Here is a 94,192-nt window from a genome sequence, read left to right on the forward strand (position 1 = left end):
GGCTGGTGATGAGGGCCGCAAGTAGTAGAAACAGCTTTTTCATACCTAATAGTTATGTAAAGCTGCGGGGGAGTTGTGAGTTGTAAGTTTTTAGTTGTGAGGGGGTAATTCGGATTTTGGATGGAAGTTTGGTGGCGATTATCAGGCGGAAGTCGGGGATAAGAGGGGGAAATCAAGGGGATATGTGGGGGATGAAGGCGGAATTTAAGGAGGGAATGGGAGGAGGAGGGATAATAAGACTAATAGGGCTAATAAGGCTAATAAGGCCAATAGGACTAATAGGGCCAATAAGGCAGAGAGGGCTGATAGGGACAATAAGGCTAATATGGCGAATAGGGCCAATAAGACTAATAGGGCGAATAGGGCGAATAGGGATGAAAAAAGGACATAAAAAGTCCGCCAAGTTTTTGGTAAACTTGGCGGACTTTTTATGGTTGAATTTTTGTCTTTGTTCTGACTTTTTGTCAGAGCAAGGTTTTAGTCTGTCTTCGGGATTTTTAGCCGAGACGGGCTTTGATGGCTTCGGTTTCTTTTTCGTAGCCGGGTTTTGCGAGGAGGGCGAACATGTTGCGCTTGTAGGCCTCGACACCGGGCTGGTTGAAGGGGTTCACACCGAGGATGTAGCCGCTGATACCGCAAGCCTTCTCGAAGAAGTAGATGAGCTGGCCGAGGTATTTCTCTTCAAGTGCGGGAAGGGTGATGAGGATGTTGGGGACACCACCGTCGACGTGTGCGATGCGGGTACCGAGTTCAGCCATCTTGTTGACTTCGTCGATGTGCTTGCCTGCGATGTAGTTGAGACCGTCGAGGTTTGCTTCGTCGGAGGGGATGAGCTTTTCGTGAGCGCTCTCCTGAACAGAGATTACGGTCTCGAAAATTGTGCGTTCGCCTTCCTGAATCCACTGACCCATTGAGTGGAGGTCGGTAGAGTTGTCGACGGCTGCGGGGAAGATGCCAAGGTTGTCCTTACCTTCGCTCTCACCGTAGAGCTGCTTCCACCATTCTCCGAAGTAGTGGAGTTTGGGGTTGTAGTTCACGAGGATTTCAGTTTTCTTTCCTGCCTGATAGAGAGCGTTGCGGGTTTCAGCATAGAGGAATGCGGGGTTGGCAGCATCAGGTGTGTTGGTCATTTTCTCCATTTCTGCAGCACCGTCGATGAGCGCGCGGATGTCAAATCCGGCAACTGCGATGGGGAGAAGACCTACGGGGGTGAGCACGGAGAAACGGCCACCTACGTTGTCGGCGATGACGAAAGTCTTGTAGCCTTCCTCAGTGGCGAGGCGACGGAGAGCGCCGCGCTGTGCGTCGGTGATGGCAACGATGCGCTTGCGGGCTTCTTCAACACCGAGCTGACGTTCGAGCTGCTCCTTGAGGAGACGGAATGCGATGGCGGGTTCGGTAGTTGTACCGCTCTTAGAGATTACGATGATGCCGAAACGCTTGTCCTTGAGATAGTCCTGAAGTTCGTAGAGATAGTCCTCACCGATGTTCTGACCGGCGAAAAGCACTTTGGGATTGCCCTCGGTTGCGGGACGATAGGCAGCGAAGCTGTCGCTGAGAGCCTCGATGACAGCCTTGGCACCAAGATATGAGCCACCGATACCGATTGCCACGACAGTGTCGCAGTTCTGGCGGAGGCTGTCGGCAGTAGCCACGATGTCGTCAAGCAGCGCATCTGTTGTCTCGGTGGGGAGATTAACCCAGCCGAGGAAATCGCTGCCGGCACCTGTGCCGTTAAGAACTTCGTCAAGGGCATTTGCAGCCTTGGCGTCAAGCTTATTGATCTCTTCACGGCTCACTGTGCCGAGAACTTCTTTGATGTCAACGGATAGAGTTTTCATGCTATTTATGATTTTAAAATTTGATTGTCATTTATATTGTTTATAGGGTTAGAGTTGATTTGCAGAGAATCAGATGAACCACTTGCCGAGAGCACGGATGGCACGCTCGGCATTGGCATGACGGTAGAGAATATCGTAGACTGCATCGAGGATAGGCATCTCAACACCATATTTCTTGTTGATTTCCTTGATGCACTTTGTGCCGTAATATCCCTCGGCCGTCTGCTCCATCTCCATTCGGGCAGTGGAAACCGAGTAGCCCTTGCCGATAATGGAGCCGAAGTTATGGTTGCGCGAAAAGCGCGAATAGGCCGTCACCAACAGGTCACCGAGATAGACGGAGTCACAGATGCAGCGCGGACGCGGACATGCCTCGTCGATGAAACGCTCCATCTCCCGGATGGCATTGCTGACAAGCATTGCAAGGAGATTGTCGCCCCCTTTCATGCCGTGGACTATTCCGGCGGCTATCGAATAGACGTTTTTAAGTACGGCGGCATACTCTATGCCCTCGACATCGCTCGATGGAATCGTGCGGGTGTTGGGCGAGGCGAGTTTCTTGCCGAACTCAATGGCATTGTCGACGTTATGGCAACCGACCGTGAGGAAACTCGGACGGTCAAGCGCCACTTCCTCGGCATGACAGGGCCCGGCGACCACAAGCACCTTTCCGGACTTAGCGCCGAAATGGTGCATGACAAAGTCAGAGATGATTTCATTGTCGCCCGGCACTATTCCCTTGACAGCCGACACGATGTATTTATCCGAAATGTCGACGGAAATCTTGTTGATGTGCGTCTTGAAGTAGGGCGACGGCATGACCATCAGCAGAGTGTCGGCTTGGGAGCAGACATAGTTGATGTCGCTTGAAAATTCGATGCGCGAGACGTCAAACTGCACATCGGTCAGATATGCAGGATTATGCCCGAGGCGTTTGAAGTCCTCGATGCGGTCATCTCGCCGCATGTACCAGAGTATGGAATCGCAGTTGCGCAGGAGGAGCCGGGCGAGAGCTGTAGCCCAGCTTCCGCCTCCCATCACTGCTATTTTATTGAATGCCATGATTATGCGCGAACTGATGATAAGAATTCAGGAAATAAAGTTTCATTCAGCCGACGAAGGCGCTGCGGCAGCAATCCACTGGCCAACCTCGTCGATGAGCGGAGACTTGAATCCGAGCTTGAATTTCTTGTTGATTCCGCAGAGTTCCTGATGGAGCTTTCCGGCAGCCTGGGTTGCAAGCTGCTCGAGAGTGTAGACACCGGCCTTATAGAGAGGTGCAACCCACTCGGAGGGAACGCCGATAGCGGTAAAGGCCTCTTCCTTGTCGCGACGCTGAACCTTCTCGGGACGCATCTGGGGGAAGAAGAGCACTTCCTGAATTGTGGTCTGTCCGGTCATGAGCATCACGAGACGGTCGATACCCATGCCCATACCGGATGTGGGAGGCATACCATATTCGAGTGAACGCACGAAGTCCTGGTCGATAATCATAGCCTCGTCGTCGCCCTTGTCGGCAAGCTTCATCTGCTCGATGAAACGTTCATACTGGTCAATCGGGTCGTTGAGCTCGGAGTAGGCATTGGCAAGCTCCTTGCCGTTGACCATAAGCTCGAAGCGTTCGGTGAGTTCGGGATTGTTGCGGTGCTTCTTGGTGAGCGGCGACATCTCGATGGGATAGTCGATGATGAAGGTAGGCTGGATATATGTGCCCTCACACTTCTCACCGAAGATTTCGTCGATGAGCTTACCCTTGCCCATTGTCTCGTCGACCTCAATGCCGAGCGAGCGGGCAGCATCGCGGAGCTGCTCCTCAGTCATGCCAGTGATGTCGATTCCGGTATGCTCCTTGATGGCATCGGTCATGGTGACACGACGGAAAGGAGCCTTGAAGTTAATCATGTTGTCACCGACCTTGATTTCAGTAGTGCCGTTGACATCAAGACAGATTTTCTCGACAAGTTGCTCGGTGAATTCCATCATCCAGTTGTAGTCCTTGTAGGCAACATAGATTTCCATACAAGTGAACTCGGGGTTGTGGGTGCGGTCCATGCCCTCGTTGCGGAAATTCTTACCGATTTCATACACACCGTCGAAACCACCCACAATCAGACGCTTCAGATAAAGCTCGGTAGCGATACGCATATAGAGCTCGATGTTGAGTGAATTGTGGTGGGTGATGAAGGGACGGGCGCTTGCACCTCCGGCGATTGACTGGAGAATGGGGGTCTCAACTTCCATGTAGCCGTGGCTATTGAAGAAGCTGCGCATTGAGTTGAGCACCTTTGTGCGCTTGACGAATATATCCTTGACACCGTCGTTGACGATAAGGTCGACGTAGCGGCGGCGATAGCGGAGTTCGGGGTCATCGAAAGCATCGTAGGTGACACCGTCCTTAACCTTCACGATGGGGAGCGGACGGATTGACTTTCCGAGCACGATTAGTTCCTTGGCATGAACAGAGATTTCGCCTGTCTGAGTGCGGAACACATAGCCCTTCACACCGACGAAGTCACCGATGTCAAGAAGCTTTTTGAAGACGACATTATAGAGGTCCTTGTCCTCACCCGGACAGATTTCATCGCGGTTGACATAGACCTGGATACGTCCGTGAGAATCCTGAAGCTCAAGGAATGAGGCCTTTCCCATGATACGACGGCCCATGATGCGGCCTGCTATCGCTACTTCGCGCTGAGGTGCATCATCAGCAAAGGTTTCCTTAATTTCATCTGAATAACCGCTGACAGGAAATTCGGCAGCGGGGAAGGGGTCAATGCCACGACGGCGCATTTCGTCGAGACTGCCTCGACGTACTATCTCTTGTTCACTGAGTTCAAGGACGTTCATATATTGATGATTTTGTTATTGTGTATCTAATATATATTAAGGTGGTAAATCTGCTGTTTTCCAACCGCAGGAAGGGAAACAATTGCAAAATTAAGTATTTTTTCCACTATGCCCAACAAAATAGGCTCCAAAACTTGGAGCCTTATGTTAAAAACGTAAAAAACGAGATGGTGATTTGCTGTCAGAAAACAGCCCTCAGCATCAGCTTCGGGTCACTGTCAGGCCTGAACGGGAAAGGGTAAGGTCGACAAGACGGGCGTTGGGACGGATATGGTCCGTGTGGAGCAACTGGCGGATGCGCGCTGCAGCTTCGGGATCCTTGGCAATCATGTAGAGATAACCGCCGCCACCTGCACCCGGGAGTTTGTATCCGAGACAGAGGTCGTCGATGCGGCGGGTGATGGCCTCGACCTCCGGAGGATTGGTTCCACGGTCGATTGCAATTTTCTGATTCCATGTGGTGCGGACAAGCTCACCGAGACGGTTGAAATTGCAACGCATGATAGCGTCATACATCTCCATTGTGTGGGCCTTCATGCTTCGGAGAAGACGGAGTTGCGAACCTTCATTAAGGAACATGTTGCGCACGATTTCCGCAAGAATATCCTTGGCAGTACGGGTGATGCCAGTATAGTAAAGAAGGTGGCATGAGGCATACTCCGGATCGGTGAAGAGTGTGTCGGGAAGCCAGCTTACCAAGGGATTCTGCTCGAAGCCCTTGGTGGTCTGGAGGAGTTTGACACCTCCGATGACACCACCGAACTGATCCTGCCAGCCACCACCGGTGGTCAGTAACTGTTCGAGCACGAGAGTGCGGCTGCATATCTCATTCTTGTCCCATGCGAGGGAACAGAAATCACTGATGGCGCCGAGGACAGTGGCGGCAAGCACACTGCTCGTGCCGAGACCGCTTCCGGCAGGAATGGCCGAGAAGAGGGTGATTTCAAGACCCGAACCGAAGTCCTCAAGCTGTGCTTTAAGCGACGGATAGGCAATCTCGCAGAAACGGGGATGGAAACCGGCAAGCGCGAGAGCAGCCTTCGGGATGGAGAAGGGACTGCCGACACGATGGAAGTCAAGGATTGCATCGAAATTGTCGATACGCTCCTCCGCGCCGAGGTCGATGCTGCGGCAGATGATATGCGGCTCCTTGCATGGACGGACGTAGGCCTGCAACGGGGGCTGGCCGTTAAGTTCAATCGCGAAGTTTATGACCGAACCACCCTCCATCAGACAGTAGGGTGCCGTGTCGGTCCATCCACCGGCAATGTCGATGCGAACCGGCGAACGGCTCCAGACAATCTGGTCGGAACATACGGCACGGCGAGGAAGCTGCTTCTTTTCAAGCGCTGTCCGTGTCAGACCCTCGCGGAGTATCGAGAACGCACGGTTGCGCTCTTCCTGACCGTCAAGACCTGAAAGGCGCATGACTTCCGCGCGGAACATTGCATCACTCGCTCTTTTTATCAGCGGTTCGGTTTCCGCAACAGGTGACGGAAGATTCAGACCATCATTGGCAAATGCCTGCGCGGCTTCAAGAAGGTCGCTCTGATAGAAGACGCTGTGATGATGGTTGTCGGCAAGCGCGATGCGGTTGGCCTTGCGGAACTCACGGCGCTGCGCAACAAGACGGTCAAGACGCGCGATGTCAGAGATGCGTTCGGCACTCAGCAACTCACAGCCTTCAAAGCTGTCATTTCCGGCAAGCATTTCCTTGACCATCCGGCCCATCTCGTCAATATCTGTCACAACCGGGAAGCGGGGGCGCTTCTGCTCCTCGCCTGCGAAACGGTCGTCGATATTGTAGACACGCACGGCGTATGCATCATCCTTGACGGGGATGATGTCGATACATTGGCCAGGTGCAAGCGTGAGTTCCCAATCGTTGCGGGGGACACCGGTGATTATATGGTCAGTGGTCAGAGTCCAGCCTTTGGCAACATGGCTGTTCTCGACCCAGATATTGGCATGTGTATGGTCAAACGGACGGTCAGTAAGCGCATTCTGCACGAAAATCGAAGGGTGAGGCTTGCGGTCGCGGTGCATGATTTCGCGCTGATCGTTGACGAGATTCTGAATGGCAAGCGTCGAAGAAATCATCTCGCGGCCGGTTCCGAAATGATAGAACTGACCGCCCTGCAGGGGTACAATTGCCACCGACAATTCCTTAAGCTCCGGATCTACGATTTCCGGATCGGTTCCGAGGGCGCGTCCGAACTCGGAATAGAGATCATATTCCTTGAATGAGCCGTCGGCATTGCGCGAACGCTTGCGCAGAAGTTCAACCGCACGGTCGCTAAGCAGCCAGATGCCTATGTCGGTCAGGAAATAGCCTGTCTGCAGGAGAGAATTGAGCTTCTCGACCGACGGCTTCTGAAGCATACGGTTGAGCGTAGAGGGTGCATCATGAGTGCTATAGAAGACCCCGTGGTTCTTCGCAATGGATGAGCTGAGCCAAAGGCCGTAGCACACGACATCCGCATCAGGGACGGGTGCAAGCTGCTCGGCGGCACGGATGTAGACGTCGCCACTGACAATCATGGTGTTCAATCCTGCCGGAGCCGTGGCCATGATGCGCTCATAGAGCGGGATCTGAAGGTCGAGCAATGTCTGTGAGAGTGATTGTCCGCGTTCCCAACGAAAGATGGGCACCGGGGTCAACACCTTGCCCGACGGAGCATAGGCGGGAAGTCTGCGGCTTTGTCCACCGGCATGGATTATGATTTTCCTTTCCTTTCCGAGCCATTCGCCGAAAGTCGCCGAAGCGGAATCCGACTCGCGGTGACATTCCTCAAGAATCCAAGTTGTGCCACCGCCACTACCGAGGCGATGTCCGACAGGATCCGATGTGCAGTAATATTCAGATTTCGATAAGCCGGTTATATCATGGAAGCAACCGACCAGATTCGGCGGAAGCGAAAGGAGTTTTTTAGTCATCGCAATGGTATGTATAAAGGTTATTATCTAATTTTATGGGTACAAATTTACAAAATATTATTTATATTTGCAGGATAATCAACTCATCTGTCAGCCATGTTTAAATCTTTCACCTTGAAATCGCTGCTTGCGGTTGTCCTCGGATTGCTCATTTGCCAGCCCGTGTATGCTTCTGATAATATTGAGATAAAGATACCTCAGAATTGTGTCGATATACATCTTCCAGATACCGCGTCGTATGTGCTTTTTCTTACATCTTACAAACCGACCATTACCGACACGCAGAAAAGAATCAAGGTGGCTTCACGAGAGGATGGCCGCGGTCTGTGGGCCAAGAAATATTACCCCGGTCGCTTTGTCGGTATCTGTGACCACGGTGTTTTCATGCAGGATGCTTTTGATGTAAAGCTCCTTGACCTGAAGAATGGTAATGAAATAACCAAATTCAATCACATCCCGTGTTATGTGGATGATGCCAATGATATAGTCATAGGCGTGAGGGGTTCAAATTGTGATAAACTTGCAGGCTACAGATTGTCAACCGGCGAGAAGCTTTGGGAAAAGAAGATAGGAAAAAATTACGGATTGGAGTGGAACGTGATTTCGCGACCGGACCCATCAACAATTATTTTCCAGTCGGATTATTTGGGTAAAATCGACATATTCAGCGGTGAAATGACTGTCTATCCGTTGAAAAATGTCACACATGACATGAAGAAGTCATTGGGAGAATCAGCGCTTGCGAGCGGAATCGGAATTCTCGGAGGACTTCTTACCGGATTCTACGCAATAAATGTTGTGATGGTTTATAACGTCGGTTTTGGCTCCGAGGCAATGATGGACGAGAATGGCCTCATCTACGTTTATGATGCTGATAAAATTGCTTGTCTCGACTCTGAATTGAAGGAACTTTGGCAGACACCACTACCAAATGGTGCAGGGAGCAGGGGTGAATTGCATTTCAGAGGCGATACCATCCACATGTTAAACTACGGTTGCATCGGAGCTCCTGAAACAGGAATAAAAAAAGGAAAACCGTTCATGGCATCGTTTAATCGTGCAACAGGCGAATGTCATAAGTGGGATTTCCTTCCTGAAAAATGGGATGAGGGTGAATTCGGAAAAACTTTGAATTTTGTGACCGGCCCTGTTTTTGTCCATGATGGTTCCAGTGATAATAATTATTCCTCTTTGGAAATTCCTTCAGGCTGCTGTTTGATAAAGAATACCGGCAATGATGTACTTATTGTTGATTCGGACCTGAACGTTTTTGGCAAATATGATTCCGGAGATGTCCATCTCACTATGGCGGAACTTCCTGACGGATATGTGATCCGCACCCAGTCCGATACACCCTCCTATATCCGCATCACCGCAGATGGGAAAGTAGGTGAGGTCTATGACTCAGCCACAACCGGAATCATGCTTAGAAACAACCGTCTGGTCCGTAAGAGCGGGAACATGCTGACAGTGACTGATCTGACGGATTGATTTGCAATTTTGACCGCAGTTTTGAAATTTTTGTAGTGTACCTATGATTTACACAAAAAATTAGAACGTATATTTCGACTTTTTGTGTACTTTTGCGTTGTTATGGCAAAGTTTCAGGTCAATATACTCGGATGCGGTTCGGCCACTCCGACTGCGCGCCACCAGCCGTCGTGTCAGGTGGTGGATTTCCGCGACAAGCTTTTCATGATTGATTGTGGCGAGGGCGCACAGTCCCAGTTCCGGAAATTGGGACTGAAATTCTCGCGTCTGAACCATATCTTCATCTCTCATCTCCACGGCGACCATCTTTTCGGATTGCCGGGACTGCTTTCGACCATGGCTCTCCACGAGGTGACCGGCTCGGTGACAATCCACATCTTCCGCGAAGGCGCCCGCCTCATGAAAGACTGGATGGATTTTTTCAACCGCAACTCACCCTTCGAAATCATCTATGACATTATCGAGGAGGGAGAAAGGCGTGTGGTCTACGAGGACTCCGGCCTTATCATCGAGACTTTCCCTCTCTATCACCGTACCCCCTGCAACGGCTACATCCTCCGCGAGAAACCCAAGATGCGCCATCTGCGCGGTGATGCCGTCAAGTTTCACAATGTCCCCGTATCACAGCTCAAAGCCATCAAGGAGGGAGCGGACTTTGTGAAAGATGACGGGACAGTCATCCCCAACGCCATGCTCACTACGGACGCTGACCCGTCTGTCAGCTATGCATATTGCAGCGACACGATGATGGACCCGCGCGTAGCAGAGGACGTAAAGGGTGTGGACACCATCTACCATGAGGCCACCTACGATGACTCGCTTGAAACCCAGGCACGCGAACGCGGACACTCCACCGCACGTCAGGCCGGAAAAATTGCGGCTATGGCAGGAGCGAAAAGACTTATCATCGGACACTTCTCAAAACGCTACAATTCCGAAGAAATCCTTCTCCGTGAAGCCTCCGAGGAATTCCCGGAAGTCATCGTCGCCAACGAGGGTCTCCGTATAGACCTTGAATGAATACACTGAATAAACAACTCTCAAAACATACCAACAAGAATATGCAGAATCTTATCATCGAGCGCATCGTCGCTCTACGCAAAGAAATGGAAGCTGCCGGAGTGAAGGCAGTCATACTTCCCCGCACGGATGCCCATCTGAGCGAATACATCTCATCACATTGGCACATTGTCCGCTATCTCAGCGGTTTCACCGGATCGGCCGGCACAATGGTTGTGACCGACAAGGAAGCCCTCCTCTGGGTGGACAGCCGCTACTTCCTCCAAGGCGCACAGCAGATTGAAGGAACAGGTATAATTCTGATGAAGGACGGGCTGCCCGACACTCCGTCAATCACCGAATATCTCTGCGAACATCTCCACAAGGGTGACAAAGTCGGCATCAACGGACTGCTCATGTCAATCGACGATACGGCGGCTCTCCGCTCCCGCCTCAATTCCTGCGGCATAGAACTCGACGTGGACTTCGACCCCATCGACCGCGTATGGGCCGACCGCCCTGCCCTACCCTCCGACAAGATTTTCATCCACGATGAGAAGTATGCCGGAGAATCTGCCAAATCAAAAATCGCCCGTATCCTCAAGGATGCCGCCTCGCAGGGTGCAAAAGCATATTTCACCTCCGCGCTCGATGAGATTGCATGGGTGCTCAACATCCGTTCGAATGATGTCCCCTGCAACCCGGTCGCCACATCGTTCCTCTATCTCGCTCCCGAAGGCAGTACCCTCTTTGTCGATGAGGCAAAAATGACTCCCGAAGTGGAAGCATATCTCAAAGATGCAGGTGTGGCAGTCGCTCCCTACAACAGCGTACTTTCGGCTCTCGCCGCCCTCCCCGCCGATGTGACCGTCCTTCTCAGCGGAAGCCGCGCATCGGGTGCAATCGCCCATGTGCTCGAAGGTCGCTACGTCAAAGGCGACTCACCTGTGGCACTTCCCAAGGCTATCAAAAACGACATCCAGATTGCAGGTATCCGCGAAGCCCATCTCCGCGACGGTGTGGCTATGGTGCGTTCGCTCATGGAAATCGAGAAGACAGTGGAGGAAGGTAAGACTCTGACTGAGATCGGCGTGGCCGACATCCTGCTCAAACATCGCAGCAAGGGTGACCTTTACTTCGACCTCAGCTTCGAAAGCATCTGCGGTTTCGGTGCCCACGGCGCAATTGTCCACTATTCGGCAACACCCGAGAGCGACATCCCCGTGACCAAAGGTAATCTTCTGCTCATCGACTCCGGAGCCAACTATCTCGACGGTACCACTGACATCACCCGCACCATCGCGCTCGGCGAACCCACTGCTGATATGCGCCATGACTTCACCCTTGTCATGAAAGGTCACATCGCAATCGCTACCGCCATCTATCCCGAAGGCACCCGTGGCGCCCAGCTCGACGCAATGGCCCGTATGCCATTATGGAAAGAGGGCAAGAGCTATCTCCACGGCACAGGCCACGGTGTCGGTCACTTCCTCAACGTGCATGAAGGCCCGCAGAGCATCCGTCTCAACGACACCCTCGCTCCGCTCACTCCTGGTATGCTCACCTCCAACGAACCGGGCGTATATCTCACCGACCGCTACGGCATCCGCTGCGAGAACCTCGTCCTGACAATCCCCTACGAGGAAACCGAGTTCGGAAAGTTCTACGCATTCGAGACCATCACACTCTGCCCCTTCGACCGCAAACTGTTCGACACCTCAATCATGTCGGCTGATGAAATCGAATGGGTCAACAACTACCACCGCACCGTCTACGACCGCCTCGCTCCCCTCATGAACGAAGAGGAACGCATCTGGCTCGCAGCAGCGACAGCAGCCCTTTGAGTGGCATGTTTTTTGAGTATAGAGATTAAAGTATAGAGTATAGATAATAGTTTTAATGTTTGGATATTATATCAATTGACCATCTTTAATAGTAGAGCAATTATCTATACTCTATACTTTAATCTCTATACCAAAAAGAATCTCTATACTGAGGAAAATCTCTATACTAAAAAAAAATCTCTATACTCTAATGAAAATAAAATGGCATTAATAATTCCCGTAAGGGGTTTCACTCCTGAAATCGGCCCTGACACCTTCCTTGCCGAGAATGCGACTGTGGTCGGCGATGTGGTCATGGGTAGCGAATGTAGCGTATGGTTCAACACCGTCATCCGTGGCGATGTCAACTCCATCCGCATCGGCAACCGTGTCAATATTCAGGATGGCTCCGTGCTCCATACACTCTACAAGAAATCAACCATTGAAATCGGCGACGATGTATCCATCGGTCACAATGTGACCATACATGGCGCAAAAATCCATAACTACGCCCTCATCGGTATGGGTGCCGTAGTGATGGACGATGCGGAAGTGGGCGAAGGCGCTCTCGTCGCTGCCGGTTCCGTGGTGCTCTCACGCACAAAAATCGGCCCAAACGAACTTTGGGGGGGCGCACCCGCCAAGTTCATCAAGATGGTCGATCCCGAAACTTCCAAGGAGCTTAACATCAAGATAGCCAACAACTATCTCCGCTACTCCCGCTGGTATACCGACCCCGATGCTCCGACCGATTTCTAAAAATCAACCATGAAATTTGCCTCTTTAAAGCAAAAAACTGAATATGAAAACGGTCAGGCTATTGTCTGAACAAAAAAAAATTCCTACCTTTGTCCCCGTTCAAAACATAATCGTTGACCGACGGGGACAAATTTTACAATCATCCCCACCTAAAGCCCGAATGGCGGAATCGGTAGACGCGACGGTCTCAAACACCGTTGGAGCAATCCATCCCGGTTCGATCCCGGGTTCGGGTACTGATAACGACTAATAATCAAGTGATTATTAGTCGTTATTTTTATCTTAGAGTGTACTAAAATGTACTACTCGGCAAAATAAAGGCGAACCGATAGTGTCGGGTTTGCTATTTTTAAGGTCTGTTCGTTATATTTAATTCCATTTGTTTGAACGACATTATTACGAAAAGACGCTCAACATAAAATAAGTTGAGCGTCTTTTTGCCAGTTATTAAACATTTATTGGCTACTTGTTGATTAACTCAATGGTAAAATCCAAAACTGTGTCATGGCTGTTCATAAAATCAGAGACAGTTTGCTCAACCTTATAATCGGGACTAATGCCAATGCCCTCCATCGGAAATCCTTTTGGTGATTTTGATGGTTCACGTGTTGGAAGTCGGAAATAAATGCCATTTGTGGTATGGAATGTTTTTGGACTATTGCCTGTATCACCTGCTGTTGCAGAGCCTATCAGAATAGCATTTCCACTTTCCTTAATATCCAGAGCAAAACTCTCTGCGGCGGAAAAGGTATATGGGCTTATCAATAAGTACAATTTCCCTTTGTATGCGTCACTTTGAGGCTCCATGACTTTTGATGGAGAAACACAGTGTGGCTGTGGCTTCTTGATAAGATATTCTGCTATATCCATGCCATTCCCACTGTTGCCACCTTCATTTCTCCGAATATCGACAATCAGATGTGGAAGTTCACTGACATTCCTGTATGCCTTTATAAAGTCATCAGTCACAGGATCCATCATCGACTGAATATTGATGTAACCAATAGAGTCATTAATTATCGACCATTTAACAAGTTTGTTATCTTCCACCTCCTTCGGCAAAAGGTCATATTTCTTTAACGGCAGTCTAATTTCCAACGTGTCCGCTTTACGGACTACATTGTATGTCGCTATCGTATCTTCCCAAGAACGGAACACAGCCAAAGCCGTGTTCAATCTTCTTGCTTTATCAGTTGATGCCGATGTGAATTTTTCATGTTTATCCAACCATTCTGACACAGCAGTGCCATTCACGGCTATTATCTCGTCCTTATCTTCGAAGCCGTTTGCCAACAAGTACTCATTAGGAGTATCAACAAAAATTCGATTTTCTATAAAAACAGGAGCATAGCCCGCGGTGTAATCCCTCAGATAGACAAACGAATGTCCGACATTCAAGCTGCTGAAAAATTCTTTCAGAATATTGCCAAATTCAGCCTTGTTAACATCAGTGTTTTCAAATCGCTGTAAAAACGAAATGTGAATACTATCCATATTCAACCCTTTGGCTTGATACAAAGAATAGTTATCAAGAGTGAGTTGGTATATTTCCTCAAATTCACTCTTAAAATCATTCTTGTCGATACTCAGTTCATCGACATAATACCTGATGGTTTTTTCGTGTTGAGTTTTAGAGAATTGAGCGTACACAATCAACGAACCCAATCCAATCAGTAGCAATCCAATAATGCTACTCAGTACAATCAGCGTGATTTTGACAGGTTTCTTCATTGTAGTAATTTTCGTTCATTATTGTCGCTTTCCAATACACTCATCTGATGGATAGCGATTTGGTTTAGTTTGATAAGTCGTTCTGATTGTGGTAAGCTCTGCTCTATGAATACAGCATTGAGGCTCTCCATGTTTGAGAGGCAGATAAGTTCGTTGACCGATGCGTAGTCGCGTATACTACCTTTCAAATCCGGGTTAGCCTCACGCCACTGTTTTGCGGTCATGCCGAACATTGCCACGTTCAATACATCCGCCTCATTGGCATAAATGATGCTCGCCTGCGCTTTAGTGACTTCTGCCGGAATTAGGTTCTGCTTGATGGCATCGGTGTGTATGCGGTAGTTGATTTTCGACAACTCACGCTTCGCCGACCAACCGATTAGCCGCTGTTCATCGGCTTTAAGTCGTTGGTATTCTTTTACAAGGAGAAGTTGGAACTTAGGGCTTAACCACATTCCAAAGTGATACGCAATATCCCTGTGCGCGTAAGTACCGCCATAGCGTCCTGCCTTGGCAATTATGCCTTTGGCATTTGTACGCTCAATCCATGCCTTTGTGGAAAGGACAAAATTATTGCTTCCGGCTGCATTTTTAATTGCACCGAATTCGGTACAATTAAAATCCGGATTATATAGCATCTCCCATTCGCCGAGGTATTCAATCGTGCCTTTGAGACTGAGCCAACGGAATATTATATGTTCTTGCAGTTGGCTTTTTGCCATGTCTGTCAGCGAAATATAATCATCTCCGTCAACTCCGATTACGGTAATTGGAGTATTTTGAACCGTTATTTTTGCCATTTGGGGATAAGCGTTTGATTTCAAATGCAAAGATACATCAAAAAAATTAATATATCAGGTTATTAGCCAACGTTTCAGTGTGATTATACACGGCTCTTTTTCTAAAGCAGAGCATTTTATTTAATTCTACTTGTTTGCTCAAATTTCTTTTATCAAGGCTCTTTTGGTATCAAATAAAATCCGTATATTTGCATTTAATGAGATATTTCTCGTCACGAATTTTTGGAAAATAAGAAGCCTTATGCTTATTTGTAGTTTGAGAACGTAGGAAACTCCCAACAAGAGCAAGAGATAGCATGGTGTTTCTCACGCATGTGCGTTGGTCACTATTGTTACATCTGCTCTAACGTTTTCTTACGAACTTCAAACCGACATAGTTGACTCACGCTTCTATATATGAGTGCAATTCGAGCAAACTTGCTATAAAGACAATGACACGTTTAACTATTCTGATTACGGCTATATTAGTTTCAGTAGCCACAATGTCTGCAAGGACGATTCAAGGAGAAGTTCGCTCCGATAATGACTCGACAGTCATTGTGGGCGCAACCTGCCGACTCATGTCCGGCCCACAATTCATCAACGGTGTTACTACTGACGAGAATGGTGTATTTGACATATCCACCACTCTCAACTCGAAATTAATCCTTGAAATTTCCATGTCAGGATTTAATACCACTGAAATAGTAATTGAATCTGACAAAAACGTCAATGTGGGGACAGTTTATCTATCAGAGGGTATTACATTAGACGAAGTTCAAGTGTCTGCCAATTCGATGATTGATGCAAAAGGGCGAACAATTATATTCCCCTCCGGTTCTGATGTGAAAGCATCTTCAACTGCCATCAGCTTATTTCAGAAACTTCCTCTTGCCGGATTGGAAGCAAATCCAATCAATAGGACTTTGTCTGTTGATGGAGGTAGTCCGGTTATTCTCATAAACGGTGTTCCGTCGTCTATTGACGATTTCAATGCGCTTCAACCTAAAGATATTGCCAAGATTGAATTTTCAAGAATTACACCGGCTCGTTACGCCGACCGTGGCAACAACGGATTTTTGAACATTACACTCAAAAAACGCAATGACGGTGGACAAGTTTATATTTGGGGCAGAAGCGCTGTAAATACGGCGTTCGTTGATGGTAATGTGCGAGCCTCTTATCATCAAGGACCATCGCAATTCACGTTGTCATATAATCCATCATGGCGTAACTATCAACAAGTGTTCGACAATACCACAAAAAGCTATATCGGTGATGATTTCCGTGTGAATCTCGAAGAACACGACCGCAATCCTTTCAATTATCATTATCATAACATTGGGTTGAAGTACGATTATAGTCCAAATGTCAACACTCTGTTCTCGGCGACATTCCGTATGACTCCAAGTTATAACAAGAATCGTTCATTGGCAAATACCATTGACTCATATCTTGGCGAATACGAGAATCAGAACCTCACTACCAGTAAAGATTTGGCTCCATCGCTTGATTTATTTTTCAAGAGAGATTTCAATGAGAAAGACGCATTGGAGATACAACTGGTAGGAACGTTAAGTTCCAGCGATTATCGCCGTAATAACAAATACTTCTATAGTGACGGTTCAACATCCGACTATGTTATGGATGTTGATAGCCGCCGCCGTTCCCTTATCAGTGAGATTAGCTATACTCATTCTTTCAGTGACAAAACCACACTGTCGGCAGGTTATCAAAATACTGTTTCCCATAGTACCAACACATATCTCACAACAGACTATAAGCCTGTACTTACGGAGAACAATAACTATGTATATGCTCGATTGGGACAACAGATAGGTAAAGTTTATTTTTCGGTAGCAACCGGTGCAAAACTCTACTGGATAAAGAACGACCTTAACAAGAGACACTTCATTCGTAATCTGACTACAGCACAAATTTCGTGGAACATATCTCAGAAATGGAGTCTCGCCGGAGCATTTCAATACACTCCGAGCATTCCATCACTGTCAGCTCTAACCGACTATCCTCAACAACAGTCTCCTTATCTGATTTCAAACGGCAATCCCAATTTGAAAGTGTCTCAGAACTTCCTATATCAACTAATGCCCACGTTTCAGTATAAGAAATTCAGTGCATCACTGCTTATGAATTACCGCCATATAGGTGATTTTGTAATGGAAGACATGTTCTATCTTGGAAATAAAATGTTCATTTCACAATCCATCAATGCAAGGAAGTCGTGGTATGCAGGAGGCAATCTAAACTTGAAACTGAACGACATATATGGATTCGGAGCTAATGTCAATATAGGATTAGATCATTATGAAACTATGGGTCAGAAGTGGTGCCATCACTTAACTTCATTCGATGGAAGCTTTACCCTCTGGTGGAATAAAGGGCCATATACAATCTCGTATTGGCGTAAGATACCCGGGAAATATCTCAGTGGCAATCACGTTGGAAAAGATGAAAATGGAGATGCTCTCAGCGTTGAGTATAAGCCAAACAAGCACTGGACATTTGAGGCAAGTTGGATGTACATGTTTGATACGAAAGGAACAAAATACCCTTCATGGGGATACTCAAGCGTGAATCCATATTATAGAGAACGCTATATCAAGAACAACGGGAATATGGTTGTACTGTCAATCAGTTACTCGGCTGATTTCGGCTCAATCTTCCGTTCTTCTCGCCGTTCACTCAACAACTCAGATAATGGGTCTTCTTTGCTGAAGATGTAATTTATCAAAAAACGAAATGGATTATCAGCCCGACGAGAGAAAAGTTCTTTCGTCGGGCTGAATCGTTAACGACGGATTCTTCGGCTGATAGTCTGCCTCAGTGATTGCCACAGGTCTTTGAACCACTGAAAAAATTTCTAATTGTGGCGAATTCGCCATAATTAGACGCCTCAGAATTCAACATATCATAATATCAGCCTATTTTTCAGTGTGATTATACACGGCTCTTTCTCTAAAGCATAGCAGTGTTTTTTTGATAAAAAATCTTTTCAAAAATTTGGTTTATAAAATAAACCGCATTATCTTTGCAGTTGAAAATAGAGCGGAAACGCGCGACCGCTCTTTTTTAAGATCCTTTCGGTTTACATTATAAACCGATTTGCAAACTATCTTTATTTTTATCCTCTCATTTACCAACCCTCCAAAACTTCTTAACATGGAAGACAAAAAACTGACACCGCAAGAGAGCATGGAGCTGATAGCTGCCATGATTCAAAACACAAAACAGAGAGTCGCCTCTCCGAATCTCAAAATATCCGTGATGTGGGCTGTCCTCTCAATCGTAACAGCCACGGCCGCATGGGTGCTCCTCACCACCACCCACAACCTGTGGTTCAATCTCGTATGGTTTGCCATTCCGGTCATCGGAATACCGGCCAACATAATTATGTCGAACCAAACACGCAGCAAAAGTCTGACAAAAACCTATATCGACAGACTCAGCGACGGGGTGTGGAAAACCGTCGGCTACATAGCCATAGGCCTTACAATCATCTGCTTCATTGCCCAGCAATGCGGCTATCCGGGAGCTTGGCTTGCAATGTTATACTACGCTTTCATAATCGTAGGATTCGCAGCGGTGATTAGCGGACTGTTACTGCGTGAAAACTCCTACATATTCGGCGGATTCTTCTCCATTTTTTCAGGTTTTGCCGTCATCATCTGTAATCTCTGTCAGATTCCATTGTTATATTCATGGGTGGTTCCGCTCTATATCCTCTGCTTTCTCCTCATGTTCATTGTCCCTGCATTCATCGTCTCACGAAAACTAAAAAAGGAGGCATGATGAAGGAACTTGATCCGCTGTTGCATTCGCAACTACGTCTTGCCGTGATGTCAATACTCATGAATGTTGACGAGGCGGATTTCGTTTATCTCAAAGAGAAAACAGACGCCACCGCAGGCAACCTCAGCGTCCAGATCGACAAACTGTCGTCGGCCGGCTACATCTCAGTGGAGAAAGGATTCGTCGGGAAAAAGACACGGACCGTTTGCCAAGTGACTGAAAAAGGACGCAAGGCATTTGAGGAATATGTCGAAACGCTCAAAGAGTATCTCAACCTATAAATACAGCTTTTTCATCCATACAACCAGAGGGAGCTGTATAAAATCGACACAAGAGATACAAAAGCACAAAAGTGCATAAGAAACAAAAGATGTATTTTTCTGTAGAGCTGAGAGTTACTCTCATATCCTGTATTATAAAATTCTTTTGTCTCTTATGCACTTTTGTGCTTTTGTATCTCTTAGGTCGATTTGAGACAGTTCCCTCACCACAAAGAGCTAATTCCCTACAGATTTCAGAATCCCGCTCCGGACAAGCGTGCAGACAGATGTCACTTAATAGTATTGAGGTCGTGGAAAAGCCTTATATACTTAGGCCATAGATAACATATACCCCATAGGCATGAAAGCGCAAGTGTCGCCACACACAACCAGAAAGCTAAAGGACGCACCGACAGCAGATTCGGGAGGAAAAGCGTAAAGAACACTGCCAATCCGATGCCAAGCACAATCTCACCTGTGAGAGTAAGAAGCCTGATGGTTGTCGTCGCAGAAAAAAGCTTGGCAGGAGCAAGAGAGCCAATGTCGACCCGCTTTAGTTTTAGATACATAAACACATACCATACAGTAGCTATAACGAGATATATCACGAGAAATGCCCTGATATGGGCGGGAAAGGCTTGCGGATTCACATTGCCAATCCAAGAGGCTGCGAATACTACCGCGAGGACGGCAGTCGCAGTGAATGACTGGCGATACTTTTTGAGTATCTTCTTTTGCGCGGTTTCCGAGGCTTCCACATTGATGTTTATATCGGAAGATGTCTTTGCAAGCACCTGTTCAAGCGTTGACATGCTTTTTTTGAGTTCGTCGAGTTGCATAGGTTATATCGTTTTTGAAAGTTTTTCTTTAATGCGATGTATTTTAGTCGCAACCGTGTTGCGTTTCATGCCGAGAGTCTCAGCGATTTCCTCATACTGGAATTCATCGAGCCAAAGAAGGATGATGGCCTTCTCAATCTCTTCCAATCTGTTGATTAAGGAGTGTAATGCCTGAAGATTTTCTCTCTGGGCATCATCAAGCTCGGTTGACATTTCGAGCGAGGCGAGATCCATATCGACCGTCTCGACCTTTCTCCCGGTTGAGCGGAGAGCCATCAAGGCTGAATTGACAGCCACACGGTAGACCCATGTGGACACTTTGCTGTCGCCCCGGAAATTCTTCAGCCCAAGCCAGAGATTGATATAGATTTCCTGTCTCAAGTCATCAAAGGGCAGTTTCGGTGTCGCATAGAAATATGACACTTTGTTGATGATTCGAGAATGTTGCCTGATGAATGAAGCAAACTCTTTTTCGTTTATTGGTGGACTTGTCATATTGAAGTTGTTGGTTTTGCTTTGTTAGGTGCAGATAATTGCCAAAAAGTTTCATTGACGGACTGTTTTTTCATAAATATTATTGATTTAGCTTAGAGAATAGGCTGATAATCAATGATTACTCATATCAAAATATATCACATGGTAATATATCTCCGCCTGTGACATCCGGCAATCGCGATGGTAATCTCGCTTCCTTCCATCTTTGGGCATGTCCAGACCAGAACTGCGGAGCATTGCGTTAAAAATCTTGCAGAATTTATCCGCCATTACGAAAATTTCAATAACTTTGTCCTCGGTGAGCATAGCAATGAGAGTACTTATTTAGAATTCAACACTTTAAATTTACCACTTCTATCGCTAATCACCAATTTTCAGTTACTTAATTTTCATAGAACTCACATTAAATAACTTTATCATATTATCCTACCCCTGAATTCTCAACTCCATCACCAACCCGACAATTCACTATGACTCAACTTGAAACTGACGAGAAATATATGAGGATGGCGCTTGCGGAGGCGCGTGAGGCAATGGAGCGCGACGAGGTGCCGATCGGTGCTGTCGTAGTCTCGCCCCGCGGCATGGTCATCGGGCGTGGCCACAACCTGACCGAAGCACTCGCCGATGTGTCGGCCCACGCCGAAATGCAAGCCATCACCGCCGCAGCCATGACCCTCGGCGGAAAATATCTCCAGGACTGCACGCTCTACGTCACGGTCGAACCCTGCCTGATGTGTGCCGGAGCTATCGGCTGGGCGCAGATAAGCCGCATTGTCTACGGAACGGCTGACGATAAGCGTGGCTACCACACTTTCACTGCCAAATCCCCCTTCCATCCCCGTGCCGAAGTCGTGAAAGGTGTCCTCGGTGAAGAATGTGCCGACCTCATGCGCACATTTTTCAAATCCAAACGTTAGTGTTATAGAAGTATAGAGATTAAAGTATAGAGTATAGAGACGGATACTGAGTATTAAGTACTAAGTTCTAAGTAGTAAGTATGAAGTATGAAGTACTAAGTACTAAGTACGAAATTTAATTATAGCTTATGAAAAAGCCAAAACTCGTCATATCCTCCGGAGCCGGTATTTCGGCTGAGTCAGGAGTATCGACCTTCCGCGACGCAGGAGGTTTGTGGGAAAACTACCCGGTGATGGATGTTTGCAGTGCCGACGGATTCGCCCGCAACCCAGCACTCGTCCACCAATTCTACAACGAACGCCGCAAAGGGCTGATGAACTGCAAACCCAACGCTGCCCACACCGGTCTTGTCGAACTGGAGAAATGGTATGATGTCTACGTCATCACCCAGAATGTCGACGACCTCCACGAACGCGCAGGGAGCTCGAAAATCCTCCACCTCCACGGTGAGTTAATGAAAGTCCGCTCAACCCGCGACGAGACACGTGTCTACACACTTGACGAGGAACATCTCGAAACCACTCCCGATACCCGCGACAGCTACGGCGACCCCGTGCGCCCACATATCGTCTTCTTTCAGGAAGCCGTCCCCAATATCGAACGTGCCATCGAGTGGGCACAGGAAGCCGACATCTTCGCTGTCATAGGCACCTCTCTCGCCGTCTATCCCGCAGCGAGCCTCCTCCACTACGTCCGCCCGGGTGTACCTATATATTATATAGACCCGCGTCCGGCCCCCGTTCCGGGAAATGTTAATGTGATTGCAAAACCCGCCACCGTCGGCGTTGCCGAACTCGTCGAACTCCTCCGTCCGCGTGAAGTGTGATAAATTGTTAAAGCATTAACACATATTTAATATAATTTTTTACCTTTGCGCTCTGAAAAGCGATAAACGGCCCGATTTACAGGTCCGTTTGCCATCACCCGCAGGATTTCTTACCGTTCGGCGGAACACTTAAGCAAGAATATGTTGAAAAACCTCGTTATAGTAGAGTCTCCGGCAAAGGCCAAGACTATTGAAAAGTTCCTCGGCAAAGACTTCAAGGTCATGTCGAGCTATGGTCATATCCGTGACCTCCGCAAAAAAGATATCAGCATCAAGGTCGATTCCGACTTCCAGCCGGTCTATGAGATACCTGCTGACAAGAAAAATCTTGTGGCCGAACTCAAGAAGGCAGCCAAGGAGGCCGAGACCGTATGGCTCGCATCCGATGAGGACCGCGAGGGTGAGGCCATCGCATGGCATCTCTACGAAGTCCTCGGACTGAAACCGGAGAACACGAAGCGCATCGTTTTCCACGAAATCACCAAGAACGCCATCCTCAACGCCATCGAGCAGCCACGCGACATCGACCTTCACCTCGTCGACGCCCAGCAGGCCCGCCGAGTGCTCGACCGCCTCGTAGGCTTCGAGCTCTCCCCGGTGCTATGGAAGAAAATCAAGCCCGCGCTCTCTGCCGGCCGCGTGCAGTCAGTGGCCGTGCGCCTGATTGTCGACCGCGAAAACGAAATCAACGCCTTCACCTCCGAACCCTACTATCGCGTCACAGCCCTTTTCAACATTCCCGGCGACGGTCAGCTCCGCGCCGAACTCGCCAAGCGCCTCCCCGACGAGAAGAGCGCCCGCGAATTCCTTGAAGCCTGCAAGAAATCTGTCTATACCGTCACTGACATCAACGTCAAACCGGTCAAGAAATCTCCCGCTCCACCCTTCACAACCTCCACTCTCCAGCAGGAAGCGGGCCGCAAGCTCGGTTTCACTGTCTCGCAGACCATGATGATAGCCCAGAAACTCTATGAAGCCGGCTACATCACCTACATGCGTACCGACTCGCTCAACCTCTCGCAGCTTGCCATCAGCTCCATCTCCAAACTCATCACCGATGAGCTTGGAGAGAAATATCTCAAAGTGCGCCGCTACCACACCAACTCAAAAGGCGCGCAGGAAGCCCACGAAGCCATACGCCCGACATACATCGACAAGGAAACAGTCGATGGAAGCGCACAGGAAAAGCGCCTCTACCGTCTCATCCGTCTCCGCACAATGGCCTCGCAGATGGCAGATGCCGAACTCGAAAAGACAACAATCGACATAACCCCCTCCGAACGCACTGAACACTTCACCGCTACAGGCGAGGTCATCAAGTTTGACGGCTTCCTCAAAGTCTACCTCGAAGGCAATGATGACGACGACAATGGCGAAAACGAGGAGGGAATGCTCCCGCAGCTCAAAACCGGAGAGGTGCTCACCGCCGACAATGTCACCGCCTCCGAACGCTTCACACTCGCACCTCCGCGCTACACCGAATCCTCACTCGTAAAGAAGATGGAGGAGCTTGGCATAGGCCGTCCGTCGACCTACGCCCCGACCATCTCCACCATCCAGCACCGCGAATACATCGTCAAAGGCGAAAAGCCCGGCGAGAAGCGCGACTTCAAGGTCATGACTTTAAAGGCTGACGGTAAAATCACATCAAGCACGAAGAGCGAGAACGTCGGAGCCGAAAAGGGAAAACTCATCCCGACCGACACCGGTATCATCGTCAACGAATTCCTCACCCAGCACTTCCCCGACATCCTCGACTACGACTTCACGGCCGACATGGAACAGAAGTTCGACCGTATTGCCGAAGGAGAGAGCAACTGGAATCAGGAAATCGCCCGCTTCTACGGACTTTTCCATCCGGAAGTCGAGAAAGCCAACGAACTCCGCACCGAGCATAAGATAGGCGAACGCATCCTCGGCACCGACCCCGCCACAGGCGAACCCGTTTCGGTGAAAATCGGACGTTTCGGACCCATTGTCCAGATTGGCTCCACAGAGTCAAAGGACAAACCGCGCTTTGCCTCACTCCGCAAGGACCAGAGCGTCTTTGACATCGAACTCGCCGAAGCTCTCAAACTCTTTGACCTCCCGCGCGAAGTCGGTGAGTTCGAAGGCAAGGAAGTCATTGCCGCAGTAGGCCGTTTCGGGCCCTACCTCCGCCACGACGGCAAGTTTGTCAGCATCCCCAAGGACCTCTCCCCGACATCAATCACCATCGAGGAAGCTGCCGAACTCATCACTGCCAAGCGCGAGGCCGACAACAACAAGGTGCTCAAAACCTTCGATGAAGATCCCGACGTGCAGATACTCAACGGCCGCTACGGTGTCTATATCGCCTGCAAGAAAAACAACTACAAGATTCCCAAATCTGTGGAAAATCCTGCCGACCTCACGCTCGAACAGGTGCGTCAGCTCATCGAGGAGCAGGACAAGGCACCCAAGCGTCCTGCTCGCCGTGCCTCCACACGCACAAAGAAATCCTGATAGTTCAACAGTCCACAATCCGTCAATAAAATACATAAATCTGACATGGCAAAGAAAACATTCTCCACCAAACCCGGAGCTGAGCGCAACAGCTTCAAGCCTGACGTTATCGAGACATACAGCGTCAATGAAGACGCGCGTCTGCTTGAATTCCTCATTCAGGCTATGCCCGACCGCAAACGCACGGCAATCAAGAATCTTCTGAGCCACAATCAGATTGCAGTCAACGGCATTCCGGTCACCCAATTTGACACCGAGCTTCACCCCGGCGACGAGGTGAAAGCCAACCTTACGCGCGAATTCCGCGTGTTCTATAACCGTAGGCTCAAACTCGTCTATGAGGACGACGACATCATCGTTGTCAACAAAGGCTACGGCCTCCTTTCGATGGGTACCGACAAAATCAAGGACGGAACTGCCTACAGCATCCTGCGCGACTATCTGAAATGGAAAGATCCGCGCAACAAACTCTTCATCGTCCATCGTCTTGACCGCGACACTTCCGGACTCATGGTCTTTGCAAAGACTCAGGAAGCCAAGGACCGTCTGCAACACAACTGGAACAACATGGTGCTTTCGCGCAAGTATCTCGCCGTGGTCGAAGGCAAACCTGAACCCGAAGAGGGAACAGTCAAGAGCTATCTTGCCGAGAACTCCCGCTTCGAGGTCTACTCGACCAAAAATCCGGAGGAAGGACAGCTCGCCATCACGCGCTACAAAACCCTCAAGAGCCGCAACGGCTACTCACTTATGGAAGTGTCGCTTGACACAGGCCGTAAGAACCAAATCCGTGTCCACATGAAGGACCTCGGGCATCCGATTGCCGGTGACCGCCGCTACGGTGCCAAGAGTTCACCCATCCATCGCATGGCACTCCATGCACAGACCCTGCGCTTCGTGCATCCCATCACCCGCAAGGACATGAACTTCTCAACCCCCATCCCCGCCTCTTTCTCCAAGATGGTGGCAATGTAAGGATCAGGATAAACATCTGCACTCATCATGAAACGGCTCTCCCTCTCATTGTCGGCAATCCTTTTCGCGTCAATATCCCTATTGGCCGATGAGCCTCTGACCACCGATGATTTCTCGGCACGCATGAGCTTCGACAAAACAGTCGTTGACTTAGGCGAATTAAACAAGGCCGATGGTGAGAAGCCTTTCAACTTCCAACTTGTCAATTCGGGCAATGCTCCATTGGTCCTGACCTATCTGCACGCATCGTGCGGATGTATGCGCCTCTCCTATCCACGCCAGCCGATTCCTCCGGGGGATACTGTAAACATCTCCGGCATCTTAAATCCCCACAGCCTTAACTCAGGCGACTTCAAGCGCAATGTCCTCGTGCGCTCAAATGCCGAACCTTCTCAAGCCCGTCTTTTCATCATCGGCAAAATTCAGTAATCTGCACATCTCACCTACCAATGTGTAGATTTATTATGATTTAGCCTAATTTCTGTTTCAATTTGCTATGATTTTGTAGTTTTTTAGGGGGTACTTATTGTAAATATGCCATATTATGGATATATTTGCAATAATATTTGTGACTTATTTCCAATCATTAACATTATACCCCTCATCATGAAAAGACTTTTACTCCCTATCATCACAGCATGTGTGTGCGTGGCTCCTGCCTTTGCAGATGAAGTTTACGGCACATCACCTGAAACCGCAAAGCCCTTCCCCACAGGCGGATGGTTCCTCCCGACACTTGACGGCGCTCCCTCCGAGGCTTGGTTCACAATAACTTCACCAAAAGCAAATCCCGCTCAGTGGGGCGACTGTCCAGGCACAGACAAACTAATCTGGATTTATCTTTGCGATGGAGGACAAGAAGCCATGCAGCCAATGGGTGCTGAAGGAAGCAATACATACGCCCTTTTGCCCAATCAGGAATATCTTGTCAAAATCACACCAAAGGTCGCTGGATTTTACGGAATGAGTCCTTTTATGGAATTTCCTGCTAAATGGGAAGGTCTCTACAAATATTATCCCAAGAATATGACTGAAACTCCCGGTGCCACCCACACATTAGCTCCGGGTGAAACAAGATGGTATCTCTACAATTTCAACTATCCATCGCAGGTAACCACAAAATACATGGGAATTATGCCTGTGCTTGATATTGAAAAAGTCGAAGCCATCCATAATGAATGTCCCGGCGGCACTAACATCGGCAACGGTATGATAGGCCCATACGTCAAGGCCGGTCAAAACATTATCGGTGTGACTGTCTCATCAACAGCAACAACCGACGCAGTCTTCACTGTCGGTCTCGATGCCATGGTCACTCTCAGCTGCAACAACAATCTGCTCCGCGGTCAGAGCCTTGTCCTCGATGCGGCAAACACCTATCCTGACGCATATTACACCGTTGACCGCTTCTTCACAGTTCCCGAAGACGGAACATATACCTTCATCAACCACGGTGCGAAAGGCACAATCCTCAACGTAGGCATGGTTAAACTTACCGACCCCGCCAATGAATACGCCTACGAATGTGACTGGTCCAACATCCAGAGCGCAACCGTCGGTAATGAAGATGCGACAGTCGTCGTTTCAGGTCTTAAAGCAGGCGAGAAAGTCCTCGTGCAGTCTGACGCATTCGGTGTTATCGGCGAAGGTGCAAGCAACCTCCCCTACCTCAAGGTTGTCAAGGGTGACCAGTCAGGTATCGCAGATGTGACTGCCGACGGCAATACCCTCAAGGTCAACGCAGCCAACGGCAAACTGAATGTGGAGAGCGTTCTCCTCGCTTCAGGTGCTGAAGTAGCCGTCTACGACATGATGGCCCGCAAGGTTGCATCGGCTACCGCTGCAAACGGTGCTTCGAACCTCGAAATGAATCTCGACGTGACTCCCGGCGTTTACATTGTCGTTGTCTACGGCAAGGGCAACTCCGAATCAGCCAAGATTGCTGTCAAATAAGGTACAGTAACCTCTTATAGCACTACCAAGGGGGGCATACACACCAAATGCCCCCCTTTCTGTCAATTCCGCAAATTTCCGAAACCATATATCCATAACCCTGATGAAGTATCAAAATCCGGTTCTTTGATACAACAGACCCATCATCCATCACACAGTATATATCATAACATTATTACAAGTCCTATAATAAACCAACCGAATCCCATGAAAAGAGCATTTCTGATATGCATACTCACAGAGATGTCATTCGCAAGTATAATAGCAGCTCCCGTCGACCGCAACGCCGCACTCATTTCCGCTGAAAAATTTCTCGCGGAGCGCGGTGTGACCGCCGGTCTCACTCCCTGCCCAACGGAGCGTACGGGCAGAAGTTCAGAAGCTGCCGACGAACCATTCCACATTTTCAATCTCAATGATGGAAACGGCTATGTAATCATAGCCGGCGACGATCGGGCGCAGACCGTCCTCGCCTACAGCGACAGCGGCTCACTCGACTTTTCATCCATGCCTGAGACATGTAAGGCATGGCTTCAGCAATATGCCGACCAAATCCAGTCCCTACCCACAGAGCAAACTGCAAGCGCAACGGAAAGAAAAACTCCGCTCATCTATTCGCAAATGCCCGTTGCCCCGCTTCTAAAAAGCAAATGGGACCAAGCTGCCCCCTACAACAACCTTTGCCCTACCGACAAGACAACAGGCTCACGATGCCTGACAGGCTGTGTGGCAACTGCGACAGCACAGGTGATGTATCATCACCGCTACCCTGAGCGTCCGGTGGGCACCATCACCTACGATGACAATGCCCAGGGCCTCACCCGCACCTTTGATTTCACTACAGTCGGAGCTTTTGACTGGGACGCGATGACTGACACTTACTCCTCCGCGTCTCCCGACAACAGCAAACTTGCCGTGGCTACACTCATGAACGCAGCCGGTCATGCCATGCGAATGCAGTATTCACCCAATACGAGCATGACCGCCATCCGCTATGCCATCGACGCATTGGTCAACCACTTCGATTACGATAAAAACATCCATTACTACGAACGCCGTTTCATGACGGATCAGGAATGGGTCGATGTAGTCACCGCCGAAGTGCAGGCAGGCCGTCCGGTCATCTATGATGGGCGAAACACATCTATGGGCCATTCCTTCGTCTGTGACGGATATGACGGAAAAGGCTTCTACCACTTCAACTGGGGTTGGAGCGGAATGAGCGACGGCTACTACAGCCTCTCCGCCATTATTCCGACCCAGCAATCGTCAGGAGGTTCTGACAACGGCTACACCCACAGCCAGTCCATCATCTGCCATATCGCACCTCCCGGACGTGAAGACTCCACACCGCAGACCGACTATCTCCTGTCCATCCGTGAACTCTATTTCCGCGATGCAAACGCCTATTACGTCGCCGACGCAACATCCGTGATAAGCTCTCCCCTCTCAGCCGCCCAATTGTTTTTTTATGTCGACAACATCGGCTACTTCAACTTTGAGGGTGAAGTCTGGGCTGTGAGGACCGACAACGGCTCCATCACACCAATCTTAAAAGGCACTCCGGTCCAAGGCCCCTACTCCACTGGCTATACCTTCCCGCTATCCGAGGCAAAACTTGAGGACGGCAGCTACACAATCGGTTTCTACTACCGTCTGAACGGTTCGGAAACCCTTCACCGGATACCCACAGTTCCCGGTCGTCCGTCAACCTGCCTTGCCACTGTCAACGGTGAGAACGTCACGCTCAGCCAAGTCCCCGCACTCTCCGATGTAATGCTTGCCTCCGACTTTGAACCCGGCACAATCTATGCCGGAAAGAACAAGGTCTGGACACTTGACATTCTCAACAACGGCAATCAGCGCCTCGAAGCCTACGCAGGTGTAGCGCTCATGAAAGCCGACGGTTCTGATGCCAAGTATTTCACAACTCAGATCCTCTGTCCTGCCGACGACAGCATTTCAGTCATCGTCAATGCCAACCTCAGAAATGTCGAAGCCGGTGAGTATCTCGCCATGCCCTTCTACTCACTGACTTCCAACCCTTCCGCTGCCGACATAAAACCCTTCTCACGTCCGATGAACGTGACAGTCGCAACCTTCCCCTCGCTTGTAGTGCTTCCGACCGGCAACGCATCCTACTTCTCAATGGACAAAGGCGACCAATCGGTTGACGTGCAGATTACCAATCTTGGCACCGCACTCCGCGAAGGGACCATGACTGCGACCGTCAGCAAAACCGACGGCACAGTCTACCCCGGCACACTGTCAGCCGACTTCTCAATCGACGCCAACGCAAGCAATACTGTCACACTCAAAGCCAATGGCCTTGACATTGAAAAGGGTAACCACTATATCAATTTCTACATCGGCGAAGGAGCTGAACACCACGTCGCAACCTCCGTCATAATGGTCACCGACAATCAGAGCGCTCTCGAATCCGTCAATCTCAACCCTGCTGAAATCAGCATTGAAGCAGGAAGAATCACCGTCACTTCAGACCATAACATTTCAAATGTCAGACTCACCGACATGTCAGGCCGTACTGTCTCAGCCATGACTGTCAACTCTCACGATGCAGAAATCACTACGTCTGACCTCGCTGACGGTGTCTATATCCTCATTGTCAACACCGACGGCAATGAGCCGATGGTCAAGAAACTCGTCATCCGTAAATAATCGAAAAACCAGAACAAAGCAAAATCAGTAATGCATAAGAATACCAACATTATCTGCAAATCACTCGTGATAGCGACATTCGGGCTTTTCCTCACGCCTGCAATGCCGTCGAGAGCCGAAGCTGCAGCCTCAACCCTTGCAGTTCCTCCGGCACAGACATATAAGATTAAGGGAACAGTCGTTGATGAGCTCAACGAACCCCTCCCCGGAGCAACCGTCTTCGTCAAAGGTACAAAAAACGGCACCGGAACCGACATCGACGGCAATTTCGAGCTGAAAGTGCCCAAACAGGGCAAAGTGACACTCCTCGTGACCTACGTCGGCATGAAAAACAAAGAAGTGCAGACCACCACAGGCTCTAACATCGAAATCGTGATGGAAACCAACGCCGACATGCTCGACGAAGTCATCGTCTCAGGTTTCCAGACAATCTCCCGCGAACGCAACACCGGTTCGGCTGTCGTGGTCGGAGCCGAGAAGCTCGGAAAGATACAAGCCCCCGACCTCAGTTCGAAACTCGAAGGTATCACCCCCGGTCTTACCATCTACAACAATCAGATGAGCATCCGAGGCAACTCCTCATTCTCCATCGCGAGCACACCGCTGCTTGTTGTCGACGGTCAACCGGCAACCGGCATGAGCCTCGACGACATCAACCCCAACACCATCGAGAGTGTGACGGTGCTTAAGGATGCCGCCGCCACATCGCTCTACGGTGTCTACGCGTCAAACGGTGTGATTGTCGTCACCACCAAACGCGGAGCCGACCGCAAGCTCGAAGCCCACTTCTCACTCGGACTTTACTACAATCCCCTCCCCTCACTCGACTATCAGCACTACGCATCGACATCCGACATCATCGACCTCGAACGCCAGATGCTCCTCAGCGATCCTGACTATATCAAAAGCCCGTCAGGCTACTTCGCGACAAAGACAAGCAAAACCAATGCGGCATATATGTCGCAGGTCGACATGCTCTACTATCGCCTCTCGCGCAACGAACTCAGCGAGAGCGAGGTCAATGCCTCCCTTGACCTCCTGCGCCGCAACGACTACCGCGAGGAATATCGCAAACACCTCTTGCAGAACAGTCTCCGTCAGGACTACAACGTCACCCTCAACGCCGGTTCCGACAAATACAGCTTCTATGCCGCCTTCCGCTACGAGAAAGCCGGTCTCCACACCAAGTATGACAATGATGACCGTTTCTCGTTCTATACCCGCAACGATCTCAAGGTCGCTCCCTGGATGAAACTCACTCTCGGTGCCAACGTATGGCTCAAAAAGAGTTCCTACACCCAGGCAAGCGGTCTCGGAGCAACGGCCGCGATGCCCTACGACACTCTCTATGACAACGACGGAAACCTCTCATACCGCTACCTCTACAATCAGGTACTCGCCGAAGAGGTCAATGCCACGGAGGGTCTGAACTTCATGGGCTACAATGCCATCGAGGAGTCAGGCTACAACAAATACCGCAGCGATGACCTCTACACCAAATACTTCCTGCAGGCGAACTTCGACCTTCTCCCCGGACTTGACCTCGAACTCAAAGCCCAGTATGAGAAGCGCAAGGTCAACGCGACCGAGTATGACGAAGCCGATTCCTACATGATGCGCTCGATGATTAACGAATTCGCATCAGCCAACTCGCGCGGGGGCTTCACCTACAATATCCCGCAGGGAGGACGCATGTATTACCGCGACACCAACTATGACAACTACAACGTGCGCGCGCAGTTCAACTACCGCAACACTTTCGGAGAGAAACATGACGTGACCGCACTCCTCGGAGCTGAAGCCCGCGAGGACAAGACGACCCAGCATATCGGCGAACGCTACGGTTTCGATGCGCAGCGTCTCACCTACGGTCAGGTCGACTGGAAAACCCTCTCGCAGACAGGCGTGGTAGGCTCCCTCTATGCCGCCTCCCGCACCAAAGCTGAAAACCTCTATGTAGCCGACGTGAAACACCGCTACGTTTCCGCATATTTCAATGCCGGATATGTCTATGATTCGCGCTATTCGCTCAACGCAAGTGTGCGCGTCGAGCAGGCCGACCTCTTCGGCAGCGATCCCAAGTACCGCTACCGTCCCCTCTGGTCGGTAGGTGGCAGTTGGAACGTCGATAAGGAACAATTCATGCGCGACTTAACATGGATAAACATGCTCAAAGTGCGTGCCACATACGGTATCACCGGTATGGTCGACCAAAGCTCATCACCCTACCTACTCGCGTCATTCGCGACATCGCCATACTCCAATGGCCCTGTCACCATCATTCTCACACCTCCCAACAGCTCACTCCGCTGGGAAAAGACATCGACAGTCAACGCCGGTATCGACTTCATGCTCATCAACCGCCTGTCGGGTAGTTTCGACTTCTACCGCAAATATAGTTCCGACCTCCTCGTCAACAAGAGCATCGACCCCTCGCTCGGCTTTGACGGCATGGCCCGCGCCAACAACGGTGCGATGAAGAATGTCGGTGTAGAACTCAACCTCAGCTATGACTGGGTGAAGAACCGCGATTTCACATTCACGACCACTTTCTCGGCTGCCTACAACAAGAACACAATCGAGAAAGTCGACTACAAGCCGACAGATGCCCTCGACATGATGCGCTACCCGACTTCCAACTATCTTCAGGGCGACACTTACAACTCCCTCTATGCCTACAAGTATGCAGGACTGACCGAAAATGGAAACCCCTCGGTCTATGACCAGAACGGCGACGTTGTGTCAATCAATCCTGTCCGCAACATCGGAGCTGTTGTCTGCGTCGGTCAGCTCGCCCCGAAATGGAACGGTGCGCTCAATCTCGACTTCCGCTGGCGCGACATCTCTGTATTTGCAAAGATGGTCTACTATGCAGGCCATTCGCTCCGACTCGACGTGCCCACTCTCTATGACTCTACCCACAAGCTCCTCGACGGAGCCGTCAGCGAGGACATCGTCGATCGCTGGACCGAGGACAACACCGACACCAACATTCCCGTCATGGGCATCCACGGCGACAGCGGTGAGCGCAACGAACACTGGCGCTACGCCGATGTCAACACCGCAAGCGCATCGTTCATCAAACTTCGCAACATCGGTGTCGCCTACACCTTCCCGACGCGCTTGCTCAAAAAGACCCACGCATTCAAGGGTGCGCAGGTGCGTTTCCAAATCGACAATCTCTGCCACTGGGCTTCCAACAAACACGACATCGACCCGGAAGCATTCAATGCCAACACAGGCTACAGAACCGATCAGCAACGCCCGACATATATCTTCGGTCTTAACTTCAATTTCTAATCCAACCTGAAAACATTCATGAATATCAGAACCAACATATCAGCCATACTTGCAGGTTCACTCATGCTGCTTTCGTCATGCGACAGCTATCTCGATGTTGAACCGAAAGGCAAAACCCTCCTTGAAACCACCGACGACTATCTCGGACTGCTCGAAGAGATTTCGCCGACCTACGACCACGCCAACAGCCTCAACATCTGCAACGAAGCCTCATGGTATAAGGTCGAGGAACTCAAAAACTACACCTCCCCACTTCGCTCTGCCGGCTTCCTTTGGGACGACAGCTATGACCGTGCGTCGGTAACCATCAATGACTATCTCTACAACAATTGCTACAACCGCATCACAAACTATAACGTGATTGTCAGCAAAGTCCACACGGCCAAAGGCCCTGAGGAGGACAAGACCCTCGCGCTTGCCCAGGCAAAAATCATGAGAGCCTACAACTACTTCTTCCTCGTCAACACCTACGCCAAGCCCTACGACCCGGCTACTGCTGACGCGACAAACGGCATCATCGTGAGGGAGAAAATGTTTGAGAGCATCGAGGAGAAGGGGATTCAGCAGAGCGTAGGCTATGTCTACCGTTTCATCCAGCAGGACATCGACGAGGCTGTCAACGACCTCCCGCATGTAGCGCTCAACGCCTTCCGTCCCGACAAGACTTTCGGCTATGCTTTCAAAGCAAAGGTCCATCTTTTCAAACGCGAAATCGACGAATGTATCGCTGCCTGTCTCGCCGCACTGGAGGAAGCTCCGGCCGGGCATCACGAACTGTGGAACATGAACGACGAGTATAACCGCTACGCTCCGCAGTTGCTCATGGCCTACGGAACTGACCGCGCCATTGACCGTCCGGAATACATGGGCCTCAACGACGCTATCGAAAGCATCTGGAAAAACGGTGTGCAGAAAGGATATGATGCCTCTGAAAACCTCCTCTATCAGTTCGGCACCACCTACAATGACCCCTTCCCGATGTATCTCAGCTCCGATGTCATCAACCTCTTCGAGCCCAACGCCGACCTCCGCGAACTCTACTGCATCCGTTATCGCCGTACCCATGAAACAGCTCCCGAAGGTCACCGCGAGTTCGCCTCGATGGGCATACGCTGGAATCCCTCGGGTATGCGCTTCTCGGAAGTCTATCTGATGCTTGCCGAATGTTATGCACGCAAAGGTTCTCCGGAGGACATCGCAAAATCAATGGCCTATCTCGACATGCTGCGTTCACACCGCAACATCACCGCGCGCTACACCCGACTCAACACCACCGATGCAACCGAAGCCTTGAAATTTGTCCGCGAGGAGCGCAAACGTGAACTCTTCTTCACCTACAACGGCTTCTTCGACCTCCGCCGCTTTGCAACAGAGTTCAACGAAACGCAGACCAAGGTGTTTGAAGGCGAAACCTACACCCTCTCACCGACCTCAACGCTTCTCACCTTCCCCTTCCCGCTCAAAGCAATGCAGACAAGCGACTTAAAACAGAATAGCAAATGAAAAGTCTGATTCTTTCACAATTAATCATATTGGGTGCCGGACTATGCCTCCATGCATCCGCTGCAACACCTGCAACTGTTAAAATCAGCAACCGCTCCGGCGAAAACATCTGTTTCCAACCGGAGACAGCGCTTGAATACAGCCGTGTGACCGCCCCCGACACGCTTATCACCATCAACGACTCCCCGGCCTACTATCGTCTCGTATCGGCCGACGGCACATTCTACCCTGTCTTCATCTCCCCCGGTTCGACAACCGACATCACTGTTGCCAACGACGGAGTGACCGTTGCGGGCAGCAATGAGAAAATCAACCGTTTCATCAAGGATAACGCCTACATCTGCCGTACCCCCAAATCAATCAAGACATATTCACCGGAGTGGGTTGACTACAACGAGCGGGCCATTGCATCGCTCGACTCATTGATTGACGCATCAGGTTTCGACGGGGAATTTGCAGCGATGCACAAGCTCTATAACCGCTACACCTTCCTCAACCAACGTCTCGGAGGCTTGACACTGGCGAAAGCCTTCCGCCCCGGTGGTAAGAAAATCGAAATCGGCGAGGACTTCTACAATTTCCTCGACACTCTGAAATTCACGGACTCGCGCATACTCGCGATTCCGAAATGGTTCAACGTGGTGAACAGCGCACTTGAGACAAAAGAGAGCCGCGGGCTGCTTCCTGTCGACAATGACAACTACATGTCGATTTTCGCCAATGCCATCGAAAATGAAAAAGTGCGCTCCCACTATCTCACAGATCTCCTCGCGCTCACGCTGAAACGCAACTATCTGAACGATTTCAGCCGTCAGCTTCCGACGGTGAAAGCCCTCATTACCGATGCTGACGCCCGCTCAAGACTGTCGGCTCTCGAAAAAGAATATGCCGAAAAGGCTGCGGCTGAAGCCAATGTGTCGGCCGGCACACAAATGCCGGAATTTACATTCAAGGATGTTGACGGTAAGGAATATGCTTTCTCAGATTTCAAGGGCGATTATGTGATTCTCGACTTCTGGTTCACAGGCTGTGCTCCCTGCCGTGCCGAGATGCCCTACTTCGACGAAGTGGCCAAGGCTTTCGACGGTCGCGGAGTGAAATTCATCTCGCTATCTGTCGACACCGGCGAGGAGCTTTATGCTGCATGGGAAAAGATCATCCGCGAAAAGCCCCACACTCCCGGAGTGTTGAGCGTGAACCTTCCCGACGGCTTCAACTCTCCCCTGCTCGGCAAACTGAACATCCACGGTGTGCCTCGCATCATGCTCATTGACCGTGATGGCAAGATAGTCGAGAGCTACGCCAAACGCCCCTCCGACCCCAAACTCCGCCAGCAACTCGAAAATCTCACGAAGGAAGGGAGATAGAATTTAATAAGGCTAATAAGCTTGATAGACCCAATAAGTCTAATAAGCCCAATAAGTCCAATAAGCCAAATAGGGCCAATAGGCAATCAGCGAAAACCTGATGCCTATTGGCCCTATTAAATCTATCCCTTATTAGGCCTATTGGGCTTATTAGACTTATTGGGCTTATAAAGCTATTAGGCCTATTAGGCTTATTTGACTTATTAGGCCTATTTGACTTATCAGCCCTCTTATCCTCACTCCCCCTTATTTGCTTTCCCGCTATCCTGCTCCTTCATCGAGACTGCGATTTTGTCAATCCTTGCACGGTCCATATCGACCACCTCCATGCGGAAGCCGTTCCATTCAAGGACATCGCCGGCTGAAGGGACTCTTTTAAGGTTCTCAATAATCAATCCGCCCAGAGTAGTGTAGCTCGACGGATGATAGAGGTCCTCCCTATCAAAAAACGCAAGGAAATCATAGACCGGACATTGCCCGTCGACAAGCCACTCATCCATATCCGGACGTTTGACTATGACCGGCTCCTCCGCACCCTCACGCAACTCGCCGACAAGGCCGTCGAGAATATCACCGAGAGTGACAACACCCTGAAAACATCCATATTCGTCGTAGATGAGAGCCGTATGTTCGCGGGTTGACTTAAACGTATCGAGCGCATCGTAGACTGTCATACTTTCAGGAAGTGAAAGACCCTGTATGAGGTGCTGCTCAATCTTGAAATCCGGTTCATCGAGTGCAAAAATCAACTGTTTCAGTGAAATAACGCCGCATATCTCCTCCTTCTCGCGGTCAAACACCGGATAGGTCGAATGGAGCTCCTCAGCAAGCACTTTCCGGATGCTTCCGGCATCCATCCCGACAGTCAGACAGGCCACATCCTTACGGCTCGTCATGATGGCCTCGATACGGCAGTCGCCGAGAACAAGGGCACGCTCCATGATGTCCTGCTCAACTTCCTTCACTTCACCCGACTCAGTCCCCTCCTGAATCAGCGATTTAATCTCCTCCTCAGTCACCTTTGAGGTCTCCGAACCGAGGCGAAGGAGCTTGACGATACCGGCCGTAGAAACCGAAAGCAACCACACGATAGGGAAAGTTATGATTGAAAGCAACTTCATAGGGCCTGCCACAATCTTGGCTATCGTGTCGGCCCGGCCAAGACCGATGCGCTTCGGCACCAGCTCACCGACCACTATTGAAAGATAGGTCACGACAGACACTATCACAACCTTCGACAAATTCAAAGCTATCTTCGGGGCGACACCATGCTGTGCAAGCCAATTGCCAAGTTCGGTTGCAATCGTAGCACCCGAGAAAAGACCGGTCAGAATACCGATGAGTGTGATTCCGATCTGCACCGTTGAGAGAAAGCGGTCAGGTTCATTGGCAAGCTCAAGAGCGGTCGAGGCATTGCGGTTGCCATTTCTTGCATCAGAGGTGAGTTTTGATTTTCGCGCCGATATGAGCGCCACTTCCGACATCGAGAATATGCCGTTCAAAAGAATAAGTCCGATAATAATAAATAGGTCATCCATTTAGAATAAAAATACATCAATTGTTAACTTGATAACAATTTTTATACTTTATTGGTTTTGATTCAATGTCAAGAAACAGTCAAGCCCCCTCAGAACCGTGGTTCGGAAGGGGCTTGACTGTTATGGAATATTCTGTTCAATCAACGCTGATTATTCAGCTTCCAGACAAGCTGCGTTCTTGTCCTCCTCCTTATTGATGAACTGCACGAGAAGGAAGCCGACAAAGAAGATAAGCAGGGTGCTGATGACGATGCTCAGATTGATGTGGACAAACTGAGGGATGCCCCACCAGTCAGTGAGCTTGGTCTGCAATGCTATCAATATGAGTGAGGCAACACCGATGATGACACCGGGGACGACATGATGCTTCTTGGCCTTCGGACAAAGATATGCGAGAAGGAACATGCCGAGCACACCGCCCGAACATACACTGCTCAATGCCCACCATGCGTCGAGCGCATTGTCGACAAGGAGGAAACAGAGAGCCACGCCTATACCGAGAATACCGACCGCCACACTTGCCAGACGCAACACAAGCACCTTGCGCTCATCGCTTGCATTGGGGAAGAAATGGGAATAGAAATCGGTCAGCACGATTGTACCTGACGAGGTGACACTCGTGGCAACCGTACTCATTCCGGCACAGAAAATCGAAGCGATAAGCAGACCGATCAGACCGACGGGAAGTTCGTTGATGATAAAGTAGGGGAATACATAGTCGCTCTTAATGCCCTCGGGAAGCGAACCGGGATGCACCTGGTAGAAGGCAAACAGACATGAACCGATAAGGAAGAGAATGAGATTGACTGGAAGTGTCAGAAGCGAACCCCAGAAGGCGCTCTTTCTGGCCTCGCTGAGCGACGGAGCGGCGCAGTAGCGCTGCGTATAGCTCTGGTCAATGGCAAAGTTGTTGAGGTTGGTAAACATGCCGTAGATAAGACATACCCAGAAGGTACTTTCAATCAGGCTGTCGCCGAAACTGCCAAGCGAGAACTTATTGTTTTCCATACAGATTTTCAACGCCTGACCCGGACCCTCCGGCATACCCTTCAGCAGCATTACCAGACATATCAATGCGCCGACAATGAGAATGGCTCCCTGCAATGCCTCGGTCCATATCACTGATTTAAGACCACCTTTCTGACTGTAGAGTATGATACCTATGCCTGTGAAAGTCACGACAAGCGGTATGCTCCAACCCATCAGCACATTCATCGGGACGGCAAGGAGAAACAGGATGGCACCCGAACGGCAAACCTGAGTGAAAAGATAGAAGACCGACGCATACAGACGCGCCCAGCGACCGAATCGTTTCTCAAAGAAACTGTAGGCACTGATGCTGCCGAGCGAACGGTAAAATGGGACAAAGTAACGCATTGCAAGCAATCCTGCGGGGAGGATTGACAGTGTGAACACAAAGGCATTCCAGTTTCCCATGAATGCAGAAGAGCAATATCCGAGAAATGAAATGGAGCTGCAGAACGATGCAAAAATAGAGAGGCCAACCACCCAGCCGGGCACTTTGCCTCCACCGCGCGTGAACTCCTCGCTGCTCTGCTTTTTACGGCCGAAAAGGTAGCCGAACAAAATCGTGCCCACTGTAAAAACAAGAAACACGACGAGGTCGATTATATTCATGGTATAGGGAAAGGGAGTTGTTAATTTAGGGTAAGATTCAGAGGAAAGATGGAAATTAGAAAAGGAGAGTGGAGAATGAGTTAGTTATAGCTTAGCGCTGAGCAAATCAGAAAATCAGCTTGCCATTCTCGATGGGGAGACGGTCAAGGGCTTCCTGAATCTTGCGGCGTTCGGGTTCGTTGAACTTATGGAAAGGTGCAGCAACGAAGTCGTCTTTGATAACGCCGAGAAGCGAACATGCACATTTCAGACCCTTCAGGTAGCTTGAACCATGCTTGCCGACGCTGTAGATTGAAGTGCTTATCTGCATGATGAGCTGCTGCAGACGCCACACCTCAGCCACATTCTGTGCCTTGGCTGCATTATACATAGCTACATAGAGTTCCGGGAACATATTGGCACCGCCGTTGATACCGCCGTTGGCACCGAGAAGCACACATTCGCCTGTCACCTCTTCCGGACCCATAAGGAGCGAGAAGTCGGGACGGTCCTTCATCGTGTACATCACCGACTGGAAATAAGGAATGTTGGCGGAGCTGTCCTTGAAACCTACCACCTTCTCGTTTTCAGCAATGCGGTGGATGGTCGCGGGTGAGAAATTGACCTTCACATGGCTCGGCATGTTGTAGAGGAAAAGCGGGAGGGGGAGCTGGGGAAGCATATCCTCATAGAATTCAGCAAGCTCGGGCTGGCCGGTAGCGAAATAGTAGGGAGCGGCGCTGACAACTGCCGATGCTCCGCAGTCGGCTGCAACTTTCGCGAGATTGACACTCTCGACAATCGAAGTGTCGGTCACGCATACGAGCACAGGAAGACGGCCTGCGTTGATGCGGCAGGTTTCCTTGATCATTTCCTTGCGGAGACGATAGCTGAGGCTCTGCTCCTCACCGGTGGTGCCGAGGATGAAGAGACCGTGAACACCACCTGCAATCAGGTGTTCGATAAGATTTTCAAGGCTGGCAACGTCGAGGGTGTCATTACCGAGAAGTGGAGTGACGAGAGGAGGAATAATTCCGCTAAGTGGAGATTTAAAGGTAGTAGTCATGATTATGAATGGTATTACCGAGAATAAATTACATATATGCTTGCAAAAGTAACAAATTCCCGCGGGCAATACAAGAAGTCCGCCGCAAATAATTCTAAAATCGAAGTATATTCACTGTCAGACAATTACCGCCACATACAATAAGTACGCTTCGTTCACCGGCACTTATTGTGCATCTCGGACATCCGAACCGTCACGCCTACACCCGGTTACGGCATCATAGTTGTCCACTGCCCGGCTCACAAGATTGCCGAGCAGCGGAATCAGCGACTTCCCGAGTGCAGTCAATGCATATTCCACCCTCGGTGGCACCTCCGGATAGACCTTCCTGACGATAAGCCCGTCAGTTTCCAATCCCTTCAATGTCGACGACAGTACCTTCTCTAAAAAGTAGCTTGACTACAAAACGAACGGAAGTCCGGGACAGCCATAAGCCCCGGACTTCCGTTTTTTTTAGTATCTTACGTCAGTCCTCCTGCATTAATGTCCGTTGAAGAACGCATAGAGTCCAATCATCACTATCGCAAGCGACAGCCATGCCATCTGCACGCCGACCGACATCTTGTTTTTGATAACAGTCATCGGTGCGCGCTCGGCAGTGGCCTTATCCATGAAACTGATGGCTACCATTGTCAGGATAAGCACAACGAAAATCAGGAACGAAAGCATCATGAAATGCACATGCTCCGTAGCGTTGGGGATGACCCAGAGGTAGAGCACACCGCAACCGATACTGAAAATGGTTCCGAAGGTCAGGACAATGTTTGCGGCAAGCGTCGTGCAGCGTTTCCAGAACACACCCATCACAAACACCGCAGCCATCGGGGGTGCGATGAAACTGAGGACAGACTGGAACACGTTGAAAAGATCCATACCCTTGATATTGTCAACGGCAATGGTTATAAGAATCGAGACAAGCGCACCGACGACAGTCACGATGTGGCCTGTGCGGACAATCTCCTGCGGAGTTGCGTCTGTGCGGATATTCTTGACATAAATATCCATGGTGAACACGGTGCTGAGAGCATTGAGGGCCGAACCGATGGTGCTGATGAGAGCTGCAGTCAGCACGGCAATTACAAGTCCGACCATACCGACGGGGAAGAGGTTGGACACAAGTGTCATATAGGCATGGTCAGGTTCAATCAGCGCGTCGCCGAAGAAGCCTTTCTTCCACAAGGCAAAGCAGACAACGCCGGGAATGATATAGATGGCCACGTCAAGAATCTTCAGCCACCCGGTGAAATTCGCACCCTTCTGACCTTCATTAAGGTCGCGGGCTGCGAGGACCGGCTGCACCATCGACTGGTCCGTACACCAGAACCAAAGGCCGGAGATGGGATAACCGAGCAGAATCGGAAGCCAAGGGAACTCCTTGTGGTCGTTGGGCTGGAAGAGGTTCCAGTAATGCGAGGGGACAACACTCGAATCGGCAAGCGTGCTGATACCTCCGGCCACCGAGTGGTCGCCGAGATGCCAGATGCCCACAATCGTGAGCGTGGCCGAGACGAGGATGAGAAGTACCATCTGATAGACATTCGTGTAGGCAATAGCCCTAAGTCCGCCAATGATGGTGAAGAAAGCTGAGATTGCAAGCAATATAAAGGCCGAAAGCCACATCGGGATACCGAACACCTGACGAATGATGATACCGCCGGCAAACAGTGTCAGCGCCAACCATGAGATGAGGACAGTGACAATCGTGTACCATGCAAGCATGTTGCGGGTCGACTCACCGAAACGTTTTCCCATGAATTCAGGAAGCGTGGTAATCTTTTCGCCGAGATAGCGCGGGGCGAACACAAAGGCAAGCAAGGCTATGAACACAAAGGCATACCATGCATAGTTGCCGGATACTATACCTGCGGCAAAACCTGCACTCGCCGAGGCGATGAGCATTGACGGTCCCACATTGGTGCCCCACATCGAAAATCCGATATGGTGCCAGCGCAATGAGTTTCCGGCCAAAAACTTATGGGCACCTTTCTTGGTCTTGGAACTGGCCCACAGGCCAATGGCAAGGAGAACCACAAAGTAAGCGATGAGGACAACCCAGTCCATCGGTCGCATTGACAAATCGTTCATGTTTCTATATTTTCTTAGATTTAGGGTAAAAAGTTAGAATTTCAATTCATCTTGGAGTCTTGACACAAAAGGAACAAAAGAGCAAAAGAATCAAAAGAATACCTGAGACGCTGAAACTTCCGTTTCTTCCGCGCTTATGTCCTTTCGTATCTCCTCCTTATATAGTTTACGCCCCGACAAGTCTGCGGGCAAGAGCAACGGCAGTATTGGCATTGTCGCTGTAACCGTCGGCCCCGATTTCATCGGCAAAATGCTGGCTGACGGGCGCACCACCCACCATCACCTTCACCTTGTCGCGAAGTCCTGCCTCGGTCAAAGCGTCAATCACATCTTTCATATATGTCATAGTTGTCGTGAGCAGGGCGCTCATACAGAGAATGTCGGCATTCGATTTGCGGATTTCCTCAACGAATGTCTCGGCAGGAACATCAATACCGATATTGATGACCTCGAATCCACAGCCTTCAAGCATCGACGCAACGAGGTTCTTGCCTATGTCGTGGAGGTCACCCTTGACCGTCCCTATGACCACTTTTCCGAGTGTCGAGGCAGCACCTCCGGCGAGCATCGGTTTCAGAAGTTCGAGAGCTGCTTTCATTGCACGTCCGGCCATCAGCAACTGCGGGACGAATGCCTTGCCGTCCTGGAAACGCTGTCCGACCTCGGCCATGGCGCGTATCATCTGATTGTTGATTATCTCCTGCGGTGCCACGCCTCTGTCAACGAAGCGACGGGTGGCTTTGGCTGCATCGTCGGCCTTTCCGGCAACGATAGCATCAAAGACTCCGTTGTCTTCCTCGGCTGCAGCTTCAACTTTCACCGTTGGCGGACAGCAGTCACACTCCACACCGTGAATCTGCGGAACTACGCTTCGCAAAGGTGACTTCACTGTCTTCTTTTCCTCTACTGCCGTTTCTACAATAGTACTCACCAATCCGGAATCACTACCCGGACGGTGAGGCGACATCCACAGACCGGCGATAGGCTCGACGGTCTGAGCAAGCTTGCGGATATGCTCGTCAGTAGTACCGCAGCATCCACCGATTATGTTCAGCACATGGCCGTCAATGAGAGGCCAGACGGCTTTCTGCAACATCTCCGGGGTGAGCGAATAGTTGCCATTCTCATCCGGAAGTCCGGCGTTGGGATAGGCACTCACAGGATAGTCGGTCTGCACACCGAGATTCACGAGCAGCGGAGTCATCTCGCGTATGTCCCTGACGCAGTTGATTCCGACCGACATCACGGGATAATCCTTGAACCCTTGGATGAAATCAACGACGGACTGGCCGAGCATATTGTGACCGGCGGCCGTCTTGACTGCGAAACTGAGCATTATCGGGAGGGTCTTTCCACTCTTGACCATAGCTGCGGTGGCAGCCTTTATGGCAGCTTCCGCATTCTTCACATCAAAGATGGTCTCGATGAGGAGCATGTCCACCCCACCCTCTATCAATGCCTCGGCCTGTTCGAGATAGGCATCATACAGGGTGTCATAATTGAAGGTTCCCCAACCGGGCTGAACCGTTTCCGAGGTCAGTGAGCATGTCTTGCTCGTCGGTCCCATCGAACCGGCCACAAAACGCGGCTTCGCGGGATTTTTGCGGGTATATTCATCGGCAAGCTCACGCGCGATGCGGCAGGCAGCAAGGTTGATTTCGCGTGCCACACCTTCAAGCCTGAAATCGGCCATGGAGATGCGCTGGGCATTGAAAGTATCGGTGCTGATGATGTCGGCACCGGCTTCGAGATATTTTTTGTGTATCTCACGGACCACCTCGGGACGTGTGATGGCAAGAAGGTCGTTGTTGCCTTTGAGTGAACAGTCATGTCCGGCAAAACGCTCTCCACGGAAATCATCTTCCGCGAGTCCGTAAGTCTGAATCATGGTGCCCATTGCTCCGTCAAGCACCAGCACTCTCTTCTCCATCTCCTTGAAGAGCGGAGCCTCGCGGTCCAATTCCGGCAGCTTTGCAGCCTCAGATGCCGACTGTTCAGCCGCTTCGCTCTCGACTTTTTCGATTATGCGGGCAACCTCTGCATCGGCATCAAAGGCCTCATCCTTTCCGGATTTTATGCTTATCACGTCGCTCTCCTCGCGGACCTTTGCCGGACGGTAGCGGTATTCCTCGACAATCTTCATTGCCTGCTCGACCTCATCCTCATTGTGGAAGTCCATTTCGAGATGCACACCGTTGCCTCCGATGTTGTCGAGAAGAGGTTTAAGCTCATCGAGAGTGACCCAGCAGGCCATAATGCTCTTTCCTCCGTCGAGTATGCGGCGGTAGAGGTCATACCACTTAGGTGAACCTCCCTGCGGCTCACCCACTCCGGGAGTCCACTGGATGGCATTAAGTTCCTCAACCTCAAGCAGGGCGGGAAGATGGTGGAGCGCACCGACGCCGTCGAGATGATAGAGGGTATAGTCAATCTTCTGACACTGCTGACGGATGAAGGGCTGCACGAAGCGGCGATAGTCCTCCACGCTTATCATTGTCGATATATCGCTCTGGAGTTTCGACATCCTTCCGGGCGCCCACGAAGAGAAGTAGCAGAAAGCCATCTCGTCACCCTCGCGGATGATGTCGTAAAGCTCATCGTAGACTTTGAAATATATGTCGTTTATCTGCTGCATCTGCCGTTCGAGCACATCGGGCTGCATGACCGTGTCGAGAAGCACCTTGTCGGTTCCCTTGATCGCAGCAAGCACATCGAGTCCTTCCATGAGGTCGGGCATACCTACGAAATAGTTCCCCTTCGCTTTTGCCTTGCAGGCTTTAAGAAGCTCCTTATGGAGAAGCCAGTTGGGATGGTTTTCATCAAACTTTATCTCATCCGTGTAGTTCGGGTCGGGATGAATCCATATCGTGTCAGGTCCTCCCTCAAACACACCTCCGAGTATGGCCGCAAGCGAACCGGGACCAAGCTGTGTATTGGCGACGGGGAGCATATCGGCTTTCAGCGAACTGTGGGCCACATACCAGTCGAGATATTCCGCCCTCCACTGAGGGTCGAACCACTTCTGGTCAAGACTGACCGGCTCTTTCGGTGCGGGGATGTCGGCGTGAGGTTTCACACCGTTCTGAAAGTGTTCCCACATGTTGAGGACAATCCCCTTGTGGTTCCACCAATCTATATAGTGCTGTTTTGTCTCTTCAAGATTCTCTTTCCAGGTTTTCATTGCAAAAGAGATTAGGCGTTAAATAATTTTTCATTCCAGATACCCTTGAAATTCTCATCGACAAGGATACTTACCGTATTGGCCATATCCATCTGGTCAGTGCAGTCTACCGCCTCGGGATAGAATGGAATCTCGCTTCCATACTTCACATAGACAGGCATTTCCTCGAGAGGTACCTCAACATCCTTGAGCCAGCGTCCCCCTTCAAGAACCTCGCCGGTGAAGAAGTTTACCCACTTCCCTTCCGGAAGATAAATGTCGCGGCGGTTTTCGGAGTTCATCACGGGAGCCACGAGGAAGCTGTCGCCGAAATAATACTGGTCGTCGATGTGACGGCAGGTGCGGTCATCGGGATTCTTGAAGATGAGTGCCTGCACGAGTGAAGCACCGCTGACACAGGCCCTCTCGCTCTCGGCATATATATAAGGAATGAGCGCATAACGCAGTTTCCACCATTTCTTCACGATAGGCGCGATGGCAGGATAGTGCCACGGTTCGCGCTTGCCGGTGCCGTGATAACGGATGTGTGACGAGAAGACACCAAACTGTGTCCAGCGGACATAGACATCGTCCTGCACGACCGAATTCATGAAGTTGGGAAGGGTGTGGAATCCGGGAACGTCGTGGCTCCAGAACGCGAAGCCCGACAGTCCGAAATGGAGACCGCCTTTGAGCGAACCGGCCATACCGTCCCAAGAACTGCACGAATCGCCGCCCCAGTGGAGGGGATAGCGCTGGCAACCAGCCCATGCGGCACGCGCCCACACAATTCCGTCGCCTGTCACATCCTTAGTAATCTCGTAGGCGGCCTTCTGATAGAGGAGCGCATAAAGATTATTGAGAAGTTCGGGACTCATCCCCTTGTATTTGGCATCCATGTGGATATTTTCGCCGAAATCGGTCTTGATGCAGACTACCCCCATGTCAAGAAGCTCCTTCAACAGACCCTTGTACCACTCCGTGGCTGCTGGATATGTGAAGTCGATTGTTCCGGCATAGTCGAGGGCGGAGAAATTGGAGCCTTCCGATGCCTGCTCCTTGGTGAGCGGGGCGATATACTCGTTCTCACGGGCCTCATCAATCTGCTCGGCATCCTTCGCAACGTAAGGCAACTGCCAGAGAGATACACGGAAACCCTTCTCCTTAAGTCCGCGCAGGAATCCCTCGGGGTCCGGGAAACGTTCGGGATTGAATTTCCATTCGCAAAGCCAGTCGGTGCGGAACCATCCGGTGTCGAGGTGAATCACGTCGCAAGGATAATGCTCCTCGCGCATACGGTCGCAGATTTCCTCGACCTCATCGGCGCTGAAATATGTCATTCGGCTCATCCACACACCGAAGCTCCACAACGGCGGCATTGTCGGATAGCCGGTGAGGTCGCGGTAGCCACGGATGATTTCCTCAACCGAGTCACCTCCGATGACGAATGCGTCAATCAAGGCCTGATCGCTCATGAACTGCACCGAACGTGTCGAATGTCCGGCAAGCGAGAGCTTGCAGTGTGAGGTCGTATGGTAGAATGTGCCATACATACGGCTCGACACATAGAAGGGGATGTTTTTATATGTACGACGGTTGTTGACACCCTGACCGTCCTGATTCTTCAGGAAGAATGTCTGTCCACTCAAATCCATCTTTGCGAAACGCTCACCCGTGCCGCCGAAACATTCGTCAGGCTTGCATTCAAACGAGAGGGTGGCGCGCTCTTTCTCCCCGTCGAGCTTGCAGTAGGCGATGGGAAGAGCATCGTAGCGGGGCGGTGAGAAATGGTCGTAGGCAGCAAGGCGTATCTCACGCTTTCCGTCCGGGAAAAGACGCAAATCGAGCGTTTCCTGCGGGTCTGGAAGCAGGGTGCTCCAACGGTCGAGCAGAGGCTCACGCATATTGATGACAGCGCGGCGCACACCGTCGGCCTCGGTTGAGATTATCCACTCGCCATCGCTGAATGAGGCGGTCAGTGGCATTTTCCCGACACGCTCACTGAGCATGAGCATTTCGGAATCATCGGCCATTGAAAGCACTCCGAATCCCATGAAGACACGAAGGATTTTCGGGCCATATTGACGCAGAATCAGAGTGTGGTTTTCACGCGGGACGGCTTCGTCGGCTGCCATATCATTGGCAAGCACCTGTTTCTGGAAAGGGACAGTAATCAATACGTCGCCATCCTTACATTCTACCGCAACAGGAGCGCAAGCTTTCCAGAGCGACTCGTCACGTTTGAGATCTATATCGAAATCAAGAAAATCGAATAAATGATAATTGGTCGGTTTCATCGTTGATGATTATCGTAGTCAGTTTTGGAGTATACTATTAATATATGTGTCAGAAAAATTATGAGTCACTGTATTTTATTTCACGCTTATATGCGGTCCGTTGTCGCCGACAATCAGCTTCGGGCCGGGGCGGTTATATCCGAATTCAGGGTTCGGGCAGTGATTCCCTTCAACCGTATAGCCATCGGTAGCCTCATCGAAATAGATGTAGAACGCGCGGTTGTTGGTCGCGTAGGGCGCATCAATCAGATTTTCAATCCTGTTTCCGCTGATGACTGAACCGGGCTGATTGGAGAGAGTGTAGATACCGCCGGCATCATAGAGCTGTGCTGCGAAATGGTGGACATGGTTGCCGGTGATTCGGTTGTTGCACATACCGCTTTCAAGTGCGGTCCATCCCCACCCCACACAGATACCTGAGTAGTTGAGATGCGATACCTCGTTGTCGGCAATCGTGACGTCGCGCACATATCCCGCTCCTATGCCCACGCAACCCCAGTCCTCATTGGTGGCGTTGCGGATTGTATTGGCGGTAACCTTTATGTCGCGACATATATCTTCAGCCACTGCAGGAACGTAGGGGACGTGGGTCTCGAATCCGCCGTCGGGGAAGGTGCCCATCTGCAATGCGGTTCCGCCAATATCCTCAAAGGTGCATCCATTGACGGCAGAATTGCTGACCGCAGCCACATAGTCGAGACCGGTCGCTCCGAGATGGCGGAAACCGCACCCTATGAAATCAATTCCGGAGGCATGGCGGACGGTAATGGCAGCTTCCGGACGTGCGATCCATGCTTGATTTTCAAGCTCAGCTTTTTCGGGGAGGCCGGGGATATGGAGTTTGTAGGCATCGAGAAGTCTGAAACCTCCTTGGAGCGTCACATGTCCCTCATGGGACGGGCGCAGCCATGATGCGTGTTCAAAATCTATATTTTCAAAACGGATGTCGCACACAGGGCGTTCGCGGCTTCCTTCAACCGCAAGAATCGTTTCAAGGAGCGGAACCACCACCTCCCGGTTGTTCATATCCTCATCTGTCGAGGGATAATAGTAGATACGGCCCGAGGGATAGTCCTGATACCATTCACCCGGCTCGTCGAGGAGTTCGAGTGCGTTGGCGAAGAAGAAGGATGAATTTCCACGCTCACCACCGATGACCGGCTGCGGCCAGGGATGCTCGAATTCCAGACGGCTTTCAGGGTCATGGAAAGAGACAACAGTGTTGCCGTTCCCGTCATCCTTCATATCCTTGACGCGGAGAATGGCGATGGCCCAACGCTGATGCACGAACATTTCAAGCTGACGGGCCTTTGACAGGTCAAATTCGGGTGTAGGGACAGTGATAGTGCGGTCCTCGGTATTGAAATCAACCATCCGCTCCATGACTCCGGGAGCGAACTGCGATGCGCGCTGTGCTTTTTCACCATCGACGTAGAGCTGACGCGTCTCGACGATGCGCGTGCCGTTGAGCGGAGCTTCCGCCACCCATATCTTGTCGCGCAGATGCGGGGCCACACGGGAATCGTCACACCCACGCGTCCAGTCCGTCACCTCAACACCACCGCTTATGACCGCACGGGTTCCTTCCGGCGCACATATAACGGTCGCTGATTTCTGATTTCCACTGTCCTCCGGACGTAGGAACAACGGGGAGGTCTGACGATAGACCCCTCCGTCAAGAATGATGCGGATGTCGTCGGCAGCTTCCGGCGCTTTCAACCTGCGCCATTCGCGGGCGCGCTTCAACGCCTCTCCTACCGTCTGCAATGGATGCTCACGACTACCGTTAGCCCTGTCAGAACCTCCGGAAGCCGATACATAAATGTTTCCTGAATACGATATGATGCCTGTCGATAGCACTAATGTGACAAGCAATGCGACAAATCTCATGGTATCTCTTTGTTTCTGCTAAAGTTGCAATCATGCACGAAAAGCTGTCAATCCGGCATGAAAGTTAGATAATGTAAAGCAAAGATACAAATTCTCAATGAAATTAGAAAATTTTTATATAGAATTAAGCTGAAAAGAAGTATATTTGCAGTCAGATTCGATAATTCTCCAATTTCAGCATATTGTAAAAACCATGAAAATGAATATGACCCGGTGGATGCGCGATATAATAGAGCGCAAAAATGTTGAAGCCATCCCTGTGATGACCCATCCGGGAATTGAAATAATAGGTGATACGGTGCTTAAAGCCGTAAGCGACGGTGAAACACACCATAAAGCCATCGTGGCGCTTGCCGAAAAGTATCCCACTGCGGCTGCTACGGTCATTATGGACCTCACTGTCGAAGCGGAAGCCTTCGGTGCGGAAATATCATTTCCCGAAAACGAAGTCCCCGCTGTCATAGGCCATCTTCTGGACACTCCGGAGGACATAGACAACCTGAAAGTCCCCTCGCTCAAAGCCGGCAGGGTCCCCGAATATATAAAAGCCAACCTTCTTGCCGCACGGTCAATCACCGACCGTCCGGTCCTCGCGGGTTGCATCGGGCCTTTCTCTCTCGCAGGCCGTCTCTACGACATGTCGGAAATCATGATTCTCATATATCAGAATCCCGATGCCGCACATACACTTCTTTCAAAATGCACTGACTATATCCTGAAATACTGCAAGGCGCTGAAGGAAACAGGCGTGAACGGCGTAGTCATGGCCGAGCCTGCAGCCGGACTGATGTCGGACGAGGATTGCAAACGTTTCTCCTCGGACTACGTCAAATATATCGTGGACAAAGTGCAGGACGACTATTTTACCGTCATACTCCACAACTGCGGCAACACCGGTCACTGCACCCGCGCGATGGTGGCCACCGGTGCCGGTGCCTATCACTTCGGCAACAAATGCGACATGGCCGAAGTCATCCGCGAGGTTCCTGCCGATGCACTTGCGATGGGCAATCTCGACCCGGTTTCGGTGTTCAAGGATGCGACTCCGGATGAGATGCGCACCGAGACGCGTAAACTGCTCGAACGGATGAAGGAATATCCCAATTTCGTGCTTTCGAGCGGTTGCGACACTCCGCCGCATACCCCCTTCGCCAATATCGACACATTCTTCGAAACTCTCGAAGAATTCAACCGCAGCCAATCGTAAACGAAGAATCTGCACAAAAGACATATCATTAACCATTGAACAATGATTAAAAAGGAGCTTACATTCGACAGTCTTGCCATCAGCCCGGCCGACATCTACGAACAGATGGGCTACGGCTCAGCCATCCCCGACGAAATGACCGTCAAGGAGACTGCAAGCCTGTGTGAGCATATCAGCTCCTTCCTCCGTGCAAGATTCTGCTTCTTCATCACCGATGGCTCCCTTGACACCGACAGCAATCTCCTCTCTGCCGTCGGGCGCGACTTCTCGATTGGCCGCATCATCTCGCGTCAGCTCAGAGGCTCACGCAGATATGCCTTCTTCGTCGCAACCGCAGGTATGGAATTCGAGGAGTTCCAACACAAGTTGATGGCGGAAGGCGACATGGTAAAGGTCTTCATCGCCGATGCCATCGGCAGCGTAATCGCTGAAAAAGCAGCCGACCGCATGGAAGAGGAGCTTCAGACTCTCCTCGCCCCTTCCGGATGGAAACACACCAACCGTTTCAGTCCCGGATATTGCGGATGGCATGTGAGCGAACAGCAGAAACTTTTCGCACTCTTCCCGGAAGAGAATCCGTGTGGAGTCATCCTGTCAGACTCAAGTCTCATGACACCGATAAAATCTGTCAGCGGTGTCATCGGCCTCGGAGACACGGTGCGCAAACTCGATTACTCCTGCGGTCTCTGCGATTACCGCCAATGCTATAAACGCAAGGCCGTCCCCAAAATTCCACACTCCACATAGAGTGAATCTCAGCTTTTTTCATTAGATTTGCATCATAACTTCTATACAAAATATCATCAGTATCATGAACACTTACCCTAAAATCGGTATTCGCCCCGTCATTGACGCCCGTCAAGGGGGTATCCGCGAAAGTCTTGAAGACAAGACAATGAATCTGGCCAAAGCTGTGGCCGACCTCATATCAGCCAACCTCCGCTACCCTGACGGAACCCCCGTCCAGTGTGTAATCGCTGACGGCACCATCGGCCGTGTGCCCGAAACTGCCGCCTGTGCAGAGAAATTCGAGCGCGAGGGTGTAGGCGCAACAATCACCGTCACCTCATGCTGGTGCTACGGTTCTGAAACAATGGACATGAATCCCCACTGGCCTAAAGCTGTCTGGGGCTTCAACGGAACCGAACGTCCGGGTGCCGTATATCTCGCAGCCGTTCTTGCAGCTCACGCACAGAAGGGTCTCCCCGCATTCGGCATCTACGGTCACGACGTGCAGGACCTCGACGACAATACCATCCCCGCCGACGTTGCAGAGAAACTTCTCCGCTTCACCCGTGCGGCTCTCGCAGTTGCCCTCATGCGCGGCAAGTCGTATCTCTCTATCGGCTCTGTTTCGATGGGTATCGCCGGCTCCATCGTCAACCCTGACTTCTTCCAGGAATATCTCGGTATGCGCACCGAATCAGTCGACTCTGCAGAACTCATCCGCCGCATGACTCTCGGCATCTACGACCAGGAGGAATATGCAAAGGCGATGGAGTGGACTGAAAAATATTGCAAGCCCCGCGAAGGCGAGGACTTCAAGAACCGTCCCGAAAAGAAAAAGACCCGCGAGGAAAAGGAAGCCGACTGGGAATTCATTGTCAAGATGACCCTCATCGTGCGCGACCTTCTCAAAGGCAATCCCAAACTCCGCGAGATGGGCTACAAGGAAGAGGCTCTCGGCCACAACGCAATCGCCGGTGGTTTCCAGGGTCAGCGCCAGTGGACCGACTTCTATCCCAACGGTGACTTCACCGAGGCGCTCCTCAACACCTCGTTTGACTGGAACGGTATCCGCGAGGCATTCGTATTCGCAACCGAGAACGATTCCTGCAACGGCGTTGCAATGCTCTTCGGTCACCTTCTCACCAACCGTGCCCAGTTCTTCAGCGATGTCCGCACTTACTGGAGCCCCGAGGCTGTGAAGCGTGTGACCGGCAAAGAACTTACAGGCCGTGCAGCCGGCGGTATGATTCACCTCATCAACTCCGGTGCGACCACCCTCGACGGAACAGGCCAATCAGTCGACGCAGAAGGCAACCCCACAATGAAACCCCACTGGGAAATGAACAATGAAGACGTTGAAAAGTGTCTCGGAGCCACCACATGGTATCCTGCTGACCGCGACTACTTCCGTGGAGGCGGTTTCTCTTCCAACTTCCTCACCAAGGGTGGAATGCCTGTGACCATGAGCCGTCTCAACCTCGTCAAAGGCCTCGGCCCGGTTCTCCAGATTGCAGAAGGCTGGACAGCCGACGTTGATCCCGAAATCATGAAGGTTCTCGACATGCGCACCGACCCCACCTGGCCCACCACATGGTTCGTTCCCCGTCTCTGCCCCGACCGCGACGCATTCAAGGATGTCTACTCGGTGATGAACAACTGGGGTGCAAACCACGGCGCAATCTCTTACGGACATATCGGTCAGGACCTCATCACCCTCGCTTCGATTCTCCGAATCCCCGTATGTATGCACAACGTTGAGGACGACAAGATTTTCCGTCCCGCCGCATGGAATGCATTCGGCATGGACAAGGAAGGCTCCGACTACCGCGCATGTGCCGCCTACGGTCCCATCTACAAGTAATCAAAACATGGCTGTAGCATGATTGACAAGCCATAGATTTTTAGAATACGGAAGGACAGAAGAAATAATATGATGTCACAACTTTTGTTTCCTTTGTCCTTCCGTCTTTTTTATCTCTTGCCGTCGCATTTCATCTGCTATAGCCCATCTAAACCAGAAATATATGGAAAATAAGGAAAAAGGCTACCCGATGCGCCCCTACAAGGTGTCGGTGAAGCGTTTCTGCCGCACACTCGATCTGAAAGATGACCCCGAACTCATCCGCGAATACCGCAAGCGTCATGCCGAAGAAAACTTCTGGCCTGAGATTCTTGAAGGCATCAAGGAGGTGGGCATCCTCGAAATGGACATTTACCTGCGCGGGACACGCCTGATGATGATTCTTGAAGTTCCGGAGGATCTTGACCTCGACGAAGCAATGACCCGTCTGGCCACCCTGCCGAGACAGCAGGAATGGGAAGACTACATGTCGATTTTCCAGCAGGCCGAACCGGGAGCATCATCAGCTGAAAAATGGCAACCCATGGAACGGGTGTTCCATCTGTATGACTGAACCGACAATCGCTTCACTCTTTTAAACCAATCAAAAGAAGTCATCCTCTAAAACCTTACCTCTCACCCTTACCTTAGACCAACCTGTAAAAAACTGTATTCTCCACAAAAAATGAAAGAGAACCAATCACTCCTTCGGGCCAACGGAATAAATTACCTTGTGCCTTTCATTCTCATCACAAGTTGCTTTGCGTTGTGGGGCTTCGCCAACGACATCACCAATCCTATGGTGAAAGCTTTCTCCAAGATATTCCGCATGAGCGTCACCGACGGTACACTCGTCCAGGTGGCATTCTACGGCGGCTACTTCGCAATGGCCTTCCCGGCTGCAATCTTTATCCGCAGATTCTCCTACAAAGCAGGTGTGCTTCTCGGTCTCGGCCTCTACGCCTGCGGTGCATTCCTCTTCTATCCCGCGATGCTGACCGGAAGTTACTACCCCTTCCTCATCGCATACTTCATCCTCACATGCGGCCTCTCATTCCTCGAAACAAGCTGTAACCCCTATATTCTCTCAATGGGTTCGGAGGAGACAGCTACACGCCGCCTAAACATGGCGCAGTCCTTCAACCCTGTCGGGTCACTGCTCGGCATGTGGACAGCCATGACCTTCATTCAGGCGAAACTCAACCCGATGGAATCGGAAGCCCGCGCTACACTCAGCGATGCGGAATTTGAAGCCGTGCGCGACGCAGACCTTCTTACACTTATCACCCCCTATGTCTTCATCGGACTTGTCGTCCTCTTGATGTTTGTCGTCATCGCCATCACCAAAATGCCCAAAAATGGCGACAAATCACACGACATCAATTTCCTCTCCACCCTAAAGCGCATCTTCTCGCTCAGCCGCTACCGCGAAGGTGTCATCGCGCAGTTCTTCTATGTAGGCGCACAGATTATGTGCTGGACATTCATCATCCAGTATGGCACACGCGTGTTCATGCTTGAAGGTCTTGATGAAAAGAGCGCTGAAGTCCTCTCGCAGAAATTCAACATCATCGCGATGGCAATCTTCTGCTGCAGCCGCTTTGTCTGCACCTACCTCCTGCGCTACATCAACGCCGGTCGTCTTCTCGCCGTGCTTGCCACAGCAGCAGCCATACTGACAGTAGGTGTAATAGTCTTCCAGGACCGCATGGGCGTTTACTGCCTCGTCGGTGTCTCGGCCTGCATGTCGCTCATGTTCCCGACCATCTACGGTATCGCCCTCAATGGCCTCGGCGACGATGCCAAATTCGGTGCGGCCGGTCTCATCATGGCCATCCTCGGCGGTTCGGTCCTCCCCCCGCTTCAGGCACGAATCATCGACTGCGGCACAATCGCCAACCTCCCCGCCGTCAACCTCTCCTTCATCCTCCCCCTCATCTGCTTCCTCGTCATCATCCTCTACGGCATCCGCCGCGCAAAAGACTGACGGATTCTAAAAGATTTCAAATCTAACTTCATACAAAAAAACTATTTTGGGGTATTAAGTTCTTTTATCCTATTGGCATTATCAATAATGCCAATAGGATAAAAGAACTTCTAATCAATCCTTTTTCGGGATGTTGAATTGGGCGGTTTCGGAGTGGTATATTGTGGCGAGGAAGAGGGAGTTTTGGGCAAACCATGAGCGAGCGTCGTCAGGGAAATCCGAGCCGACAAGACGGGCATCGGGGAGGAGATTGTTATCAACCAGATATTCGCATAACTCTATTGATGCATCATCCCGCAACAACAACGTTGCACCAGCTTTTGTCGACTCCTCGGGACTGTAGTACGGATTTCCTGGAATATCGACAAGACCGGCACAATCCGGCAGGATGCGATTCCTGCCATTCTCGCGTTGACACAAGATATTTTCGTGTGTTACGTTTATTCTTTGATACTTTCGCCATATTATAATTTGCAGTTTCAAATATATTAATGACAAACGGACAGAAGCGACAATTGTTATGCGGAATTGTCGCTCCTGTCCGTCTTATTTTTTATCGGTATGCTTTCCGTTTCAGAACTTCACGAGGATGCGGAAGACCTTGCCGGGGGCTGCGTCCCATTTGGCGAGGGCTTCGCCGGCCTCGGAGGGGGTGACAGTTGCTGAGATGAGTTTCTCGGCATTGTCGCGGCCGCCGGCGAGGAAGTAGCGGATGACGGCAGCGAAGTCGTTGGGCATGGCGTTGCGCGAACCGCGGATGTCGAGTTCCTTCTGCACGAAAAGCTTGGTGTGGAACGAAACATCGTCTTTCGCATAACCGATGCAGACAACTCGTCCGCAGAAAGCCACATTCTCGACTGCTGCAACGTAGGTGAAGGGTGAACCTACAGCCTCGATGACCACGTCGGGACCGTTGCCGTCGGTCAGACGGTTGAGTTCATCGGCGAGGTTGCTTGTAGCCGAGTTGATTGAATATGTGGCACCAAGTTCGCGGGCAAGGGCGAGCTTTTCATCATCGAGGTCAATGGCGATGACGGTTGCTCCGCGGAGGGCGGCGCGGACAATGGCACCGAGACCGATCATACCGCAACCGATGACTGCTACAATGTCGATGTCGGTCACCTGACCGCGGTCAACTGCATGGAAACCGACGCTCATCGGCTCAACGAGCGCACATTCGCGCGGAGTGAGACCCTGAGCGGGGATAATCTTCGACCAGGGAACAGCGATATAGTCCGACATGGCACCGTGGCGCTGTACACCGAGAGTCTCGTTGTGGCGGCAGGCATTCGGACGGCCACGCCGGCACGACGAACACTTGCCACATGCGGTGTAAGGGTTGACCGTGACACTCATGCCCTTTTCAAAAAGTCCTGCGGGAACGGCTGAACCGACTTCCTCCACAGTACCACCGATTTCATGACCGGGAATCACCTGGTCGATGGCCATAGGATTCTTTCCGCGATAGGTATTGAGGTCGGAACCACAGAAACCAACATAGTGGATCTTGACCAACACATCCTCCGGTCCTACGACCGGCATTGCCTGCTCCTCGACTACAACACGACCGGGAGCCACAATTTTTACTGACTGCATTTTCGTTTATATCTTTTTAGTATTTCTATATTCAATGATTTTACCGAATCAACCGGATAAAAGACAAGAATAAACATTCCCTCCGATTTTGTCGGAAAAACTTATGTTTCTTCTGCCCTTATGTTCTTTTGTATCCTTAAATTTCAGTCATCCACACGCACTACTCCGACATATTCTTGACGTAGGGAAGCTGCGGGAGATTCTTGAAACCGTAGAATTTCACGGCATTGTCGCCGAGGAAGAGATGTTTCTCCTCTTCGGTCAGTTCCTTTGACTTGGTGATGAAATCGTATGACATACGGTAGGTGATCGCCGTGATGGTGCGCGGATAGTCCGAACCCCACATCAGTTTGTCCATTCCGACCTCATCGGCAGCCTCCTTGATGGCGCGGACAGCCGACGGGAATGGATAGAACTCCGAGTTGAAGAGCCATGTGATGCCACCGGCCTCGACCATTACGTTGGGAGCCTTGGCGAGCTTTATCTGCTCCATCCAGCCCTCGGTAGTTACCATGCCGAAGTGTCCGATGGCCACTTTCAGTCCGGGACACTCCTCAATCACCTCCTTCATCTCCCCTACCTGCGTGTCGCCGTCGGCAAGAGTGATGGAGAGGATGACACCGCGGCGTTCCATCTCCTTGAAGAGCTTCATCATCTCGTCGGAGTTGAGCCACACGCGCTTTCCGTCCTCAAGGGGGAGGCGGTGGGCAGGGATGGCAAGGCCACGGAAACCGGCATCCATCAGCTCGAGGGCACGGGGGAGGAAACCGGGTTCGCGGAATTCACACATACCGTTGACAAAGAAGCGGTCGGGATGCTTGCGGGCCACTTCGGCAAGATATTCGTTCTGCTCACCGTCAATGAACTCCTGCACGACGACCGCACCGGCCACCTGCGCATAGTCCATGTTGGAGAGGAAGACCTCGACCGTATTGCGCCCGTCAATCATGAACGGCGGGAGCATCTGGCGCTCCTCACCCATGAAATCGGCACGGCCGTTGGGGAGCGGACGGATTGGCCGACCATTCACCACCGTGTCCTGACGCAGCCACAAGTGTGAATGCGCGTCTATAATGAAATGTTCCATTTTCAAAACTTTCTCTATTCTCTATACTCTATACTTTCTCCTCTATACTAAATTTGCTCGAAGAGCAAAAAATCTACGAGTTTTTCCAGCGCACACGCATCTGGTCGCCGATGATCTCGCGCACCTCGCGAACGAGGTTCTCATCCATCGGCTCCTCAGCAAACGCAAGATTCTTGCGCACGTTGTCGGGATTCGCCGAGCTGAAGAGAGTAGTGGCGATACGGGGATTGCTGATTGCATACTGCACGGCAAGTTTCTCGATGGGATAACCCTTGGCGTTGCAGTGGGCGGCGGCGCGCTGACAGGCTTCGACAAGCGACTTGGGCGCCGGATGCCATGCGGGCACACCGCGCTGCGAGAGCAGACCCATCGACAGCGGGGAAGCGCTGATGACACCGATGCCTCTCTCCTCAAACATGTCGAGGTAGTCGACGAGCATATCATCGTTGAGCGTATAGTGACAGAAATTCATGATTGTCTCGACCATTCCTTCGGGAGTGTTCTCGACAACCCATTTGATATTCTCAGGCTGAAGGTCGGTGATGCCGACATGGCCCACGAGACCAGCCTCCTTCAGTTCGACGAGTGCCGGAAGGGTTTCCTCGGCAACCTGCTTGAGGTCGGCAAATTCGATGTCGTGGACATTTATGAGGTCGATATAGTCAATGCCGAGGCGCTCCATGCTCTCGCTGACGCTCTCCTTGGCGCGCTTGGCCGAATAGTCCCAGGTGTTCACACCGTCCTTGCCGTAGCGGCCAACCTTCGTCGAGAGGAAATATTTGTCGCGGGGAATCTCGCGCAGAGCCTTGCCGAGAACGGTCTCAGCCTTGTAGTGTCCGTAGTAAGGCGACACGTCGATGAAGTTCATGCCTCCGTCAACCGCCGCATGGACAGCCTCGATGGCGCGGGGTTCGTTGATGTCGTGGAACACTGCTCCGAGCGACGACGCCCCGAAGCTCAATGCCGACACCTTCATGCCGGTTTTACCTATTTCATGATATTCCATAATGTATTATGCAATGTTAAGGTGAAATGCTTGTTGCATTGGTTATCAATATAGTTTTACGATGAAGTCTGCCCCGTGTCAACTGGCGGACTTATTGTCCCGAGGCATATCTTCCCCGCAAAGTTACGAATTTACCGACAAGCACCAAAAAATACATATATAGAATTCCGACCGGGAGTATGGAAAATCAAAAAAATCGTACCGGCAGCAGAGTGAGGGTGCCCTGAAAAAAAATAGGGAAGCTGCGCAGCAGCGATATGATGGTAGCCCCGCCACGAGCGGACGGATACGAGCGACGACCGAAGGTCAAAGCTCGTATCCGGGAGCGAGGCGTGGGGTAAATGGATAATTTCATCGCTACGGGCATCGAAGATGTCCGATAATAACTCACGCCTCCTGATAATTAGTATAATTGGTGGGATGAAAAATACCTTATATTACCTTGAAATGGTTCAATATCAGATAATTGGTTTGGGTATGTCGGGATGATATTATCGGACATTTTCGATGCCCGTGGAGGATGTTATTCCTTTTCCCCACATCTTCACAAAATGCCATTCCGCCCTGCGGGCTTCATTGCATTTTGCTTGATGTGTGTTACTTCAATTATAAAAAAACATGTACTATAATTCTTCTATTACAGTACATGTAATGGTAACACATTTCTATGTTTTTTGAGAATTATTTTTGCCTAACACCGGTGATACCAGACATATCGGAATCAACAATAAAACATTCCAAAGCATTTTCTTCAGTGACATGTCAAAAGCATATCCAACTGTAAAGATACAGAGCATTGCAGTTGCCACACCGCTTACCAAAAGTATCGGCGCACGCTTTCGCGCATCTGAAATACGTTTTTTTAAGAGAAGATTAACTATTAGCATGACTATAACTCCTGCAGAAATGACAATTAATGACATCTGCCACGGCATAGGTAAAAAATCCAAAATTCCGACTTCTAAAATTTTCATATTATGTTCATAGGTTTGTTAATGTTAGATGTTTCAGGCAGATTCAGAGGGCAAGAAATGCCAACCGCTATTTTACCGTTCACGCTCAAAGAGAGTGTTTTGCAGACCGGCCAATGGCCATCAAGGTCAGACCAACTATCAACACTATTGTCGCAACAATCGCTGAGACCGAACGCAGCTCCTCGCTGCCACAGCCCCCAATCCAGAAACTCATCATAAAAGCTATCATCGATATGGATTCTGTGTGTGATACACCCCTCTTTGTGAGGGCAAGAATCGACCATCCGATTGATTTCAGACGAAGTATGATACTCAACACAAACATCACTGTAATCACACCCATGCTGATGCCAAGCCCCATAGACATGGGCCATGAGACCAGGGCGATTATCAAGGACCAAATGAGTGCGAATCTAAGAATATCCGTCGAATTCCGATCGGCTAATAATTGGAGAAATCTGTTCATGACTATACTATGTTTTTTATATTGTATATATTGTGCGACGTGGGTTTCAGATGGGCATAAGGGCCTCAAATAGTATAGGTTTGTAATTATTGTTTTCGCAAATTTAAGCAAATAATCCTTAAATTCCAATATACAGCCGAAAAAATCACCCTCCTTGCCGGAAATCACCATCCCGGCAAAGCAAAACGGCTGAAAAATCTGCATTTTTGGAATTTCTGCACTTACTTACATTCTTTTATCCCCAAATTTTGTAACTTTACCAACCGATAGGAAAAAATACCGACCATCTATTTCAACTAAAAATAAATCAAACGAAAAACAATGCTTGAAGAATTAAAAGAAAAAGTATTCAAGGCCAACATCGACCTTGTGAAACATGGCCTCGTCATCTACACCTGGGGCAACGTCTCCGGCATAGATCCCGAAACCCGCCTCGTGGTCATCAAGCCCAGCGGTGTCGACTATGACGACATGAAGGCTGAGGACATGGTGGTCGTCGACCTCGACGGCAACGTGGTTGAAGGCAAACTCCGCCCCTCGTCCGACACCCCCACCCACCTCGCGCTCTACCGCGCATTCCCCGAAATCGGCGGCGTGGTCCACACCCACTCCACCTACGCCACTGCATGGGCACAGGCCGGCATCGACCTCCCCAACATTGGCACAACCCACGCTGACTATTTCCACCACGCAATCCCCTGCACCCCCGACATGACAGAGGCTGAGGTGATGGGCGACTACGAGCTCGAGACAGGCAACGTCATCATCAAGCGCTTCGAGGGCATGAACCCCATGCACACTCCCGGCGTACTCGTCAAGAACCACGGTCCCTTCTCATGGGGCAAGACTCCCGCCGATGCCGTCCACAATGCCGTCGTGATGGAACAGGTGGCAAAGATGGCCTACATAGCCTACGGTGTCAACCCCAACCTCACCATGAATCCCCTCCTCATCGAGAAGCACTACAACCGCAAGCACGGCCCCGGCGCCTACTACGGCCAGAACTAAAAACATCCCGGCCTGACTCAGATATAAGCCAGGACTGGAAGGGCACATAAAGACAAAGGGTCAGAAGAAACAAAAGATTTTTTTTACTTTGCAATCTCGCTGAAATAACTTCTAATCGAAAATTTATTTCAGCAAATAACGGGAGTAAAATATAATTTCTTTTGTTTCTTCTGACCCTTTGTCTTTATGTGCCCTTCCGTACCCTTCCTGCACAAGCTCATATTACTGCACTATTTCCATTGCGGATTCCGATATTTTTTCATAACTTTGTAATGCGTAAAATTTTAACTGTAAAAACTTACACTCACTCCATTTCTAAATATGAAAATCATCGGTTCGGCAAAACTCATGGGCGCCGTGGCGTTCATGCTTGCTCCGCATTTTGTCTCCGCCCGGTCACAGCAAGCGGACATCGACCTCACCACCCCCTCAGGTCGGAAAGTTGTAGTGACCGCTGTCAACGACAACATCATCAAAGTCTCCAACCTCCTCCCCGGTGAGAAAATCCCGGCATCGGCTGCTTCTGTAATCAAAAACTGCACAGGTGATGCAACCGTCACGACAGCTCCCGGCATGGCACTCATGACCACCCGTGGCGGGATAGTCGTGAGGGTCGACAGCATCAGCGGTGCGGTCGACATCAACGCCGGAGCCAACAAAGCTGTCAGCGACCCCGGTCTGCGCACAAATGCCGGAGGCCGTCAGAGCCTTTCGCTCTCGACGATGGGCAGCGGATCATTCTACGGTGCCGGAGAACGCGGCCACAGCTTCAACCTCGCGGGCGACACTCTCGTCATGTACAACCGCCAGAACTACGGCTACACCGAAGGCGACCCGCGCATCTCGCAGATGAACATAACAATGCCACTCTTCATCTCCTCCAACGGCTACTCCGTGGTGTTCGACGACTATGCCGCCGCCGAGATGGTGATGTCCAACCCCATTGTCTACACCTCCGAATCCCGCTCACCGATTTCCTACTACTTCATCAATGGCGCAGGCACTCTCGCCGACGCGACCCGTCAACTCTCCGCACTCACAGGCCGTCAGGACCTCCCGCCCTTCTGGTCGCTCGGCTACATCACGTCGAAATACGGCTACCGCACCCAGGATGAGACTGTCGGAGTTGTCGACACTCTCCGTCGTGCCGGCTATCCCGTCGACGGTATTGTGCTCGACCTCTACTGGTATGGAAAGGAGCAGGACATGGGACGCCTCGCATGGGAACCCGCCCAATGGCCCGACCACAAGAAGATGCTTGCCGACCTGAAGAAGCAGGGTGTCAACACCGTCATCATCTCGCAACCCTACATCCTACGCAATGGTGAGGGTCTTGCCAACTACAACGAACTCGCCTCTAAAGGACTTCTCCTCAAAGACTCCACCGGCAATCCGCAGGAGGTCACAATCTGGGTCGGCGAAGGCGGCATGTTTGACATGGCCAACCCCGACACCCGCGCATGGCTTGCCGACCGCTACAAGCAACTCACCCTCGAAGGCGTGGGCGGATGGTGGGGAGACCTTGGCGAACCGGAAGTGCATCCCGAGACAGGCATCCACGCCAACGGACTCTCCACGCGCGAATATCACAACCAGTATGGCAACGACTGGAGCGCTGTCATCTACGACATGTTCAAGTCTGACTTCCCCGACACCCGACTGATGACCATGATGCGCGGCGGCACCACCGGCTTGCAGCGCTACAGCGTCTTCCCCTGGTCGACCGACGTCTCCCGCTCATGGGGAGGTCTGCAACCTCAGGTGAAAATCATGCTCAACTCCGGTCTCAGCGGTCTCGGCTACATGAGCCACGATGTCGGAGGTTTCGCAATCGACAAGGAGCACCCCTACGATCCCGAACTCTATGTCCGCTGGCTTCAGCTCGGCCTCTTCTCCCCCATCCTCCGCACCCACGCGCAGGACACAGCCGAACCCTACAAATATCCCGAACAGCAGGACATCATCCTCCCGCTCATCAAGGAACGCTACCGCTGGCTCCCCTACAACTACACTCTCGCCTACGAAAATGCCTCGCAGGGTCAGCCCCTCGTGCGTCCGCTCAACTTCTACACTCCCGGCAGCGGAATGTATGACGACATCACCGACGAATACCTCTGGGGACGCGACCTCCTCGTGGCACCGGTCATGACACAAGGCTCCACCGAGCGTCAGGTCATCTTCCCCGAAGGTCTGTGGGTGGACTACGCCAACCCCTCGAAATTCTACCACGGTGGCGACACCATCACCTATCCCGCACCTCTCTCCGTACTCCCCCTCTTCGTCCGCGCAGGAGCCTTCCTCCCGCAAGCTGACTACGACATGAAATCGACCGGCGACTACTGCACCGATTCCTATACCGTCAACTACTATCCCTATCTCGGCAAGTCGGAGTATGTGATGTATGAAGATGACCGCAAGTCGACCTCATCGCTCGCCGACAAAGCATTCTCGCTCATCACCTTCACCGGCGATGCGTCGGTTGAGGGCATCAACATCTACGTGACTGCCGAAGGCACCTATCCCGGCGCACCCTCCGTGAAAAACATGACATTCAAAATCCACCTCATCGACGTGCGTCCCTCCGAAATCACCGTCGACGGCAAGAAGCTCTCCAAAGGCGCGTGGAAATACGACTCCACCTCTTCCACCGTCACTCTCCCGGTCAAATGGACCGTCGCACACCCCCTCCACATCGAAATCCGCTAATCCCTATATCCCGGAAGGGTACATAAAGACAGAAGGTCAGAAGGAACATAAGGTTTTTATAATCAGAAATTTGAGGCGAGTTAAATTAAGTATAACTTCCTTATTTAATTTCTTTCTACTAAAAACCTTATGTTCCTTCTGACCTTCTGTCTTTATGTACCTTTCCGGGATATGTGAGTTATTTCACGAACTTTATAGACTTGACGGTGCCATCGGGGTAGCCGATTCGGGCGAGATATACACCCTTCGGAGCATCTGACAAGCTGCTGATACGCAGTCCGCTGATGCTGAAAATCTCGACATTTTCAGCCCCGGGAGCGAAAATCTCACCTTTCACTCTGTCATAGTAAGCCTGTAAAGCTCCGTCAGCCCAAATATCATCAATACCACTATTGTCGCCGAATGTAAGAGTGAATTCAACTCCACCTTCAGTCTCAACGACATCCGAAATCGAGAACGGCGCACGGCTGCCGTCGCCATAGAAAGGATAATCGGCATCAGCCTCCGTTCCGAAGGATGTGCGTCCGGTAGCTGCTCCCAGCGGAGCCTGCGCAAGCTTTCCGACTTTGGTTGTCGAGCCTCCAGGTCGGAATACATACATCTCAAAGCGCGTCTCACTGAGATTTCCTGACTTCTGCGGGTCGATGCGATAGACGAGCATACCTGCAGCAGGAAGCGAACGATCCCACATATCCGACTTGTCGCGATATTCAACCATGAAATACTCACCTTTCGAGCCTTCGGGCACAATCTTATAGGCCACGTCGGTGGATGTGGCTGAAGCAAGGGGTTTGAGCGTGTAGCGTCCGCTCTCCGTAAGTTCTTTGATTTCCGGAATCCAGTTGCCAAAGAAGCGTCCGTAGGTCGAACGGATATAAGCCGACAGTCCTTGCGGCATCTTCTGATTGTCGCTCATCAAATCCCACACGCCGACAGGTTCAAGCTTGCCCTTACTGTAGAGGTCGGGAGCATCGAGAGTGTGCATCATCTCGTGACAGATGACCCCGGTATTCAGCTCCTGCGGTTCAAATCCCTGGTAGCCGTTGGCCTTATCGAACACTTTCAGATAATAGCCAACCTTCTTGCCGTTGAGAGTCGGGCTCGTCCACAGACACGGTGTGTTTGCCGGCCATAGATTACGCTCCGCCGAAATCTCGGAATTACCGTGGATGATTACGGTCAGATTGTCAATCTTGCCGTCACCGTTGATGTCGACCTCCACATCATCGGGGAGCGATGCATCAAGAAAATCACACATCCTCTTGAGCATCGTCTGCTCACGAAGTGATGCGTTTAGAAGGTCAGGATAGCCATCGGGATTTATCGATGAATACTTGCAGTAATATGAACGCGGAAGACTGTCGACATACACCACCGGAATCAATGTCGAAGTCAATTCGAGATTCCCATAGCTCATGTCGGAGAAATAATTGGTCACAGAATTCGCACCCTCATCGCGGTTGTTGAACATTGCTTCGTAGTAATCCTGCGTGTGCTGCCAGTCGGAATCCTCCTGGTCAGCGAATTTTACAAAGCAAACCACGTTTGCCATCCGGCGGACGGCAAACGTGGGCATTGCGACGAGCAGCGACAGTGACAGTAAAAGTGACTGTCTCATGACTCTTGTTTTTTATTTACGTTTTTATTAGCGGATGACCTTGACGGTTGCAGTACCGTTATCGGAAGTAGCCTTCACGACATAGACACCTGTTGCGAGGTCATCGAGAGCAACGGAAGTACCGTTGGCAGTAGCCACGCGCACACCGGCGATTGAATACACCTCAAACATAGCATCCTCGGAAGCGCTGACATTGTTGCCGTCAACAGTGAGTGCGAGAGCACCGTCAGCGATAACACCGTCGATACCTGCATCTTCCTGATTGGCAGCATTAGTGTAGGTCAGAATCTTGATACCCTGTACATAGAGGGGACGCTTCATATTGTTGCGGATCATACCGGTAACTTTCTCACCTTCGGGAGAGGCAAGCTTAAGAAGTGTATTCTCATTGATTACATCCTGCACATTCTTCCATTCGTACTGAGTAGCATTTGCAAGTACATTATTAACGAAACCAAATTTCGAGTACACATAAATCGTAGCCAAATCAATAGTTTCTAATGTTCCCTTACCACCTGAAAGGCCTAAGCAAATAGGGGCGGCATTGGTAGAAAGATACATATCGATTTCAGCGCAATCAGGAAGTTGGAAAAGTATAGCTCCACCATTCGGATTAGTTGAACCATTTGTAAATACCGAACCTTCGGGAAGAATGATTGCACCTGTCTTGGCACCTTCACCCTGCTCACCTGCGGCATTCCAGCCAATAGCGGTCGGGTCTCCGTAAGGTTCGGGATACTGGCCGTCGGCGTCCTCGTATGTTGCTGACTGGAGCTGGATTTTGTACTTGTTGCCCCAACCAACATACTTGTCGATTTTTGCCTGAGTGTCAAACCAAAGCCAACCGTTTGCATCAACGTCGGCAGCATCGAAGTAGTTGTAGACTGTCTGTGCGGAAGCCGATACCATGCAGGCTACGGCAGCCATTGAGAGTAAAAATTTTTTCATCTGTGAAAATTGAATTTGATAAAAATGTATGAAATAAATAGTCGTTCTATACCTTAAATTGATTTTCGGATACAAAAGGCCACAAGTGTCAAAATGCCTTCTTAACCTATGCCCTTTTGTATCCCTTAAATCTTCTTTTACATTTCAACCCACTCGGGATTCTGCTCAATCTCATGGTAACGCACATCGTCCCAATCGAGAGGCCAGTAATACTGACGGGCACGGAAGTAGCGGACCACAGTGTTGCGTCCGTTGACAACCGGATTGGTGATGCGGCGCGTACCGTTGGCATTGACCACAATCTTGACTCCGAAGAGCGGATTGGTCGTGCCGGTCATACGTTCCTCAGCAATATTGTAGCGGATAAGGTCCCAATAAGTACATTTCTCGAAAGCCATCTCAACACGGCGCTCGTTGAAGATGTCGTCCCATGTGACGGAGGGCAGCTCCGGCATCTTCACGCGTGAACGTATCTGGTTGACCTTGTCGAGAGCCGCTGAGGTGCGTCCCTTCTTGAAATCAATCTCTGCATAATCGAGAAGAAGCTCGGCAAAACGCCAGATGATGCAGTTCTGTGAACTTGCGTATGTCGCATCCGTGTCGATTGTCTGACGCTCGTTTAGGAACTTCGCCATATAGTAGCCCGTGCGGCTCACAGATGCGTTGGTCGAGGTTCCGTAGGGAGTCAGATCCTCACCTGCAACTTCTTTTCCGTCAACCACAGTGTAGTGGATGTCCATCGTGTGGCCTCTCCATCTCGCACCGTCATAGAGTATGTTGGCATAGAAGCGGTAGTCGCGTCCTTCGTAAGGATTGGCCTTGTCATAGCCCGAACCGGCATCAGTAATGAGCTTGCCGTTGTCCATGCGGTATTCATCGACATGGTTCTGGGTAGGGTTGTATGCGGCGGTCGTAGCGCCAAACGATGGAGCCGAGGCTTCGCGGTCAAGCTTGTGGCCGTTGGCTGAATCGAAATTACCGTCATTGGCATGTTGCACCTCCCAGATTGATTCCTCGGAATTCTTCGTCAAGAATATATTGCGGTAACCTGCCACGACCTCATCCTTAGAGCTTCCGGCAATCTGCACAAGGCGATAGACACCGAGATTCATCACGCGGTCATAGTTGCGTGCGGCCGAATCAAGCATCTCTTCCGAACGATTGTCGGGGAAACCGAGATATTCTTTCTCGCAATTCTGGAAATGGTCGCCTGCAGCCCAGAAGAAGGTCTTGCCTTTGAGCATGAGGGCCGCACCGCGTGTGGGACGACCGACATCGTCGGGGGTGTTCTCGACTGCAAGAAGCGATGCGGCGAGCTCGGCTTCATCAGCGATGAAACGAACCATCTCCTCGTATGACGCACGCGGGAACTTCACAGGATTCACAAGCGGATTGTAAGGCTCCTTGATGAGAAGCACACCGCCATACATGCGGAGAAGCAGGTAGTAGTAGTATGCGCGGAAGAAGTGGGCTTCGCCAAGCAGACGCTGACGGTTCGTAGTGGAAAGGTTGTTCTCATTCTTAAGCAGGGTGTTGATTGAAGAAATCTGCGTGTAGAACTTGAACCATTCAGTGCGCCCGCGTGTGGTGATGTCCTGTTGCGAGCTTTTCAGTATGTTGCCGTAGTCACCCTGATACCAGTCACGGCGTCCGACGGTAAGCTGATCGCCATACCACGGCTCATACTCGTAGCCGAGACCTTTCATGATTGTGGTGACGTAGGTGCTGAAACCATTGTCCATGTTGCGGTACCACGGGAGGACATACTCGTCGAGCAGACGGTCGTTGTCCCAGATGGACTCGCCCGAGAGCTTGTCGTTCGGACGGTCACGGAATATGCCGTCGCACGACACGAGTGTCACCGGCAGGACAAGGAGTGCAAATATGTATTTTGCTATTTTCATTTTTGTTTTCAAAAGAGTTTTTATCGGTAATGTTATGGAGGAGTCAGTGTCGTAACTTTTGTTTCTTTTGAACTTATGTGCTTCTGTATCTCCTTAAATATCAATCACACTGTTTAGAAACCGAAATTCACTGTCACACCGTAGGTGCGCTGGAGGGGATAGCCTCTGAGCGATTCGGGATCCATGTTGTCAAGAGAAGAGATTGTGAAGAGGTTTCCACCCTGCAGGGCGAGGTCGAGATTGGAGATATGGGCCTTGCGAAGCATCTTGGAGGGGAAACGGTAACCGATTGTCAGAGCCTTGAGACGCACGAAATTGCACTTCTTCACCCAGAAGGTGCTTTCAAGACGGTTGTTGTCCGACGACGATGTGAACTTCACGCGGGGATATTCGGCATTGGGATTGTCAGGAGTCCACGAGTTGGTGTAGTGATATTCCTGGAATCTCGGGAGCGAACGGCTTTCAAGAGTGTAAAGCTCGTTAATCATCTGATTGTAGCCGGTCACACCCTGGAACTGGGCGTTGAAATAAACGCCGCGCCATTCGGCACCGAGACCTACACCGAAGTTAAGGTCGGGGAGCGATGAGTTCTTGACATAGATGCGGTCATTGCGGGTGAGGACACCGTCGCCGTCCTGGTCGAGATACTTGATGTCGCCGGGGGCGAGGCTGGCATTACCGAGACCATCCTGGTCAACGGGCCATGCGGCAATCTCCTCGTAGCTCTGGAAAAGTCCGGCAGCCTCATACATGGCTTTTGACGAATAGCTCTTGCCCTTTCTGCGGAGATTGGGCAGATAGGCCGACTCGTCGCCATAGTCGAGTACCTCATCGGTTGTACGCGAGATGTTGACATTGACATTATATTTGAAATCACCGATGGTGTTGAGATGCTTAAGAGCGATGTCCCAACCACGGTAACGCACTTCACCGATGTTGATATTGGGCACAGCACCGTCAGTTCCGACAGACGGGGGGAAGAGGTAGGCGGGAGCACCGATGACCATATTGGAACGGCGGCGTTCGAACACTTCGCCGGTAATCGAGAAGCGGTTGTTCCAGAATCCGAGGTCAAGGGCAAAGTTGAAGTCCTTCGACTTACCCCATTTCAGGTCAGGGTTAGGATATGAACCGGATTCTGTCAGGATGCCGGGGCCGAAGATTCCACCGATGGGATAACCACCGTTGACACTGAAAATATACTTGCGGAGATAGTCGTAGTCGGAAGCGTTGCCGTCGTCACCGAGGATACCGTAGGAACCACGGATTTTTGCGAACGACAGTGCGTCAGGCGAAATATTCTTGAAGAAAGGTTCATTGGAGATAACCCATGAAGCCGATGCTGTCGGGAAGAAACCCCAGCGGTTTTCGGGTGCGAAGCGGGTTGAACCGTCCACACGGAAGCTGAACTCGACGAAATAGCGGGAATCAAAACCGTAGGTGGCACGTCCGACAAGCGATGCACGTTCGCTGTAGTACTCATTGCCGGAAAGGAAACCGTTGGAGGTGCTTCCCATCACTTCAGGATACTCGCCGGGCAGGTCGTCGTTGCGGCCGGTGAGATACTTGTTGTGGTAGTCCTGATAGTTCACGATTGCGAGAGCGGTGACTGAGTGCTTCTGCGCAAAAGTGTGGTCATAGCTGATACCGGCTTCGATAAGCTTGTTGTTGATGGTCTGGTGACGGTCCTCAAGCTTGATCTTGGCTTTGGGATAGACAGTGTTGGGGTCAACCGAAGTGGTACCGGTCTCAGGGTCATAGAGGTAGAGGGCCACCGGCTTGGAGAACTGTGTGGTGTTCTGGTGGTTGAGGTCGATTGTGCCTTTCAGATAAACGCTCAGGCCATCCACCTTCGGGATAGTGTAGCGGAGGACGGCGTTGAGGGTGTGGAAGTCACTGTTGACCTTGTTGTAACCGCCGTTGCCGAACACGTTGATGAGGGGATTCGAACCGTCGATGCTTGCCAGACGGCCATCTGTGAACGAAAGAACCTGGAGGGGAGAGAAATTATAGGCCGCGTCGATGGTCGTATAGCTCGAATTCTTGTTCTCGGAAACAGAGCCGGTGAGGTCGACAGAGAGTTTGAGACCGGGAAGGAGGTCGGCATCAAGTTTTGCCGAATAATTGTAGCGGTCACGGCTGACGTTGGAGTAAAGACCCTTGGTACGGGTATAGCCACCCGAAACAAAGTAGCGTACAGACTTCGAACCGCCCGACACAGAGAGTGAATAGCGCTGTGAGTTGCCCCATTTGTTCAGATAGTCAAGCATATTGGAGTTGCCGTAGACATTGGGGTCCGAACCGATGAGCGAAAGGTCGTAGGGGGTGTAGACATCGCTGCCTGAGGCCTCGACCGCACGGTTGTAGAGCTCGGCGAACCGATAGCTGTCAAGGAACTTGGGCAGATAGGTTGCCTCCTGGAGATTGAACTGGCCACGGAAATTGACCTTGGCACGTCCTGTGTCCTGACCGCGCTTTGTCTGCACGAGGATGACACCGTTGGCAGCACGCGCACCGTAGACAGCCGATGCAGCCGCATCTTTAAGGATAGAAATGCTCTCGATGTCGTCGGGGTTGAGGTCACTGAGACGCATTTCACCGTCAGAAGTGTTGGTGCCGAGACGGGGGACACCGTCGATGACAAGAAGAGGATTGCCGGTATTGCCTCGGATGCTCATTGTGGCTTCTTTGGGAGATGAGGGGTCACCGGTGGTGCTCATGACACCGAGACCGGCCACCTGTCCGGCAAGAGTCTGGTCGACATTCATTGCAGGGATGCGCACAAGCTCGTCGCCGGAGATGGTTTCGACTGAGGATGTCAGCGACTGCTTCTTCGCAGTACCGTAGCCGATGACAACCACCTCGTCCATCACGTTTGAGTTGACTTCGAGACGGGTGACAATATTGTTCTGCTCGGGAGCGACCTCAAGGGTCACTGTCTTATATCCGATATAGGATATTGTGAGTTTCGTAGTGCGTCCGGCAGCGACGGCGAGAGTGTATGCACCGTCCACGTCTGTTGCCGTGGCCTGCGTCGTACCTTCAACCTTGACAGTCGCTCCGATAAGTGCTTCGTCATTCTCATCAAGGACTTTGCCTGACAGCGAACGCGTCTGCGCTCCCGCGACTATGGCGGAAATGGCGAGCATTATGCTCATTAGGAGTATTCGCATACTGTGTCTGTTATAATGATGATTTATTGGTTATTTTTAAGAATCTTGCCTATGGTCAGAATCTGATAGTCATAGAAATCGCGGGTGTCGCGGTCGGGAGCGACGGCACGTTTCGACTTGTAGAGCTCCATCACATCCTTCAGACGTGAGGTCATCATGGGCTGAAGCTCATTGACCGGAAGTGCGGTCTGGTTGAGAAGGAGGCGGACAAATGAATGCTCCTCGTCGGTCGATGCAAGCACCTGAGTCATTCCGCAGGGGAGATCGGGCAGGGTTGCGCTCGCCATCATCTCTGCAAACTCATCAGTGACGGAGATTGCCTTCGAGGATGATTTCTGCTCCTTGGGTTTGAGACCTGAGTAGTTGACGAGGACATTGATTGCCGATGCCTGAAGGTTGCGCTCGGTGGCATCGAGAGCCTTGTTCTTATATGTGGCGGCAAATATGCCCTTCATTGCATCGTCGAGATAGTCGCGGAGCTTATAGTTGTTGGCGGGATCCATCTCCCCACCCTCTTTGATGCGCTGAAGGTTGGTCGAGAAGAGAAGACAGGCCACGACGTTGCGCTGCATCTTCTCGCGCCACTGATAGGGGGTCTCCCATTTGGCCATCAGTTCCGCAGGTGCAAGCCATCCGCAGGTGCGGGCCTGGTCGAGAAGCCAGTTCATGGCCTCCTTCTGCTTGGCCTTGGGGATGAAGGTGCGTGCATAGCCGTCGTTCATACCCTGACGGATTTCCTTGAACTCGACACCGCCGATGTAGGGGTAGACGTGACCGACATGACGGAGATACTGTCCGACCATTGCCTGATACATCTTGTCGAGCGGTTCATAGTTCTCGCCCGGCTCTCCGGCCCAGTCCTCGAAGTTATCCATGATAATCTTGAGATTGGAGATTGACATATTGCCGGCCTTGATGTGGTCATTGCCAAGGTCCTCTGTCTGGTCGGTCGGGTCGACGAGTCCGAGGAACTGCTGCGCACCGAACTCATACATCTTGTCGCCATCCTTCTCGCGTATCCATTTGTCGAGTGTAGGTTTCTCATCCTCCATTGTCTTTGCACCCGGAATCAGACGATAACCCCAGTTGATGGCATAGATGTCATAGACACCGACAGGGGGAGGTGTCAGACGCACACCGCGTTCAAGGTCGCCGGGCTGCGCCACGAAGTTGTTGCGCGCATAGTCCATGATGCTCGGTGTTGTTCCGTGTTTCTGAGTGAAGGCTGGGTCACGGAGATTGTCGAGTGTGAATGAATGCGATGCGCCCATGTTGTGCATGAGTCCGAGGCAGTGGCCGATTTCATGGGCAGCGACATAGGTGAGCGATTCATACATCACCGAGTCGGCGAAGACCTTGTTGCGCACACGCGGGTCAACGGCGGCTGTCTGGGTGAAGCGCCAGTTGTGGACAAGTTCAAGGATATTGTGATACCAGATTACGTCGGCTCCAAGAATCTCACCTGTGCGGGGGTCGGTGTACGACGGCCCCATAGCGTTGGCTGTCGGGCTGACGCAATAGCGGACGCAGGAATAACGGATGTCGTCAGGGTCGAAGTCGGGATCATCGGTGGGATAGTCGCGCGCCTCGACCGCATTCTTGAAACCTGCGGCCTCAAAGGCTGTGTTCCAGTATTCGATACCCTCCTTGACAGCGCCGCGCCACTTTTCAGGGAAAGCCGAGTCGACATAGAAAACTATTTTCTTTTTCGGCTCCACGAGCTTGCCTGCGAAATAAGCCTCACGATCCTCATCGCGCGGTTCGAGACGATGACGGGTGATGATTTCGTAGGGACGGGCACCGTCCATGGACGATGAATATTTATTCTTGTACTCCGAGAAATAACCGACACGGTTGTCGTGGAGACGCATGGGCATGGGGTCGTCGGGAAGACAGACAATCGAACGCGACATCACGACGGTGTAGGGCTGCGAAGCTGTCGCGGTCGTGTAGGCCAGACGGCTCTTGATTTCGATATTCTCGGGGAATGACTTGACCGATACGAGCGAGGAACCGTCGGGGTAGAATGTACCCTTGATGCCCTCTTTGCCACCGAGAAGTTTCAGAAGAGGATTTGATTCCTTGATTGGAGAGATGACCTTCTCATTTCCGGTGAAGAACGATGTCACGTCGATGAAGACGCTCCCCTTGGTCTTGTTGGCAATCTTGAAGCCTTTGAGCACAGGATCGGCGAAGTTGCGGGCAAACGATTCCTTGATGGGATCACCGTCGGGAACCTCCGATGCCGACTGCATCAGGTGGAGATAGACGTTGTTATCATCACGGGTGAAACGAATCAGCATGGGGTTGGATGCCATCTGACCGGCCACATAGTCCTGGGTCTGTGAGAGGCTGTTGACACGGTTCACAAGGATGTAGCTATGATTGAACGCACTGTCGGGAAGCTCAAACCAGAGTTTGTTCTTCTTGTCGATGTATGCATTGAACATGCCCTTGTGGACTTTTGCGTCCTTCAGACCTTTCATGAATTCCGCACTGTCCTTGGCCGCTGCGCTCATTTCAATCTTAGGCAAGGCAGGCGTTTTTTTCTTGGCCGACATTTCGCCGGGAATTACCATTCCGAGCATGGCTGTCGCCAGAAAGGGGACAAAAGTGATAATACGACGGTTCATACAAATTGTTGATTATAGCTTTGATACAAGATTATATTTGCGAGTGATTTCAATACTCAATATTTTTCAATACTCAATACTTATTGTATAAGAGGACTTATTGTATAAGAGGCTGCAAAGTTAAATAGAAATTAAGAATCACTTTCCCGCTAAAAGTTAAATTAAATTAACAAAAAGAATTGCTCCGTAAAATACGAAGTATTTAACAATTATATGCATTTTTTAGCCAAAACTTGATTTATCAAACGAAAAATATCGCCAACTGACCAAAATTATATCCAAAACTCTGTGTGTTGTCGATGAAAATCAACGGGTGGCGGAAGAGTCGTGATTTTTTCGTAACTTCGCGGTGTAATTCGCGAATTTTAATGATGCACACGACTCTAAAAATACTTATTTCAACCGTTGTTTTTCCCTGGTCGCTTCTGACCAACGCCTCGACACTTACGCTTAAAGAAGAACCTGACTCGCTGGAGATGGAGCTGCAGGAGGTGGTCGTCACCGAACGCCGCACACTCGGCAAATTGCGAGGAACGTCACTCAACACAGAGGTCATCTCGGCCTCGGATCTGAAACGTGCGGCCTGCTGCAACCTTGGCGAGAGCTTCACCACCAATCCGTCGGTCGACGTCAGCTACAGCGATGCTGCCACGGGAGCCCGCCAAATCAAACTTCTCGGTCTTTCGGGTAGCTATGTGCAGATGCTGACGGAAAACATCCCTAATTTCCGTGGTGCAGCCGGACCATTCGGTCTCGGTTACATCGCCGGTCCGTGGATGCAGTCAATCCAGGTGTCGAAAGGAGCAAGTTCAGTGAAGAACGGCTACGAATCAATCACCGGACAGATCAACGTCGAGATGAAGAAACCTCAGCTTGAACCGAGCCTTTCGGTCAACATGTATGCCGACCACCTCGGAAAACTCGAGGGCAATTTCGACGGAAATATCCATCTCGGCGACAAGTGGAGCACAGGCCTGCTGCTCCACGGCGAGAATTCATTCAAAGCACACGACATGAACGACGACGGCTTTGCCGATGCTCCGCGCGTCCGCCAGTTTTCCGGAATGAACCGCTGGGCCTACCTCGGCACAAGCTATGTCTTTCAGGCAGCGGTCAAGTATCTCGACGAGCGCCGTAAAAGTGGCCAGATCGCTCACGGCGCACACTATGCCGACCCCTACATCATCGACATCGACACCCGTCGAGTCGAGGCTTTCACCAAAAATGCCTATATCTTTGACCGCGAGAATGATGGCAACGTGGCCATGATTGCCTCGATGAGCTTCCATGACCAGAATGCCGATTACGGGCGCAAGCTCTACGATGTCATACAACGCGAGGCTTACGTCTCGGCCATGTTTGAGCGCAAATGGCTCGATCTTCACTCGCTATCGACAGGTCTGAGCATGGTCTATGACAACTACCGCCAGCATCTACGTCCATCAAACGTCCCCGACACACCTGTCGAGGATATAAACAGCCATGAGATGACCTACGGTGCCTACGGACAATACACCCTCAATATCGACAACCGCCTCATCGCAATGGCGGGAGTTCGCGGTGACCACAGTTCGCGCTACGGATGGATGTTCACCCCGCGCCTCCATGTCCGCTACAATATCATGGATCCGCTATCGCTGCAGCTTTCGGCAGGTCGCGGCTACCACTCGCCGCAACCGTTGGCTGAATATCACTATCTCCTTGCATCGTCACGCTCGCTTATAATCGAAAAGGATCTCAAGCAGGAGAGCGCATGGAACTTCGGCACAGGTGTCACCTCTTCGCTGCGTCTGTTCGGACGTTCGCTCGGCCTGTCGGCGGAGTATTACTACACCCGCTTCTCCAACCAGTTGCTCCTGAACCTCGATGCCGACCCTCATGCGGCAATCATCGGTAATCTCGGCGGACGTTCCTACTCCCATACCTTCCAGATTGAGGCAAGCTACAATATTCTCCCCGACCTTAATTTCTCCGCTGCCTACCGACTCACTGATGTAAAGGCGAACTACGGCGACGGTATGCGCCAAAAGCCCCTCACATCACGCAACAAGGGACTGCTTACCCTCGGGTGGACACCCGACATGGGTCTATGGCAACTCGACATCACCTGCGCGCTCAACGGCAGTGGCCGAAATCCTGACCCCTACACCACGGCTGACGGAACTCTCTCATGGGAAAAGCGCTATCACCCCTACGCACAGCTCAATGCCCAGCTCACACGCAATTTCCGTCACTGGAGCATCTACGTCGGCGGAGAAAACCTTACCGGCTACCGTCAGAAGCGCCCTATCATTGATGCCTCCGACCCTTGGGGTCCTAACTTTGATGCCACAATGGTCCACGCCCCTATCCACGGAGCAATGATCTATGCAGGATTCAGATATAATTTTACTCAGTATCTTTGATTCGCTGCGCTTGTCAAAGATATTGAGTAAAATTAAGTATAGAGGTTAAAGTATAGAGTATAGATAATAGTTCTGATGGTTCTGTTATTGCTGATGGCTGACAACTCTAACCTTAAAACTTAAAACTCTACTCTTAAAACTCACAACTAAAAACTAAAAACTCACAACTAAAAAAACCACAACTAAAACCCAATAAAAACATGAAACGTATCCTTACCATCGCTTTGATGCTCATGACGCTTACTGTCTGCATGAGCGCGAAGGAGCCTTCTCAGGCTACAGCAGTGTTCACTGTCATGCCAAAAATGTCATGCCAGAACTGCGAGAACAAAATCAAATCAAACCTCCGTTTCGAGAAGGGTGTCAAGTCAATCGAAACATCCCTCACCGGCCAGACTGTGACTGTCAAGTACAATCCTAAAAAGACCAACGTCGAAGCTATTCAAAAAGGTTTTGCCAAAATCGGCTATGCCGCCACAGAAGTAACCGAATGTGACGACAGCCAGAACAAACCCGCCGAGAAGAAATAATCCATTCGCAGGAAAAGGCACATAAGGCCCTAAGGTCAGAAGAGACATAAGTTTTTTATTTTGAGATGTTTGGGTGAGTTAATTTAATCTTACCTATTTCATCTCCCCGAAATAAAAACTTATGTCTCTTCTGACCTTAGGGCCTTATGTGTCCTTCCTTCTAATGAATACGGCTACCAAACTTAAAATCTTTTGTCCCTTCTGCTCCTTATGGCTTTATGTGCCCTTCCATCCTAAGTCCAACCCCTATACGATTTTAGCAGATTATTCGCCCGACATATCAATTTATCCTCAAGTGGTTTGCATGTCTCTTATTTTTATTGTAGATTTGTGGCTCAAGCCAACCCCCTCTCTTAAAATACCATGCAATATCTCAAGCCTTTCCTTATAAGCGGACTGATAGCTGCAGCTTCGTCCCTCTCAATTAACGCAGATGGATATAAGAATCCTGTCATTCCCGGATTTCACCCGGACCCGTCGGTCGTAAGGGTCGATGATGACTTCTATCTCGTCAATTCATCCTTCTGCTATTTCCCCGGAGTACCCATCTACCACAGCAAGGATCTTGTCAACTGGCAACAGATTGGCCATGTGCTTGACCGTAAAAGTCAGCTCAATCTTGAAAAAGCAGGAGTATGGGGCGGCATCTACGCGCCCACCATCCGATATGACAACGGCCGTTTCTACATGATAACCACCAATGTGTCGGATAAAGGAAACTTCCTTGTCCACACTACAGACCTATCAAAAGGATGGAGTGAGCCTGTATGGTTGCAGCAAGGCGGTATTGACCCATCGCTCTATTTTGAAGATGGGAAATGCTACATGGTCAGCAATCCTGATGTCGGGATATGGCTTTGCGAAATAGACCCTCTGACTGGCCGACAGCTTACAGAAAGCCGCAGGATATGGGACGGAACCGGTGGCCGTCACCCCGAAGCGCCACATATCTACAAGAAAGACGGATGGTATTATCTCCTGATTGCCGAAGGAGGCACAGAGCTTGGCCACAGCGTCACGATAGCGCGAAGCCGTGACATTAACGGGCCCTACACCCCTAATCCCGCCAATCCAATACTTTGCCATTTCAACCGTGAAAACCAATACAACCCCATCCAGGGTACCGGACATGCAGATTTAGTGCAAGCGCCCGATGGGTCATGGTGGCTCGTATGTCTTGCTTTCCGGCAGCAGAACGGTGCCCACCATCTTCTCGGACGTGAGACATATCTCGCGCCTGTCAGATGGGATAAGGATGCATGGCCGGTAGTCAACGGCAATGGAAGCATTTCACTCGACATGGATGTGCCGACATTGCCACTATCGCCGGTAACAACAAATCCCACCCGCGACAACTTTTCCGGAGATCGTCCCGAAGTGGAATGGGTGTGGATGCGCAATCCGGTCATGGAAAACTATTCCACAGGCAAAGATGGTCTTCACATCAAGGCGACGGATGTCACTCTCGACAACTCGAAAGAATCGCCGTCACTATTGCTCAGACGGCAGGAGCATATTGATTTCACTGCCGCTACTGAGGTCAGCCTGACCAATGCGCCTGACGGAATGGAGGCCGGTATGACTGTCTTTGCTTCAGAGCCGTCGCACTACGACCTCTACGTCACCCGGGGAGCCGACGGCAGTGATTCCATCAAGCTCCGTTACAGGCTTAACGAACTGACGCATGTTGAGAGCTCCATTCCTGTTCCAGCGGGATGCAGGACGGTTGGCCTACAAATCAAAGGGACACCGACAACCTACAGTTTCGCATACTCCACCGACGGCGGACAAAACTTTATGCCCATAGCATCGATGAACACCCGCTACCTGTCCACAGAGACTGCCGGAGGCTTCACCGGCACCTTCATAGGACTATTTGCCACATCGCCTTCCGGCAGTGGAGATGCCCGGTTCAAATATTTCGACTACATACCTGAAAACAAATGAAAAAATCATCACTGATTCTCGCCCTCATACTTCCCGCTGCCATCAGCGCGGAGTCTAAAGTACGTCCCGGTTCTCTGATAACCGACAATATGGTGCTTCAAGAGAATGCCGATGCCCGCATTTACGGCACCGGCGATCCCGGAGCTAAAGTCACGGTTACTCCCTCATGGGACAATAAGGAATACACCACGACCATTGACCGCACAGGTCAGTGGAGTCTTGCCGTAAGGACACCCGACGGGAGCTTTACCCCCTGCTCAATCACAATCTCCGACGGCGACCCGATTACCATCAACAACGTGCTCATCGGTGAGGTATGGCTTGCATCCGGACAGTCCAACATGCAGATGCCGCTCAAAGGTTTCCCCGGATGCTGCACCCTCGGCGGTTATGACGAGATCGCCTCATCACGCCATGAGGCGGACCGCATACGTTTCTACACCGTTCCTCTGACCCAGAGCTACACACCGGTCGATACCGTTGATGCCGTATGGACAATACCTTCGCCTGAGACATCGCCCGACTACAGCGCCCTTGCATGGCACTTCGCCAAGAGAATGACTGATGTGCTTGATGTGCCCGTCGGCATTGTCAGTGCAGCTTACGGAGGTGCAAAGGTCGAGAGCTGGACACCGCGTGATATACTGGAGACCTACCCCGATGTGTCGCTCGCCCCGAAGGACATAGAGCCGATGGTGCATTACCACCGCCCCATGCTGATGTATAACGCCATGTTCAACCCTATCAAAAACTATACTTACAAGGGAATTATATGGTATCAAGGCTGTTCAAACGTATCCACTCCCGAGACATACGCCGACCGCCTTGCCACGATGGTCAAGAACTGGCGCGATGAAATCAGCATCGGCGACATCCCCTTCTATGCTGTCGAAATCGCCCCATACGAATATGGCGACCCCTCAGAAAAGGGAAAGGCTCCGCTGCTGCGTGAGGCTCAGTGGAAGGCTGTGGAAATGATTCCCAACAGCGGTATGATTTCAATCAATGACCTCGTTGAGCCATACGAACGCTTCAACATCCATCCTGCCAACAAGGAAGCTGTCGGGAAACGTCTATGTGACCTCGCGCTCAACAAGACATACGGGAAGAAGCAATTTCCGGTGGAAAGCCCGCGCTACAAGAGCCATAAGTTCAAGGACGGTGCCGCATGGGTGGCTATAGATTCGCCTTCCGACGGCATTTGCCGCAACTATGCCATCGAGGGCTTTGAAGTGGCCGGTCCCGACAGGGTATTCCATCCCGCCGACTCCGTATGGCTCCACTGGCAGACCAACGAGATGGTCGTATCGAGCAAGGATGTTCCCAATCCGGTAGCCGTCCGCTATGCCTGGCGCGATTTCCTACCCGGCAATCTCCACGCCGGCAACTATCTGCCCCTCATTCCTTTCCGCACGGATGACTGGGAATAAGAAATATTGCAGGGACGCGCTGTAGCGCGTATGCCGTATGAAATACATCATCAGAATAAACATAATTCATCGGATTGACATTTGCATCCAATCGGGCATACGCGCTACAGCGCGTCCCTACAAGGCAATGACAATGTGAATTTCAGTGATTACTGATAAATAAAAACCGAATCTTTTATGACAAAATATGACGAATTTCGCGAATTGCTGAAAAGCAACCGCTCATATCGCCGTTTCGACGGCAACCATGCAATATCCGATGAAACGCTTCGCAAGCTTGTGGAGCTTGTGCGCTATTGCTCTTCGGGACGCAACCTCCAGCCGCTGCGCTACCGCCTTGTGTCATCCCGTGAAGAGTGCGAGGCCGTATTTCCCGCTCTCAAATGGGCAGGATATTTCACTTGGTGGGACGGCCCGGCGGAGACTGAGCGCCCTACGGCCTATCTCGTCCAGTGTATAGACACGGAGCTGATCACCAACTGCCTCTGCGACGACGGTCTGCAGCTTGAGGCCATAACCCTCGGCGCGGCCACCCTCGGTATCCACGGCTGCATCATCAAGGCATTCAATGCCGCAAAAGTGACTGAGGCGCTTGCCATCCCCGAACGCTACAAACCTCTCTATGTCCTTGCCCTCGGCTATCCCGCAGAGACAGTGGAAATCGTCGACACCGACGGCACCACTGACGCAGACATCAAATATTACCGCGATTCATCCGACCACCACATTGTTCCCAAACGTCCGACAGAGGAACTGATTCTCTGACAAACCGGCGGCCCCAATCAACCATATCTCCAACAGACCATCACATTCATATTTCTGCAAATGAAAAATTTCACTTCTTTCTTCGTCGCCATTGCCCTTGGCATGAGTGCATCAATCTGTCACGCACAGGAGCCACGGACAGCTATGGAAAATGATACTATTGCCGTAGATAATGGAAATGATACGAAAGTTGAAACTTCAAGGAGCAAGGAAAGGGAGAAAGAATACTTGAGTGTTCCATTCGAGAAGCCAGTTGTCATGGCCCTTACATTCGGAAAATGTATCAATATGGGAGGCCACGAAAATTCGGAATGGTTAGGCCGCAGACGCGGTCAGACCAACGAACTTGACTGGCGGTTCGCTTATTTCTTCCTCCGACATTGGGGCATGTATGTAGATTGTGCTATCTATGGCTCCTCCATTGCAAGTGATTGCGGTCCCCTGCTTGAAAAACAATTGGGAACAAAATTCCATCAGGACGATGAATGCGGAGCTATTTTCGCCGGAGCGATAGCCGGCATAGGTATTACCTACAGAATGGAGTGGAACAGATGGCAACTCCTTTTGCGCGGAGGAATAGGAACAATCGGCATGAATGACTCATGGACATCAACACGCGACTATGACCTGACAGATGATCCGGGATATGACAGATGGGAAATGCCCTACACACGTTGGGAATGTAATAGATATCTGTCACCATCCTTTTTGAACGGTGGACTCACAATAGGCTATCGAATGTCACGGGTGTTCAGCGTTATCCTTGACATAAATTATCGTCACACAGTTGGGGAAAAGGCATATATGTGTCTGACAAAATATGAGTACGCTCATACTGAAGATGGTTTTGAAGCCAGAGAGTTAATCCATTTTGACAAAAGTTCCCGTGCATGGGGCCGAGATCTGACCGTCTCAATAGGGCTGCAACTCCAAGCCGAATCAAGCAAAAAGAGGATGAAAGCCAACCGAAGCAAACAGTCTTCTAAATTGTAAAAAGGTCTTAATGCGATAATGTGTATAATGACAACAGTCCGGAAGGAACATGAATCTGTGTTACTTCCGAACTTTTGCCTTTATACGTCTTTGCAGCAAGTCTGATACTCATGCAATATGATTCATAACATCAAGGCTTGTCGTTGCAGGCGGTGTCGATGGCCTTGAGGATAGAGGCGAGTTTTTCGGGGTTGCTACCGTTTTCATAATGACGCACGATTCCCTGCTTATCCACAACTATTGTCATCGGGAATCCTCTGCCATTGAGCCATTTCAGAAACTGACGGTCATTGACAATATGTCGCCATGTAAAGCCACATTTTTCAAGAACAGGACGAGCAATGTCGGCAGTTTCCCATGTTGACGAGAGGAATACCACATCCGGATACTGTTCGCGCCATTTCGACAATTCGGGCATCTCCTTTCGGCATGGTCCGCAACCGGTGTACCACAGATTCAGCACCATAACCTTCCCCTCGATGTCCTTACTGCCACATTCAACCCCGTCAATATCCACGGCTGTGAACTTCGGGAAAGCAGAGCCAAGGGTCAGAGTCTCCCGATTTTTAATCGATTCGTCCATGATAGAAACAAATTGCAGACTGCTCGTAACAGCGGGCCATATCAAGTCGGGGTTTGCAAGCTGCTCCTCAGGAATCGCAGAATTGACAATATCCTCCGGGAGTGTTACAGCCTCTCTATAGACAATCAGTGTCAATCGCTTCCCCTCACCATAACTTATAAAACTGAGCGAATAGCCTTCAGGAAGATTTTTTGGCATATCCTTGAAAAAATGACCCTGCACATAGTAAGTGGGTTCTACGGTATCGGCACTGACGCACAGACTGCCCATAATGAGGAAAGCAGTGATGAAAGATAGGAGTTTTTTCATTGTAATTTAAGTGATGAATGATGGAATATGTGTAAATAACATTTCTTACAGTTGCATCCGAAGAATCGGCAACTATCCACCTGCAAATATAGTTATTTTCACGAAAACAACCAATATTTTTACTAATTTTATTTTACAGTCCACGAAAATATTAATAGAAACAAAGACCTTTCCGGAAACCATTATGGCATAATCCGGAAAGGTCTTTGTCTATATTGATGCTGTCAGCGTCTTCCGTTGTCGATTTGGACAAACGGAAAGTAGGTCAGCCGCCGAAGTTGTCGTAGTGGACTGATTCTGGATCCACGCCGAGGTCGTCGAGCATTTTGTTGACTGCAGCGCTCATCGGGCCGGGACCACACATGTAGTATTCGATATCCTCAGGCTCGGGATGATTCTTGAGATAGGTCTCATAGATGACCTGATGAACGAAACCTGCGGTGTATTTCACCCCTGCAGCATCCGCTGCAGGATCGGGACGGTCGAGCGCAAGGTGGAACTTGAAGTTGGGGAAATCCTTTTCGAGCTGCATGAAATCGTCGAGATAGAAAACCTCGTTGAGCGCACGCGCACCGTAGAAGTAGTTCATCACACGGTCGCGGGTCTGGAGTGTCTTCGTCATCCACATAATCTGGGCACGGAGCGGAGCCATACCTGCGCCACCGCCAATCCACATCATTTCGGCTTTCGAGTCGACAATCGGGTGGAAATCTCCGTAAGGACCGCTCATGCGCACCTTGTCGCCGGGTTTGAGAGTGAAGATGTAGCTTGAAGCGATTCCCGGCATGACATCCTGGAATCCCACCTGGGGTTTCGGCTTGAAGGGAGGAGTGGCAATGCGGACGGTAAGCATGATGCGGTCACCCTCCTCGGGATAGTTGGCCATGGAGTAGGCGCGCACGGTCGTCTCCGTGTTGCGACATTTCAAGCCGAAGAGACCGAACTTCTCCCATGAGGGAAGATACTCGTCACCGATTGATGCTTTGTCGATGTCCTTGTCATAGTCCATCTCGTAGGTCGGAATCTTAATCTGGGCGTAGGAACCGGGGATGAAATCCATGTGGGCACCTTCGGGAAGAGCCACGATGAACTCCTTGATGAAGGTTGCGACATTCTTGTTGGAAATCACCTCACATTCCCACTCCTTGACATCGAGGACCGAAGCGGGGATGCCGATAGAACAATCCTCCTTGACCTTCACCTGACAGCCGAGGCGCCAATGTGCCTGCTGCTCCTTGCGCGAGAAGTGGACCTTCTCGGTGGGAAGTATGTCGCCGCCTCCGGTGAACACCTGACACTTGCACTGACCGCAACTGCCCTTTCCACCACAGGCAGAGGGGAGAAAAATGTTCTGGTCGGCAAGGGTCGAGAGAAGCGCTTTGCCAGATTCTGCCTCGACCACGGTGTCGGAATTGATTGTGATCTTGACTTTGCCCGAATGGACAAGATATTTCTTCGCGAGGAGGAGAATCAGCACCAGCACGAGGGTGATGATGAGAAAGATGCTCACTCCTGAAAGTATGGTTAACATAATATACCTATATATTATATGTGGTGAATGCTGAATGTTAAATCTTGATTCCGAGGAAGCTCATGAAGGCTATGCCCATGAGGGCCGTCAGGATGAAGGTGATGCCTACGCCACGGAGAGGTCGGGGAATGTTGGAATATGTGGCGAGGCGCTCACGGATAGCTGCGATGGCAGTGATGGCGAGAAGCCAGCCAAGGCCCCAGCCTCCACCTGCGCAGACGGCTGTCCATACGCTCGGGAAGTCGCGCTGTTGCATGAAGAGCGAACCGCCGAGGATGGCACAGTTGACAGCGATGAGCGGGAGGAAGATACCGAGCGATGAATAGAGCGCGGGACTGTATTTCTCGACGGTCATCTCCACGAGCTGGGTCATCGAGGCAATGACGGCGATGAACATGATGAGCGAGAGGAAGCTCAGGTCAACGTCGGCATACTCCGGGCCGAGCCAAGTCAGCGCACCGGCACTCAGGACGTAGGTCTGCAGAAGATAGTTGACAGGGAGTGTCACCACAAGCATGAAGGTCACGGCAACGCCCAGACCGAAGGCGGTCTTAACGTTCTTCGACACGGCGATAAAGGAGCACATGCCAAGGAAATAGGCGAAAATCATGTTGTCGACAAAAATCGACCTTATGAATATGTTGAAATTTTCCACGTTGTGCAGAATTTAATTATAAACGATAGTGGTTGATTGTGCGATTAGTTGTCCTCCTGCAGGTCCTTGTTGAAACTGCGCTGAACCCAGATGATACATGCCACGAGTATCAGGGCCATCGGGGGGAGAATCATGAGGCCGTTGTTGACATAGCCTGCATCGTAGAAGCTCTGCGGGATAATCTGATAGCCGAGGAGGGTTCCGCTGCCGAGAAGTTCGCGGAAGAAACCGACGATGATGAGGATGAGGGCATAGCCGATGCCGTTGCCTACACCATCGAGAAACGATGGCCAGGGCTTGTTGGCCATGGCGAATGCTTCGAGTCGGCCCATGAGGATACAGTTTGTGATGATAAGACCTATGAACACCGAAAGTTGCTTGGAAGCATCGTAGGCAAAGGCTTTGAGCACCTGGTCTACGATGACCACGAGACCGGCAACGACGACGAGCTGGACGATGATTCGGATATTGGTCGGGATAGTGTTGCGGAGAAGCGAGATGATGACATTGGCAAAGGCGAGCACGGCTACCACCGATACTCCCATCACTATTGCCGGTTCGAGCTTCGCGGTGACGGCCAGCACGGAGCAGATGCCGAGGACCTGCACCACCACCGGATTGTTTTTCGACAGAGGATTGAAAAGCACCTCTTTATTGTTGATTTTATCAGCCATGACGGATGAAAAATAAAGATTTTACGATTTATTTGTTACTGTCTCTCCTGTCCGAGTCCCTGAAGGAACTTCTTGTAGGGGGTGAGACAATTGTCGAGCATCGAGCCGACACCCTTCGATGTGATAGTGCCGCCGGAGATACCGTCGACATAATCCTCTCCGTTGAGGGGCTGCTGTCCGGCTTTCACGACAGCGATCGGGCGGAAGCGTCCATCCTTGAACACCTGCTTGCCCTCGAACTGGCTGCTGAAAGCGGGTTTCTCGATTTCGGCACCAAGACCGGGGGTCTCACCCTGATGCGCGAAGTAGGCACCGTAGATGGTCGAGCCGTCGCTGTCAAAAGCGACATAACCCCAGATAGGTCCCCAAAGACCGGCACCGTAGACCGGAAGGATATACTTCTGCGAACCGTCGGCAACAGTGCATACAAAGACCGGAAGCTCACGGCGGTCGGCCGCAAGCTTGATTTGCGCGGCCACATCGACATCAAAGGCATTGACACCCTCGACCTTTTCGCCGCGCTCGTTGACAACGAACTGCTCGGTGATATACTTGTCGAACTCGGCCACCACATCCTTCTTGTCGGGGGTGATGAGCGCCGCGTTGAGAATCTGGCTCATCTTGTCGGCGTTGATGTTTTCCTGCTGACGGTCCTTGAGTGCAAGCGAGGTTGCTGCGAGAGCCGTGCCGACCATCACCACCAGGACTATTATATATATAATGGTGTAGGTATTGCTTTGCTTATTCATAAGTCAATCTGAATTGAGCGTTATAGCTTTTTGGTTTCTGACATGATTTTAGGAAGCCACACGGCGCTGGCGGCGCATACGGCGTGAGACGTTGAGCTGCACTACGCAATAGTCAATCAGCGGGGCAAGGGCGTTGGCAAGCAGCACGGCGAGCATTGCACCTTCGGGATAGCCGTTGTTGTAGGTGCGGATAAGCACGGCGACCACACCGACAAGGAAACCGTAGACATACTTTCCCGGATTCGTGCGGGCGGCGGTGACAGGGTCGGTGGCCATGAAGACGGCTGCGAATGCGAAGCCTCCGAAGAGAAGCTGGTCGAAGGGGTCGAGGAACGACGCGGGATAGGTGGGCGTCTGGAACACGTTGGCCACCCAGCCCATGAAGAGACCGCCGGCAATCACACTGAGCATGATGCGCCACGAAGCAATTCCGGTCGCAAGCAGAAGCACGGCTCCGATGAGGATTGCGAGAGTGGATGTCTCGCCAAACGAACCGGGGATGAGTCCGAGGAAGGCATCCCATGTGCTGATGGGATTACCCTTGAGATTTAGAAGTTCGAGGTTACCGCCAGTGAACGAAGCAATCTGTCCGAGAGGGGTAGCGCCTGAGAATCCGTCGGGGAGGTCAAATCCGAGCCCGCAGATTGAATTGGTGGAGACGAAGACCTTGTCGCCGCTCATCTGGGCCGGATAGCCGAAGAAAAGGACGGCACGGGTGACGAGCGCGACATTGAAGACGTTGTAGCCTGTTCCGCCAAACACTTCCTTGACGAATATTACCGAGAAGGCAGTGGCCACGGCGAGCATCCATAGCGGAGTCTCAATCGGGCAGATGAGTGGAATGAGGATACCGGTCACGAGGAAACCTTCCTGAATCTCCTCGCGACGCCACTGAGCCACGACAAACTCGATGCCGAGACCGACGACGTAGGCCACGACGATGCGCGGGAGGACGGCAAGGAAGCCGTAGGCCATCAGTTGCCAGAAGGGGAACTCTGTGGCACCCGCAGCGAGCCAGTTCTGATAACCGGCATTATACATGCCGAAAAGCAGACAGGGCATGAGGGCGAGGACCACTATAATCATCACTCGCTTCGAATCGAGGCTGTCGTGGACATTCACGCCCGAGGTCGAAGTGGTGTTGGGGGTGTAGAGAAAGGTCTCAAACCCGTCGAACACGCTGCGGAAGGCATGAAGCTTACCGTCTGGCTCGAAATTGGGCTTGATTCTGTTAAGATAATTTCTTAGCGCTTTCATTGTTGAGATTTTGATTCGGGAATGAATTTATCAGACTTCGCTGCGGAGATAGTCGAGACCGTCACGGACAATCTTCTGAAGTTCAAGTTTCGAGGGGTCGACATATTCGGCAAGCGCGAAGTCCTCGGGAGCGACCTCGTAGATTCCGAGCGCTTCCATGCGGTCAATATCCTTGGCGAGAATGGCCTTGATGAGATATTCGGGGAGGATGTCCATCGGGAACACCTTGTCGTATTCACCCGACATTATCATTGCACGGCGACCGCCGTTGATACGCGCATCGGGAGCGAACTTGCGGTTGAGGAAACGGCCGATGAACGAGGGGCTGACACTCATTTTCGAGGGACTCATCGAGGCCCAGCCCATGAATTCGTCTGCATCGTCGCCTTCGGGGATGACGGTCACCTGACGGTAAGGGTAGCGGAGGAAACCGTCGAGGCTCTCGCGTGTGCCGGTAAGGACATTACCGGAAATGATACGCTGATGGACTCCGTCGGCCTTAAGTTCGCCGTCGAGGATTGTTTTGAGTTCGGCGCCTGCGATGGTCTTCTCCATCCGGGGTTCATTGACTTCGCTGCCGGTGACAGCTACCGAAACCGACCAGTCGGCCTCACCGGTGAGCGCGAGGTGACCGATGCGTATGAGGGTCACGATGTCGAGTGTCCAGACCACCTCGCCCTTGTTGACAGGCTCGATGTTGGCAATCTGCACTCCTGCGTTACCTGCAGGATGAAGACGCGGAAATTCCACCATCTCGGCTCCTGCGAAATCCGGGAGCTTAGAGCCGGATTCGACACCTATATATATAGGGCCTGCCGAGAGTTTTGCAAGAGCCTTGATTCCGGCCTCGATTTCGCTGCGCTTACCGTCGACCATCGCTTCGAGCGAAGGCGCAAGGGGAGCCGTGTCCATAGCCGTCACCATGATTGCACGCGGGCGGTCAGACGGGAGGGGGACAATGTCGTAGGGGCGGCGGCGCATCATGGCCCAAAGGCCCGACGTCATCAGAGCCTCGGCGACTGCAGAAGCATCACCGTCGGCAAATGGCGCGGATTTCACCGGAGCATCCGCAGCGGCGGCATCGACCTTGACGACCACACGCTCGATTTTGCGGCGGGCACCACGCACGATAGCCTCCACTGTGCCGGCAGCCGGCGCAACGAGCTTCACGCGGGAATCATTTTTGTCATGAAGAAGCGGAGAACCGACTTCCACCCTGTCGCCCTCGGCAACATCAAGTTTAGGCAGAAAACCCGGAAAATCGTCGGGTATCACGGCAACGCGGGCAGGAAGGGGAATGGTGACCGGGCTTTGGGAAGCCATGCCACCTTCAAGATTGAGGTTTAAGCCTTTCTTAAGGCTGACAGTCCTTCTCATCCTTAGAATGTGTATTTGTACCTGATTAAAAATTGGAAAGCACAAAGATAATAAATATATTTGAATATCACTTAATAAGATTTAACTGAATTAAGTTCAAGGAATAAAATATTGTCAGCCCCGAAATGTTATAATTTGTATTTTAGTTTCTTTATGACAAAAAAAAGAAGCAAAACGTTTGCAAACACCGATTTTTCCTTTTAATTTTGCATTATCGTTTAAAATCCCTCCCCGAAACGGGACGATAAATCGATACCATCTAAAGCTCAACCTTAAAAAAGTTACCGAAAAATCATCAAAACTAATAACAAAATAAACCAATAAACTTAAAATCTTTAGTAATTACAAAATTATGGAAGCTCAAAAGCCTAATTCCGCACAGCCCGCAAAGGCTAACGCTAAGAACAACTCCGGAAGCAATGTAGCCGGCATCAAGAATGCCTTCTTGGTGATCCTCGCCTGCTTCGTTGTAGCAGTATGTCTCTTCATCTTCTGGTTCGGTCACGAATCTCACTTCGAGGAAGGTCACCCCATTGACCTCTGGGGAACTATCTACAAGGGCGGTTTCATCGTGCCTATCCTCCAGACCCTCTTCCTTACTGTAATCGTTCTCTCAGTTGAACGTTGGATCGCCCTCTCTTCTGCAAAGGGTAAAGGTTCTATCGAAAAGTTTGTTGCCGGTGTCAAGAAGTGCCTCGCCGCAGGTAACATCCAGGGTGCAAAAGACCTCTGCAAGAACCAGAAGGGTTCAGTTGCCGCCGTTGTTGCTGCAGCTCTCGTAAGCTACGAAGAAATGGACAAGAACACTGTCCTCACCAAAGAGCAGAAGGTTGCCAACCTTCAGAAGACTGTTGAAGAGGCTACCGCTCTCGAAATGCCCGCCCTCCAGCAGAACCTCCCCATCGTCGCTACCCTCACCACTCTCGGTACTCTCGTCGGTCTTCTCGGTACTGTAATGGGTATGATCAAGTCATTCCAGGCACTCGCTGCTTCTGGTGCTCCTGACTCAACCGAGCTCTCTACCGGTATCTCTGAGGCACTTATCAACACTGCCTTCGGTATCGCAACCGGTGCATTCGCTGTTATCTCTTACAACTTCTACACCAACAAGATCGACAATCTCACCTACGCTATCGACGAGATCGGTTATTCTATCGTGCAGACATTCACAGCTACACACTAATCCCAATTACTGATATTCAAACTTCCAAGGTTTAAACCAATTATTTAACCTCTAACAATAGATTATCGTAATATGGGAAAAGTAAAAATGAAGAGAAAAAGCACCCTCATCGACATGACCGCGATGAGTGACGTGACTGTGCTCTTGCTTACTTTCTTCATGTTGACATCTACCTTCTTGCAGAAGGAGCCGGTCACTGTGTTGACCCCTTCCTCTGTGTCGGAGCAGAAAGTGCCGACCGCCAACCTGGCGTCGGTGCTCGTGAGCCCCGAGGGGAAAATCTTCATCTCCATTGCCGGTGACGCTGACGCTGAAACCAAAGACACATGGGGATCTGAGGCTCTCCGCAAGACGATTCTTGATGAAGCAGTAACGCTCTACAACAAGCAGCACCCCTCAAATCAGGTGCAGCTCACAGTAGCACAGCGCGACGCGTTCTCTAAAATCAATATGTTCGGTGTTCCTTTCCAGGTACTCCCCCAGTTCCTCTCCATGTCACAGACTGATCAGGACAAGTTCATCACTGACATGACCCAGAAGGGTGTGGGTATACCCATCAATGACAACAAGGATATGGACCACCTCAACGAGTTCCAGATCTGGATGCGCGCCATCTACAACTCCGGAAACGACAACCTTCAGAAAGCCATGAAAAAGGGTGAAGGTATCGCTGTCAAGGCCGACAAGGACACCCCCTACAACACTGTCCATGACGTGCTCGACAACCTCCAGACAATGAAGATGAACCGCTTCAGCATCATGACAGCTTTAAAAACTGAGCAAGAATAATCATTATGGCACAGATAGAACAATCAGACGGCGGCAAAAAGAAAAAAGGCGCCCAGAAGAAAATGTCGATCCATGTGGACTTTACTCCCATGGTGGACATGAACATGCTTCTGATTACATTCTTCATGCTTTGTACCACAATGATTAAGTCACAGACCCTCACCATCTCGCTCCCCTCGAACGAGAAAGTGGATCAGACTCAGATGAACAAAGCAAAGGAATCAGAGGCTATCACCCTCATCCTGACAACTGACCGCAATGCCAACGGCGATGTCAAGAAAGACGACAGCGGACGTCCGATGAACACAGTATACTTCTACGAAGGTATGCCTGACTTCACCGACGAAAACGGCGATGGACTCCTTGACAACAACAAGCTGAAAGCTGAACAATTCATCGGCAACGACGGAAAACTTCAGCAGGGCATCCGCAAAATCCTCCATGACCGCAACAAGGCCGTGCTTGAGAAAATCGAGAAAGAGAAAGCAAAATGGCGTAACAAAGAGTTCTCGTCAATCTCTGCTGTCAACGACTCAATCTATCAGGCCCGCGCGCGTGAAATCCGTAATGACTCCACGCTCACCCGTCCTGTTGTGATCATCAAGGCCACTCCCGAAGCTTCATGGGAAAGCTTAATCAGCGCTCTTGACGAGATGCAGATCAATCAGATCTCACGTTATCAGATTGACAACATCAACAAGAATGACTCCGTGCTCATCCTTGACTACCTCGCCAAGAACCCCAAGAAATAATCTGTTGATGAATGATATATTAACCCCGAAAAATCTTAATTGAAATATGGCAAAAGATGTAGATCTTTCATCATCAGAATGGATTGACCTTGTATTCGAAGGCAAAAATAAAGAATTCGGAGCTTACTCGCTCCGCAAATCATCCGCAAAGCGCCACAACCGCGCAATGCTCGTGATCCTTATCGTCCTTCTTCTTGTAGCCGTCCTTGGTCTCCTTGCAAACACTGTGCTTCAGAAAGCTGAAGAGCGTCCTGAGGACCAGATTGAGCAGGCTATGATCGACTACTCCGCAGATGAGCAGGAAGAAGAAGAGCCCGATGAACCCGAGCAGCAGCGCGTTGAAGAGCAGCAGCCCGAAGCTCTCCCCGAGGAGATCCTCAACACTGTAAAGGCAACCGAACTTCAGATTACCAAAGACGAAGAAGTTGTCGAGGAAATCAAATCGCAGGACGAACTTAAGGACACTGACACCGCCGTAGGTACCACTGACTTTGACAAGGGTACTGACGACCTCAACGTGGTGCGTGAACACAAAGAAGAAGTTATCGTCGAAGAGAAGAAACCCGAACCCGTGGATGACAACCAGGTATTTACCGTGGTTGAACAGAAGCCTCAGTTCCCCGGCGGTGAAGCAGCCCTCCTCAAGTGGGTAGGTGAGCACCTCCGCTATCCGGCAATGGCTCAGGAAAACAACATTCAGGGTCGCGTAGTCGTTCAGTTCGTTGTAACCAAGACCGGTAAGGTCGGTGAGGTTAAGGTGATCCGTTCAAAGGACCCCGACCTTGACAAGGAAGCTGTACGAGTAGTTAAGGCTCTTCCCGATTTCGTCCCTGGCAAGATGAACGGACATGCGGTGAACGTATGGTACACCCTCCCCGTTACCTTCAAGCTCCAGGGCGTATAATAAATTCCGACTCTAAGCTTAAAAAGCCGTCGCTTTTCCCATCCGGGAACCGCGACGGTTTTTTTGCATCCAGACAAGCCAGACCGGTCAGACAGTTCGGACAGTTCGGACAGCTCGGACAAGTCGGACAAGTCGGACAGGTCAGACCGGTCAGACCCGTCCGATTTGTCCGACTTGTCCGACCTCCCCGTTCTCTCCCCCTCCC

General features: G+C 50.9%; 68 protein-coding genes and 1 tRNA gene. 35 read left to right on the forward strand and 34 right to left on the reverse strand.

The window, feature by feature from the left end; genetic code table 11:
• Positions 1–497 precede the first annotated feature (497 nt).
• The 4 genes from QZ310_RS06385 to QZ310_RS06400 all read right to left on the reverse strand — a co-directional run bounded on the left by QZ310_RS06385 (position 498) and on the right by QZ310_RS06400 (position 7,625).
• On the reverse strand, positions 498–1,841 hold the full coding sequence (locus tag QZ310_RS06385; RefSeq protein ID WP_297071578.1) for a glucose-6-phosphate isomerase: 1,344 nt from the start codon (positions 1,839–1,841) through the stop codon (positions 498–500).
• 69 nt (positions 1,842–1,910) lie between these two features.
• Positions 1,911–2,903, reverse strand: coding sequence for an NAD(P)H-dependent glycerol-3-phosphate dehydrogenase (locus QZ310_RS06390; protein WP_297071580.1), 993 nt, complete (start codon positions 2,901–2,903; stop codon positions 1,911–1,913).
• A 42-nt stretch (positions 2,904–2,945) separates the two neighbouring features.
• Positions 2,946–4,688, reverse strand: a complete 1,743-nt coding sequence (gene lysS / locus QZ310_RS06395) for a lysine--tRNA ligase (RefSeq protein ID WP_297071582.1) — start codon at positions 4,686–4,688, stop codon at positions 2,946–2,948.
• A gap of 201 nt (positions 4,689–4,889) precedes the next feature.
• Positions 4,890–7,625 (reverse strand): bifunctional fucokinase/fucose-1-phosphate guanylyltransferase, encoded by a 2,736-nt coding sequence (locus QZ310_RS06400; protein ID WP_297071584.1) that lies wholly within the window; start codon positions 7,623–7,625, stop codon positions 4,890–4,892.
• A gap of 384 nt (positions 7,626–8,009) precedes the next feature.
• On the opposite strand from QZ310_RS06400, the gene QZ310_RS06405 reads away from it, so the two are divergent.
• The 5 genes from QZ310_RS06405 to QZ310_RS06425 all read left to right on the forward strand — a co-directional run bounded on the left by QZ310_RS06405 (position 8,010) and on the right by QZ310_RS06425 (position 12,933).
• Positions 8,010–9,116, forward strand: a complete 1,107-nt coding sequence (locus tag QZ310_RS06405; protein WP_297071586.1) for a hypothetical protein — start codon at positions 8,010–8,012, stop codon at positions 9,114–9,116.
• A gap of 102 nt (positions 9,117–9,218) precedes the next feature.
• Complete coding sequence (locus QZ310_RS06410; RefSeq protein WP_297071588.1) at positions 9,219–10,136, forward strand: ribonuclease Z; 918 nt, start codon at positions 9,219–9,221, stop codon at positions 10,134–10,136.
• A gap of 41 nt (positions 10,137–10,177) precedes the next feature.
• Entirely contained in the window at positions 10,178–11,959 is a 1,782-nt protein-coding gene (locus QZ310_RS06415) for an aminopeptidase P family protein (RefSeq protein WP_297071714.1), read from the forward strand.
• A 201-nt stretch (positions 11,960–12,160) separates the two neighbouring features.
• Positions 12,161–12,697 (forward strand): gamma carbonic anhydrase family protein, encoded by a 537-nt coding sequence (locus QZ310_RS06420; protein ID WP_297071590.1) that lies wholly within the window; start codon positions 12,161–12,163, stop codon positions 12,695–12,697.
• A 154-nt stretch (positions 12,698–12,851) separates the two neighbouring features.
• Positions 12,852–12,933, forward strand: a tRNA-Leu gene (locus QZ310_RS06425).
• A 226-nt stretch (positions 12,934–13,159) separates the two neighbouring features.
• Here the strand turns inward: QZ310_RS06425 and QZ310_RS06430 are convergent.
• Entirely contained in the window at positions 13,160–14,428 is a 1,269-nt protein-coding gene (locus QZ310_RS06430) for a S41 family peptidase (protein WP_297071592.1), read from the reverse strand.
• On the reverse strand, positions 14,425–15,228 hold the full coding sequence (locus QZ310_RS06435; RefSeq protein WP_297071594.1) for a KilA-N domain-containing protein: 804 nt from the start codon (positions 15,226–15,228) through the stop codon (positions 14,425–14,427). The genes QZ310_RS06430 and QZ310_RS06435 overlap by 4 nt, the downstream gene beginning before the upstream one ends.
• 431 nt (positions 15,229–15,659) lie before the next feature.
• Between QZ310_RS06435 and QZ310_RS06440 the strand changes: the two genes are divergently transcribed.
• The 3 genes from QZ310_RS06440 to QZ310_RS06450 all read left to right on the forward strand — a co-directional run bounded on the left by QZ310_RS06440 (position 15,660) and on the right by QZ310_RS06450 (position 19,298).
• Positions 15,660–17,951, forward strand: a complete 2,292-nt coding sequence (locus tag QZ310_RS06440) for an outer membrane beta-barrel protein (RefSeq protein ID WP_297071596.1) — start codon at positions 15,660–15,662, stop codon at positions 17,949–17,951.
• A gap of 436 nt (positions 17,952–18,387) precedes the next feature.
• Positions 18,388–19,017, forward strand: a complete 630-nt coding sequence (locus tag QZ310_RS06445) for a hypothetical protein (RefSeq protein WP_297071598.1) — start codon at positions 18,388–18,390, stop codon at positions 19,015–19,017.
• Positions 19,014–19,298 carry a transcriptional regulator gene (locus QZ310_RS06450; RefSeq protein ID WP_297071600.1) on the forward strand — a complete coding sequence of 95 codons (285 nt, stop codon included), beginning with the start codon at positions 19,014–19,016 and terminating at the stop codon, positions 19,296–19,298. The genes QZ310_RS06445 and QZ310_RS06450 overlap by 4 nt, the downstream gene beginning before the upstream one ends.
• 269 nt (positions 19,299–19,567) lie before the next feature.
• Here QZ310_RS06450 and QZ310_RS06455 read toward each other — a convergent pair whose 3' ends face one another.
• Together QZ310_RS06455 and QZ310_RS06460 are read right to left on the reverse strand one after the other, a co-directional pair.
• Positions 19,568–20,089, reverse strand: coding sequence for a hypothetical protein (locus QZ310_RS06455; RefSeq protein ID WP_297071602.1), 522 nt, complete (start codon positions 20,087–20,089; stop codon positions 19,568–19,570).
• A gap of 30 nt (positions 20,090–20,119) precedes the next feature.
• The gene (locus QZ310_RS06460) at positions 20,120–20,611 is read right to left on the reverse strand and encodes a sigma-70 family RNA polymerase sigma factor (protein WP_297071604.1); all 492 of its coding nucleotides are present in this window, start codon (positions 20,609–20,611) and stop codon (positions 20,120–20,122) included.
• A 470-nt stretch (positions 20,612–21,081) separates the two neighbouring features.
• Between QZ310_RS06460 and QZ310_RS06465 the strand changes: the two genes are divergently transcribed.
• The 10 genes from QZ310_RS06465 to QZ310_RS06510 all read left to right on the forward strand — a co-directional run bounded on the left by QZ310_RS06465 (position 21,082) and on the right by QZ310_RS06510 (position 36,619).
• The gene (locus QZ310_RS06465; protein ID WP_297071607.1) at positions 21,082–21,531 is read left to right on the forward strand and encodes a nucleoside deaminase; all 450 of its coding nucleotides are present in this window, start codon (positions 21,082–21,084) and stop codon (positions 21,529–21,531) included.
• Positions 21,532–21,659: 128 nt separating this feature from the next.
• Positions 21,660–22,358, forward strand: a complete 699-nt coding sequence (locus tag QZ310_RS06470; protein WP_297071608.1) for an NAD-dependent deacylase — start codon at positions 21,660–21,662, stop codon at positions 22,356–22,358.
• Between the two features lie 141 nt (positions 22,359–22,499).
• On the forward strand, positions 22,500–24,842 hold the full coding sequence (gene topA / locus QZ310_RS06475; protein WP_297071610.1) for a type I DNA topoisomerase: 2,343 nt from the start codon (positions 22,500–22,502) through the stop codon (positions 24,840–24,842).
• Between the two features lie 45 nt (positions 24,843–24,887).
• Positions 24,888–25,817 carry an RluA family pseudouridine synthase gene (locus QZ310_RS06480; RefSeq protein ID WP_297071611.1) on the forward strand — a complete coding sequence of 310 codons (930 nt, stop codon included), beginning with the start codon at positions 24,888–24,890 and terminating at the stop codon, positions 25,815–25,817.
• Between the two features lie 27 nt (positions 25,818–25,844).
• The gene (locus tag QZ310_RS06485; RefSeq protein WP_297071613.1) at positions 25,845–26,246 is read left to right on the forward strand and encodes a DUF1573 domain-containing protein; all 402 of its coding nucleotides are present in this window, start codon (positions 25,845–25,847) and stop codon (positions 26,244–26,246) included.
• Between the two features lie 177 nt (positions 26,247–26,423).
• On the forward strand, positions 26,424–27,770 hold the full coding sequence (locus tag QZ310_RS06490; protein ID WP_297071616.1) for a T9SS type A sorting domain-containing protein: 1,347 nt from the start codon (positions 26,424–26,426) through the stop codon (positions 27,768–27,770).
• A 207-nt stretch (positions 27,771–27,977) separates the two neighbouring features.
• A complete protein-coding gene (locus tag QZ310_RS06495; RefSeq protein ID WP_297071617.1) occupies positions 27,978–30,449 on the forward strand; it encodes a thiol protease/hemagglutinin PrtT in 2,472 nt (823 codons plus the stop codon).
• A gap of 30 nt (positions 30,450–30,479) precedes the next feature.
• Positions 30,480–33,749 (forward strand): SusC/RagA family TonB-linked outer membrane protein, encoded by a 3,270-nt coding sequence (locus QZ310_RS06500; RefSeq protein WP_297071619.1) that lies wholly within the window; start codon positions 30,480–30,482, stop codon positions 33,747–33,749.
• A gap of 18 nt (positions 33,750–33,767) precedes the next feature.
• Positions 33,768–35,252, forward strand: coding sequence for a RagB/SusD family nutrient uptake outer membrane protein (locus QZ310_RS06505; protein WP_297071622.1), 1,485 nt, complete (start codon positions 33,768–33,770; stop codon positions 35,250–35,252).
• Positions 35,249–36,619 (forward strand): TlpA disulfide reductase family protein, encoded by a 1,371-nt coding sequence (locus QZ310_RS06510; RefSeq protein WP_297071624.1) that lies wholly within the window; start codon positions 35,249–35,251, stop codon positions 36,617–36,619. The genes QZ310_RS06505 and QZ310_RS06510 overlap by 4 nt, the downstream gene beginning before the upstream one ends.
• A gap of 236 nt (positions 36,620–36,855) precedes the next feature.
• Here QZ310_RS06510 and QZ310_RS06515 read toward each other — a convergent pair whose 3' ends face one another.
• The 8 genes from QZ310_RS06515 to QZ310_RS06550 form a co-directional block, all read right to left on the reverse strand.
• Positions 36,856–38,157 carry a hemolysin family protein gene (locus QZ310_RS06515; protein WP_297071626.1) on the reverse strand — a complete coding sequence of 434 codons (1,302 nt, stop codon included), beginning with the start codon at positions 38,155–38,157 and terminating at the stop codon, positions 36,856–36,858.
• A 150-nt stretch (positions 38,158–38,307) separates the two neighbouring features.
• Positions 38,308–39,795, reverse strand: a complete 1,488-nt coding sequence (locus tag QZ310_RS06520; protein WP_297071628.1) for a sodium:solute symporter — start codon at positions 39,793–39,795, stop codon at positions 38,308–38,310.
• Positions 39,796–39,901: 106 nt separating this feature from the next.
• Positions 39,902–40,840: a dihydrodipicolinate synthase family protein gene (locus QZ310_RS06525; RefSeq protein ID WP_297071630.1), complete on the reverse strand. Its 939-nt coding sequence runs from the start codon at positions 40,838–40,840 to the stop codon at positions 39,902–39,904.
• Positions 40,841–41,005: 165 nt separating this feature from the next.
• Positions 41,006–41,215: a helix-turn-helix domain-containing protein gene (locus QZ310_RS06530; protein ID WP_297071716.1), complete on the reverse strand. Its 210-nt coding sequence runs from the start codon at positions 41,213–41,215 to the stop codon at positions 41,006–41,008.
• A gap of 105 nt (positions 41,216–41,320) precedes the next feature.
• Entirely contained in the window at positions 41,321–42,925 is a 1,605-nt protein-coding gene (locus tag QZ310_RS06535; protein ID WP_297071632.1) for a sodium/solute symporter, read from the reverse strand.
• Between the two features lie 166 nt (positions 42,926–43,091).
• On the reverse strand, positions 43,092–46,106 hold the full coding sequence (locus QZ310_RS06540; RefSeq protein ID WP_297071634.1) for a homocysteine S-methyltransferase family protein: 3,015 nt from the start codon (positions 46,104–46,106) through the stop codon (positions 43,092–43,094).
• A gap of 11 nt (positions 46,107–46,117) precedes the next feature.
• On the reverse strand, positions 46,118–48,382 hold the full coding sequence (locus QZ310_RS06545; RefSeq protein WP_297071636.1) for an alpha-xylosidase: 2,265 nt from the start codon (positions 48,380–48,382) through the stop codon (positions 46,118–46,120).
• 75 nt (positions 48,383–48,457) lie between these two features.
• Entirely contained in the window at positions 48,458–50,272 is a 1,815-nt protein-coding gene (locus QZ310_RS06550; RefSeq protein ID WP_297071638.1) for a right-handed parallel beta-helix repeat-containing protein, read from the reverse strand.
• A 193-nt stretch (positions 50,273–50,465) separates the two neighbouring features.
• On the opposite strand from QZ310_RS06550, the gene QZ310_RS06555 reads away from it, so the two are divergent.
• The 5 genes from QZ310_RS06555 to fucP all read left to right on the forward strand — a co-directional run bounded on the left by QZ310_RS06555 (position 50,466) and on the right by fucP (position 56,035).
• A complete protein-coding gene (locus QZ310_RS06555) occupies positions 50,466–51,479 on the forward strand; it encodes a uroporphyrinogen decarboxylase family protein (RefSeq protein WP_297071639.1) in 1,014 nt (337 codons plus the stop codon).
• A gap of 42 nt (positions 51,480–51,521) precedes the next feature.
• Positions 51,522–52,226 (forward strand): vitamin B12 dependent-methionine synthase activation domain-containing protein, encoded by a 705-nt coding sequence (locus QZ310_RS06560; protein WP_297071642.1) that lies wholly within the window; start codon positions 51,522–51,524, stop codon positions 52,224–52,226.
• Between the two features lie 64 nt (positions 52,227–52,290).
• Positions 52,291–54,069: an L-fucose isomerase gene (gene fucI / locus QZ310_RS06565; RefSeq protein WP_297071643.1), complete on the forward strand. Its 1,779-nt coding sequence runs from the start codon at positions 52,291–52,293 to the stop codon at positions 54,067–54,069.
• Positions 54,070–54,232: 163 nt separating this feature from the next.
• Complete coding sequence (locus tag QZ310_RS06570) at positions 54,233–54,622, forward strand: L-rhamnose mutarotase (protein ID WP_297071645.1); 390 nt, start codon at positions 54,233–54,235, stop codon at positions 54,620–54,622.
• A 111-nt stretch (positions 54,623–54,733) separates the two neighbouring features.
• Positions 54,734–56,035, forward strand: coding sequence for an L-fucose:H+ symporter permease (gene fucP, locus QZ310_RS06575; RefSeq protein ID WP_297071649.1), 1,302 nt, complete (start codon positions 54,734–54,736; stop codon positions 56,033–56,035).
• Between the two features lie 114 nt (positions 56,036–56,149).
• Here the strand turns inward: fucP and QZ310_RS06580 are convergent, their stop codons facing one another.
• The 6 genes from QZ310_RS06580 to QZ310_RS06605 all read right to left on the reverse strand — a co-directional run bounded on the left by QZ310_RS06580 (position 56,150) and on the right by QZ310_RS06605 (position 61,065).
• Positions 56,150–56,455: a DUF3843 family protein gene (locus QZ310_RS06580; RefSeq protein ID WP_366141953.1), complete on the reverse strand. Its 306-nt coding sequence runs from the start codon at positions 56,453–56,455 to the stop codon at positions 56,150–56,152.
• A 153-nt stretch (positions 56,456–56,608) separates the two neighbouring features.
• Entirely contained in the window at positions 56,609–57,631 is a 1,023-nt protein-coding gene (locus QZ310_RS06585; RefSeq protein WP_297071653.1) for a zinc-binding alcohol dehydrogenase family protein, read from the reverse strand.
• A gap of 160 nt (positions 57,632–57,791) precedes the next feature.
• Positions 57,792–58,718 carry an amidohydrolase gene (locus tag QZ310_RS06590; protein WP_297071655.1) on the reverse strand — a complete coding sequence of 309 codons (927 nt, stop codon included), beginning with the start codon at positions 58,716–58,718 and terminating at the stop codon, positions 57,792–57,794.
• Positions 58,719–58,791: 73 nt separating this feature from the next.
• Positions 58,792–59,724, reverse strand: a complete 933-nt coding sequence (locus QZ310_RS06595; RefSeq protein ID WP_297071658.1) for an aldo/keto reductase — start codon at positions 59,722–59,724, stop codon at positions 58,792–58,794.
• 665 nt (positions 59,725–60,389) lie between these two features.
• Positions 60,390–60,698 (reverse strand): hypothetical protein, encoded by a 309-nt coding sequence (locus QZ310_RS06600; RefSeq protein ID WP_297071660.1) that lies wholly within the window; start codon positions 60,696–60,698, stop codon positions 60,390–60,392.
• Between the two features lie 85 nt (positions 60,699–60,783).
• Positions 60,784–61,065 (reverse strand): hypothetical protein, encoded by a 282-nt coding sequence (locus tag QZ310_RS06605; RefSeq protein ID WP_297071662.1) that lies wholly within the window; start codon positions 61,063–61,065, stop codon positions 60,784–60,786.
• A 420-nt stretch (positions 61,066–61,485) separates the two neighbouring features.
• On the opposite strand from QZ310_RS06605, the gene QZ310_RS06610 reads away from it, so the two are divergent.
• Together QZ310_RS06610 and QZ310_RS06615 are read left to right on the forward strand one after the other, a co-directional pair.
• A complete protein-coding gene (locus QZ310_RS06610; protein WP_297071663.1) occupies positions 61,486–62,172 on the forward strand; it encodes an L-ribulose-5-phosphate 4-epimerase in 687 nt (228 codons plus the stop codon).
• Between the two features lie 321 nt (positions 62,173–62,493).
• Entirely contained in the window at positions 62,494–64,878 is a 2,385-nt protein-coding gene (locus tag QZ310_RS06615) for a TIM-barrel domain-containing protein (RefSeq protein ID WP_297071665.1), read from the forward strand.
• A gap of 178 nt (positions 64,879–65,056) precedes the next feature.
• On the opposite strand, the gene QZ310_RS06620 is transcribed toward QZ310_RS06615, so the two are convergent.
• The 5 genes from QZ310_RS06620 to QZ310_RS06640 form a co-directional block, all read right to left on the reverse strand.
• Complete coding sequence (locus QZ310_RS06620; protein WP_297071667.1) at positions 65,057–66,496, reverse strand: M6 family metalloprotease domain-containing protein; 1,440 nt, start codon at positions 66,494–66,496, stop codon at positions 65,057–65,059.
• Positions 66,497–66,523: 27 nt separating this feature from the next.
• Positions 66,524–67,444: a T9SS type A sorting domain-containing protein gene (locus tag QZ310_RS06625; protein WP_297071670.1), complete on the reverse strand. Its 921-nt coding sequence runs from the start codon at positions 67,442–67,444 to the stop codon at positions 66,524–66,526.
• A 137-nt stretch (positions 67,445–67,581) separates the two neighbouring features.
• Positions 67,582–69,348 (reverse strand): RagB/SusD family nutrient uptake outer membrane protein, encoded by a 1,767-nt coding sequence (locus tag QZ310_RS06630; RefSeq protein ID WP_297071672.1) that lies wholly within the window; start codon positions 69,346–69,348, stop codon positions 67,582–67,584.
• A gap of 113 nt (positions 69,349–69,461) precedes the next feature.
• The gene (locus QZ310_RS06635; protein WP_297071674.1) at positions 69,462–72,521 is read right to left on the reverse strand and encodes a TonB-dependent receptor; all 3,060 of its coding nucleotides are present in this window, start codon (positions 72,519–72,521) and stop codon (positions 69,462–69,464) included.
• A 23-nt stretch (positions 72,522–72,544) separates the two neighbouring features.
• The gene (locus QZ310_RS06640; protein ID WP_297071676.1) at positions 72,545–75,154 is read right to left on the reverse strand and encodes a zinc-dependent metalloprotease; all 2,610 of its coding nucleotides are present in this window, start codon (positions 75,152–75,154) and stop codon (positions 72,545–72,547) included.
• A gap of 368 nt (positions 75,155–75,522) precedes the next feature.
• Here QZ310_RS06640 and QZ310_RS06645 point away from each other — a divergent pair, with 368 nt between their 5' ends.
• The 6 genes from QZ310_RS06645 to QZ310_RS06670 all read left to right on the forward strand — a co-directional run bounded on the left by QZ310_RS06645 (position 75,523) and on the right by QZ310_RS06670 (position 83,224).
• Complete coding sequence (locus QZ310_RS06645) at positions 75,523–77,559, forward strand: TonB-dependent siderophore receptor (RefSeq protein WP_297071678.1); 2,037 nt, start codon at positions 75,523–75,525, stop codon at positions 77,557–77,559.
• A 200-nt stretch (positions 77,560–77,759) separates the two neighbouring features.
• On the forward strand, positions 77,760–78,089 hold the full coding sequence (locus QZ310_RS06650) for a heavy metal-associated domain-containing protein (RefSeq protein WP_297071680.1): 330 nt from the start codon (positions 77,760–77,762) through the stop codon (positions 78,087–78,089).
• 363 nt (positions 78,090–78,452) lie between these two features.
• Entirely contained in the window at positions 78,453–80,036 is a 1,584-nt protein-coding gene (locus tag QZ310_RS06655; RefSeq protein WP_297071682.1) for a glycoside hydrolase family 43 protein, read from the forward strand.
• Entirely contained in the window at positions 80,033–81,466 is a 1,434-nt protein-coding gene (locus QZ310_RS06660; RefSeq protein ID WP_297071684.1) for a sialate O-acetylesterase, read from the forward strand. Before QZ310_RS06655 ends, QZ310_RS06660 begins: the two co-directional genes overlap by 4 nt.
• Positions 81,467–81,643: 177 nt before the next feature.
• Positions 81,644–82,231 (forward strand): nitroreductase family protein, encoded by a 588-nt coding sequence (locus tag QZ310_RS06665; protein WP_297071687.1) that lies wholly within the window; start codon positions 81,644–81,646, stop codon positions 82,229–82,231.
• 60 nt (positions 82,232–82,291) lie between these two features.
• Positions 82,292–83,224, forward strand: coding sequence for a hypothetical protein (locus QZ310_RS06670; RefSeq protein WP_297071689.1), 933 nt, complete (start codon positions 82,292–82,294; stop codon positions 83,222–83,224).
• A 130-nt stretch (positions 83,225–83,354) separates the two neighbouring features.
• Here the strand turns inward: QZ310_RS06670 and QZ310_RS06675 are convergent, their stop codons facing one another.
• The 7 genes from QZ310_RS06675 to QZ310_RS06705 all read right to left on the reverse strand — a co-directional run bounded on the left by QZ310_RS06675 (position 83,355) and on the right by QZ310_RS06705 (position 90,359).
• On the reverse strand, positions 83,355–84,116 hold the full coding sequence (locus QZ310_RS06675; protein WP_297071691.1) for a TlpA disulfide reductase family protein: 762 nt from the start codon (positions 84,114–84,116) through the stop codon (positions 83,355–83,357).
• A gap of 265 nt (positions 84,117–84,381) precedes the next feature.
• On the reverse strand, positions 84,382–85,647 hold the full coding sequence (gene nqrF / locus QZ310_RS06680) for an NADH:ubiquinone reductase (Na(+)-transporting) subunit F (RefSeq protein WP_297071693.1): 1,266 nt from the start codon (positions 85,645–85,647) through the stop codon (positions 84,382–84,384).
• Between the two features lie 37 nt (positions 85,648–85,684).
• On the reverse strand, positions 85,685–86,302 hold the full coding sequence (nqrE, locus tag QZ310_RS06685; RefSeq protein ID WP_297071695.1) for an NADH:ubiquinone reductase (Na(+)-transporting) subunit E: 618 nt from the start codon (positions 86,300–86,302) through the stop codon (positions 85,685–85,687).
• 44 nt (positions 86,303–86,346) lie between these two features.
• A complete protein-coding gene (locus tag QZ310_RS06690; protein WP_297071697.1) occupies positions 86,347–86,976 on the reverse strand; it encodes an NADH:ubiquinone reductase (Na(+)-transporting) subunit D in 630 nt (209 codons plus the stop codon).
• A 35-nt stretch (positions 86,977–87,011) separates the two neighbouring features.
• Positions 87,012–87,725, reverse strand: coding sequence for an NADH:ubiquinone reductase (Na(+)-transporting) subunit C (nqrC, locus tag QZ310_RS06695; RefSeq protein WP_297071699.1), 714 nt, complete (start codon positions 87,723–87,725; stop codon positions 87,012–87,014).
• 48 nt (positions 87,726–87,773) lie between these two features.
• The gene (locus QZ310_RS06700) at positions 87,774–88,982 is read right to left on the reverse strand and encodes an NADH:ubiquinone reductase (Na(+)-transporting) subunit B (RefSeq protein ID WP_297071701.1); all 1,209 of its coding nucleotides are present in this window, start codon (positions 88,980–88,982) and stop codon (positions 87,774–87,776) included.
• A 30-nt stretch (positions 88,983–89,012) separates the two neighbouring features.
• Positions 89,013–90,359, reverse strand: coding sequence for a Na(+)-translocating NADH-quinone reductase subunit A (locus QZ310_RS06705; RefSeq protein WP_297071703.1), 1,347 nt, complete (start codon positions 90,357–90,359; stop codon positions 89,013–89,015).
• Between the two features lie 352 nt (positions 90,360–90,711).
• Between QZ310_RS06705 and QZ310_RS06710 the strand changes: the two genes are divergently transcribed.
• From QZ310_RS06710 to QZ310_RS06725, 4 genes are all read left to right on the forward strand, one after another.
• On the forward strand, positions 90,712–91,542 hold the full coding sequence (locus QZ310_RS06710) for a MotA/TolQ/ExbB proton channel family protein (protein WP_297071705.1): 831 nt from the start codon (positions 90,712–90,714) through the stop codon (positions 91,540–91,542).
• Between the two features lie 87 nt (positions 91,543–91,629).
• A complete protein-coding gene (locus tag QZ310_RS06715) occupies positions 91,630–92,331 on the forward strand; it encodes a biopolymer transporter ExbD (protein ID WP_297071707.1) in 702 nt (233 codons plus the stop codon).
• Between the two features lie 5 nt (positions 92,332–92,336).
• The gene (locus tag QZ310_RS06720) at positions 92,337–93,083 is read left to right on the forward strand and encodes a biopolymer transporter ExbD (RefSeq protein WP_297071709.1); all 747 of its coding nucleotides are present in this window, start codon (positions 92,337–92,339) and stop codon (positions 93,081–93,083) included.
• Between the two features lie 46 nt (positions 93,084–93,129).
• On the forward strand, positions 93,130–93,987 hold the full coding sequence (locus tag QZ310_RS06725; protein WP_297071711.1) for an energy transducer TonB: 858 nt from the start codon (positions 93,130–93,132) through the stop codon (positions 93,985–93,987).
• The last annotated feature ends 205 nt before the right edge of the window (positions 93,988–94,192 follow it).

The organism is uncultured Duncaniella sp., assembly GCF_910577345.1.
Taxonomy (GTDB): Bacteria; Bacteroidota; Bacteroidia; order Bacteroidales; family Muribaculaceae; genus Duncaniella.

Bases quoted from the DNA above. Each gene is read 5' to 3' on its own strand.
- QZ310_RS06385 (WP_297071578.1), bottom strand. From the start codon at position 1,841: ATGAAAACTCTATCCGTTGACATCAAAGAAGTTCTCGGCACAGTGAGC.
- QZ310_RS06665 (WP_297071687.1), top strand. From the start codon at position 81,644: ATGACAAAATATGACGAATTTCGCGAATTGCTGAAAAGCAACCGCTCA.
- QZ310_RS06460 (WP_297071604.1), bottom strand. From the start codon at position 20,611: ATGACAAGTCCACCAATAAACGAAAAAGAGTTTGCTTCATTCATCAGG.
- QZ310_RS06625 (WP_297071670.1), bottom strand. From the start codon at position 67,444: ATGAAAAAATTTTTACTCTCAATGGCTGCCGTAGCCTGCATGGTATCG.
- QZ310_RS06560 (WP_297071642.1), top strand. From the start codon at position 51,522: ATGATTAAAAAGGAGCTTACATTCGACAGTCTTGCCATCAGCCCGGCC.
- QZ310_RS06480 (WP_297071611.1), top strand. From the start codon at position 24,888: ATGGCAAAGAAAACATTCTCCACCAAACCCGGAGCTGAGCGCAACAGC.
- QZ310_RS06490 (WP_297071616.1), top strand. From the start codon at position 26,424: ATGAAAAGACTTTTACTCCCTATCATCACAGCATGTGTGTGCGTGGCT.
- QZ310_RS06615 (WP_297071665.1), top strand. From the start codon at position 62,494: ATGAAAATCATCGGTTCGGCAAAACTCATGGGCGCCGTGGCGTTCATG.
- QZ310_RS06470 (WP_297071608.1), top strand. From the start codon at position 21,660: ATGAAAAAGCCAAAACTCGTCATATCCTCCGGAGCCGGTATTTCGGCT.
- QZ310_RS06620 (WP_297071667.1), bottom strand. From the start codon at position 66,496: ATGAGACAGTCACTTTTACTGTCACTGTCGCTGCTCGTCGCAATGCCC.
- QZ310_RS06540 (WP_297071634.1), bottom strand. From the start codon at position 46,106: ATGAAAACCTGGAAAGAGAATCTTGAAGAGACAAAACAGCACTATATA.
- QZ310_RS06405 (WP_297071586.1), top strand. From the start codon at position 8,010: ATGCAGGATGCTTTTGATGTAAAGCTCCTTGACCTGAAGAATGGTAAT.
- QZ310_RS06435 (WP_297071594.1), bottom strand. From the start codon at position 15,228: ATGGCAAAAATAACGGTTCAAAATACTCCAATTACCGTAATCGGAGTT.
- QZ310_RS06545 (WP_297071636.1), bottom strand. From the start codon at position 48,382: ATGAAACCGACCAATTATCATTTATTCGATTTTCTTGATTTCGATATA.
- QZ310_RS06525 (WP_297071630.1), bottom strand. From the start codon at position 40,840: ATGACTACTACCTTTAAATCTCCACTTAGCGGAATTATTCCTCCTCTC.
- nqrC (WP_297071699.1), bottom strand. From the start codon at position 87,725: ATGAATAAGCAAAGCAATACCTACACCATTATATATATAATAGTCCTG.
- QZ310_RS06670 (WP_297071689.1), top strand. From the start codon at position 82,292: ATGAAAAATTTCACTTCTTTCTTCGTCGCCATTGCCCTTGGCATGAGT.
- QZ310_RS06520 (WP_297071628.1), bottom strand. From the start codon at position 39,795: ATGAATATAATCGACCTCGTCGTGTTTCTTGTTTTTACAGTGGGCACG.
- QZ310_RS06550 (WP_297071638.1), bottom strand. From the start codon at position 50,272: ATGAGATTTGTCGCATTGCTTGTCACATTAGTGCTATCGACAGGCATC.
- QZ310_RS06535 (WP_297071632.1), bottom strand. From the start codon at position 42,925: ATGAACGATTTGTCAATGCGACCGATGGACTGGGTTGTCCTCATCGCT.
- QZ310_RS06650 (WP_297071680.1), top strand. From the start codon at position 77,760: ATGAAACGTATCCTTACCATCGCTTTGATGCTCATGACGCTTACTGTC.
- QZ310_RS06495 (WP_297071617.1), top strand. From the start codon at position 27,978: ATGAAAAGAGCATTTCTGATATGCATACTCACAGAGATGTCATTCGCA.
- QZ310_RS06585 (WP_297071653.1), bottom strand. From the start codon at position 57,631: ATGCAGTCAGTAAAAATTGTGGCTCCCGGTCGTGTTGTAGTCGAGGAG.
- QZ310_RS06700 (WP_297071701.1), bottom strand. From the start codon at position 88,982: ATGAAAGCGCTAAGAAATTATCTTAACAGAATCAAGCCCAATTTCGAG.
- QZ310_RS06645 (WP_297071678.1), top strand. From the start codon at position 75,523: ATGATGCACACGACTCTAAAAATACTTATTTCAACCGTTGTTTTTCCC.
- QZ310_RS06390 (WP_297071580.1), bottom strand. From the start codon at position 2,903: ATGGCATTCAATAAAATAGCAGTGATGGGAGGCGGAAGCTGGGCTACA.
- QZ310_RS06710 (WP_297071705.1), top strand. From the start codon at position 90,712: ATGGAAGCTCAAAAGCCTAATTCCGCACAGCCCGCAAAGGCTAACGCT.
- QZ310_RS06705 (WP_297071703.1), bottom strand. From the start codon at position 90,359: ATGAGAAGGACTGTCAGCCTTAAGAAAGGCTTAAACCTCAATCTTGAA.
- fucI (WP_297071643.1), top strand. From the start codon at position 52,291: ATGAACACTTACCCTAAAATCGGTATTCGCCCCGTCATTGACGCCCGT.
- QZ310_RS06500 (WP_297071619.1), top strand. From the start codon at position 30,480: ATGCATAAGAATACCAACATTATCTGCAAATCACTCGTGATAGCGACA.
- QZ310_RS06415 (WP_297071714.1), top strand. From the start codon at position 10,178: ATGCAGAATCTTATCATCGAGCGCATCGTCGCTCTACGCAAAGAAATG.
- QZ310_RS06485 (WP_297071613.1), top strand. From the start codon at position 25,845: ATGAAACGGCTCTCCCTCTCATTGTCGGCAATCCTTTTCGCGTCAATA.
- QZ310_RS06505 (WP_297071622.1), top strand. From the start codon at position 33,768: ATGAATATCAGAACCAACATATCAGCCATACTTGCAGGTTCACTCATG.
- QZ310_RS06660 (WP_297071684.1), top strand. From the start codon at position 80,033: ATGAAAAAATCATCACTGATTCTCGCCCTCATACTTCCCGCTGCCATC.
- fucP (WP_297071649.1), top strand. From the start codon at position 54,734: ATGAAAGAGAACCAATCACTCCTTCGGGCCAACGGAATAAATTACCTT.
- QZ310_RS06720 (WP_297071709.1), top strand. From the start codon at position 92,337: ATGGCACAGATAGAACAATCAGACGGCGGCAAAAAGAAAAAAGGCGCC.
- QZ310_RS06725 (WP_297071711.1), top strand. From the start codon at position 93,130: ATGGCAAAAGATGTAGATCTTTCATCATCAGAATGGATTGACCTTGTA.
- QZ310_RS06610 (WP_297071663.1), top strand. From the start codon at position 61,486: ATGCTTGAAGAATTAAAAGAAAAAGTATTCAAGGCCAACATCGACCTT.
- QZ310_RS06510 (WP_297071624.1), top strand. From the start codon at position 35,249: ATGAAAAGTCTGATTCTTTCACAATTAATCATATTGGGTGCCGGACTA.
- QZ310_RS06440 (WP_297071596.1), top strand. From the start codon at position 15,660: ATGACACGTTTAACTATTCTGATTACGGCTATATTAGTTTCAGTAGCC.
- QZ310_RS06635 (WP_297071674.1), bottom strand. From the start codon at position 72,521: ATGCGAATACTCCTAATGAGCATAATGCTCGCCATTTCCGCCATAGTC.
- QZ310_RS06445 (WP_297071598.1), top strand. From the start codon at position 18,388: ATGGAAGACAAAAAACTGACACCGCAAGAGAGCATGGAGCTGATAGCT.
- QZ310_RS06600 (WP_297071660.1), bottom strand. From the start codon at position 60,698: ATGAAAATTTTAGAAGTCGGAATTTTGGATTTTTTACCTATGCCGTGG.
- QZ310_RS06420 (WP_297071590.1), top strand. From the start codon at position 12,161: ATGGCATTAATAATTCCCGTAAGGGGTTTCACTCCTGAAATCGGCCCT.
- QZ310_RS06455 (WP_297071602.1), bottom strand. From the start codon at position 20,089: ATGTCAACGCTTGAACAGGTGCTTGCAAAGACATCTTCCGATATAAAC.
- QZ310_RS06590 (WP_297071655.1), bottom strand. From the start codon at position 58,718: ATGGAACATTTCATTATAGACGCGCATTCACACTTGTGGCTGCGTCAG.
- topA (WP_297071610.1), top strand. From the start codon at position 22,500: ATGTTGAAAAACCTCGTTATAGTAGAGTCTCCGGCAAAGGCCAAGACT.
- QZ310_RS06410 (WP_297071588.1), top strand. From the start codon at position 9,219: ATGGCAAAGTTTCAGGTCAATATACTCGGATGCGGTTCGGCCACTCCG.
- QZ310_RS06630 (WP_297071672.1), bottom strand. From the start codon at position 69,348: ATGAAAATAGCAAAATACATATTTGCACTCCTTGTCCTGCCGGTGACA.
- QZ310_RS06605 (WP_297071662.1), bottom strand. From the start codon at position 61,065: ATGTCTATGGGGCTTGGCATCAGCATGGGTGTGATTACAGTGATGTTT.
- QZ310_RS06690 (WP_297071697.1), bottom strand. From the start codon at position 86,976: ATGGCTGATAAAATCAACAATAAAGAGGTGCTTTTCAATCCTCTGTCG.
- QZ310_RS06570 (WP_297071645.1), top strand. From the start codon at position 54,233: ATGGAAAATAAGGAAAAAGGCTACCCGATGCGCCCCTACAAGGTGTCG.
- QZ310_RS06515 (WP_297071626.1), bottom strand. From the start codon at position 38,157: ATGGATGACCTATTTATTATTATCGGACTTATTCTTTTGAACGGCATA.
- QZ310_RS06715 (WP_297071707.1), top strand. From the start codon at position 91,630: ATGAAGAGAAAAAGCACCCTCATCGACATGACCGCGATGAGTGACGTG.
- QZ310_RS06595 (WP_297071658.1), bottom strand. From the start codon at position 59,724: ATGGAATATCATGAAATAGGTAAAACCGGCATGAAGGTGTCGGCATTG.
- QZ310_RS06655 (WP_297071682.1), top strand. From the start codon at position 78,453: ATGCAATATCTCAAGCCTTTCCTTATAAGCGGACTGATAGCTGCAGCT.
- QZ310_RS06430 (WP_297071592.1), bottom strand. From the start codon at position 14,428: ATGAAGAAACCTGTCAAAATCACGCTGATTGTACTGAGTAGCATTATT.
- QZ310_RS06675 (WP_297071691.1), bottom strand. From the start codon at position 84,116: ATGAAAAAACTCCTATCTTTCATCACTGCTTTCCTCATTATGGGCAGT.
- nqrF (WP_297071693.1), bottom strand. From the start codon at position 85,647: ATGTTAACCATACTTTCAGGAGTGAGCATCTTTCTCATCATCACCCTC.
- QZ310_RS06400 (WP_297071584.1), bottom strand. From the start codon at position 7,625: ATGACTAAAAAACTCCTTTCGCTTCCGCCGAATCTGGTCGGTTGCTTC.
- QZ310_RS06450 (WP_297071600.1), top strand. From the start codon at position 19,014: ATGATGAAGGAACTTGATCCGCTGTTGCATTCGCAACTACGTCTTGCC.
- QZ310_RS06465 (WP_297071607.1), top strand. From the start codon at position 21,082: ATGACTCAACTTGAAACTGACGAGAAATATATGAGGATGGCGCTTGCG.
- lysS (WP_297071582.1), bottom strand. From the start codon at position 4,688: ATGAACGTCCTTGAACTCAGTGAACAAGAGATAGTACGTCGAGGCAGT.
- QZ310_RS06640 (WP_297071676.1), bottom strand. From the start codon at position 75,154: ATGAACCGTCGTATTATCACTTTTGTCCCCTTTCTGGCGACAGCCATG.
- QZ310_RS06555 (WP_297071639.1), top strand. From the start codon at position 50,466: ATGAAAATGAATATGACCCGGTGGATGCGCGATATAATAGAGCGCAAA.